This is a genomic window from Marinifilum sp. RC60d5 (assembly GCF_052400665.1).
In the GTDB taxonomy this organism is placed as follows: domain Bacteria; phylum Bacteroidota; class Bacteroidia; order Bacteroidales; family Marinifilaceae; genus JBQTGK01.
In genome coordinates this window covers 1-115,343 of sequence record NZ_JBQTGK010000008.1, presented here as the reverse complement: position 1 = coordinate 115,343, position 115,343 = coordinate 1, and the positions used below count along the sequence as shown (strand labels likewise).

Below are 115,343 nucleotides of genomic sequence, written 5' to 3'. Positions count from 1 at the left end.
AACATGAAAAACACAAAGATAAAATCAAAAGGCGAAGAAATAATTTCAGCAGCAAATTCGGCCCGATGGGATTTAGGTACTGATTTTCACGATTCCATTATTGAATCCATCTATAAAGACGCCTCTCGAATATCTAACAAAACAGTAAAGCAAAAAGGGGAAAAAGAAGCCTATAGTTTTGATTTAAAAATCGATAAGGTTGTGACTAGTAAGTTGCTTGGTTTTCCGCTTATGTTTTTGCTTTTAGCAGTTGTTTTCTGGCTTACGGTTGCTGGGGCAAACTATCCGTCGGGCTTACTGGCTTCTTTGCTAATTGATACAGTACATCCCTTGTTAAAGGATTTCGCAGCATATATAAATATGCCCTGGTGGTTAGATGGTGTTCTAATTGATGGTGCTTACCTTGCATTGGCCTGGGTTATTGCAGTGATGTTACCTCCTATGGCCATCTTTTTTCCTATCTTCACCTTGCTTGAAGATTTGGGCTACCTGCCTCGCGTGGCTTTTAATATGGATAATTTATTTCGTAAAGCCGGGGCGCATGGTAAACAAGCCTTAACTATGAGTATGGGATTTGGTTGTAATGCCGCTGGAGTTGTGGCAGCAAGGGTAATTGATAGTCCAAGAGAACGTTTAATTGCCATTATTACCAATAACTTTTCCTTGTGTAATGGTCGATGGCCTACTCAGATTCTTATTGCTTCAATTTTTATTGGAGGAATGGTTCCTGCCGGTGTTGCTGGTATTGTATCTGCCGGAGCAGTAGTTGCTGTTGCCTTATTAGGTATCTTTTTTAGCCTGGTGGTTTCGTGGGGCTTGAGTAAATCGGTACTAAAAGGAGAGGCTTCGTCTTTTAGCCTTGAATTACCTCCTTATCGTCCACCTCGTATTTGGCAAACCTTATACACCTCTTTGATTGACCGTACTTTAATTGTTTTATGGCGTGCGATTGTTTTTGCAGCTCCTGCCGGAATACTTATTTGGCTCGTTTCTAATATTCATATTGGAGACTTGAGCATTGCCGAACATTTTATAGAATGGTCGAACCCGTTTTCGCTCATCTTTGGACTTAATGGGGTAATTCTGTTAGCTTATATCATTGCAATACCTGCAAATGAAATTGTTATTCCTACCATTTTAATGCTTACGGTTTTAACAACAAAACTAACGGGTTTGGGTGCCGGTTCGGGTGTAATGTTTGAATTGGATTCTATTTCTGATACCGCCAACATTCTTCATGCAGGAGGATGGACTCTGTTAACTGCTGTTAATCTAATGTTATTTAGTTTGTTGCATAATCCTTGTTCTACTACTATTTATACTATATATAAAGAAACAAACAGTACTAAATGGACATTGGTTTCCACATTTTTACCTGTCGTTTTAGGATTCATCGTTACGTTCTTTACCACACAAATCTGGCTTTTGTTTCATTAAAAAGGCAAATAAAACTAAGTCAATCAGAAAATATGGGCAACTATAGGAAAGGGATGAGGTGGGCTTATTTTTTGCTCACCTTTTTTTGCTTATGAAAATTAATAGAGCATTATTATGCAGATCAGGTATTTTTCTCTACTTTTCATTCTCATAAACGGTAACAATATCATATCCTTTTCCTTGCATAATTTTTTTTGTGTTTGAATAGTTTTTGGTAAAACCTAATAGGTAACCTCCACCTCCCGAGCCACATAGTTTTATCCAGAATTGTTGTGAGTGCAAGCCTTCGTGCCAGATATCCATAAAATTATCGGGAATCATCGATTTAAAATGGGTGAATTGAAATTCTGAAAATTGATTCAATTCTGAAAAAAAAGAGTCTGCATTTCCATTGACCAATTCCTGAATGCATTTATTATTTTTAGGAATTAGTTCTTGCTCCATTAAATTGGCGAACTTTTTATCTTCATATTTATTTAAAAAAGAACGAACCAGAGGTTCTGTATTTCCCGACTTTTGTGAGTTAATTAAAAAGATTGCACTGTCTTTACCAAATTTTTTTCCTGGTAAGCTAACCTGCTCAATGTTATTTTGATTATGAATTAGTAGAGGAACTTTTAAGTAAGAATTTAAAGGATCTAAACCTGAACTTTTACCATGAAAACCAGATTCGAGTTTAGCCAAAATACTTTTTAGTTGTATTATTTCTCTATTATTCAGTTTTTTACTGTTTCCAATTGGCTTAATGCCATACTTTTTATAAACAGATGCACATAAAGCTCCCGAACTACCTAAACCATAACTTTCCGGAATACTCGATTCAAAATACAATTTATTGTTGATATCATTTTCAAAGGTTGATAAATCAAGTAAAGAATCATATTCTTTAGCATTACTCTTAAGATACTTTAAGAATTTGAGTAATTCTGAATTAGATCGTTTGGCAAAATTGCGATCGGTATATTTATCCTCACCAATGAAACTTAATTCTCCTTTAAAATGAGTGTACGGAATGCTTAAGCCCATTGAGTTTAGTAAAACACTATACTCGCCAAAAAGAAGAATTTTTGCATAAAATATGTTCGGATGTTTTCTCACTATTTTCTAGATTTTAAGTTTTTGTGGTCCTTTTCCTCTTTTATCGAGAATGTATTTCCCTTTTTCAAGAAAGGAAGTTAATTCCGAATTAATAAAAGGTATGATTTTTTCATTTTCCGATTTAGGATATAGTAAATGGATATTAGGTCCTGCATCTAAAGTAAATCCAATAGGAATTTTAGTGCTCGAACGAAAAGATTTAATTCTTTCGATTAATTCAAGCGTATTTGGCTTTAGTAATGTGTAGGAAGGTGTCGAATTCATCATTAAAGCATGCAGACTTAATGCTTCATTTTCCATAATCTCGATAAATTCGTCCAGATTACCCGATTGCAATACAGCTATCATTCTATCAAAATTTGTATTTGCCTGAGCAAAACGAGACGATGCATAAGGATGATTATTCATTAATTGATGTCCTACCGAACTCGAGACTTCCTTCTTTTTAGAACTAACCAGCAAAATTGTATCCTGAAAATCCTGAAAAACAGGATGAGTAGTTTGTGAAATGGGAATTGCATATTCATCGGACGAATTGGAAAGAGACTTGCTTTTTCCCCAGGCAACAAAGTCTCCATAAATCGATCGGGAAGCACTTCCTGAACCTAATCGGGCAATAATACTTGCTTTTTTATGGAACTCAGCTTTGCTCATTTTAATTCCTTTTACTTCTTCTTCCATGCTGCACAAACAAAGTGCTAAAGAACTCATTGCCGAAGCCGAGCTGGCTATTCCTGCCGAATGTGGAAAAGTATTTTCGGAAGAAATAGTGATTTGAAATTCCTTAAGAAAATTAAAATGATCAGACAGGTTCTCAAATAAATTTGCAATTCGTAGTTCAAACTGCTTTTGCTTTTTACCTTCGAATAAAAAGCTTAATAAGTTTTCTTTCCCTTTGGCCTGATATGTGAGCTTAGTACGGGAAAATGAATTCTGTAAGCTCATGCTTATTGATGGATTACAAGGGAGCTGATTCTCTTTTTTGCCCCAATATTTTATTAAAGCAATATTCGAAGGACTTTCCCAACCTACAGATCCTGAATTTGAACTATTTGTCATCGTTTAGCAAGTAATTTATTTAGTTTGTACCTAGTACCATTTCATTCCAGGATAATATTTTTGTTAGTCCTGCTTTGTAAAAATAAGAGTGAATTTCAGCTCTACTCAAATTACTTCTCAGCATAATAAAATCACCACCCCAGGCTCCCAGTGATTTTACAGATCCTTTAAAATCGGGAAATAATTTTTCTTTAATACATTTTTGTCCCAATATGTTAGATATTAGTTGTTCATGTATCTCAACTAAATTATCAAAAACATCAGCACTATCAGCCGAAAGAATATCTTTACTTATTTGGCTTATCTGATCGATAAATTCGATTTTTAAAGTGTTGTTTTTTAGGAAGCTACGAACCGAGTCTGTGCTTTTTTGTTTTTTTCCTAAATAAGCAAAGTATAACTGATTGGCAAAAGGGGGAGATAAATTAACAGTATATATTAAAGGGTAATTTCCATTCCTGCGAAATAAAATGGGTTTACGATTGTTTGCCGATGCAATATCATAGCCAGATCCATTTGAAACCAGTGAATGCAACTGGTACGGATTAACTTCAGCCCATTTGGCTACATTATTGATTAAAGTAGAACTACTACCTAAACCCCAATTCCGGTCAAAATCGATTTCAGTTCTTACTTTTAGCTTCGAAATTCTTAAAAAATCAGGATTTAAAACTTTGGCTTTATTCAAAAGAAAACAAACAAAATCTTTTGCTGTTTCTCCTTCATCAGTCTGATTTGTAATCTCTTGATTTGAAATTGAAAAATTTAACCATAATTTACCTTTTTCGTAGGCTTGCCACTCCAAATGCGATTTCTCTGATTCGAAAACCTCCAATACTTGTCCATACTTTAAGGGAATAGCAAGTGCTAAGGCTCCATGCAAAACAAGATATTCACCTGTTAGCAGAAATTTAGCATTCGAATAATATTTGTGTAAAGATTTCAAATTCTATTGTAGCTTAGTTCTGAGTGAATTTATAAAGGTTTCTACCTCGTTGTAAGAGACAGTTTTGTGTGCAAAATATTCCAAGGCCTGTTTTTTTTCTTCGTAATCTGCCTTTAAAGCATTCAATAAATTTGTTAAATGCATTTTCATGTGTCCTTTTTGAATTCCAGTGGTGATTAAAGAACGCAAAGCACCAAAATTATTTGCCAGTCCGGCGGCAGCCGTAATCATCATTAACTCTTTTGCCGAAGGTTTACCTAGCAATTCGAGTCCAAATTTTGCCAAAGGATGCAAGCTTGTTAAGCCACCAACGGTTCCTAAAGAGAGTGGCATTTTTACCTGGTAATGAAATCGCTTATCTGATATGCTGGCCTTACTTAAGCTTTTATATTTTCCGGTCTTAGAAGCGTAAGCATGCCCGTTTGCCTCAATGGCGCGAAAATCGTTTCCTGTGGCCAAAGCTACTGCATCAATGCCATTAAAAATTCCTTTATTATGAGTTGTGGCCCTGTAAATATCGAGTTCTGCAATTTTAGAAGCCTTTTGAAATCTACTGGCAAATTCTTTTCCGCTAATTCCTGGATGAATATTATCTAATTCATCTAGGCTGCACTCTACCGAGCATTCTACCAGGCAGTCGGGGGTGTAATTAGAGAGTATAGACATAATTACTTCGCATTCCCGTTCAACATCAGAGAGTCCCTCATAATGTTTAAAGAAATGTTTCGTTTGTTGAGCTATTTTCTCTAGGCATGAGTTAATAAAATTAGCACCCATAGAATCTGCAGTATCGAAAGTAACATGCAGCTGATAATAATTTTCCATTTTATCAGAAAGGTCAATTAATTCTATATTCTGAATGCCGCCACCTCTTTTGCGCATATTTATTGTTAATTCCTGACTTGCCCTAAACAGGTCAAATTTTAATTCAGGTAGCAAATTATGTAATTTATTTGTTTCACCTTTCCAGATAAAATGAACTTGTCCCGATTTTACAACAGAAACAACCTGCGCGTTAAATCCTCCATGCCTGGCCCAAAACTTTGCCGATCGTGATGCTGCAGCAATCACAGAACTCTCTTCAATAACCATTGGAATGTGATACAAGTGGTCATTAATCAGAAAGTTAGGAGCAACACCAAAGGGAAGGTAAAAATTAGCAAGAGTATTTTCACTAATTTCATCCAACAGATTTTGCTGCTCTGTATTTTGTAGACGAAAACTGTCGAGCTTGGCTTTAATTTGCTCAGCACTCCCAGTTAATTCACCCATTTTTTCCATTTTCTCTTCGCGAGATAATTTTGAAAAACCTGAAATGATTGTTTTTCGCTTCATATCTTTTCATGTTAATTTTTTACTGATTTAAAACCAGCTAGAAAAATAATAAAACATCCGAAAGTCCTAAATTAGATTTTTTATGCAGATGTCCCAAAAAACGGATGCCTTTTTAGGTGAAAATCTTATCTTTTTAGATGTAAGAAACTTTTAGAAAGCTGTAAGCCTTTTTTTTGCAATTCTAAATATGTTCTTAGTTCTTCGTAAGATTCTTTAGCATACTTTAATAGAGAGGAGGCTTGTCCGTATATGGCCGGGAGCCCTGATTTTTCCATGAAATAGTATCCGTCCAGAAAATTTTGAATTCCTCCCGAAATGATTATTTCTTTACATTTTATCTGAGGATTAGTAGCCACAATTTCATTTACCCAATCTACCATTTGATTGGCCGAATGTCCAATTAAGGACAAAGGTTCGAATAGTTTATTCTGAGAATCGGAATTTCGCATCAATTCTATTTTGGCAAAATTAGTTCCTCCATAAGCTGCAAATTCAATTGCCTGAAGAGGAAGCTGCAGCAATGCCTTTAAACTTTCAGGCCCCATTCCTTGTCCAACTTCTTTCACAATAATTGGAAAATCTACGTTGTTAAGTAGGTATTTGATACTTTCTATGGGTGATTGATTTATTAGATCGCCTTCAGGCTGAAGCCATTCCTGTAATGGGTTAACATGAATAATTAATCCATCGGCACGTAAACGATTAATCAGATTAACGATTTTACCTGTCTCTTTTGTTTGAATTAATTCTTCGATCTGACAAATGCCCAGATTTGCATACAAAGGTAAACTATCGCCAATAATGGAGCGAACATCAAAATCTGAGAAATGTTTATTGTTATCTAAAAGAGAGCGACAGGATCCTAAGCCCATTCCCATGCCAAATTCGGCGCAGGCACGAGCTAAATTACTATTTATTTTACCTGCTAACTCGGTGCCTCCCGTCATACTGGAAACCCAAATTGGCGTTTGTAAATTTTTACCTAAGAAAGTAAAGTTAGTATCTTCTTTCTTAGGATGAGAATTAATCATAGGTTCATAATTAAATCTATCATCTCTTAAGGCGTTCTTTATTTGAGAACGAAAAGCCAATTCAATGTGATCCTTTTTTCTGTCTGTCATACTTTTAAATTAACAACCAATATGTCTTGATATCACCAACCTAAGAATTTCTGAGGTTCCTTCCCCAATTTGCAGTATTCTTTGGTCGCGATAAAATCGTTCCACTTCCGATTCCTTAATTAAACCATGAGCGCCATGGATTTGAACTGCTTCGTTGGCTACTTCCTGAGCGGTTTCCGAACAAAATAGCTTTGCCATAGCTGCTTCTTTTCCAAAGCTGTGCCCATTGTCTTTTAGCCAACATGCATGATACAATAAATTACGGGCAGCTTCAATTTTTGTGGCCATATCCGATAATTTAAATGCAATAGCCTGAAATTTTGAAATGGGTTTACCAAATTGCTCTCTTTTTTTAGAATAAGTTAAAGCCATTTCATAAGCTCCTTGCGCTAAACCTAGTCCCATAGCTGCAATAGTTAATCTGCCAGAATCTAAAGTTTCGAGCATAATTTTTGATCCTTCACCTATGTTTCCTAATAGATTGTCTTTCGGAACTTTACAGTTTTCGAAATTTAACTGAGCAGTATCCGAAGCTCGCCACATCATTTTTCCTTTTAAAGGTTCTGCCTTAAAACCCTTGGTATTTCGTTCCACTAATATAGCAGATAGTTCTTTCTTTCCATTATTATTTGCTGTTACTACCTGTAAAGTTACACCTAATGACAGTTCGGAAGAAGCATTTGAAATAAATTTTTTACTGCCATTAATACACCAGTATTTTTCCTCTAAAATACCATTTGTTTTTGTTCCTCGAGAATCTGAACCTGCACTATTTTCTGTTAGTCCAAAAGCCCAAATATTTTTACCACTTGTTAACAGAGGTAAGTATTTCTGTTTTTGTTGCTCGGTACCAAAATTATAAATTGGTCCAATTCCGAGGGAATTATGAGCCGCCAGTGTAGAGGCTTGTGATGCATCATATTTTGCAAGCTCTTCTATTGCTATTATTAATGATAAATAATCTTTTTCCTGCCCACCATATTTTTTAGGTAAAAACATACCGAATAAACCCAATTCACCCATTCTTTTTGTAAGTTTCGGGCTAAATTGTTCTTTTGCATCCAATTCATGAGCTAATGGTTTAACTTCATTTTCAGCAAATTCTTTTACTCTGTTCCGAATTATCTCATGGTGCTTTTTAATATATGGATTTATCATGGTGTATCAATTAATAGATTAAGATGTGTAAGTCTTTAATTAGAGCGCAAACCTAATTAAAAAGTTTATGATTCTGAAATTATTTAGATTGATTTTTAATAGTATTAGAGTAGTATCATAGTTAATTATCAGAATTTATTTGCTTATATGTTTGCAAAGTAAATCTTCTGCTAATAGTATCTTGTCAATTATAAGAGAATATATTTCTTTGAAACTTATTGGTCAACCAAATAAAAAATACCATTTACTTACTAATATATTGCTTTAATAAATTTATGAATTCTTATTGTTGAGTAGTACTGTTCCTGTATGGATTAGGGGAGTGGTGATTCAAAGAACGATTGCTAGATACTTGATGAACCTTTTAATGGTGTAGATATTCAAAGTACTATCCTAATTACCGACATAATCCATAAACTAAAAGATTTAGGCAAAACTATACTAATTTCTTCTCATATATTTTCAACACTGCGCGACACTTGTGATGAAATACACTTGTTAAAAGATGGAGAGTTTATAAAGAAAGCAGGTAAGCAAGATTTTAGTAAGCTGGAAAGTGAAATGAGGCAAACGACTGCAGCCAATAAGCTCGATAAATTTAAACTGAAGTAGTAAAACGGTAACTATTTACCGTCTTTTTATTCTCCAAAAGATTACAATTTCCAAATTAATTAGATTTTATAGAAAGTATTACCGTGTATTTTTAATGTACTGATAGATAGTATTCTGGAAGAAATTAAACCTTCTTTGGAATATTTTAAACATCGGACCAAACAGGAATAGCTAAAATTGCGGTACATGAAAGTCTTGATTTATGCAAAGGTTTGTAATGGTAGAAATCCATGTTGAAAACCAAATAAAATTAAGATTCGCTAAGTGTAAAATGTTGAAATAAATTCAATATTCCTATTCTAATCTAATTACTAAACAATGAAAAGAAGACTTAATTTATTACTACTAATGCTAGTTTTAAGCTTTACAGCTTATTCGCAGCAACATGTAGTATCGGGTAAAGTAAGTGTAAAAGGTACTCGGGATGCCTTACCGGGTGTTACTGTAGTCGAAAAGGGAACTACGAATGGAACCACTACCGATATGGACGGTAACTATAGTATTTCTGTAGCAGCAAACGGAACTTTAGTATTTTCCTTTATTGGTTTCGAGACTATGGAATTTGCAACAGATAAAGCTGTGATAAATGTTGAGCTGGCTGAATCGAGCATTGGCTTAAACGAAGTAGTTGCTGTTGGTTATGGTGTAATGAAAAAGAGTGACTTAACCGGATCTGTAGTTTCTGTTAAAGGAGAAACAATGGAAGATCAGACATTTGCAGGTGTTGATCAGGCTTTGCAAGGTCGTGTTGCCGGTGTAACAGTTACCCAAAACTCTGGTGCTCCGGGTGGAGGTGTTTCTTTACGTGTTCGTGGTATTACTTCTTTAACTGGTAATAATGAACCATTATACGTTATCGATGGTGTGCCTTTACAAGGTAATTCCAATAACGATTCATATACTTTTTCTGCTTTAGGTGGTGGTAACGGACAAACTAAAGTAAGTGCACTGTCAAGTATTAACCCATCTGATATTGAATCAATTGAGGTTTTAAAAGATGCATCGGCATCCGCAATTTACGGATCTCGTGGTGCGAATGGTGTAGTGATCATTACAACTAAAGGGGGTAAAAAAGGAAAATCGAAAGTTTCTTACGAAGGTTATTATGGTGTTCAGCAAATTTCAGATTATGTTGATGTAATGAACCTTCAGGAATATGCAGAGTATTATGCTGATGTATTAACTACACAAGGTAAAAGTGTGCCTTTCGAATTTCAAAATCCTGCTATATTAGGTGAGGGAACCGATTGGCAAAAAGAAATTTTTCGTGTAGCTCCTATTCAAAATCATCAGATTTCAGTTTCGGGAGGTAACGATAAAACGACTTTTTATACTTCTTTAGGGTATTTTGATCAGGATGGTATTGTATTAAATTCTGATTTTCGCAGATTTTCAATGCGTTTAAATCTGGATCATAAGGTTAACGATTGGATTAAAGTTGGAAACAATGTTTCAATGAGTAATTCGAAAGAGCATATCACTTTAAACGATGATGAATCGGGTGTAATTAGTTCTGCACTTAGACAGTCTCCCAATGTACCTGTTCACTATTCCGACGGAAGTTGGGGAGGGCCATCCGATGGAATCGGATCTGGAAACGGTAGAAACCCGGTTGCCTGGTCAGAAATTAGAAACAGTGAGCTTGAGCGTTATAAAATCAATGGGAATTTCTTTGTTGATTTAACTCTTGCCGATGGATTAACTTTTAGAAGTGAGATTGGCTACGATTTTAATCTTAACAAAACAAGTGTTTTTAATCCGACCTATGAAATTGGTAACGAGAAAAACGAAATAAGTACTTCTTCAAAAACCAGTAATGATAGCTTCTTTTGGGTATTAAAAAATTATCTGAATTATCTTAAATCTTTCGATAAACATTCCATTAACCTTATGGCTGGTCATGAAGCACAAGAGTCGAAATGGGAAGGTTTAACTGGAGCAAGAACAGGGTTTTTAACCAACGATATTACTGCCTTAAATGCTGGTGATGCATTAACAGCAACCAATGGAAGCTGGCAGGGAACTCATAATATAGAATCTTATTTTGGTCGTTTTAATTACAGTTTTGATGGAAAATATTTACTAACTGCAACATTACGTGCCGATGCTTCTTCAAATTTTGGTGCCAATAACCGTTGGGGATATTTCCCATCATTCTCGGGTGCCTGGGTACTTACAAAAGAACCTTTTATGAAGAAAGCTGCAGATGTATTAAACTATGCAAAACTGCGTGCTGGTTATGGTGAGGTAGGAAACCAGGATATAGGTGGATATGCTTATGGTGCAAGCCTTAGAAGTATTACAACTGTTTACGGAACTGGTTTTTCCCAAGCAAACATTGCAAATCCTGATGTAAAATGGGAATCGACAAGATCGACTAATGTTGGTTTAGAACTTGGATTTCTTGACAATAAAATCAAATTAGATGTTGATGTTTATAAGAAAACATCGAAAGACTTCTTGTTTTCACAACCTCTTCCAAGTTATTTGGGAGCAATGAATTCTGCCTCATACATGGGATTAAATCCTCCAATGGTGAATCTGGGTGAAATGGAAAATAAAGGTATTGATATCTCTTTAACAACAAGAAATATTACCAAACCTAATTTTACATGGTCTACTACTTTTGTGTTCTCAAAATACAAAAACAAATTAATTAGTATGAATAGCGACGAAGGTGCTATTTTCCAGACTTTTGAATTTAATAATACCTTAACAAAAACTGCTGAAGGAGAATCTGTTGGTCAGTTTTATGGTTTTGTAACCGATGGAATTTTTAAAGACGAGGCTGATTTATATTCAAGTGCTTCACAGGGAGATATAGGTGAAGTAAATGGCGTTTGGGTTGGTGATATTAAGTTTAAAGATATTAACGAAGATGGTGTTATTGATGATAACGATCGTACATACATTGGTAATCCTCACCCTGATTTTACATACAGTATTTCCAACGAAATTTCGTATAAAAATTTCGATTTCTCTTTGACATTGCAAGGATCTCAGGGGAATGACATTTACAACTGGACTCGCAAGTTAACCGAAGGAATGAAAGAGATTACAGGTAATCAGGCCAAAGTAGTAGCAAATCGTTTTATAGCTGGTGTTAATGAAGATACTAATATTCCACGTTTTGCTTTTGGTGATCCAAACAATAATAGTCGCGTTTCCGATCGTTTTGTTGAGGATGGTTCTTTCTTGAAAATACAAAATGTAACATTGGCTTATACTTTTAATAAAAATCAGTTAAATAAATTGCCTTTTGTTAATAAACTAAGAGTTTATACTACCATTCAGAACTTGTACACATTTACCGATTATTCTGGTTACGATCCTGAAATTGGTGCTTACAACCAAAATTCTCTTCTAATGGGAGTTGATAATGGTCGTTACCCAGTTCCACGTACCATTATGATGGGTGTTAATGTTGAATTCTAAATCTACTTGTTTACGTCAAAAAATTACGATCATGAAAAATAAAATATTCATATTATTACTCCTTTTTCTTTCTGCATCATGTTCAGAAAGCTTTCTGGAGAATTCACCTGAAGATTCATTGGTAGTTGATAATTACTACAATACCAATGAGCAGGTTAAAAGCGCAGGAGCTCCCCTTTACGGATATCCTTGGTTCTATTTCAATGAAAAATTCCTGATTTGTGTTGGTGATAATTACAGTGGTAATTCAACAGGAACTTATTCAGATATTGCTCAGTTTACTTTGTTCTCTGTAAATCAGGGAAACCAATTTGCAACAGAAGGTTGGGATGCTTTATACAATGTAGTCGCGACTGCAAATACATTAATTTACAACCTCGAAAATAAAATTTCGGGTGATGTTGATGAAGTTGTTGCCGAAGAAGTAAAAGGAGAAGCCTATTTTATGAGAGCAAGTGCTTATTATTACCTAGTAAGAACTTGGGGGGCTGTTCCAATAATTTACTCTATGGATCAGTATAATGCCAATTCAGAAGTATATAGAAATACGGTTGAGGATGTTTATACATTTATTTTAAACGATTACAACAGAGCTTTAAGCAGACTTCCATTACAAAGAGCAGATAGCGAAGCCGGTAGAGTAACACAAACCGCTTGTAATGCTATGATGGCTTCGGTTTATCTTACTTTAAAAGATTATACCAATGCAAAAGCGCAAGCCGAATTGGTAATTAATTCAGGTTACTATGGTTTGTTGGATAGTTATGGAGATGTATTTCATCCTCGTAACAACAATAGTCGAGAATCTGTTTTTGCATTGCAATGGGTTGCCAATCAAGGTTGGGGATACCAAAATCCAAATCAAGCTTATTTAGCTGCATCACCAAAATTAACCAATGCTGGCGATGGTTGGGGAACTTTTCAGCCAAGTATCGATCTTCAAAATGCATTTGAAGATGGTGATTTAAGAAAGCATGAGACAATTATGGAGCCAGGCGATTTTTATCCTGAATTGGTAACTGCTGATGGTGGTTATACGGTTCCGGAAAATGGAATGACAAGTACCATTGCTAGTTGGAGAAAATATATTGTTGGTTCTAAAGATGAGTGGGAAGGTGTTGGTTTTATGTCAACAGATATGAATACTTACATTATGCGTTATGCAGAAGTATTGCTAATTCATGCCGAAGCAATTTTAGGATCAAGTGAATCTACAACTGATTCTAAAGCGTTAGAGTCATTTAATGCTGTAAGAACTAGAGCCGGTTTAGATGCAAAAACATCTATTACTTTCGACGATATTATTCAGGAGAGAAGAGTAGAGTTTGCTGTTGAAGGAAAATATTGGTACGATTTAGCTCGTATGGATAGAACAAAAGCAATAGCGATTATATCTAATCAGGAAAGAGGCGATTATAACGATGGTAATTATGATGATATCATTAGCAGAAAAGTAACTCCTTCTGCAGGTGATTTCTTACTGCCAATTCCAGGTTCTGAAGCAGATTTGAATCCACTATTGTTAGAAGAACCAGTTCCTTTTGATTTTAACAACTAAAAGTCTCCTACTATGAAATTTAAATATAAAATAAATAAAATCCTTAGCGCGGTTGTTGTGCTGATGGTGAGTGTTTTAAGTTATTCTTGCGACGATGACTCAAACTTAAATCCTGCCATTGATGTAATGGTATCTGAAAATTCCGATTTAAATACAAACTCTGGTATGCCCGAAGAGTTGGTAGTTGCAGAGGGATCGGATTTACAAAATGTTAAAACAGTTACTTTTAGAGGTGTAAACGAAGCTGAAGAGAAGACTGTTGAGGTAGTATTCAATCCAGTATTGAACTCTAATTTAGCAATCATGTTTAATGTGCCTTTCGATGAAACAAAAGGATCGGTATTTGGTGCCAATGTAGTAACAATAACCAACGAAGATGATGATGTAATTACATATGATTTTACAATTGTTCAGCCTGAACCAACAATCGGAGTATTTTCTCCCGAGCGTCCAAAGGCAAACGAAACAGTTAACATTTCTGGCGAATGGTTTCAAAATTTGGTTTCTGTTTCATTTGCTGGAGCTCCTGTCGAATATACACAAATTTCTTCCACCGAAATTTCTATGGTAGTACCCGATGGAACAAAGCTTGGTGCCGATGTTACCATTGAAACTGCAGCTGGCGAAGTATCAGCATTTTTGGATATCGATATAGGATACAACCTGTATTTAGTTGCCGATTTTGATGGCGGTGGATTGCGTCCGAATAACAATTGGGTTGCTTATGGTGATGCAGGACCTCTTGATTATTTAACTGGCGGACCTACAGGAACATTTGCTCAGTTTCAATGGTTGGGTGATACTTCAAATGGCTACAACGGTTGTCAATCCGATGCTACCGAAACAATGGTTGTGGAATCAGATCCTGAAAAGGTGATGTTTTTAATCGATGTTAATTGTAATGGAGTCATTGGTACAGTAGCAGAATTCCTTATTGTTGATCGTGATGGTGGCAACTGGGCTTTCCGTCATGAATTTACCGAAGACGGATGGCACACAATCGAAGCTCCGGTTTCTGCATTCGGAGCAAATTATGATCCAGGTAATCAAGATAGCGGCGATGTTGATCCTACACAAATTAATCAGGTTAAAGTAACCATTGCAGAGTGGGGTGCAAATCCGTCTCTAATTCAATTCGATAATATTCGTTTTCACGGATACTATTAAAAAATACATGTCTAACTTACTTTATGGGTAAGTTTAAAATACTCAGGTAAAGGAATTTTTTTCTTTACCTGATTTTTACCAACTCAAATATCATGAAAATGAAAAGATTATCGGGATTTAGCATTTGGCTGCTTTTTGCATGTTCATTAATAATGGCAAGCTGTTCTGGCAGTGGCGGAAGCGAAGAAGAATTTGAATTGGGTGCCCCAATTGCCAAACAGGCAACAGATATTACTTCCAGTGGTTTTACTGCCAATTGGTCGAGAGTTTATAAAGCAGAGAGCTATTTGCTTGATGTTGCTACAGATATTGATTTTACTACTTTTTTATCAGGATACAAATCTAAAGCTGTTAGCAATCTAAACGAAGAAATTACAAATTTAGATGGTAATGTTTCTTATTATTACCGGGTAAGAGCGGTTAGTGGTAGCATCGTATCCGATAATTCTAATCTTATCGAGCTTACAACTTCTTTTGAGCCCGATCCTGATCAAACACTAAAAAATTCTTCAGATAATTTTCTAATTGGAGTTGCTCTTCAATCTTCAAAACTGAATGGCAATTACGATGAAATCTATAAAAGAGAATTTAGCAGTCTTACTTCAGAGTATGAAATGAAAATGAATGTAATGCATCCATCTCAGGATAGCTATGATTTTGGTCCTGCCGATGCGATTGTTGATTATGCTCAGGAAAATGGAATTAATGTACATGGTCATTCTTTAATCTGGCACAATTCTACGCCCGATTGGGTTACAAACTTCCAGGGAAGCGATCAGGAATTTGAAGATATGATTGAAGGGTATATCACCACAGTAGTAACTCGCTATAAAGGAAAAGTTACCTCCTGGGATGTGGTAAACGAGGCTTTTGAAGATGGTTCGGGAAACCTGAGAAATTCAATTTACCGTCAGCGTATGGGCGACGATTATATTGCCAAATGTTATCAGTTTGTGAGAGCTGCTGATCCTGATGTATTACTATTTTATAACGACTACAGTATGGTAAGCGATCAGACCAAGCAGAATGCTGTTTTTTCCATGGTAGATGATTTTATTGCCAGGGATATCCCAATTGATGGTCTTGGTTTTCAGTTACACATTCAATACGATTATCCAGCTAAAGCTGATATAGAAGCTGCAGTTCAAAAAGTGGTCGACAGAGATTTGTTAATGCATTTTTCTGAACTGGATATCAGAGTAAATCCGAATAACGATTTAACAAGTTTAAGCCAAGATAGATCTTTAGCACAAAAAGCAAAATATAAAGAAATGGTTGAGATATTAAAATCGATACCTGAAGAAAATGCTTATGCATTAACCGTATGGGGATTAGTAGATAACGAATCGTGGTTGATCAATTTTCACGGACAACAAGATTGGCCATTACTATTCGATAGTAATTTTGAGAAAAAGGATGCCTACTACGGATTTTTGGAAGGCTTGCAATAAACTGAACTTAGATTTTTGACTATGAACATAAGAAAAATTTTAACCCTTTGTATTTTTATATCTTTAATGTCTTGCCAAAAAAATATTGAAATGCATAAGGATACAAAATACACATTTGAAGAGAGAGCCGAATATCTGGTTGCCAAAATGACTCTGGAAGAGAAAATTTCTCAGATGAGTTACACTTCTCCTGCCATTGAACGATTGGAAATTCCCGAACACAATTGGTGGAACGAATGTTTGCATGGAGTAGCCAGGGCAGGTTTGGCAACGGTATTTCCCCAGGCAATAGGAATGGCAGCCATGTGGGATCGTGACCAAATGTTTGAAGTAGCCAATGCCATTTCGGATGAGGCGCGCGCCAAGCATCACGAGTTTGCATCCAGAAACAAACGTGGAATTTATCAGGGCTTGTCTTTTTGGACTCCTAATATCAATATTTTTAGAGATCCGCGCTGGGGAAGAGGAATGGAAACCTATGGTGAGGATCCTTATTTAACAGGTGAACTTGGGGTTCAGTTTATTAGAGGTTTGCAGGGCGATGATAAAGATTATTATAAACTTATTGCTACAGCTAAGCATTTTATTGTTCATAGTGGTCCCGAGGCTGAAAGACATAGTTTTAATGCCGAACCTTCGCAATATGATATGCTGAATACTTACAGTCCGCATTTTAAAAAAGTAGTGCAGGATGCCGGTGTTTATTCAGTAATGTGTGCCTACAATAGTTTTAATGGTTTGCCTTGTTGTGGAAATAAATCGTTAAGTAATTTGTTGCGCAAAAAGTGGGGCTTTAAAGGTTATATTGTTTCCGATTGTTGGGCAATTAACGATTTTTATATGCCTGATGCACATGCTGTAACTTCATCGAAACAGGAAGCGGCGGCTATGGCAGTAAAAGCAGGAACCGATTTAAATTGTGGCGATTCTTATCCGGCTTTAGTCGAGGCGGTTAAAAACGGCTTAATTACCGAAGCCGAGTTAGATGTTTCTGTTGAAAGGTTAATGATTGCACGCATGAAATTGGGTTTGTTTGCACCCAAAGGGGCTGTTAAGTACGAAAAAATCCCTTATGATGTAGTTGATTCAGAATCACACAGATTGTTAGCCTTAAGTACGGCACGTAAATCGATGGTGCTGTTAAAGAACGAAAACAAACTTTTACCTCTTGATAAGTCGATTAAGAAGCTTGCCGTTATTGGTTCTAATGCCGATGATTTAGAGGTGCTATTGGGAAATTACAATGGATATCCTTCAAAGCCTATAAGTCCCTTGGAAGGAATTAAACAGAAATTACCCAATGCCGAAGTTAAATATGCACCAGGATGTAAATTGGCCGAAGGATTACCAATATTTGAGGCTGTTCCAAATTCTGTTTTATTTACAGATAACTCATTTTCTCATTCGGGTTTAAAAGCTGAATATTTTAACAATACAGAATGCGAAGGAACACCAGTTCATACCAGAATAGATTCTAATGTTGATTATATCTGGGGAACACAAGCTCCTTTTGATGATATGAATTACAATAAATTTTCTGTTTGCTGGACTGGAGTTTTAAAAGTAAAAGAAAGTGGTAGATATGCTTTAGGAGGTGAAGGCTTTTTAGGTATGAAACTTTTCTTTGAAGATTCACTTTTGCTAAGTCGCAGTGAAGTGCATCATCCTCGTAAGGAGTATGAGTATGTTAATTTACAGGCAGGAAAATCATATAGTATAAAATTGGAGTATGTTCAGGATAATACCGAGCATGCAATGATGCGTCTGCTTTGGGAAAAACCTAATAATCATTTGGAAGAAGAAGCCATTGCCATTGCAAAAGAATCGGATGTGGTGATTTTCTGTATGGGAATTAGTCCATTGCTCGAAGGAGAAGAAATGAAGGTGAAAGTGGATGGTTTTGCACATGGCGACCGATTAAATATAAAGTTACCGGCTCCACAAACTGCTCTCATGAAGCAAATCAAAAAATTGAACAAGCCAATGGTCTTGGTATTGCTAAATGGAAGTGCCCTTGCAATTAACTGGGAAAACGAAAATATACCAGCTATTCTAGAGGCCTGGTATCCTGGACAAGCAGGAGGAACTGCAATTGCTGATATCTTATTTGGAGATTATAACCCAGCAGGTCGTTTGCCGTTAACTTTTTACAAAAGTGTAAACGACATTCCAGCATACAGCGATTATGATATGCGCGGCAAAACTTATCGTTACTTTAAAGGTGAGGCATTGTACGATTTTGGGTATGGCTTAAGTTATACTGATTTCAAATATTCAGAATTGAAGGCCCCTGATAAAATTATTCCGGGTGATCCTGTAAAAATATCGGTTAAAGTTACCAATACGGGTTCCTTAGATGGTGAAGAAGTGGTGCAGTGTTATGCTTCAAATCCACAATCGGGAGGTGTTAACCCAATACGATCTTTGGTTGGATTCGAAAGAATCATGTTAAAAGCCGGAGAAAGTAAAACCATTGAAATGTCAATTGAACCCGAACAATTAACCATCGTTGATGAGCAATTTAGAGAAGTTGTTTTATCGGGACAATTGGTTATTTCGGTAGGAGGTTTTCAAGCATCAGAGCAAAGAGAGAAAGAAGCGAAAGTTATAACTAAAGTTATTGAAGTAGCAGGAACTTCTTATGTAGCAGAACAATAAAAATCACAAATAGATTGCTTGTAAAATTTAATAAATCAATAAGTGAGTTGCCTATAATTAAACTCACTTGTTGCTTTAAATGAGGATTGTACAGCCTGATTTTTTGTGTTTATACAGGCTATAAGCCTATCAAAAAAAGTAAAAATGAGCAACCAAAATAAAATATCAATAAGTGAAAAGATTGGTTATAGTTTAGGAGATCTGGCTGCAAACCTGATTTTTCAGACTTTAATGACTTTCTTGGCATTTTTTTATACCGATGTATATAAAATTCCTCCAGCTACCGCCTCTGCAATTATATTTGCAGGTGGAATGATAGGTGCCTTCTTTAATCCAGTAATGGGTGTAATAGCCGATCGTACTAATACCAAATGGGGAAAGTTTCGCCCCTGGATTTTATGGACAGCGGTTCCTTTTGGTGCCATGGCTTTACTGGCTTTTAGTACGCCTGATTTTGGTCCGAATGGTAAGATAATATATGCTTTTACAACTTATATTTTGCTGGTTTTGGTTTACTCGGCAAGCAATTTGCCCTATTCGGCATTAAGTGGTGTAATTACCGGCGATATGGCCGAAAGAAACAGTCTTTCATCTTATCGTTTTGTTGCGGTAATGCTTGCTCAGTTTATTGTACAGGCATTGCTTTTACCATTGGTATTGATTCTTGGCGATGGCGATAAAACGCTTGGTTTTGAAAATACAATTGGTGTTTTTGCTGTGGTAGGCGTTGTATTTCTTCTTATCACTTTTTTAACTACCAAAGAAAGAATAACACCTAGTTCGGAGCAAAATACAAGTGTGAAACAAGACTTTTCAGATTTGTTTAAAAACAGACCGTGGATTGCCATGTTGCTTATCACCATCTTTATTTTTATTACTCTATCCCTAAAAGGTGGAATGTATGTTTACTATTTCGAAAATTACCTCGATGCGAAAGCTTTATCCGGCTTTCTTAATGACATTGGCTTTAACAATTTTATTCAAGGTTTAAATAATTTGCTAACCAATATGGGTTTAGTAGGTTTTCACTGGCCCGAAGATGTTTCTACTTCTGGTTTTAGCTTGTTTAATGCTGGTGGAATTATATTTATGATTATTGGTATTGGATTCTCGAAACACTTTGCGGATAAATTTGGGAAACGTGATGTATTTGGAATAAGTCTGTTTTTATCTGCTTTGTGCTTGTTGGCATTTTATTTTTATTCGCCAAAATCTATTGCTCTTGTTTTTATTAGTCAGATGATCCATGGTTTTTTTTATGGAATATCAACGCCACTTCTTTGGGCGATGATAGCCGATGTAGCAGACTATTCGGAATGGAAAAATAACAGAAGAGCAACCGCAATTATTTTCTCAGCAATGATTTTCGGACTGAAAGCTGGATTGAGTATTGGTGGCGCTTTGGTAGCTGGTATTTTGGCTATGTACGGATATAATGAACAATTATTGACTCAAACACCAGAAACAATTGGGGGAATAAAATTAGCAATGAGTGTATTGCCAACCCTTACTTTTTGTGTGAGTGTTACATGTTTGTTTTTCTATGGTATCGATAAGAAAAAAGAAGTTGAAATTGAAAGAGAATTAAGCGAGAGAAGAAAAATTGCCTAAACCTAAAAAAATCAATAAAAATGAATTTTTTAAAATATACGAAAGGAATATTATTAGCTGGAATTATAAGTGTTTTAATAAGTTCTTGTGCAGAAAAAGCTAGTGAAACAATTGGACTTAAAGATGCCTTAAAAGATTCCTATTTAATTGGTACAGCATTAAATACACCGCAAATTCTTCAGGAAGATAGTTTGGCCATTAAAATTGTTCAGAAACATTTTAATTCTATAGTTGCCGAAAATTGTATGAAGAGCGAAGTAATACAACCTAAAGAAGGAAAGTTTGATTTTACTTTATCGGATAAGTTTGTTGAGTTAGGGGAGAAGAACAACATGTTCATCATTGGTCACACATTAATTTGGCATTCGCAAGCTCCTACATGGTTTTTTGTTGATAAAGATGGAAAAGATGTTAGTCGTGATGTGATGATCGAGCGCATGAGAACACATATATCAACAGTAGTTGGCCGTTACAAAGGACGTGTAAAAGGTTGGGATGTGGTAAACGAAACCATTATGGAAGATGGAACTTTTCGCGATAGCAAGTTGGTTCAGATTATAGGAAAAGATTTTGTGAAACTGGCTTTTCAATTTGCACACGAAGCCGATCCTGAAGCCGAATTGTATTACAACGATTATTCAATGGCTATTCCTGCAAAGCGAAATGGCGTTATTAAAATGGTAAAAGAACTAATAGAGGCCGGTGTTAGAATTGATGGCATCGGAATGCAGGCTCACAGTTCAATTACTAAGCCTGAGATGAGTGAATTTGAAAAAAGCATCGAAGAATTTGCCAGTTTAGGTGTGAAGGTAATGATTACAGAATTGGATATTTCGGTTTTGCCTTTTCCAGATTTAAACGTTGGAGCCGACGTTGCAAAGAGTTATGAGTTTAAATCAGAATTGAATCCATATCCAACGTCTTTACCCGATTCAATTAATAATAAGTTGATTGACAGGTATGTTGAGTTTTTTAGTTTATTCAACAAACATCAAGATAAAATAAGTCGTGTTACCTTATGGGGAGTTCACGATGGACAAACATGGCGTAACTATTGGCCTGTAGCTGGGAGAACTGATTACCCATTGCTTTTCGATAGAAATAACAAGGCAAAAGGTGCTGTTCAGGCAATTATTAATTTAAGAAAAGAATTATAGCATAATTCACTTAATTGGGATTATAAGTCAGAGTTTGGATACCGATCGTGTGCTTAATAAGGTTTGGCTGGCTTACGCCGCGATTGGTTTTTCTGATCATCCTCTTAAGTGAATGTAATTATATCAATATGAAAACACCAAAGTACTTAGTAGAAGATTTGTATACTGCCGATCCAGCGGCACATGTTTTTAATGGAAAGTTGTACATCTATCCATCGCACGATATCGAAACCGGAATGCCAGAAAACGACAATGGCGATCATTTTGCCATGCGCGATTATCATGTTTACTCTATGGAGGAGATCGATGGAAAAGTAACAGACCATGGTGTAATTTTAGATGTAGACGATGTGCCTTGGTCGGGAAGACAGATGTGGGCTCCTGCTGCAGCCTGTAAAAATGGAAAATATTATTTCTATTTTCCCTTAAAAGATAAAAACGACATTTTTAGAATAGGTGCTGCCGTAAGCGATACTCCGGAAGGTCCATTCATTGCTGAAAAGCACCCAATAATGGGAAGTTACAGTATCGATCCTGCCATGTTTGAGGACGAAGATGGCGAGCATTACATGTATTTTGGTGGTATTTGGGGCGGACAGCTACAGCGTTATCGCGATAATAAAGCCATTGAAGTTGGTGCAGAGCCTACTGATGAAGAACCTGCTTTGTGTGCAAAAGTAGCTCTTATGTCTGATGATATGTTGGAGTTTGCCGAAGAGCCAAAAGACGTTGTAATTGTAGATGAGGATGGAAATCCTCTGAAAGCAGGAGATCATGATCGTCGATTTTTTGAAGCCGCAAAAATGCATAAATACAAGGGCAAGTATTATTTCTCATATTCCACTGGTAATACACACTTGTTGTGCTATGCCATAGGAGACAATCCTTACGGACCATTTACCTATCAAGGGGAGATTTTATCACCAGTGGTAGGCTGGACAACTCATCATTCCATTTGTGAGTTTAAGGGCAAGTGGTATCTTTTTTATCATGACTGTAAACCCTCAGGAGGTAAAACCTGGTTGCGCAGCGTGAAAGTTGTAGAGTTAGAATACAACGAAGATGGTACCATTAAACCATTAGATGGAATGGCGTAATGAGTTTTATTTTTTCATAAAAAAGTTAGTGAAGGTGTGTTGGGGAATTTTTTCAATGCACCTTTTTTTTACTTTTTATGCAAAAAAAAATGAAAACGTTTCGATTTGGGAGAAATATAAAGAAGTTATGTTTATAAGTTTTATGCGAATAATATATACTGCAGACTTTAGTGAGAAGATATTTAGAGTAGTACAATTCGAATAAATAATAATTAATTATAAAAAATGAAAAATAAATTTTTACTAATTACTTTAGTTCTTTTTCTTCTTGTTTCGTGTAAAAAACAGGAATATAAAACGACAATTAGCATTGTAGAAAGTGAGTTTTACATTAATGGAAAACCAACTTTTGAAGGTAAAACCTGGCGAGATTATTCCATTCAAGGATTATTGCCTAACGTGAGAATGGTACAAGGAATTTATGATGATTTAAATCTCGAAACAGTAAATCGTTGGGCTTATCCGGATACCAAAGTTTGGGATGCCAATAGAAATACAAAAGAGTTTATTGAAGCAATGCCTTTATGGAAAGAAAATGGCTTACTCGCTTTTACAATAAATTTGCAGGGTGGTAGTCCCGAAGGATATTCGAAAACACAGCCTTGGCATAACTCTGCAATTACCGAAAAAGGAGAATTGCGTCCAGAATATATGAATCGTTTGAAGTTGATTTTAAATGAAGCAGATCGCTTAGGAATGGTAGCCATTATTGGTGTGTACTATTTTGGACAAGAGCGAAGAATGGAAAGTGAAGAAGCCATTAAAACGGGTTTACTTAATGCGGTTGATTGGATTTTAGAAAATGATTTTCGAAATGTCCTGCTCGAAGTTTGTAATGAGAGTTCATTTCTTTATTTCCATTCCATTCTTAAAGAAGAGCGGGTTCATGAATTAATTCATTTGGCAAAATCGTGTCAGGTAAACGATAGACGATTATTGGTAGGAACTAGTTTTCTCGGCAATCATATTCCTACGGATACAGTTGTTGCAGTTTCCGATTTTATCTTAATCCATGGCAATGGAGTTGAGAAGTGGGAAGGAATTGTTGAGCAAGTAAATAAAACCAAAGCTTTAAAAGGTTATAAAGGGCAACCAATTGTTTACAACGAAGATGATCATGAAGATTTTGATCAGCCAATGAATAATTTTGTGGCTGCAACAAGTCAGAAAGTATCCTGGGGTTATTTCGATTATCGCCGAAAAGGAGAAGCTTTTGAATGTGGATACCAAAACCCACCTGTGGATTGGGGAATTAACTCAGAACGTAAAAAAGCATTCTTTAAGATTTTAAGTGAGTGGAAATAAAGATTAAGCCCGTCAGCGGTTTTTAATTCTTACGGGCTTTTAAAATTTGATCTATCTCAATAAATCTAGAATTATAGTTAGCTTAAAGTAAGAGTTGAATGCCAAATAAATAACTGTATTATTGTTAGTTGTCAAAATACTTACTTGGTGTTTTTCCAAATTGCTTTTTAAAACAGGTGCTAAAATATTTTGGATCATCGAATCCCGATAAGGTAGCTACTTCTGTAATATTATATCTGCCTTCCTGTAATAATTTTATGGCGTGTTTTAATCGGATTACTTTCACAAAATCGTTTGGTGTTTGTCCTATTAAAGCTTTTAGTTTTTCGTAAAGTAAACTTTTACTAACTCCCATTTCCTGAGCAAAATCATTTACTGCAAATTTTGGATTATCCATTTGCTGATTTACCAATTCTATTGCTTTTTTAATAAATATCTCGTCTTGTTCGTTGGCATAGGATCGATCTTGCTGAATTGGTTCTGCACTTGTTAGAAAATTCTCTTTAGCACGATTTCTATTGTCTATTAAATTGTCAATTTTAGCTTTTAAAATGGAAACATCAAATGGCTTGGTAATGTAGTCGTCAACACCTGTTTGTAGTCCTTTCATAATGTCCTCTTTCTCGTTTAAAGCAGAGAGTAGAATAATTGGAATGTGCGACGTTTCGAAATTATTTCTCACATTACTACTTAAAGAGATGCCATCCATTTCGGGCATTTTAACATCAGAAATAAGGATATCTGGTTTTACCTTACCAATTTGTTCTAATGCTATTTTTCCATTCTCAGCAACATAAACATTGAACTGATCTTCGAGTGTGGTTTTTAAATAGTTTCTAAGCTCATCATTATCTTCGGCAAGTAAAATATTTGATATTGTTTTTCCTTTTTTATTATTTTCCTGAGTAGGATCTGAATTAATATCTAAATGATCAACTTTAACCTCGGTAAGAGTTTTGGGTTCAATAAAACTTACATCTTTTCCAAAATGAGATTTGCCATGCTTAAAGCTTATTTTAAATTCCGATCCTTTATTTTCTTCACTTTCGAATTGTATTTTTCCTTTGTGAAGAAGAACATAGTTTTTTACCAAAAGTAGGCCAATTCCGGTACCCGGAACCTTAGAGTTAATGGCATTTTCGCCTCTGTAGAATTCTTTAAACAGATTTCTTTGTGCTTTCTTAGAGATTCCAATTCCTGTATCTTTAACCAATATAGTCCACGATTTTTTATCCAGTTCTAAAGATACTTTAACTTCTCCTTCCGAGGGTGTATATTTAATGGCATTCGATAGTAAATTTTCTATCAGCTTGTCCATTTTTGCCTGATCAATCCATTCTTCCAATTTTTCTACCGAAGAAGAGAAACTTAAATTAATTTTCTTTCTATTGGCTAGAGTTTGAAAATTCAGAACCTTCCGATTTAATAAATCAACTATTTCAACTTTACTTAATACTAGTTGACTCTTATCTAAATCAGATTTCTGAAAATCGAGTAGCTGACAAACCAGTGCATTTAATTTATCCAGATTGTTCACCGATAGGTTGAGGTAATATTTTCCTTTTTCAGATAATCCATTCTCCATTTTCAGCTCGTTGAGAGGAGCACTTACAAGGGTTAAAGGGGTACGAATATCGTGTGCCGTATTGGTAAAGAAATTAATTTTTTCTTCGGAGCTTTTCTTGCTCATTTTTATCTGTAAGTAAATTATTACCCAGCGAATAATAATACCTGTAAAAATCAAGTATAAAAGCTTGGCCCATATTGTATTGTAGAATGGTGGTGCTACTTCTATCTCAATCATTCTTTCGTCCAGAACCTTATCGGAAGAATAATCTATGGCTTTTAAATGGAGTCTGTATTTTCCTGGCGAAAGGTTTGTATAATTGGTCGATTTTGCAAAAGAAGGAGTATTCCATCTATTGTCCAAACCTTCCAGTTTCCACGAATATTTTATTTTATCTGAATTAAAAAAACTGATTGAAGTAAAGGCTATAAAAAACGAGTGCTGGTAATGTTTAAGGATAAGCTGCTTTGTGTTGTTAATTGATTTTTTTAAGGGCGAACCTTTTTCATTTGGGTAAACGACTTTATTAAACAGACCAAATTCCTCCAGGTATATTTTGGCCTTCTTCTCTTTTATTTTGATGTCTTTAGGATTAAATTGGGTGACACCATGATAGGATCCAAAAAAGATATCTCCCGATTTATTTTTTAATGCAGCACATTGTTTAAATGTTTTATCCGAAATCCCATCTTCGGTAGAAAAGTTCTGGAAACTATTGTCTTTAGTATTGAAACGCGAAATTCCATTTTCGGTGCTTAACCATAAGAATTCCTGATCGGCAATTATTGCATAAATATGATTTGAAGGTAAGCCATCTTGAACGGTATACGATTTTGTTTCTTTATTTTTTGTGTTGTAATAAAATAATCCAGAGCCCCTTGTTCCATAGTAAAGGTTTTGTTGATTATCTTGATATACACAATATACATAGTATCGTTTCGAAATTAAATCGAGTAAACCTTCTTTTTTGTTTAGCAGATAAACCCCCTGTATACCTCCAATGTAAAGTTCATTTTTATTTTTTTCGGTAAAGGAATTTATACTTAGATTATAATATCTGTAGAATTTTTTATCCTCATGCTTATACTGGCAAAATTTTCCATCTCGACCACCAATCCAAATGTCTTTTTTTGAATCCATGAAAATGTCAAAAATATAGTTGGTACCAATAGAGTTTTTATCAGAAGCATCGTTAAGGAAATGTGCTTTAATTTTAAAATCAGGACTAATTAGATAAGCACCTTTTGAGTATGATCCGGCCCATATATTGCCATCGGCATCTTCGCATAAATCGAGAAAAACATTGGTTTCGTTCCCTTTTCCAGTAAAGAAATGGCGCCATTTGTTATTTTTCTTCTGCAGTACGCTAACTCCATTGTTGGTGCCAAACCATAAATTACCACTTTTATCTTCAAATACACTATTTACAATGCTGTTGCCTAATGATTGATTGTTGTTTGTTTGGTGAGTGATAATTTTGAATTTTATGGCTGCCGGATCTAGAATATTTACTCCACCCGTATAAGTACCTATCCAAATTCTGTTGGCTCTGTCTTTATAGATATCGTATACACCATTTCCATTTAAGGAGAATTTCTCGTCTTCATTTTCATGGAATATTTTTTTTACCTGAAAAGAAAATAAATCAACCATCCATACACCCATACCGTCAGATCCTATTAGCATAGATCCGGAATCGAACATTTCAAATTTACGAATGGGTACAGTCGGAAAATTTGAATTAATTTTCTTTAAATCACTTAGTTTTTTAGTGTTTAAATCGTAACAGTAAACTCCTTGCGAGAAAGTTCCAATCCATACTCTATTGGTGTCTTTATTGTAATACAAACTGTTTACTCTCTGGTTTTCACCTAAATTTATACTTAATTCTTGTAATGATTTATTAAAAATATTATATAGATATACCTTGTTAAAAGTAGCAAATAGCATTTGTTTCTTATCCAATTTGCAAATGGCAGTTGTATAATCTTGTTTTAAAGGGTATTTTTCAAACTGTTTTAATTTGCCCTTTGTTAAATTATATAAACCATTATCGGTTCCCAGCCAAAGGGTGTTACTTGAATCGAAGCCTGTAGAGTTTACCCATAATCCCGAGTAATATTCGTTTCGGTGTAAATTAAAATAGATTTCGAACTTATCGTTCTGGTAGTTGTATTTATAAAATTGTCCGATGTCACTATAAGCCCAAAGTAAAGAGTCATTATCTATTTGCAGATAAAAATTTTCTGGAGCATTTTCCCGCGGAGTAGCAGGCAAAGTGTAGTTTTTTAATGTTTTACCATCAAACCTGTCAATTCCTGTTTTTGTCGAAATCCAAATAAATTCCTTTTTGTCTTGTTTGATATTTACAGTTTGCCTGCTGCTTAAACCCTGTTCAACATTAAGATGTCGAAACTGCTGAGCATTTACAGTCAGTGTTCCTGCCAGAAGAAAGAATAGTAGTAATAAAATATTCAGAAATCTATAGTTCATTTTACTTTTGTATATCAACAATTCGAAATTCAAATGAGGAATTTCAATTTGCTCAAGATAAGTTAAAATGTTGGAGGGTGATAGCAAAAGTATCTAATAATAGCTGTATTTACAAGGTGTAATGTCGATTTATACAAAAGATTAATAAAGGTGAAGAAATTGTATTAAAATTAATGTTTGGTGATCATTTTTTGTTGAGACCTAAATTCTCTAGGTGTGCATCCTTTTAATTTTTTAAATGATCGGTTGAAGTTAGAGATGTTGTTGAATCCACTTTCAAAACAAATTTCAGAAATATTCTTTTCTGTGTCTATCAATAGTTTTGCCGCATTTCCGATTCTAATTTCCAAAAGATAATCTGAGAAAGATCTTTGTGTTCTCTTTTTAAAGAAGTGGCTGAATGCCGATGGTGACATGTTTACCATTTCTGCAACTTCATTAATTCTTATTGATGTGTGAAGATTTTCAATTAAGAATTGATTCACCATTTTAATACGTCTGCTTTTTGATGTGTCAAACTGTTCTACATAGGAAGGTGACGATAAGGTCATTTGATTTCTGGAAATGGACAGATCGTATAGAATGGATAGAAAATCAAGAAAAGAATCAAATCCAGTAACGTCTGATAGTTTTAAGATGCGATCAGTTATATTATGAGTTGTGTCTTCAGAAAATAAGATTCCCATTTTCGATTTCTCCAATAAATCTTTTATTGGAAGACTAGCTTTTCGATTTAAGGTTTGCTCGCTTAAAATATTGGTTTGAAATTGAATGGTAATTACCCTGGCGTCATCAGTACTGCCACTCCATGCGTGAGGTGTGTTTGGACCAATTAATACCAAATCTGCCGAATCGTAGTTTTTAATAGAATCACCAATGATACGTTTTCCTTTGGATTTAAGGACAAGGTTTAATTCGTACTCAGGATGGTAATGAATAGGGAAATCAAACTTGGCATTTTGATGATCAAGAACAATAAAAAAATCGTGTTCTGATAAAGGCGTAATTTCACGTACAATTCTTGTCATAAATTAAAAAGTTTGCGTTATAAGTTATTAAATGATTAATATTATTGTGCAAATGTAATAAAATATTCATAAAAGTATTGCTTTATAATCTTGTGTAATGCTAGTAAATTCAGTTGTTTACGCTTGTGTTCTACTTGTTTGTTGAATTCTAGTATAATTAATAATTCATTAAAGTATAGGTAAAGAGCATGAAAAGTAAAATTTTACTGAAAGTTGAGTGCTACTTTTGAAACATCGATAATTTTATTAGAAACGAGAAATCTATATCTATGAAAAAAAGAAACCGGATATTGAGTTTATTAATGATGTTTTGTTGCCTTTTGATGGTGACATTGCAGGCAAAAGCTCAATCTCAAAATGTAAATGGAGTAGTCTCCGATGCAAGTGGAGTAAGTATTCCAGGTGTGAGTGTGGTTGAAAAAGGCACTCAAAATGGTACCGTTACAAATATCGACGGTGAATTTAATATTCAAGTTTCGTCGGAAAGCGCAATCGTTGTATTTTCATTTGTAGGTTACAAAACGCTTGAAATTCCTGTGACAAATCAAAGTAGTCTTACTGTTACTCTCGAAGAGGAAACCTTAGGTTTAGAAGAAGTTGTTGTTGTAGGATATGGCTCGGTTAAAAAGAGTGACCTTACCGGATCTGTATCTTCTGTGAAAATGGATGTGGTTCCAATGAAGCCTGCTAATTCTATTGATGGTCTTTTACAAGGACAAAGTGCAGGTGTACAAGTTGTTTCTTCATCGGATGATCCAGGTTCAGGATCTACTATCCGTATTCGTGGAGGTAGTTCTTATCGAAGTGGTAATGAGCCTTTGGTTGTTGTTGATGGTTTTCCAATTGGAAATGCTGGGGATATAAAACAAATTTCGCCTAATGATATTGCATCGATGGAAATTCTGAAAGATGCTTCTTCGACAGCAATTTATGGTTCGCGTGGTGCAAATGGTGTGATCATGATCACCACTAAAAAAGGAGCCAAAAATACGACTGAAGTTACCGTTTCTCAGCAAAATACAATTTCAGAATTTACATCAGATCTAAATTTGTGGAGAGACCCTGTGTTAATGGCTGAATTAAGCAATGAATCCAGAACTAACGGTGGTTTTGTTCCATTGTATGTAGGTGCAAATGATCCGAATGGAGTTTATTATCCTTCGGTAAGTGAATTGAAAAGTGGGTCGTGGGCGTATAACACTCGTTGGGATGATGTTGTTTTTCGTACGCCAATTTCGAACAATACGAATATTGCAATTCGTAGTCAGAATGAGAAGACTCAGTTTAGTTTGAGTACAACTTATTTTACCGATGAAGGAGTTTATATTGATGATAATTATAAAAAACTGAATACAAATCTTAATGTAGTTCATAAGGCGTACGATAATCTTACAATCGGAACCAATATTCTTTTCACTAAAGGAGAAAGAAATAACAATGGTGGTTTGGCTTATTGGCGAAATCCTGTTTTTCCAGTTTATAACAATGATGATGCATCGAAAGGTTATTATATGTTGGGAAATCAAGATTATGATCATCCAATTGCTTTAACCGAGAATAAATCAAATACCAATGAGTTTTTGGATTTTTTAGGTTCTGCATTTGCTGAAGCTCAATTGTTACCTTCATTGCAATTAAAGTCTCAGGTGAATTACAAGTTTAGTCGTTCAATAACCGATTTTTACAATCCGAAAGTGTATACCGAAGATGGAACCTTTAACAATGGTGCTGGTGGTGTTGACAATTGGGAGAGTAGTGAGATCGTTTCTGAAACATTTATGACGTTTAGTAAGACGCTTAATGAAGTACACGCTATAAATGCAATGGGTGGTTTTTCATATCGTTATAAAAAAGATCGTTCGTCAAGTCTTAGAGCCTATGATTTTTTGAATGAATCTTTACGAAGTGGAAACCTTTCTAGTGGTAACCCTGAGAAACAAAGCGTAGACAATAGCTTGAGTGAAGAGGTGATGTACTCATACATGGGGCGTTTGAACTATACATACGATAGTAAATATTTAGCAACCCTTACTATGCGTGCCGATGCTTCTTCAAAATTTGGAAAGAACAATCAATGGGGGTATTTCCCATCAGGAGCATTGGGATGGAAAATGCACCACGAAGATTTCATTAAAGATTTAAATGTATTTGATGAGTTAAAACTTCGTACTAGTTATGGTATTTCTGGTAACCAAGAGCCAATTGGAGCTTATCTAATTAATAGCCAATATGGTCAAGATCAATACTATGTGAATGGTAGTTGGCAAACAGCAATTGGACCAGGTTATATCGCTGGTTGGGACAGTCAAACAGGGAAGAAGCAATGGGGTGGAATTCCTAATCCTGATTTAAAATGGGAAACAACAAGACAATTTAATGTGGGCTTTGATATGGCATTTTTCAACAGAAGATTGCGTGTGATTGCTGATTATTACAATAAATATACAAACGATTTATTACGTCAACGTTGGTTGTCACCATCATCAGCTTACGATTTGATGTGGGTGAATGGCGGAGAGATCAAGAATGAAGGAGTTGAATTAACGATTGATGCTGATATCATTAATAAAAATGACTGGAAAGTTTCAGGATCGTTGATTCTTTCTAGAAATAAAAACGAAGTAGTTAGTCTGGGTAATGAATTGGCTTTTGGTTTGAATTCTGATGCCAATACAGGAATGCAATATGAATTTAATGCTTCAACAATAGAGGCTTTTCGTGCAAAACCAAACATTTTGGGAATTGGAGAAGCAGTTAATGTTTTCTATGGTTATAGAGTAGATGGTATTATTCAAAGCTCTCAGGAAGGACTGGCCGCTGGGTTATCAGGAAAAGATGCTCAAGCTGGAGAGTTTAAATATGTTGACATTAATGAAGATGGAGTTGTTGATAGTAATGACCGTACTATTATTGGGGATCCAAATCCTGATTTTACAGCAAGTATGAATTTGCAAGTGAGTTATAAAAACTTCGATTTGGCACTATTCTTTAACGGAAGTTTTGGTCAGGATATTTTTAATACCAAAGCATTTAGTGAGCCAAGTAATCAACCTCTGCGTTGGACTCAAGACAATCCAACCAATAATTATCCTAGCCTGCGCGAAGGACGAAATTTATTGATGTCCGATTGGTTTGTTCAAGAAGGAAGTTATGTGCGATTGCAAAATGTTTCTTTAGGATATAATATTCCAGAATTAGGAATATCATGGTTCAAACGAGGACGTATTTATATGAATGCGACCAACTTGTTTACCCTTACCGATTTTGATGGTTATGACCCTGAAGTTGGAAGTGATGGTATCTACTGGGGAGGTTATCCTAAATTGAGAAAATGGACATTGGGTGTTGAATTGACATTCTAATTCAAGATCACAAGAATCATTTACACCATTTAAAAAGATCAGAAAATGAAAATATTAAATAAAATAGCATTGGGTTTGGTTTTTGCAGTAGGCTTCGCTTCCTGCGAGAGCCTAGATGTGGAACCTACAGGCTTTTATTCCGACGATAATTTTTACAAAACAGTTGAAGATGCAGAAGCTTCATTACTATATGCTTACGATGCATTAACGCTGGTAAGTTATGCTCCGATCAACTTTTACTTGAACGAATTGGCATCAGATAATTGCAATGTAAAATCAGATGAAGGGTCAGATGCACAGGAATTTGTGAATTGGGAGGTGACTTCTCAAAACGAACTGTTAACACAATATTATCGATGTGCATATATTGCCGTGAATAGAGCAAATGCGGTTATCGAGAATGTTGAAGGAAGAGGATTTGAAGAAAGTGAAGAACGACGTTTGTTAGGAGAAGCTTATTTTCTTCGTGCTTACAATCATTTTAATGTCGTTAGAGCTTTTGGTATCGCTCCTTTGCAAACATCCTTAATCGATAAAATGGATGAAACAACATCTAGTTTACCTGAAAATATGCAGGAAGTGTATGCATTTTTAATCGATGATTTAACTAAGGCCGTTAACTATTTAGAAGTAAATCGTGTAACGGGTCGTGCCGATAAAGTAGCTGCCCAGGCACTTTTAGCAGATGTTTATCTTTTTGCAGCATCAGCAAAAGAGAGTGGTGTACCTAAATACGATGCACTTACCGAGAGTGTTGATAATTTGTATGCGAAAGCTGCTGAGTATGCTGGATATGTTCTTAATGATCAATCTGAATATGCACACGATAGTAACTTGCAGAATATCTACGATGTGGATAAAGCAGATGGTCCAGAGCATATATTTATTCTATCGATGGATCGTTCTGGAACAGCAGAAGGGGATTACTCTAAACTTTCTAAATATTTTATTCCTTGGATTGCAGGAGGTACTATTTACTTAAAGAATACAGATGATTCTTTCTCTCCAACTCATGATGGATGGAGTGTATTTCAAACTACCAATAAATTAATATCATCTTACGAGGCTAATGATAAGCGTCGTACAGATCTATTTGTATCCGAAATTTATGATGAAGAAAATAATTTATCGGGTTCGGTTTCCGATGGAACAATTCCTTACGAATTCACCAGAAAATATATTGATACGGAGTTTTCAGGTGATAAAACCAGTACGCGTCCTTATTTGATTCGTTACAGTGAAGTACAATTGATTTATGCTGAGGCTACTGCTAATGCAAGTGGTTTAGAACAATACAATCAAATTCGTAATCGTGCAGGCGTGAGTGAGTTAGATGATCTTTCTGGTTTATCTGCAGAGGAATTCCGCTCATTGGTTGTTGAGGAACGTCAGCGTGAATTTGCCTATGAAGGAGATCGTCTTTGGGATTTACGACGTAAGAATATTGTACAGGAAAAAGTAACAGAAGCAGCAGGTCTTTCGCCTGAGCAAGTTGCTTTTTATCCAATTCCTCAGCGTGAAATTGATTTGAATCCTAACATTAATTAAGAAGAACGATGAAAAATTTATTAAATATATTTCTAATCGTATTGGTGGCAACGATGGCTTCTTGTACGTCAGATCCTTTTGAGGATTTGGAAGGTAATGATTGGCAAAAGGAGCGTAATATTGTTTCGATTTTACTTGAAGGGCAAATTGGAACGGCAATTATTCAACGTGACTCTGAGAATGCCAATATTAAGGTATATGCTAAATTAGAAAATATAGCAGATATCTCTAAAGTAGAAATTAAGAACATTGATTTTGCTTATGGAGCATCTTCAACAAATGTAACGGGTACAAGTTTAGATTTTTCAGATGGTACAGCTAGTATTTCTGTTGTGTCAGGAGCTGGAGAAACCTTGAATTGGGAAGTTACTTTGAGTCCTTTTAAATCAGATCTTGAAGGAGACTGGTACATTGGCGAAATCCGCATGTATTGCGATATGTTTACCTGGGAAAGCTGGGGATGGGAAAAGAATGAGAAAATTACTGATTACCTGCCAGAGTTGAATCCAGAGTTGGATAATGTAATCACGTTTACCGTAGAAGGTGCCGACGAAAAAGGGAATCCATTTGGTAATTACGAACACAATGCCGGATCTGATGGTGTTTTTGGAAGTTTTGGAGACACAGAAAAAGGATGGGACTTCAATGAAAGATTCCGAACTATTCCTGAAGGCAAAGGAACTTGGTCGCGAGATTTTGAACGTAATAAAGTAATTATTACAGATGGAAATAATGTAGAGCATGAATTAGATCTTGAGTTATTTGCAGAAACTAAAGAAGTATCTCTAAAGGCTAGCTTACCCTATTTAAGTAATCTTTTTAATTGGACCGATACGGATTGGTCATACGAAGAATTGGCTCATATGTCAAATCCAATGTGGTACACTCTTACAAGGGAGAGATTATTGCAAACAGGAAATGATATTACTGGTTTAACAGTGAAAGATCAAGTTGGTGATGCTGTAATTGATGCCGCGAACAAAACTGTTACAGTTAAAATAGAAGATAATGGTGCTGATAAGTCAGCTATCGAGATTATGAGCATTGGTACTTCTTATGGTGCTTCAGCAAATAAAGCTGTTGCTCAAATGCTTGATTTTTCTACTGATAATTCCACTCAGATCACAGTTACTTCTGAGGCAGGAGAATCAGCAGTGTGGACTATTAAATTGGAGATTGATCTTGATATTAGTGATGTTTCAATTGCTGGAACATGGAATATAGGTGAAATTGGAATTTATGCAGATTTATTTACCTGGGAAAGCTGGGGATGGGATAAGTCTGAAAAATTAACCAACTATCTGTCAAATGCTAATCCAGAGCTTGATAACACAATCACATTTAATGTAGATGGAAAAGATGGAGCTGGACAGCCATACGGAACTTACGAAAATAATGTGGGTATCGATGGTTTGAATGCGGACTTTACTTATGATGGTGCCGATTGGCCAGAGACAGATTTTAATGATAGATATAGAAAAGTGCCAACAGGTACAGGAACATGGATTCTTGAAGGAGAAACTGTGAAAATTACTGATGCTGATGGAGTTGAGTACATACTAATTCTTGAGATAAAAACTGAAACAGAAGTTGCTTTAACAACAGAAGTAGAATTTTTAGCAGACTTGTTTGACTGGGATGTATCAAATTATAGTTATGAAGAGGTTGCTCACATGTCGAAGAAGATGTGGTATAATCTAAATAAGCAATAAAAAATTAATAACCAGTTGCAGATTTGTCTGCAACTGGTATTTAAAAATATTATCATGAAAACAGGACTATTATTTACCGGGTTACTTTGTCTATTTTTTGCTACTACTGCTTGTGATAGTGATGATAATAACACGGATTATATATTAAAAAACAGAGAGATTACTATTACTTCTAATGTAATTTCTTCTGATTTTGTTGGAAATGGAGCGCAATGGGGTGGTTACGATATGGTTCCTACTTGGTTGGGAACAGAAAGCTTAAGTGAAGCAGATTGGAATACACTTTTTCAGCGAATAGACTTTATGCGTCCACCTTTTTTACGAATCATGACTGGTGCAGGCTGGTCTTACGATAACAATGGTACTTATGATGAGACGGCTAAAACTGCTTCACTTTTTAAAATGTTAGACTATGCACAGAGCCGTAATATTGAAATTACTTACGGTGAATGGGGACATGAATCTAAGGGTTCTATCAGCGATATTGATATGGATTGGGTTGCTAATTCAGTTAAGTTTTTGGATTATTTAGTGAATACAAAAGGCTTTACCTGTATTAAAACTTTGAATATTATTAACGAGCCTAATGGTGATTGGTCTTCGGTAAAGGGAGATTACAACATTTGGAAAAATGTTCAAGATGCTTATGTGCTTGAAATGGCAAATTACAATTTATCGGGAGTTCAATTAATGGGACCTGATGTTGCTGTATTTGAGAGTACTAATCAAACGGATTGGATTGCGAAATCCAGTGCCGATTTAGGTGAGCATATTGGATTGTATAACCTTCATGTTTATCCAAAACAATTGATCGTGCGTAATGGTGATTATACCGAAATGCTTCAGGCTTATCGTGATGCAACTCCTGCCGATAAACGTATTGTTTTAGGAGAGGTTGGATTTAAATATACTGAAGTTGATGCTGAACTTAAAGCACAAAATGAAGCTGCTATTGAAGCTGACCCTTATGCAGGTGAAGATTCCAATATGATGATTTATAAGGCTTTTTACGGTATTGATATGGCTGATGCTATTATTCAATCAATGAGAGCTGGATTCTCGGGTGCTTTGGTATGGAGTATGGATGATGCAATGTACAATAGTCCTGATGGTGGAAATTATCAATCGGAAGCATTAAAGCGTTGGGGATTCTGGAATATCTTAGGTGAAGAACATTGTGGTGATGCTGAAGATGAGGCAATTCGACCTTGTTTCTACCCAGTTTCTTTATTGTGTCGTTATTTTCCTGCTGGAAGTGACATTTACAGTATTGAACTGCCTAACAAAAAAGGAGTTCGTGCTATAATGGGAGCCAAAGATGGTAAATACACAATTGCTTTGGTTAATTCTCACTATAGTACCTATCCAATCAATCTAAAGTCAGATTTTATTTCGGGTATAACAATGAATAAATACAGCTATAAATCAAATGCTGATGGTTCATTTGTTGGAACAGTAGATGAAAATGGTTTTGCCGTACCTGTAGAAAAGAGTATAAATCTTGATTTCAGCAGTGGTGTTGAAATGACATTAGAAGGAGAATCATTCATTTTGTTCACAAACATGGACTAATATAATTTTAGTAGCTAATTTACTTATTGAATATAGGTCTTGCAGATATTGACTTTTGCGGAGGTGGGGCATTGAAAGGACAGGCTGCTCATACGCAGAATAACTTTTAGTAAGACGGAGAAGCTGAGAACTTGTTCGAAGATCACTTCGCCGCACTTAAAGTTTTCAAGTAGGAGTAGTTTGGGCTTACCCGTCCTAGATTCTTTGCTTACTTTCTGATCAATGCAGAAAGTAAGAGCCATGTGGCTTGAGCAGTTAAAACAAATAGTAAATAATAGCTATAGATGGAATAACAAATATCAAAAATAATTTAAACAAGATACAGCTAAGAGAGGTTGATAAGTAGGAAATGACTGACAGCTGTAAGTTTGTTACTAATAATAAAAACATGAAATTAATAAAACACCCAAATAATCCCATCTTAAAACCACATGCTACAAATTACTGGGAAAACCTAGTGGTTTGCAATCCTGGGGTTTGGTACGAAAATGGTAAGTTTACCATGTTGTATCGTGCTGCTGGTGATGATGAACAACATTACATTCGAATGGGTACGGCGGTAAGTGAAGATGGAGTGAATTTCGAAAGAGTTTCTGATGAGCCTACTTTTGGGCCAAGTGTTGATGGGCCAGATCAAGGAGGTGTTGAAGATCCTCGTATTGTAAAATTCGGAGATGAGTTTTATGTAACTTATGCATATCGTCCTCATTATCCAGGTCAGTATTGGAAATTTGCACATGATGTAATTCTTCTTCCTGAAGTAGGTACAGATTCTCCTGCAGTAATGAAAGATAATATTGCAAATTCAGGACTTGCTGTAACCAAAGATTTTAAAAATTGGCGTCGTTTGGGTCGAGTGACTGATACCAATTTAGATGATCGTGATGTAATTTTATTTCCAGAGAAAATTAATGGGAAATATGCGATGCTTCACCGTCCTAAACAATGGGTTGGAGAAGAGTATGGATGCGATACGCCTGCAGTCTGGATTCGTTTTTCGGATGATTTGATGGTTTGGAATGATCCGAGTACATTGCTTATTTCAGGTATAAAAGGCACTTGGGAAGAGAAAGTTGGTGGAAGTACGCCACCTCTAAAAACGGATGAAGGATGGTTGGTAATTTATCATGGGGTTGAAAATGGCGGAGAAGGTCATTATCGAGTTGGTGTTGCTTTGTTAGATCTCGAAGATCCTACAAAAGTGATTGCTCGTGCTAGCGATTGGATAATGCAACCAGAAGAAGACTACGAGATGGAAGGTTTCTATAAAGGATGTGTTTTCCCAACAGGAAATGTAATTGTTGACGACACATTATACGTATATTACGGGGGGGCCGATAAGTATATTGGTTTAGCAACTTGTAGTGTAAAAGAAATTCTCAAATTCGTTAAGAAAGGATAGTTTGGTTAGTAGATTAGGATTGAATTTTTCTTGCTTGATATTAATTCAAGATCAAGGAAAATTCATTTCTTATAAATGGTAGCTTAATCTTTGTTGAAAAGATGAGGCTGTGTTTCAAGTGTTTTTAGAAAGTAAAAATAGATACAAATGCAAAACAGATTTTTTCTGATTCTGATTTCGATACTATTTTTTTCTTGTCAGCAACAAGGGAAAAATGTTATTCGTATTCACCCCGATCAAATTATTTCGACTGATTTTATTGGAAATGGCGTTCAGTGGTCGGCATATCCTCATGCCGATACTGAGAATGCTGAATGGGGTAAATTAATGACCGATGAAAAATGGGATATGAACTTCCAGAGACTGGACTACATGCAACCTAAATTATTTAGGGTGTTTGATCAGGCAAATTGGAGATACCTTGTTGGATTTGAAAAAAACGGAGAACCTATTCTTGATTTTTCAACGCCTGAAGTCAAAGCTGTTGAGAAAATTTTGAAGTATGCACAAGAAAATAATATAACAGTACTATTGGGCGAAGTGGGTACGCCTTATAAAGTACATGATTTAAATGAAGGTCATTCAGATAAATTTTCAGGAGCAGATGATCCTAAATGGATCAATGGTATTGTTGAATATTTGGATTATTTGATCAATACCCGCGGATATACATGCATTAAACATTTCAATTTTATCAATGAGCCAAATGGTGATTGGTCGAGTGTAAATGGGGATTTTAAAAAATGGCGTGCTGGGGTTGAATTATTGGCTGAAGGTTTAAAGGCTAAGGGACTAGATAGTTTGGTTTCTATTGCCGGACCCGATGCTGTTACGCGTTACGATAATCCAAATTCTACATATACAGGTTCGGGTTGGGTTGAAGAAACTGCAAAACAGCTCGATGATATTGTAGGTATTTATGAAGTACACGATTATACTGAATATGATTTGGTTAGAAGTGGTGGTTTTGAGGAGTATCATGGTACAATAGCCAAATTTGCAAAGCAAATGAACAAACAAATCATTTTTGGAGAACTTGGTTTTAGCCGTAATGGTAAGGAAAATCAGGAAGCTACCTTGAAAGATCCTTATGCTTGTGAAGATAGTCAAATGGATGTTTATAAATTCAGTTACGGGATTGATATGGCTGATGCCGTAATTCAATCCATGAATGCTGGTTATTCTGGAGCAGCAGCATGGGCTTTGGACGATGCAATGCATACTTGTGGTGATTTGGGTAACAAAAATGAGTTGAAGAGATGGGGAATGTGGAACAGTTTGGGTACCGAAATTTGCAATGATCCAGCTGATGAAAATATGAGACCTTGGTTTTATTCGTGGTCATTAATTTGTCGTTACTTTCCAACTGGTAGTTCTATTATTAAAACAGATAGTACAGGAATTGAAGGCCTACGTTTAGTTACTGGTATTTATGGTGATGAAATTACTGTTGCAATCGTAAATAATTCAATGGTTGATAATAAAATTTCGATTGCTTTACCAAACTCAAAAAACTTTAAAAAATTCCTTTACGTTGACGGAGAAAGAGCTATTGATTCTAATGGATTTCCAGTAGCAAAAGAAACCGACATCAAAGTAAAAGAAGTAATGGAATTAAATGTTCCAGCTAATAGTTTTATACTATTAACAACATTAGAATATTAATATTATCACGATAGAGTGCATATAGGTAAGGTGTTTAAATAACTTGTTGTCGAGATTTTACAAGTCTCTTATCTAAGATCTCATATCTAAAAATTTATAAAATGAACATTAGTACAATTGATATTGCAATTCTTGTTGCTTTTATCATCGGAATTATCTGGTGGGCGCTTAAGAATGGAAAAAGTCAGGATTCTACCTCCTACTTTTTGGCAGGAAGGAACATGACTTGGCCTGTTGTTGGGCTTTCCTTATTTGCTGCAAGTGTATCCAGTTCAACATTAATGGGTCACTCTGGAGAAGGTTTTATTACAGGAATTGCAGTTTTTAACTACAACTGGATTTCTGTTTTGGTGATGGTATTCTTTGCCTTGTTCTTTCTGCCATTCTATATTAAATCGGGTATTTTTACCATGCCCGAATTTTTAGAGAAACGTTTTGATAAACGTTCAAGATATTATTTTTCATTCATTACCATTTTTGGAAATGTATTTCTGGATGCGGCGGCTACATTGTATACCGGAGCTTTGATTATCAAACTGATTTTTCCGGAGGTTGATATGTTTTGGATTATTGTGATTATGGCTGCCGTTGCTGGATCGTATACTATTATTGGTGGACTTTCTTCAGCAATTAATGCCGATATGATTCAGGCATCAATTCTAATTATTGGTTCAGGTATTCTTTATTTTTATGCTTTGGACGAAATTGGCGGCTGGGAAGAATTGTTCAGTCGTTTTGGTGATGGTGTATGGTTGAAATTAACTCGTCCTATAGATGATCCTACTGTACCTTGGTTAGGAATGTGGATTGGAATTCCAATTTTAGGATTCTATTTTTGGGCAAACAATCAGGTGATGGTGCAACGTGTTCTTTCTGCTAAATCAATTGATCATGGTCGAAAAGGTGTATTGTTCGTTGGATTTCTATACTTGTTTACTTTATTCATTTTCATCCTTCCTGGCTTAATCGGACGTGGAATTAATTTGTTTGGAGTAGAAAACCTACCTACTGAAATTATCGACGGAAGTACATTGAAATCAACTTTTGGAATCAATACCGATCAGGTTTACCCTCGATTAATCGTAAAATTATTACCTGTTGGTTTAATCGGATTGATTTTGGCTGCTATGATTTCTGCTTTAACATCCACATTAAGTGCAACCCTAAGTTCGGTTTCAACTTTGTTTACCATGGATTTTTATGCTCGATATGATAAAAAGGCAGATAGTAAAAAATTGGTGAGGGTTGGTCGAATTACCTCATTGGTTGTGTTGGTATTTGCTGTTGCTTGGGCACCATTTATTGCCAATTTCGACTCCTTGGTTTCATACTATCAGGAAGTTGTTTCGTATTTGGCGCCTCCAATTGTAGGGACGTTTTTTTTAGGTTTATTCTGGAAGCGTTCTAATGAGTTTGGTGCACTTTGGGGCTTAATTTCAGGAATATTGGTTGCGGCAATTCTTATGATTTCAAAATATGGATTGGATATTGCTATTCCATACCATTTCTTATTGATCGCTCCTGTAGTCATGATTTTTAGTATGAGTATCAATGTAATTGTAAGTTTACTGACTCGATTACCAGATCCTGAAAAAGTAGCCAAAAATACATGGACCATTAAAATTTGGCATGAGGAAACAGAAGAATTAAAAGGGATTGTTTGGTATAAGAATTTTCGAGTATTGTCACTTCTTTTGGTAATTGCATGTTTTACCATGTATTTCATTTTTATTTAAAAATTAGCATATAGTTAGATTAATGTGGTTAAACAAAACGGTTTGCTTCAATTGGAACAAACCGTATTTGTATTTTTAAATTAAGCTCTAAAAATTTATTCTAATGAGAAAATCAATTATTTACGTTATAAGTTGTTTAGTAATAGTTTCAAGTTTTGGATGTAAGACTACGCCATCAAAATCAGCAGAAGAATTGAAAAAAGATAATTTTCACATTTATTTGTGTTTCGGACAATCAAATATGGAAGGTTCGGCTACTATTGAAGCGCAAGACACCACTGTTAATCCTCGATTCAAAATGATGTCACCTATGGATTGTGCTGATTTTGAAAGAAAAAAAGATCAATGGTACGATGCAGTTCCGCCTTTGAGTCAATGTTGGTCTGGTCTTTCGCCGGCAGATTACTTTGGTCGAACAATGGCCGAAAAACTTCCTGAGAATATCACAATTGGTGTAATTAACGTTGCTATTGGTGGTTGCGATATTAGATTATTTAATAAGGATATTTACCAAGATTATACAAATACTTATCCTGAGGCGTGGTTTGGTGATAAAATTAAGGCTTACGGAGGAAATCCTTATGCACGTCTTATTGAGATGGCAAAATTAGCGCAGAAAGATGGAGTAATTAAAGGAATTCTATTGCATCAGGGAGAAACAAACCAGGATGATGAGGAGTGGCCAAACTATGTGAAAACCATCTATGAAAATATGCTTGCCGATCTTTCTTTAGATGCAAAATCGGTTCCATTATTGGCAGGAGAAGTAGTTGGAGAAGATCAGGAAGGTGTTTGCGCTAGTATGAATCCGATCATTAACAAATTACCCGATTTTATTCCTACTGCTCATGTAATTTCTTCAAAAGGCTGTACGGTGAGAGAAGATCATGTGCATTTTAATTCAGCAGGAGTTAGAGAAATGGGGAAACGGTATGCTGATAAAATGCTGACTCTACAAGGACTGAAATGAAGAAATTAATTATCATGTTATTGTGTAGTGTTAGCAGCCATGCTATGACGCAAGACTTTGGGGTAGTACCTAAAGATTCTATTATTTCATGCGAAGTAGTAGGCAATAAACAAGTTGAATTTAAGGTGTGCGCATCCAAAGCCGAAAGCAGACTTAGGAGGCTATCAGTGCCGCATTCTAGCTAACAGTTTTAAGGATAAAGATTCAAATAAAATATCAGGAAGAGAAGCTATAGCTGTATTTATGATGCCATTAAAAGCTGCCTTTTTTGCCCTGAATGAAGAGCTACCACGCGGAGGAATTACAAAACGTTACTATTAAACCACTAAAACGAATGCGTCGTTTGCATGTATCGACACCAGCAGGTTTCGAGAAATCGAAGGCGAAATTACCCATCTTGTATTTGTTGTATGCAATGAAAAAATAAATAATAATATGAATAGACTAATCTTGATAATGATTTTATGTGCTAATCTTTCTACCTACGCTCAGAAAGCAAGCACTATTGATGATAAACAGTTTGTAGAATATCTTACGAATTCATTAGAAAATGCTGAAATAAATAAGGAAAATAGAAATGCTGTTTTTAAAACATCAAGAAATTACTGGAAGGGTAAAAAAATAGATTACAACCTACATCCTGAGAAGTACGAAAAAGCAATGTCTTTATATCACGAAAATCAAGAAAAGTTTAAAGAATTGAAGAATGTTCCAAATAAAAAAAGGAATAAGAGGATTGAAGATGCTGTAAAAAACTTTCAGAATCTTGATGATAGAAACACATTTTCAAAAAACTCAATCTTATTTGTAGGAAGTTCTAGTATTTCTGGTTGGAAAACTTCAATTTCATTTCCTGAATTCTACATTATCAATAGAGGAATTGGAGGAATGAATATGCACGAAATAATATATTACTATGATATTTTAATTAAAAAACACGCCCCTTCAGTAATTGCCATTTATTGTGATATTGATATTGAACAAGGGAAAACTCCTGAAGAATCCGTTAACACATTTAAAGAATTAACAAGAAAAATAAAAGCTGATTTCCCTAAAACAGTTATATTATTGCTTTCTATGAAACCCGTAATAGTTGATGATTTTATAGGCAAAGACATCCGTAAAAATAAAATGATTACAAATGCCCAACTTTTAAAATTCAGTAATGACGAAAATAATATTGAATTTGTAGACCTTGCATCTCCAATGTTAAATGCTGAAGGGAAATTAAAGACTGAAATTTTTATTGAAGATGGAATGCATTTAAATAAGTTAGGTTATGCTATTTGGAATCCAATAATTAGAAATGTTTTACTAGAAATAACTCAGTAAAAGCAAAGCACACAACTAATCTAATAAAACACAAGAATGAAATTAATACGATACTTCATATTCGCTTTAACATTCCTATTTATCCAATCGGTAGATGGGCAAAAGTTTGTTCAGGTTAAGAATGGGCAGTTTATAAAAAATGGTCAAATATATAAATATATCGGAACCAATTTCTGGTATGGAATGAACCTTGGGGCATTCGATAAGGAAAGATTGGTTCGAGAACTGGATCGTTTGAACGAATTGGGTGTAAAAAACCTACGTTTAATGGCTTCATCAGAAGGAAATGCTGATGGAGAATGGAGATTACAACCCTGTCTGCAAACTGAACCTGGAGTATTTAATGAGGAACTTTTAGAAGGCTTAGATTTTCTCTTGGATGAAATGCAAAAAAGGGAAATGCTAGGTGTATTATGTTTAAATAACTTCTGGCCTTGGTCAGGCGGCATGTCACAGTACGTTTCTTGGGCAAACAATAACGAGGCAATTCCTTTTCCGCCCCCTGCAAAAGGTGGAGATTGGAGAAAATATCAGGAATATTCAGCTCAATTTTACACCAACAAAAAGGCTTTAGCTTATTTTAATGATCTAATTGAACTGCTTGTCAATCGAAAGAATACGGTCAATAATATCGCTTATAAAAATGATCCTACGATTATGGCTTGGCAGTTGGCCAATGAGCCTGAAGGAATCAATCAAGAAGAAGCTTATCGAAAATGGCTTCATGGAACTGCGAAGTACATTAAAAGCTTGGATTCAAATCATTTGGTTTCAATAGGGAGTGAGGGAAATACACCTTTTCCACAGACAAGTAACAATTTTGAAAAGGATCATCAATCTGAGTACATTGATTACTGTACTTTTCATCTGTGGATACAAAATTGGGGATTGTACGATCCACTAAATCCTGAAGAAACATACAAAACGGCTATCGTAAAAGCAGATCAATACATTAAAGATCATGTTGATATTGCAAGCAAGGTTTTAAATAAACCAATTGTATTGGAAGAATTCGGAATTTCAAGAGATTTTAATAATTATGAAACCAATGCCCCAACTCAGTATAGAGATGTTTACTACAAATACATATTTGATAAAGTACTAACACTCTCGAAAGAAGGTAATATGGCCGGAGCCAATTTTTGGGCTTGGGGAGGCGAAGGAAGACCAAGGAATCCTAAAGCTGTTTGGAAAACTGGAGATGATTTAATTGGTGATCCTCCACATGAGTTTCAAGGTTGGTATTCTGTCTATGATACCGATGAGAGTACTAAGTCAATTATTAAGAAATATTGCAAGTTAATTTCAGAATAATAGAAATTAAAATAATAAATTCTATCCATACGATTAGCTTAAAATCTATTAAAGTCCTTCAGTTTGAATGGTTTTTCTTGTTTTTTTATTAAAAAAGGAATGAATTGATGCAAACGATATAAGAGTAAAGCCCTTTAAATATGAAGGTTTACAACAGTATCGATTGGATCAAAATACCTACCTTTGTGGCATAATTAATATTCCCACCTATAAAAAAAGATGAGTCGCCTATGATCAATGAAGTTGTAAAAGTACATGATAAGTTTTCTGTAGAGATAAAAATGGGCTATGAGCCCCGAAAAGATCGCAAAGTGAATGAATTGTCAGTTAAAACCTGGTTGTTTGTTCCAAGTAGTTTGGATATTAATTCATCTACTTATCAGAAAGAAGACTTTTACAATGATTTTAATTCTAATATTCGTTTAATTACACCACCATATCTGTTAAGAGATATTGCCTTGGGAAATCATTCGGTATTTAGATATTTAGAAGATGCATTTCAGGAGGTAGCCAATCATCCAACACAAAAAAACGAAAACAATTACGAGTATCATATTCGTATGTTTCATACCATTTTGCGCTCTGCTTTGCGCAAAGAAATACAGCATATTATTCGTAATGAACAAAGCGACGATCGCAAATATTTAATAGGAGAATGCATTGCCAATATGAAAAAGATTGGACAGCGTTATCGCGATTTACGCAGAATTGTAAATGTGCCTACCATTCGCAAGGAAATGTTCGATTACTACTTGTTTGGCGATGAGTTTATGAGTAATCAATTCGAAGAATATTCTCTTTATTTGTATCGGGGATTGCGAAAATTACATCACTCCGATTTTGAGCAAAATAAAACTGCAATTTTAGAGCTGATAAGAGTTGAAAATGCCTACAAACGCAGCAAAGGTTATTTGGTGGTAGAGGAAAAGCCAAACGATAAAAACAGATGGTTTGTGCATCGCAACGGAGCATTCAGAAAATACTTTGAAGGACAGTTACTGCTTACATCGCGTAAGAAAAAGGAAGGTGTCTTTATAATGCAGCTTTTGTATAGCTTGGCAGCAGGTTTGGCAATGATATTTGGTGCAACCCTAACTTTTATTTTTCAGAAAAGTTTGGGCACATTTACTATTCCTTTGTTTGTAGCTTTGGTAATTATTTACATGTTAAAGGATCGTATTAAAGATTTGAGTCGCTTGTATTTGGTGGGAAAAATTAATAAGCGCTTTTTCGATCATAAAACTGTTATTCAGGTAAAAGGAGATGAGAAAATTGGTTGGTGCAAGGAAAGTTTTGATTTTGTTCGCGAAGATAGCGTCCCTTTACGAGTGATGAAACATCGCGATCGTTCCAGAATTATCGATGTGGAAAGTCGAGGAGTCGGAGAAAAGATTATTTTTTATCGCAAGTTACTTCATCTCGATCAAAAAGCGCTTGATAATTCTTATGGGAACTATAATATTACAGGCGTGGTAGATATTCTTCGTTTTAATGTCTCGCGTTTTATTCAGAAAATGGATAATCCTGAAATTCCTTTGTACTATTTAAAGGATGATGACGAATTTGAGAAAATATCCGGAGAAAAAGTGTATTTCGTGAATATGGTTCTTCGTTTTAAGCTCGACGATCAGACTTCTTATCGCCGTTATCGAATAATTTTTAACCGACGAGGGATTAAGAAAGTGGAGAAGGTATAAGCTAGTGTTAAAAAATCCGTATAATTAATAGTTCAATCGATATGAAAAAGAAAACAATAGTAGCTCTTGTGTTACTGTTTTTGGGTATTGTCTTGTCGGGCTCTGTTTTTGTTTATCAATTTAAAGAAGAGGTGTTTAACTGGAAATTTTACACTTCTTTTCTGGGCATATTAATTTTTGGAATATTGTTTCTATCTTTTCTTCGTTTGGCTATTGTTAGGGGTAAATGTGATGATAAATTGATTTAAGCTTATTTTTGTAAGCTTATGAAAATGAACATGTGTCTGATATTAACAAATTAGTTGCTTCGATTAAATTATATTTAATCAATAAATTTATTAATAATTTCTAGAAGCAATTTTTTATTAATTGGTTTAGTGATATAATCGTTACATCCTGCTTCAATTGCCTTTTCTTTGTCACCGCGCAATGCATAAGCAGTTTGAGCAATTATAACTAGATCTTTATTAAATTTTCTTATTTCTGTTGTTGCATCGTGGTCATTCATTTTTGGCATTTTAATATCCATTAAAATGAGATTGATTTATTAAATTCAAACTTTTATTAAGATACTATGAATTTATAACTTTTCTAGTATTATTATTTAATCGAAGTAGATATTGAATAAGGTAAATTGGAACAAGTGATGTTTTAATCTATTCTTTGCTTATTTTACATTTGATTTAATTGTATTTGTAAAGCTGTTTTTAGCTGTTATTTTTATATAATTAGCAGGGGCAAAAAGGTGTGGTGATACAATTGTAATTTAATGCCCGTTTATGCTTGTAAATAATTTGCATGTCCAGAAATAATTTTATAAAATTTTGTAATTTCGATACATAAAAATTGGTTTCTATGTTCAAATATATTTTTTCTCTATTGCTCCTTTTTGTTGGATTTATTGCTCAATCTCAAAAGGTAGAACTTTTATATTTTACCGATGCACATCAGATTTTTCCTGTTAATGATGTGGAAGGAGGACGTGGAGGAGTAGCTCGACTGAAAACAATAGCAGACAAGATCAAAGCTGATAACCCCAATAGTTTGTTACTACATGGGGGGGATTTATGTGGAGGTGTTCTTTTTGGTGGGATGTATAAAGGAGAGCCTATGATCGAGGCTTTTAATGATATTCCGGTTGATATCTGCAATTTTGGTCAGCATGAATTTGATTTTGGAGTAAATCACACTTTAAAGTTGTTGAGCAAATCGAAATCGGCGTGGTTTAGTTCCAATCTTAAAAATAGAGAAGGAGAAGTATTTGCGGGTTTGCCAAAATACTTAATTAGAAAAATTGGCGGCATGCGAATTGGTTTTATTGGCATTACCGATGCCATGAACACAACAAGAAAAAGTAATAGGGTTATTCAGGAAGATTTATTTGTGGCCATATCCGATGTTATCGAAGAATTAAAATCTGTCGATTTTTTGGTTCTGCTAAGTCAGACCAGTTTAAAAACAAACCAGGAAATACTTCAACAGTTTCCTGATATCGATTTGGTTTTAACCGAAGAACAATACGAGAGGGAGAGTAATATTTTTTACAGGGGAAGCGTTCCAATAATTTCTACAGCCGGAAATATGAGTTCGCTTGCTAAAGTAAGTATCGGAAAAGATAAAAGATCCCTAATCGAAATAATTCCTTTAGATTCTTCTATACCTTCTGAGAAGTACCTTCGTGATATGGAGGTATATTACAAAAAGGATATGGACTTAAAATTATCGGAGCAGATTTCTTATTTGGAAGTTCCTTTAAATTTTAGAAATGGAATAGAAGGTGAAAGTGTGGCAGGAAATTTAATAAGCGATGCGTTTCGTGAATATTACGATTCTAATATTGGATTAATAAATGGCGGAGGAATAAGGGCTGATGTTCCCAAAGGAGTTTTTACCCTTAAATCTTTACGTTCCCTGTTGCCGTTTGGAAATAAAGTCTGTAAAATTTTACTTAAAGGGGCTGATTTAAAAAAAATATTAAAAAAATATGCTCGCGATACAAATGGTCAATTATTGCATGTTTCGGGAATTGCTTACGAGTATTATCAAAGGCAGGATTCTATAAAAGTACAATGGAAAGGTAAAAGTTTAAATGATGAAGAGCTGCTAAGTGTTTCGCTGAACAATTATCTTATGAATAAATTAAAGGTGGATTTTGAAGTTTTAGTAAATGAAACCGATAAAAATTCCATAGCCGATTACGAGATTCTGCAACAGTATTGTGCCGAAAAAAAATCCCTGCATCCGGAGTTGCAAGGACGATTTAAAATTATTCGCGAGTAATTATAAACTTAAAGCTAGTGTAATATAGAAACTTCGGCCAGGGGCATAAATGGATTGATTATTGCTTCCTTTTACCGACCGGCTTAAATGTTCATAGTATGCCTTATCGAAAATATTTCGCAAACCTCCACTTAGATTAATATGGTTGGAAACAAAATACGAAGCCCTAAAATTTGCGATAAAAAAGTCGGGTGTTTCTGTTTCTCCATAAGTTTTGGCTATTCTACTTTGTTTTAATGCATACCTAAAAGTGAATTCAGGTTGAAATTTGTTTTTAAAAAAGTGACCGCCAAATGCATACCGAATATCCATAGGTGGAATCTCGGGTAAAGCATGATTTTGTTCCTTATTTTTTCCGTAGGTATAGGCAAGATTTATTTTGTGATACAGATGATTTGTAATGCTTTGATTAAAATTAATCTCGAAGCCACGCATAACAGCTTTGTTAATATTTATATATTGTTTAACTCCTGCAGCACTTGCTATTCTTGGGCTTAGCTCATTTTTAATTTCTGAGCTTATGTAATTTCTAAGAAAAGAGGTAAATACATTAATGTCTAAGTCGAAATTTTTCTCTTTCCAGCTAAAATTATAATCTAGCTGATAGTTGATTTCAGGATCGAGACTTGTATTTCCTATTCTTTCGTAAGGATCAATATCAACAGGAAGGTAATTGATAAATCGTTCGGTTAAACTACCACTTCGAGCTGCACGCCCAAACCAAAGTCCCATTCTAACTTTATCCGAAACATCGTGAGTGGCACCAATACTAAGCGAGATATTCACATTTGTAGATGGATTTTTCGGGTTTAAAATGGCAAAATTATCGTCTTTTTGTCTGCTTTCTGCCCAATTGTTATCGAATCTTGCCGAAGCAACAAAATAGGTGTTGTTAAGCGAAAAATGGAATTCTCCAAATAAGCCTAAATTATTTATTTTACTATCCTGCCAGATGTTGTCATAAACTGTGTTGCCGGCCATTGATCCCATTAGCATTTCTCGTGAACGAGTACCTTCGGCTTGTTCCGATTTATAATCGAGCCCTGTAAAAAGAGAACTTTCTTTGAATTGAAAGGCTGCTTCGGTTCTAAAACTGTAATTTTTTGTTTTGGCTTCGGTAATAGCATTCACTTTTCGTGGATTTAAATTTTTGTCCAAATTATCCATAACATGATCTACAAAAGATGCATTGGCCGATGTAGAAAGAGATGCAAGAGCCGATTTGTGAAACGTAATTTTATGTCCAAGGCTAATTAATTTGGTATCATCTTCTCGCAAATCCATATTTAAAGCAGGAAAATCAACATTTTCGGCATAATTACTATTGGCCGATAGTTTCATGCTTTGGGAGTTTGATAACTTTAAAACACCAGAAAGACCTATGTTTCTGCGGTTAAATTCAGATGCAACTTTATTTCCATTTCCATCTTCATAATCCGACCCTTGGCTATAGGCACCAAAAATTCCAAAATTGTAGAATTTTCCCTTTAGGCCAGCTAAAGCCTCAGTTCTAAAAATATCGCCATTACTTTCGTAGCTGCCAGAAGCGCGACCAAAACTTTTTACTTGCTCCGAAAATCCATTCCCCGACGATTTAAAATGAATGCTGCCACCAAAAGAACTGCCATAACGCAGCGAATGCGGGCCTTTCATAATTTCCACTTTATCAATCATGTTTAAAGGAATTTGGCTGATTGGTGGATCCATTCGGTTGGGGCAGGCAGCTGTGGCACTTAAGCCATTATCCATTATAATGTTAATTTGATTGTATTTAAAACCGCGCATAACCGGATCAAAACCATAACTTCCGCTTTTACGGATTCCACCTATTAGAGCTGTTTGACTAAGAAATTCGCCTGCATCGTGCGATAATTTATCTTGCGGGCTTACTTTCATTATTTTCGATTCCGATTTTCCACTTTGGCGCGCAATAACAGTTGCTGGCATAAGCGAAATGTAAGCTTTATCTAAAAATAGCTTGCCCGATTCAATTGCGTTTTTTACGGCATGACTGTCAATGATTTTTTTCCCATAATTTACATGCGAGATGTGAAGTTTAACACCTTCGATAAAGTTGATTTTAATTTCGCCTTTGTTAGATGAGCTTCCTTTTTGTGTACTATATAAATAATGAGCATGAGCAATTGGAGCATTAGATGCCCGATCGATAATTTGTATAGTTTTTTGCGAATAGGCCTGAAAGCCCAATAATATGAGACAGAAGCTTAGGGTTTTTCTCATTTGATTATGTTTTGATAAGCAATATAAGACACTTTTATGAGTGAATAGAATGTGTGAAATTTTATTCGTTGTTAGTGTATTAAATATACAAAGTTTTACCTAATCTTTTAACAATTGCCTGGTAAAGTTGTGCGTTATAGTTTGATTATGAGATAGGGATATGTGTTGAGAAGAAGTTGCTTTGATTATCCTTAAATTGGCATTGCTATTTCAGAAGTTTTGTCTTACCGGATTTTTATAAATAGAAAAAGTGCTTACCTAAATAATAGATAAGCACTTTTTTATGTATTGTAAGTTCTGTTTTACAGATTAATTACTTTATCGGCATTAGCTTGTAGAGTAATAATATCGGGCATACTGCCAACTGTACCTATTTTAATTTTATTGGATAAACCATAAAAATCAAGACAGGTTTTACAGGCAACTATTTTAACTCCTTTTTCTATTAAATTCTGTAAGGCTTCGAGAGCAGGTGAGTTTTCGCAAAGTAGTTTTACTCCTGCATTATAGAATACCATAATTTTTGGTAATCTGTTATCAGCATTGAGTAGTTTAAAATAGTTTGTAGCTAACTTAAGACCTAATTCTTCGCTTCCCGAACCCATTCCATTTTGGGTAACTTGTATTAATGTATTTTTATGCATGATTATTTTACGCTGATATATGCTTCGTTATCGTTCTTTCTTTCTACTAATTTACCTATTGGACTTAAGTCGAAACCTTCTTTTTTTGCTAATGTCACGAACTCTTCAGTCTTATTGTTGTCTACTGCAACAAGCAATCCACCACTGGTTTGAGGATCGCATAATAATGCTTTTTGATTTTCGGTAATTTTACCAATTAAATGGCCATAAGAAGCCCAGTTTCGTTTTGTTCCTCCTGGAGTACTTCCTTGCTGAATTAATTTTTCAACGCCATTGATTTTTGGAACAGCATCGTATTCAATTACAGCATTAACATTGCTGCCTTCGCAAATTTCGCTTAGGTGGCCTAAAAGTCCGAATCCAGTAACATCGGTCATCGATTTAATGTATTCCTGCTCGCCAAATACAACTCCTACTTTGTTTAGACTGCACATTAAGTCAACAGCTATTTTGTTGTTTTCGTGTGCGATTAATTTCTTTTTTTCGGCAGTTGTAAGTACGCCAATACCCAATGGTTTGGTGATATAAAGAGTGCAATTAGGAGTAGCAGTATTGTTCTTTTTAACACGCTCGGTTGCAACAACTCCATTTACCGATAAACCAAAAACGGGATCGGCAATATCAATGGAATGTCCTCCCGCCAGTTGAATTCCAGCATCGGCACAAACATCTCTTGCTCCCTCAACAACTTTTTGAGCGATATCTGTTGATAATTTTTCCAGAGGCCAGGCTAAAATTGCTAATGCCATAATTGGCTTTCCTCCCATGGCATAAATATCGCTAATGGCATTGGTTGCAGCAATTCTACCAAAATCATAAGGATCATCAACAATTGGAGTAAAAAAATCGGTTGTGCTAATTAAAGCCTGACCGTTTCCTAAATCGAAAACTGCAGCATCGTCCTTTGTATCGTTACCTACCAAAAGATTAGGGTTTGGAACTCTGGGAGTGCTGCTTTTTAATATGCATTCCAAATCTTTAGGTGAAATTTTACAGCCACATCCGGCTCCCGGACTAAACTGAGTTAGTTTTTTAATTTCCATGTATTATGATCTTTTTATGACTCAGCAAAGATATTGATTTTTGTGTTTCGTTGTAACAGTATCTCTCTTCTATTTTTTATGAAAATTATAAGAATCAGCAGTATTGTGAATTTAAATTTTCAATAGATCACCTAAATAAGAGTCAGTACTCTTTAGAATTTTATAAATTTGCTGCTCTCAAATAAATATTAAATGAATTTGAAAAAGTTTATTTCCATATCGATAAGTATTGCAGTTCTTTTAGCAATTGTTTGTTTATTTGGCTGCTCTCGTTTTTTGCATTTCAGAGAAAAATCAAAATTTGAATTGTCTGTAAATGAGTGTTCTGGGATAACTTGTATTAACGAGATTGATTCTAATATCCAACGAGACTTAAGGAAAGAGGGGAAGCGAATGTTGCAGATTTACTTGATTCGTCATGCTAAACCAAATTTAAAAAAGAAACTTTTTTACTCTGCACAGGAAGCTCAGCAGTATGTTCGCGATTACAATTCTGTTCCAGTTGTTCCAATCGACAAAAGTTTAGTGAAAGTAAATTTAAATGCGAATCATATTATTTATTGTTCTAACCTTCCTCGTTCGCAGGAAACTGCTTTACGTATTTTTGCTGATCAATTTCCTATAGTTTCCGATTCGATTTTTAGGGAATATGAAATACGAATGATAAATGCCAATAGTATTATTAAATTACCATTGGTGATATGGCAGGCCTTTAGCCGGGGAAGCTGGATGCTGGGATACAATCACAATGGAATAGAGAGCCGGAAAGAGGCTAAGTTGCGCGCTAGTATGGCTGCCGAAAATTTAATTAAAGTGGCAAAACTAGAGGAAACAGCCGTTTTGGTTGCTCATGGAATGCTTAATGGCGGAATTGAAAAAGAACTAAAAAAGCGAGGCTGGAAACTGATTCAAAAGAAAGGTCATCTTAACCTTGGTGCTACTGTTCTTGTAAAAATTATTGATTTGTAATTTTTAAATAAGTAGCATTCTTTACATTTTGGCATCTCCCATAATAAGGGAGAAATTCAAATTGAAAGTATTTGTGAGTTATTTTTTATTCTTGGGATTTTATTTTGGGAATTTGAAGTATTATTTTTTCCTAATCATCATTAATCCATGGCGAATTGGGAGCATTAAATTTTCAACTCTGTCGTCTTTCTGAATGTATTCATTAAATGCTAAAATTCCCTGAGTCTGCCTGTCGTTCGGATCAACATGGTCAATCACTTTACCATCCCATAAAACATCATCGGCAAGAATAAAACCACCTTGCTTTAGTTTTGGAAAAATAGCTTCGAAATACTCTATGTATTGACGTTTATCGGCATCAATAAAAACCATATCGAATTTTTCATCGAGGGTGGGAATAATCTCTAAAGCATCACCAATGTGGAATTTAATTTTATTTTCACAATTGGCTTGTTTAATAAATTTGCGAGTGAAATATTCCAGTTCATCATTATGGTCGATGGTATGAATTTCACAATCATCAGAAGTTCCCTTGGCCATGCTAATTGCCGAATAGCCTGTATAAGTACCAATTTCCAAAACACGTTTTGGATTCATCATCTGGCAAATCATTTTAAGAAACTTGCCTTGCAAATGACCCGATAACATTCTCGGGCGAAGCATTTTAACATGAGTTTCTCTTGATAAATTTTTCAGTATTTGATCTTCTTCTTCAGTATGGTTAAGGATATAATCTTCTAATTCTTTATTTATCTCCAACATGGAATATTATGATTTTGCGTGTTCGTAAAAATTATAATTTTGGTTTCTTATAGCTGTGTGTGCATCTTAATTCACAAAATTACTAACTCACGAAATCTTATTTATACATCAAAGTGGTTAATTTTTCTTTGTTTAAAATTTCTTTGGCAACTTCTTGTAACTGTTCTGCAGTAATGGATTCCACTTTTTGGTAAATTTCCTCAAGAGAATCAACACGATTGTAAAGAAGAAAGCTTTTTCCTATGTTCAGCATTAAATTTTCATTGTTTTCAGAGGAAATAGCAATTTGGCCAATCATTTGATTTTTAGCTTTTGTTAATTGTCCGGGCCCTAATTTCTTCGAGCAAAGTAAATCCATTTCTTTGTGGATCAATTGCAAGCATTTGTCAAGATAACCTTTGTCGGTTCCGAAATAAATACTAAAAACACCAGTATCTGCATAAGGTGAGTAGTTTGCTTCGATATTATAAGCTAATCCGTATTTCTCACGAAGCGATAAATTTAAGCGGGAATTCATACCAGGACCGCCTAATATATTTGTTAAAAGCGAAAGAGGTATTCTTTTTTCATCATTGGCATCATAAGCTATATTTCCTAAAACGCAATGTCTTTGAAAAGTGTTTTTTTCTATGGTTTGTGTTCTTGGAATGTATGAATTGGGTTTAATTCTTTCTTTGGTACGAATATTTTCAGGAATTTGGCCGAAGAATTTTTCTACCATTTTTATTAATTTCTTAAACTCGATATTTCCAACCGAACTAATTACCATTTGATCGGTATGGTAATTATTCTCGATAAAATTTAAAATATCATCACGTTTAAAAGCTTTAATATGCTTTGGTGTTCCAAGTATATTTCGTCCAATTGGATCTTTAGTGAAGACTAATTCTTCAAAATCATCAAATATTAATTCCGATGGAGAATCTTTGTACGAGTTAATTTCATCAAGGATTACTTCTTTTTCTTTTTCGAGTTCTTTTTCTGGGAAAACAGAATTAAAGGTAATATCGCTTATAAGCTCAAGAGCTCTTTTATAATCTTTATTAAGAAAGGTAGTATAAACACAGGTTTCTTCTTTGGTTGTGTAGGCATTTAGTTCACCACCAACATCTTCCATTCTACTTAGAATATGATATGCCTTACGTTTTGTTGTTCCTTTAAACACCACATGCTCTATAAAGTGAGCAATTCCCCATTCTTCTTCTTTCTCATCTCGTGAACCCGTATTCAAAATAATTCCGCAATGTGCCACCTTAGCACTTACCGGACGATGAATTAAACGGATACCGTTTGATAATGTGTGAGTTTCGAATATCATATACTTTTTTATTAGGCTGCAAAGGTAACAAGAAGTTTACAATACGATTAAATTTCCTTTCTAATTTTCTTGATTTTATTTGGAGGTGTAAAATTTTTACGTACTTTTGCATCGCTCAAGTAAAGAGGGTACCATAGCTCAGTTGGTAGAGCAATGGACTGAAAATCCATGTGTCCCTGGTTCGATTCCAGGTGGTACCACATCCTTTTTCTTCGAGCAAAATACCAAGGGGTACCATAGCTCAGTTGGTAGAGCAATGGACTGAAAATCCATGTGTCCCTGGTTCGATTCCAGGTGGTACCACAAAAAGAGAGAAGAGCTTACTGTTTTTCTCTCTTTTTTATTTTTGTATATTTGATATTGTAATCGAATAGTATCAAATGAAAAAATATCAATCTAAAATTGGAACAGGAATTCTTATTTTTTTAATTGTAGTTTTAGGTGGCTTAAGCGTAATTTCGCTATATCAAGGAGCCTGGATCGGTGTAGTAATTATAGGTTTAGTAGGGGTATTTATTGGCTATATTTTCTCATCAACCCAGTATGTTATTCATGATCAAGTATTGAATATCAAAAGTGGGTTTGTAGTTGATATTTCTATTCAGATTGAAACAATTAAAAGTATTTCAAAGAGTCGAAATTTGATTAGTTCACCTGCCAATTCTCTAGATAGAATAGAAATTAGATATAATCAATATGATACAGTATTAATCTCTCCTCAAAATAAAAAAGCATTTATTCGGAATTTGAAAGAAGTTAATCCAAATATTGATAGTACAGATGTTGATTTTTAAAGAGCCTGTATAAGAAAGAGCCAGTAGTCATGATTGATTACTGGCTCTTTTTTGTATTGTGTTATGGTTTAATTCGCATCGATCAACTCTTCTAAGCCTTTTTTCTTGAATTCTCTTTCTGTAGTCGATAAAGATTTTGCAGCTGTTACAACGGGAAAATTTCCCTGGCTGATATAGTCTAGAGCAGCTTTAAAATTCGATTCATTAATATCTCCAAAATCATGACTCAGATCATCTGATATTTCATAATCTACAGCAATGCCTTCAAAATAATTTCCTTCATCATTGGCATTGGTTATGGAAAAGCTAATGGGTACAATTGCCAAATCGTATTCTTCAACCTCAAAAACATACATACCTACTGGTTTTCCGTGAGTTTTACTTCCAATTAAAATTACATTTTCGTTTCCAAGATAAGGTTTTAAGCCATTAATCACCATTTCGCTAGCCGAGGCAGTTGACGCTGTCGTGATCACAAATATTCGGTTGAATCCGAATGCTAAAGTCTGATCTGAAAATGCTTCGCTAAAGTTTTCTCCGCTTTTAGAATTGTTGTGAAAGGTTTTGGAGTAAATTTCACCTTGATATATGTTGCCAGTAATTAAGCTGGCAAGCTGATTTGAAATATAAGTGCTCCCTCCTCCATTGTAACGTAAATCTAAAACCAATTCTTCGGCATTTTCAGTTTTAAAATAATCGAATACTTCGTTTAAGTCGTCTTCCGAACTGCCAATAAAACTATCGAAAGCAAGATATGCTACTTTTGTTCCCTGGTAGTTTACAACCTCTCTTTTTAGTACCGAATTTTGATCAAGTTCGATTTGATTAGCTGAGAACTCTTTTATTTCGCCCAGATCATTTTCAAAAACGAAGTCTGCCGATGATTTATCCAATTCATCTAGGATTTGGTCATCTGTTAAATCAGCAATAATGTTACCATTGATTTGCTTTAGTTTCCATCCACGTGTTATTCCTTCTGCAACTAAAGGTGATGACTCGAATATTAATTTAACTCTTAGGTCATTATTATTATCATATTTAAAAGCAAGTCCGTAACCTGTATAGGTCCCATTTTCGAAATAGGCTAACAGATCCTGAAGATTGGCGATATAACTCCAACGATCTTGCGATACCAGCAAATCTTCAAAATAATCATTAACCGAAGAGTAATCGGAAGAATTTATATTTGGAATATCCTTATTCCATAAATACCATTCATTCATTGTTGCATCAATACTTTCAAATATAGTACTGGAATTTTCTCTTTCAGAATTGTTATCATCATCGTTGCAGGAGAGAAAAGAAAATGAAAGGAGTATGGCTAAAATAAAATGTACTGCCGATTTATTTAATGAAATATAAGTCATCAAGATGTATTTTAATAATTAGTATTCAGCTTATTTGCTATCAAAAATCATACCTTGTTTAATTTTAACTGGATATTTTATCATTTATTGCTTAAAAAAGGATTTGATATTTGAAATAAATCTAAATAACTAGCGAAAAAATTGATTCTTAATAGCTTTCGATATTCTCTTAATAAGTAATTTTTACAGATGGTGATAAATAGTTTTGCCAAATAGGATTTTTACTTACATTTGTAGCACCAAAGGGTACCATAGCTCAGTTGGTAGAGCAATGGACTGAAAATCCATGTGTCCCTGGTTCGATTCCAGGTGGTACCACGAAAAGAGAGAAAAACGAAGTGTTTTTCTCTCTTTTTTGTTATATTAATTTTCAAGAGAGTTTGGTGCTTTTTTAATGGGGTAGCCTTGGCAAAAAAAAAAGCAAAATTCAATCATTTTTTGATCATGAAAATTGAAGTTTACATATTGGTTAGTTCTAAGTTAGGAATTTATTATGTAGGTTATACTAAAGATTTAACCAATAGGATAGAAATGCATCAAAATGGAACTTTTCAAGATTCCTTTACCTCAAAGGCAAAAGATTGGGAATTGTTTTATTGTATAGAATGCGAATCTATTGTACAGGCGCGACGAATAGAAAAGCATATAAAAAGAATGAAAAGTAAGAAGTATATTGAGAATTTACCAAAGTATTCTGAAATTTCATTCAAGTTATTACAAAAGTATAAATAGTGTTTCTGGTTCGCCCCGAAAGCTTTCGGGGCCAGGTGGTACCACGAAAAGAGAGAAAAACGAAGTGTTTTTCTCTCTTTTTTGTTAGCTCAAACCTGAAGGGAGTCTGTCGGAATTTTTGGATCGCTAGAGAATTTAGATTTATGTCGATAGCATATATAAATCATTATTTAGGCAGTATTTAACTAATCAGCGATATAGATTATAAAAGTAAACTAACATGTTTGCTATTATTGCATTTTCTTAATTTGCTTTCTGAATCTACATTTTGAGTAATTTTTTCTCAATTTACAGGACTTATTCTGTACGAGTTTGAACAATTTTCAAATTACAAACGTTTTCGGTCTAAAATAAAGAAATTCAAGTCTCTAACTAATTTTTTTATTGGAATTAATACAATATTTTTGTAGGACTTAGACCAAGTAAAAAGAATTTAAGATATAAAATACTTTAAAATGACAAATAATAAAAAAGCTTTGTTGATGATCCTCGACGGATGGGGGATTGGTGATAAATCAAAATCAGATGTAATTTCTTCAGTGGCTACTCCTTATTTGGATGGTTTATTGGCTAAATATCCTAACTCTCAGCTGAAAGCTTCGGGTGAGTTCGTTGGATTGCCTGATGGACAAATGGGTAATTCAGAAGTAGGACACTTAAATATTGGTGCAGGTCGTGTTGTTTATCAGGATTTGGTAAAAATCAATATGGCAGTAGAAGAAGACACGCTTAAGGATAATGAACAAGTTGTAAAAGCTTTTACTCATGCCAAAGAAAATGGTAAAAAAGTTCATTTGATTGGTTTAATTAGTGATGGAGGTGTTCATTCATTAAGTTCTCATGCAATTGCTTTGTGTGATGCTGCTCAGGCTTTTGGTTTGAAAGATGTGTTTGTTCACGGTTTAACTGATGGACGTGATACAGATCCAAAATCAGGATTGGGATTCGTAAAAGAATTTTCTGAAGCAATTGAAAAAACAGGTTCTGCAAAATTTGCATCTCTTATTGGTCGTTACTACGGAATGGATAGAGATAGCAATTGGGATCGTGTGAAACTTGCTTACGATTTATATACAAAAGGAGAGGGTAAAACTGCGACTAACGCTGTTACCGCGATGGAAGAATCATATGCAGACGGTGTAACTGATGAATTTTTGAAGCCTGTTGTGATGGTTGATGCCAATGGAGCTCCTTTGGCTAAGATTGAAGAAGGAGATGTAGTGATCTGTTTCAATTTCCGTACTGACCGTTTGCGTCAAATGACAACTGTGTTTACGCAGGAAGATAAAAAGGAATTCGGAATGCACACTATGGATGTGGAATGGTACACCATGACATGTTACAATGCCAACTTTAAGGGCGTTAACGTAATCTATGATAAGGATAACGTGAAGAACACAATGGGTGAAGTGGTTGCAAATGCAGGCAGAAAACAAATTCGAATTGCCGAAACTGAAAAATATGCTCACGTAACTTTTTTCTTTTCAGGAGGTAGAGAGGCTGAATTCGAAGGCGAAAGAAGATTGATGGTTCCTTCTCCAAAAGTGGCTACTTACGATTTACAACCAGAAATGTCGGCTCCAGCTGTTGCAGATAAAATTACTGCCGAATTAAATGCTAAATCGGCTGATTTTGTTTGTTTGAATTTCGCTAATGGCGATATGGTAGGACATACAGGAGTGTACGAAGCAATTTCAAAAGCAGTTCAAGCTGTTGATAAATGTGCCGAACAAGTTGTTGAAGCGGCTAAAGCAAATGGTTACGATGTAATTATTATTGCCGATCATGGAAATGCCGATTTTGCAGTTAATGCTGACGGTTCACCTAACACAGCTCACTCTTTAAATCCAGTTCCTTGTATTTGGGTTACAGAAAATCCAAAGAAAATTGAAAATGGTATTTTAGCTGATGTTGCTCCAACATTACTAGATATCATGGGGATTGAACAACCTGAAGATATGACAGGAAAATCTTTGATAAAATAAAAGATTGTAACCGTATATATAACATTCCGTACTATCTTTGCGCGATAGTGCGGAATTTTTATATCAGCTTGGCTGATACAACTTATTAAAGTATAAAATAGTGTTACAAATAGGAAAAGCCATAGTAAGTCTCGATGTAATTGAGAAAAAGTTTATTTGCGACATAGCAAAATGTTGCGGAGCTTGTTGTGTAGAGGGAGATTCCGGAGCCCCACTGGAAGAGGAAGAAAAACAAATTATCGAAGATATTTATCCTGATATTAAGGAGTATCTTACCGAAAAAGGAATTCAGGAAATCGAAAAACAGGGAACTTCGGTGATTGATGCTGATGGAGATTTGGTTACCCCAATTATAAACGGGAAAGAATGTGTGTATACAATTTTTGTTAAGGGGATTGCAATGTGTGGTATTGAAAAAGCATTTTTAGATGGCAAAATTTCGTATCGTAAACCTATTTCGTGTCAATTGTATCCAATTAGAATTGACAAGTATGCCGAATTTGATGCCGTAAATTATAATAAATGGGATATTTGTAAGCCAGCACGCGAACTAGGCTTTAAAAATGGAACGCCGGTATATAAATTCCTGAAAGAGCCATTAATTAGAAAATATGGCCAAGATTGGTATAACGAATTAGAATATGCAGCTGAGCATATCGAGGAAATTATGAAAGTTAGATAACTCGAAAGAGTATTATTATTATATGATATTGTAAGAGAACAGTAGCCAATAGGTTGCTGTTTTTTCTTTTGTACTAGTTTGTTGCTTTGTATTTTGTAAATAATTCACAGATCTGATATCTAAAATCTCATGATCTGTTGTATATTTACCTTTCTAAATATTTAAATCCAATAAACACACATTAATATGGAAAATATTAAAGCATATATTGAAGAAAATCAGGAGAGATTCCTGAAAGAATTATTTGGTTTAATTCGTATTCCATCGATTAGTTCGATTGAAGCAAATAAACCAGAAATGTACAAAGCTGCAGAATACTGGAAGCAATTAATGTTAGATGCCGGAGCTGATAAAGCTGAGGTTTTCGAAACAGAAGGAAATCCGGTTACTTATGGTGAGAAAATTATCGATCCTAAATTGCCTACGGTTATGGTATATGGTCATATGGACGTTATGCCTGTTGATCCTATTGAGCTTTGGGATACCGACCCTTTTGAACCAGTAATTAAAGATGGAAAAATTTGGGCTCGTGGTGCCGATGATGACAAAGGTCAGGCATTTATGCATGCCAAGGCTTTCGAATACATGGTGAAGAACAATTGCCTTCCTTGTAATGTAAAGTTCATGATTGAAGGAGAAGAAGAAGTTGGTTCTCCTAATCTTCCTAAGTTTTGCGAAGAGCACAAAGAAATGTTGCAAGCTGATGTAATCCTAGTTTCTGATACAGGAATGATTGCTCCGGATATACCATCAATAACTACAGGTTTACGTGGTTTGATGTATTGGGAAGTTGAAGTAACTGGTCCTAATCGCGATCTTCACTCAGGATTGTTTGGTGGTGCAGTAGCGAATCCAATTAATGTTTTGGCTAAGATGATTACTCAAATGGTTGATGAAAATGGTCACATTACCATTCCTGGATTTTACGACGATGTAATTGAAGTGTCGAAAGAAGAAAGAGCTATGATGGCTGAAGCTCCTTTTGATGTTGATGAGTATAAAAAAGCAATTGATGTGAAAGAATTGGCTGGCGAAAAAGGATATACTCCTTCTGAGCATACAGGAATTCGTCCATCTTTTGATGTTTGTGGTATTTGGGGCGGTTACATTGGAGAAGGAGCAAAAACAGTTCTTCCTTCAAAAGCTAATGCTAAAATTTCTACTCGTTTGGTTCCTAATCAAAACTGGGAGAAAATTTCGGTTCTTTTTAAAGAGCATTTCGAAGCTATTGCTCCCGATTGTGTAAAAGTTGAGGTTACTCCATTGCATGGAGGTCAGGGATATGTATGTCCTATTGACCTGCCAGCTTATCAGGCAGCAGAAAAAGCATATACCGATGTTTATGGAAAACGTCCTGTACCTGTTCGTTCGGGAGGATCTATTCCAATAATTTCTTCTTTCGAAGAGATTTTGGGGATTAAATCGGTATTAATGGGATTTGGTTTGGAAAGTGATGCAATTCACTCACCAAACGAAAATTACCCATTAGAGCAGTTTTTCAATGGTATCAACACTATTCCATTGTTTTATAAATATTATGCTGAATTATTGAAAAAATAATTCACTAATTATAAGTTAAAAGGGTATTTCGTTTGGAAATACCCTTTTTTGTTGCAAATACAGTTTTGGTATGATAACTTTGTGTTCTGCCATATAAGAAGAATGAATTCTTTATGTTGTTGAGAAAATTATTGTTATATTTCCTTTGGAATTTAGCTAAAAGTATTTGTATTCTTATATTTAGCTACTAATTTTGTTAAATTAGTATTTGTGGTGTATTTGTACGATTTCATTGTAAGGATAACCAGGAAATAAGGCTTAGGGATTCATAGAAAATAGAAATCATACAGGTTGAAGTAAATTTGTATTACATGGATGAAATTTTTGGAAAAATTGGTACTGCTCAAACGTTAAGTCAGAAGATTGAACGCCGAATTGAAGAAGCAATACGTCAGAAAAAGCTATTGGTGGGAACCAAGTTGCCTTCAGAACGTGAATTGTGCGAAATGTTTGCAGTTAGTCGAACGGCTTTGCGCGAAGCACTTCGTCGTTTAAGTGCCAGAGGTTTAATACAAATAAAAAAGGGAAGTGGAATGTTCGTTAGCGAACTTAAAATGGAAGATGCGGTCGAATCATTAAATCTATACTACGATTTAAGTTTCGATAGCAATTTAATTTCCCAGATTATTGAAGTTCGTAGAGTATTTGAACCAGAAATAGCGAGAATGGCTGCACGTAATAGATCTGAGCAGGATGTTGAGCTTTTGCATCGCAATATTAATGCTCTTGCCGATTGTAATCCAGACAATACTCAAATGGAGGCAGATATTATCAATAAATTTCATCTAAATGTTGCAAAATCAACAGGAAATCCAATTGTAATTATTTCTATGGAGCCCATTTATTCTCTTCTTCCGCGAATGCGTAATTTAATTTATGCCAATGTTGATGGCGAAAAGGATTTTACGATAAAAGCTCATCGTGCAATATTTGAAGCCATAAGAGATAAGGATGGCGATCGGGCTTATAAAGAAATGGTAGAGCAAATTAATCGGACATTAGAGGTTTATACTCAATATCTTAAAAAGTAAAATGTATTTTTAAAATAAAAAAAGCGGAGACTGAAAATAATTTCAGGCTCCGCTTTTTGCACTATGTGTGAGTGGTACTATGCATTTTTATAGGCTTCAATAGCCTTTTTTACCGAACCATGTTCTAAAAGAAGGTTTTTCGATAATTCTTTATCTAGTTTAAGTTCTTCCATTATCATTATGGTTCCACGTTCAACTAATTTTTTATTAGTTAACTGCATGTTAACCATTTTATTTCCTTTTACTCTTCCCAGTTTTATCATTAAACTGGTGGTAATCATATTTAATATCATTTTTTGTGCAGTGCCGGCTTTTAGTCGGGTGCTTCCGGTAATAAACTCAGGACCTACAATGGCTTCTATTACATATTCAGCTTCCTTAGAAATAGGAGAATCTGGGTTGCAGGTAATACATGCGGTAAGTAAACCGTTTTCGCGTGCAGTTTTCACGCCTCCAATAACATAAGGAGTTGTGCCCGAAGCGGCAATTCCTAAAACAGAATCGTGTTCATTAATTTTAAATTGCTGAAGTTCGTCCCAGGCTTTGGTGGCATCGTCTTCGGCAGATTCAACAGCATTTCTTAGCGCTTTATCTCCTCCGGCAATTAATCCAATTACAATATTTGAAGGGACTCCAAATGTTGGGGGAAGTTCCGATGCATCTAAAACACCAAGTCTTCCACTTGTGCCTGCTCCCAAATAAAATAAGCGTCCGCCAGCTTTTATTCTGTTAATTAATTGACTTACAAATTTTTCAATTTCAGGAATTGCTTTTTGAACAGCTAAATGTATCTGACCATCTTCTTTGTTAATGCCATCAAGTATTTCGATAACCGACATTTTATCTAAATTAGAAAAGTTAGAAGATGCTTCAGTTATATTTTTAGGTGTTTCTTTATCTGGTGTTTTATTCATTTTTAATTTGTTTGATATGGTACTGAATTAAACCTTCCAATGGACTTTGAACTATCTCTCCAGGTGTTAAGTACATTTCTTTTGCTACAAATTGTAATTGTTGTTTAAAATGAAATGCGATGCTTCCAATAAAATGAATTGGGAGGTTTAAGTGATTATCGTATTGTTTAATGTTACGCTCGAAAAACTCTGTAAAACTTGAGGTAACTAAGGTTAAAACATAAGTGTTGTTAATGTTTTCGGCAAGAAAAATTGCGAATTGTGCAAGAAAACGACTAGGTGATTCTTCCCTGTATATTTTATTGATGATATCTGCATATTCAAAATTGTATTTTTTGTAGAATGCATTGGTGATATCTTTAGGGGCAACTCCTTTTAAAATGTCTGCTATTAGCTTTTTTCCAAGAACAGCACCGCTTCCTTCATCTCCTAGAATATAGCCTAGTGGACGAACATTTTGAATAATTGTTTCTCCATTGTATAAACAAGAATTCGAACCTGTTCCAATTATGCATGCAATTCCTTTTTCGTTTCCACATACCGATTTGGCTGCTGCTAATATATCGCTGTTAATTTCACAGCTTGCGTTTGGGTAAATGTGTAATAAAGCATTTTTTACAATTTGCTTTTTTTCTTCTGTGGCACATCCAGCTCCATAAAAATAGATGCAACTCACAGAATTGAAATTGTCTAAGGAGCTAATAATCCTTATTATTGAATCAATATCCTGATGAAAAGGATTGATTCCTTCTGTTTGTTGGCGTTTTACTACTTCATCTTTATTAAGAAGTACCCAATCTGTTTTTGTAGATCCGCTTTCAGCTACTAATATCATTGTATTATTTTGTAATATGTATGATGAGTATTGATTGATAACATGTTTTAAAAAAAATATAAGCTTTTAAAGCTTGTGTAAGCAAGTTTGTTTTCACTTATTCAATCTGTAACACTCTTGTAATCTATAGGAGACTATTCCTACTTTACAAATATAGAAAAATTAATTTCCACAAAAAAGTATTATATAACATGTAATACCAATTTTGGAAAATTTAAATTTCTGTTCTATTTTTGAACTGAAAGTAATTTAAATCAGGAGATAACATTATGGAGAATCAAATTTTACAATTTAGAGGAGAGCTTGATGAAGCTAAGTTGTATTACCAACCTTCCGATGAGTTCGATAAAACGGTAAAAACCCGATATGAAAAAATGTCAGCCGATATTTTTGCAACTGCAGCCAAGGGGGCAAAGTGGGTAGCAAGCCAAATTGCAGATGTAATTAAACTAAAAGCCGACGCAAACGAAATTTGTGTTTTGGGTTTGGCTACTGGAGCCACTCCTTTGGGTGTATATGCCGAACTGGTGCGCTTACATAAGGAAGAAGGACTTTCTTTTAAAAATGTTGTCACTTTTAATTTAGATGAATATTATCCTATGTTCAAGAGTAGTATACAGAGCTATAACTATTATATGGATGATGTTTTATTTAATCATATCGATATTCCACGAGAACAAATTAATGTCCCTGATGGAGAAATAGATAAGAAAGGAATATTTAATTATTGCAGTGAGTATGAGAATAAAATAGATTCTTTTGGAGGTTTAGATTTACAAATATTAGGAATCGGTAGAACCGGACATATTGGTTTTAATGAACCAGGATCCCAACTCGACTCAAAAACCCGATTGATAATGCTCGATTCATTAACCCGACGTGATGCAGCTAAGGATTTTAATGGAATAAATAAGGTCCCGAAAGCTGCCGTTACAATGGGTGTTGGTACGATATTTAAAGCCAAAAGGGTAATACTAATGGCTTGGGGAGAAGGTAAAGCTTCCATTGTTAAGAAGGCATTGGAAGAGAGTCAGTGCGATTCTGTTCCGGCAAGTTATCTTCAGCGTCATAAGGATGTGAAATTTGTTTTAGATGTACCCGCAGCTGGAGATTTAACACGTGTAAAAAATCCATGGCTGGTAGGCAGTGTAGAGTGGAACAGATATTGGATTAGAAAAGCTGCTGTGTGGTTGTGCAATAAGTTAGGTAAACCAATTCTTAAATTAACTAATCGTGATTATAATGATAACGGACTAAGTGAGTTGCTTGCCTGGTATGGTTCGGCTTACGAGGTTAATATTAAGGTGTTTAACGATTTACAGCATACCATTAGCGGATGGCCGGGAGGAAAGCTAAATGCTGATGATACCTACCGTCCGGAAAGGGCAGAGCCAGCACAGAAAAAAATATTGGTTTTCAGTCCGCATCCCGACGACGATGTAATTTCCATGGGTGGAACCTTAAAAAGGTTGGTCGATCAGAATCATGAAGTACATGTAGCCTACCAAACTTCTGGAAATATAGCTGTTGCCGATGATGAAGCTGTTCGTTATTTATCTTTTGTGAAAGGTTTTGCAAATACTCATGATACGAATGAGGGTAATTTGCAATGTGTAATTGAAGATATTCGTAAATTTTTATTGGAGAATAAAGAACCCGGAGGAGTTGATACCCCAGAAGTTTGCAGAATGAAGGCCTTAATTAGAAGAGGAGAAGCCAAAGCAGCTTGTCGTTTTGTTGGTGTTCGTTCAAAGAATCTGCATTTTTTAGATCTTCCGTTTTATGAGACCGGAAAAGTGAAGAAAAATCCATTAGGAGAGGAAGATGTTCAAATTTTGGTGAACTTATTAAGAAAGGTAAAACCACATCAAATATTTGCTGCCGGAGACTGGTCCGACCCACATGGAACTCACCGCGTTTGTTGGGAAGGAATTTATCAGGCATTACAAATTGTGAAAGAAGAAGAGTGGATGGATAATTGTTATGTATGGCTATATCGTGGAGCATGGCAGGAGTGGAGTCTGGATGAAATTCAAATGGCAGTGCCCATTAGTCCGGAAGAGTTGCAACACAAACGGAATGCAATTTTGCGCCATCAGTCTCAAATGGAATCGGCACCATATTTAGGAGGAGATTCTCGTTTGTTTTGGCAGCGGTCGGAAGAGCGAAACAGAGCAACTGCAAATTTATTTAATAAGTTAGGCTTGTCAGAATACGAAGCAATAGAAGCTTTTGTCAGGTTTATTGTTTAGATTTATAAATGAATTAACTGGGCAGATAATACACTGTCCGGGTTTTCATTTTTGGATATAATTATATTGATTTTTCAGAGATATGAACTCAGTTTTAAATTTGATTGTAAACAAGGCTTTTGTAAAGATTTTGGTTCTAACTGCAGCTTTAATGATAGGGAGCTTTAATTCTCAGGCTGCCAAAAAATCGCAGCGAAAAAAACGAAAAGTTGAAAAAGCTGCCACAGAGTTTGCAAATCAGGCTTCGAAGGGGGTTGCTTATCGATTTAAAGCAGATAGCTTGTATTTTAATTCTCAGGAAAAAGAAATTGTTGTGTATATGAATTCAAGCTTTTCATATATTCCATTTCGACCGAAAACTGTTGAGCAATACAAATTTAAACTGAAAGAAATTTTAGGAAGAAGATTTCGAGATTATTCTGTTAAAATAGAGTCGATGGGAGTTAAAATTGATGACCTTATTCCTAATTTCTATCGGGAAAATAACATAGCAAATGATAGGTTAAGTCCTATGCGTGATAGTGTAAAGCCATTAATTCGAAGACAAAATAAAAATGTAATTAAAGGATTAAAAGGAAAGCATATTGCCTTATGGCATTCTCACGGATGGTATTACGAAAATACTTTGGATAGGTGGGAATGGCAAAGAGCCAGAGTTTTCACAAGTGTAGAAGACATGTGGACCATGGAATTTATGGTTCCTTATATCGCTCCAATGCTCGAAAACGCAGGGGCAATTACTCTTTTTCCCCGCGAGCGAGATGTTCAAAAAAATGAGGTGATAGTAGATAAAGATTGGTCGTCTTCAGGATCGGAATATATCGAAATTGGCGATTGGGAGCAGAATCGACAAAAAGGATTTGCTAATAAATATCCGTTTTATCTGGAGGGAGAAAATCCATTTAACCTGGGTGAAAGTAGTCAGATTGAAGCGAAGAAAATACCCAAATCTAAAGTTCAATACATCCCTTTAATTCCCGAAAAAGGAGAATATGCAGTTTACATATCTTACTCTGTTGATGATGATAATGTAACAGATGCTCATTATACGCTTCATTATGCAGGTGGTACTACCGATTTTATAGTCAACCAAAGCATGGGTGGGAAAACCTGGATTTATTTGGGAACATTCCTGTTCGAGAAAGGAAAAAATCCAGACAAAGGAATGCTAGAATTAAGCAATCAGAGTAGCGAACAGGGGAATTGGGTTTCGGCAGATGCTGTTCGTTTTGGAGGAGGAATGGGAAATATCGCTCGTGGTAAAGAAGATGAATTGGATGAATTAAAAGAGGAAAGAGATCGTTTAACTTTTAATATGGACTCTGCAAAATGGCAGAAATATACCAGTAATCGCCCAAGGTATCATGAAGCAGCACGTTACTATTTGCAATATGCCGGAATGCCCGATTCAATTGTTTATAGTATTAATAAAGACTATAAAGCCGATTATAGTAATAGAGGTAAAGAGGCTGCAAAATTTCAAAAACGTGAAAATGGCAAAACCGACTACAAAGATGATTATATGAGTCGTGGAGAATGGGTTGACTATTTAATGGGAGCTCCTGCGGGGCCAACCAAAAATGTTGATGCAAAAGGTTTAAGTATTCCTATTGATATGGCTTTGGCTTTTCATACCGATGCAGGTATTACGAAAAACGATGATATTATAGGTAGTTTGGCAATTTATAATACTACCAGGGGTGATACTTGTTTTCCTAACGGACAATCGAAGTGGGCCAGTCGTGATTTGGTAGATATTGTACAAACTCAGGTTGTAGAAGATTTAAGGAAACTGTATGAGCCTAAATGGAGACGCAGAGGAATGTGGAACAAACAATATTCCGAAGCATACCGACCTAAAGTACCAACCATGCTTTCCGAAATGTTATCTCATCAGAATTTTGCAGATATGTATCAGGCAATGGATCCAAAATTTAAATTTGATGTAGGCAGAGCTTACTACAAAGGAATTTTGAAATTTTTATCGAATCAGGATGGTAAAGATTATGTGGTTCAGCCTTTGCCTGTTACTAATTTTAGAATTGATGAAACGGATGAGGGAATTCTATTGAGATGGAAATCGGTTGAGGATCCTTTGGAACCAAGTGCAGTTGCTAAGAATTATAAAATTTATACCCGAAAGAATAATGGAGCTTTTAATAATGGGCAAATAAGCAATCAAAACGAAATAAAAATTTCAAATTTGGAAACAAATGTGATTTATAGTTTTAAGATTACAGCTTTGAATGATGGAGGTGAAAGTTTTCCTTCCGAGATATTGGCTTACTGTAAATCAGAGAATGGAGAAAAACCTGTTCTTATAGTGAATGGTTTCGATCGTGTGGCTGCTCCGCAGGGATTCGATAATGGTAAATTTGCTGGTTTTATGAGTGCTGAAGATGAAGGGGTATCCTATAAAAGAAATATTGCTTACGTTGGAGATCAGTACGATTTCAATAGAGAATCACTATGGCTCGACGATGATGCACCGGGACACGGTTCTTCTTATGCTAATATGGAAGATAAAATTATTCCTGGAAATACTTTTGATTATCCTTATGTGCATGGTGAAGCAATAAAAGCTGCGGGATATGGTTTTGTTTCCATGAGCGATGAAGCATTTGAATCAGGAAACTGGAATGAGAAAAATTATTCAGCTTTGGATTTGATATTTGGTGAGGAAAAAACTACAAAGAGAATTTATGGTTTAGAGAATAAAGATTTTACCATTTATACGCCTAAAATGTGTAAGGCAATAAGAAAGTACATTGCCGGCGATAATGCCAAACTAATAATGAGTGGAGCTTATGTTGGCACTGACATACAATTGTGTGGAGATACTTTAGCAAGAGAATTTGCAGGTAAAGAATTACACTTTTTATTCAGAACCAATCATGCAAGTAAATCTGGCTTACTCTCACATCCAAACGGAGTAAGAAATAATTTTAAAGGAGAATACCAGTTTACAACAGAATATAATCCAAAAATATACAAGGTGGAAGCACCCGATGCAATTGAGCCCGTTGGAAAAAATGCAAAAGTGTTTCTTCGATATAGTAAAAATTCCAAAAGTGCCGGAGTCGTTTACGATGGCGAATATCAGTCAATAATTTTGGGTTTTCCTTTTGAAACCATAGGTTCTAAAGAAGACAAAAATGAGTTGATGAAACAGATATTCAATTTTTTTAAAAAATAGAATAATAAAAAATATACATACAATGAGTGCTAAAATTACATGTTTTATCCCATTTGGGACAAAAGAAGAAACCCTTATTACGGTAAACGAATTAAGGAAGTCAGCTTTGGTTGCAAATATTTTTATTGTGGGAAATAATGCAGAAGAAGTAGAAGGAGCTACAATTCTGAATTGCGACGATCTAACCAAAGGAAAAACAATTCATTTGATTGCCGAGAAAGCAAATTCTGCTTATGTGTTTATCTACACCAAAACAAGTGCCTTAACTATGGGGCAACTGGCATTGGAACGTTTTTATCAGGTGGCAAGCGATACAAACACAGGTTTGGTGTATTCAAATTACAGAGCAATTAAAGAAGGAGTAGTAGAAAATTTGCCGGTGATTGATTATCAGGAAGGTAGTTTGAGAGATGATTTTAATTTTGGATCGGTACTTTTTTATGATGCAGGTGTATTGAAAGAAGCTGTAAATGATGTAAATAAAAAATATGAACATGCTGGTTTATATGCTCTTCGTTTGGCGGTTGCAAATCGTGCTGAGTTTATGAGAATACCAGAAGTTTTGTACACCGAAGAAGAATTGGATACCAGAAAATCGGGAGAGAAAATTTTCGATTATGTAGATCCTAAGAATCGCGCTGTGCAAATTGAAATGGAAGAGGCTTGTACCGAGCATCTAAAAAGAATTGGTGCTTATCTCGAACCTAAATTTGCCGATGTAGCTTTTAACGAAGTAGATTTTGAAGTAGAGGCTTCGGTGGTAATACCAGTTCGTGATCGCGTTAAAACAATCGAAGATGCCATAAAATCGGTTCTTACACAGAAAGCAAATGTTAATTTTAATTTAATTATTGTTGATAATTATTCTACCGACGGAACAACAGAAATTATTCAAAAATATGCAGCTCAGGATAAGCGAATAATTCATATTATACCAGAAAGAAAAGATTTGGGAATTGGCGGTTGCTGGAACGAGGCTGTAAACAACAAAGCTTGTGGTAAGTTCGCAATTCAATTGGATAGCGACGATTTGTATGCTAACGATACAACAATTCAGCAGGTGGTTGATGCATTTTACAGAGAAAATTGTGCCATGGTAGTTGGAACATATCAGATGGTGAATTTTAAACTGGAAGAAATTCCTCCCGGAATTATCGATCACAAAGAATGGACTCCCGAAAATGGACGAAACAATGCTCTTCGTATAAATGGTTTGGGTGCACCTCGTGCTTTTTATACTCCGGTATTGCGTAAAAATCCAATTCCAAATGTAAATTATGGTGAAGATTATGCCCTGGGTTTGGCAATTTCCCGTAGATATCAGATTGGTAGAATTTATAATCCTGTTTATTTGTGTCGCCGTTGGGATGATAATTCTGATGCTTCTTTGGATATTGAAAAAATGAATGTTCATAATACATACAAGGATAGGGTTCGTACAATTGAACTAAAAGCCAGAAAATTATTAGTAAAATAGATAGTTAGTGTTTCAGAAGTCTTTTGGGTTAAAATAGCCCTATGGCTTTTGTTTTGTTTCAGAATTGACAAATTAAAAATCGATGTAATTTTAAGAAAATGAGGAAAATTGGTTTATATCTACTTCTAATTTCGCTTGCTTTTTGTTCGTGTAAAGGAAATGCCGAAAAACAGCAGGATACTGCGAGAATTCAGTTGGAAGATTCTATCGATCAGGCAATTTTTAATTCCATAAAAGATATTGTAAAAAGTAAAAGCTTGTACAATCAGGAAATAAATGAAAGAAGCATAGCAATAGCTAAAATGTTCCTGCAAACTCCCTATGTGGGTGGAACCCTCGAAACCGAAGGCGAGGAAAATCTGCGTGTAAATTTAAGAGGACTGGATTGTACTACTTTGCTCGAAAATGTAGTTGTTTTATCAGAAATATCGGGGAAACAGGATTTTAATGCCAAAGATTTTTTGAATAAACTGGAATTTATTCGTTATAAAAAAGGCAAGATTGCTGGTTATACTTCGCGTCTTCATTACTTTACAGATTGGATTTTTTACAATCAGAAAAAAGGAATTCTTAAAGATATCACACAAGAAATAGGTGGTGTTAACTATCAAAAGCACATCAATTTTATGAGTACTCATATTAATAGTTATGAGGCTTTAAAAGCTGATACTTCTTTAGTAAATATAATTCGCAAGAGTGAAGATGCTATTAATAAAAGAGAATTGTTTTTTATTCCCGAAGAGAATATTGCAGTGGTAGAGAATAAAATTGAAAATGGAGATTTAATCGCAATTACCACAAAAATAAAAGGACTGGAAATTTCTCATGTTGGTATTGCGATTCATGTGAATAACAGGTTGCATTTAATTCATGCTTCGAGTAAAGCTAAAAAAGTAGTGATATCGGATATTCCTTTAGCAGAAATGCTCATGCACAGTAAATATCAATCGGGAATTATGGTGGCCCGCCTAAAGTGATAGATTCTAAAATAAATTACAATCAACAAAATGAATGTAAACAGCATCGATAAATTAGAAAATTTACTGAAAGAGAAATCTTCTGTTAAAATATTAAGTGATTTTTTGAATCAGCAGGTGAGCGATTGGCCGCTTGCAACAGGAAATTATAAAGGACTGGAAAAAGTTGAAGAAAAAGAATTTCAATTCGATGGGTACAAGATTAAAGTTCAGTTCAATCCTGAAAGAATAAGATCATCTGCAGCAAAAGTAGATCAAAAGAGTATCGAAAATCGGGCTTGTTTTTTGTGTCTCGATAAACTCCCTAAAGAACAGGGGGGGATTGCTCAAGGCGATGATTTTGTGATTTTGGTAAATCCGTTTCCAATCATTCCACAACACTTTACTATTCCAAAAGTCAATCATGTTGATCAGAATTTTGAAGAGAATGTTTCAGGAATGTTGTCTTTAGCTAAAAACATGCAAGGGTATACTTTGTTTTACAACGGACCAAAATGTGGTGCTTCGGCTCCTGATCATATGCATTTTCAGGCAGGGAACAAAGACTTTATGCCTGTAGAAACAGAGTATGCAGTTTTAAAAAAAATACAATCGGAACTATTGACTAATTCGGAAAAGCTTGAGATGAGGGCTTTCCCAAATTATCTGAGAAAGATGATTTCCATAGAATCAGAAAATGAAAAGGAAATGATGAAGGCGGTTTCTGTCTTTTACAGAACTTTTTCTGCTATGCAGCCAGAAGAAAAAGAACCTATGCTAAATGCGATTTGTTCTTTTGTTGATGGTAAATACATTATGCATTTGTTTCCACGAAAATTGCATCGTCCAACGCAATATTTTGCCGAAGGCGAACAGCAATTGCTAATAAGTCCTGCATCTGTTGATTTTGGTGGTGTGTTCATCACTCCTCGTCGGGAGGATTTTGAGAAAATAACATCGAATGATATTGTGGATATTTTCAAACAAGTTAGTGTTGATGATGATTTCTTTAAGAAACTATGTGCTTTACTAAAAGAGGATATAATCTAAAAGGGAAGTATTTTCTAAGGAGGAATTGAAATGTAAGTCGAAAGAATGCAATTGCAACCGGTAAAATGCAATTGCAACCGGAAAAATGCAATTGCAACCGGAAAAATTGGAATTGTAACCGGGAAAATTGGAATTGTAACTGGAAAAATTGGAATTGTAACTGGGAAAATTGGAATTGTAGCCGGAAAAATTGGAATTGTAGCCGGAAAAATTGGAATTGTAACCGGGAAAATTGGAATTGTAACCGGAAAAATGCAATTGTAACTGGAAAAATGCAATTGTAAAAAGCCTTTACTTCAAATCAAACTTGAAGTAATACAAAATATTTGTTAAAAGAGTATTCTGGAGATATGAGAAAAACGATCATAAACAGAATGTCAAATAAACGATAATATGAAAGAGCCACAATTACGGGTAGGCATCATGTACGAGCCTAAAATCTCATTTGCTTTAAATGGAATTTACATACTCAAGCAAAATGGAAAAGAGTATACGGGAAAGCAAAGTGCTAGCTATATAAATAATATGATTGCTTTTGATGGTCTTGTAGATGAAGAATTGATTTTCTATCCTAAATTTTACGAAGAAGGATCTTTCGATCTTTTTGATGTTACGATTGGAATTAAATTTCATTGGGAGCGAAAAGAAGATCAGCGTTTTAAAGGAGCGTTGCATTTTATTTGTGAAGATGAAAAATTGACTGCCATTAATGTTCTTTCTCTCGAAGATTATTTGATTAGCGTTATTTCATCTGAAATGAGTGCAACCAGTAGCATGGAATTGTTGAAAGCTCATGCCATTATTTCTCGTTCCTGGTTAATAGCACAGGTAATAAAGGGTGCTGAATTGAAAAAGTCAGAAACCAATTATCAAAGTATTATTGAAACCGATGAGGAGTATATTCGTTGGTACGATCGCGAAGATCATGTGAATTTTGATGTTTGTGCAGATGATCATTGTCAGCGTTATCAAGGCATTACCAAGCAATCAACAAAATTGGTAGTTGATGCTATTGACGCTACTCGTGGAGTGGTGTTAACAAGTGAAGGTGAAGTTTGCGATGCTCGCTTCTCGAAATGTTGTGGTGGAGTTGCTGAGACTTTTGAAAATGTTTGGGAACCTGAAAACCATACCTATTTGCAAGCGGTAATCGATAATCCGAAAATTCCGGCAGGATATGATATGAACCTAAAAAATGAGGCTGCTGCCGATCGTTTCATCAGAACATCGCCCGAAGCATTTTGTAATACTACCGATAAAGAAATTTTGTCACAGGTTTTGAACGATTACGATCAAGAGACCATGGACTTTTATCGTTGGGAAGTAGCTTACACACAAGGGGAAATATCAGAATTAATAGAACGTAAAACAGGTAAAGAATTTGGACAAATTCTGGATTTGATACCTGTTGAAAGAGGAGAATCGGGGCGATTAATCAAATTAAAAATTGTGGGTAAAAAACGCAGTTTGATAATAGGAAAAGAATTGGAAATCCGCAAAGTTCTCTCAGAATCACACTTGTATAGTTCTGAATTTGTGGTGGATAAGCTTGGCGAAGAGAATGGTATTCCTGCTAAATTTATTTTGATTGGTGCTGGTTGGGGACACGGTGTTGGACTTTGTCAGATTGGTGCAGCAGTAATGGGCGCAAAAGGATACAAGTACGATGAGATTTTGCTGCATTATTTCCGTGGAGCAGAATTGGAAAAAAGATATTAATTGAATTGACTTTATTATAAAGAAAAACAGTAAAAAATGTCAAAAACAAAAACTCGCTCGCCTTGGGCATGGATTCCATCGCTTTATTTCGCAGAAGGTATTCCTTATGTTGTGGTGATGACCGTTGCCGTTATTATGTACAAAAAGCTTGGTATTTCTAATACAGATATTGCTTTGTATACTTCATGGTTGTATTTACCCTGGATGATAAAACCACTTTGGAGTCCGATTGTTGATGTTTTGAAAAGTAAACGTTGGTGGATTGTAAGCATGCAATTACTAATAGGTGCAGGTTTGGCCGGTGTTGCTTTCACTGTTCCAACTACTTTCTTTTTTCAATCAACATTGGCATTTTTCTGGTTGTTGGCTTTTAGTTCGGCCACTCACGATATTGCAGCCGATGGTTTTTACATGTATGGTTTAGATACGAATAAGCAAGCTTACTTTGTTGGCATCAGAAGTACTTTTTATCGTTTGGCAATGATTACAGGGCAGGGCTTGTTAATTATTTTGGCAGGATATCTTGAAACGACAAATTTGTTTGGAAATACAGAGAATAATATTCCCTTAGCATGGTCGTTGACCTTTTTCATTTTGGCGGCATTATTTGTTCTTCTTTGTTTCTATCACAAGTTTGCTTTGCCACATCCTAAAGAAGATGAGGAAAGAGAAGTGAAAAGTTTTTCTGAGGTTTTTGACGGCTTTGGTGAAACGGTATCGACATTTTTCATGAAGAAGGATATTTTGAAAATTGTTGGATTGATTTTGGTGTATCGTTTGGGAGAATCTCAATTGGTAAAAATGGCTTCCCCTTTTCTATTAGATCCGAAAGAAGTTGGAGGCTTGGGTTTGTCAACAAGTGAAGTAGGATTGATATATGGAACCATTGGAATTGTTTTTCTTACTGTGGGTGGAATTCTTGGAGGATATTTAGCCTCTCGCAACGGATTAAAATATTGGTTGTGGCCAATGGTGTTTGCAATTAACTTACCCAATTTAGTGTATGTGTATTTATCGTATGCTTTGCCCGATTCTTTTTATTTTATCTGTGCTTCGGTAGCGGTAGAACAGTTTGGATATGGTTTTGGTTTCACGGCTTATATGCTTTATCAGATATATGTATCCGAAGGAAAACACAAAACTGCACATTTCGCGTTTTGTACCGGTTTAATGGCCGCAGGAATGATGTTTCCGGGAATGATTTCTGGCTGGATTCAGGAAATGATAGGTTACCAACATTTCTTTGTTTGGGTAATGCTTTGTACCATTCCTAGTTTTATTATGGTAAAATTGGTAAAGGTAGATCCAAAGTTCGGAATCAAACAGAAATAGAGAATTAATGAAAACAAGAATTGCATTTTTAGGAGATAGCCTTACTGAAGGTGGAAAATGGGATGTGTTTTTTCCAAATCATGAACTTTGTAATTATGGTGTTTCCGGAGAAAAATCAGTAGAAATACTTTCTCGTTTAGATCAAGTCTTGGCTGAAAAACCAAATCAGATTTTCCTGATGATGGGAATTAATGATTTAGGCGATGGAGTTGGGAAAAATGATATTTTGAATAATTTTAGTGAGCTAATAAGCAGACTTAAAAAAGAACCAGAAGTTTTAGTAGTAGTTCAAAGTCTGCTTCCGGTAAATTTTCAACTTTTTGCAAGTGAAACTTTTTGTGCGAAAGATATCAGAGATATTAACAAGCTGTTGAAAACTTTTTGCGAAAAGGAAATGATCACTTTTGTAGATTTATATTCATTATTTTCAACTTATTCGGATGAGTTAATTAAAGAGTATACTTATGATGGCTTACATCTAAATAGTGCAGGATACAGGCTGTGGGTAAATTGTTTACAATCGGAAAATTTAATCTGATATCATGGAAAAATCAAAAAGATTAATGGCTTTGGATGCTTTTAGAGGTTTAACCATTGCTGCAATGATTACCGTAAATACGCCAGGTAGCTGGAGTCATGTTTATGCTCCTTTGTTGCATTCGAAATGGCATGGTTGCACACCCACCGATTTGGTTTTTCCTTTTTTCTTATTTGCCGTTGGGGTAGCAATGTTTTTCTCATTCGGAAAATTTAATCACCAATTAAATGCCGAAGCAGGTAAAAAGATTCTAAAGCGTACGCTTATTATTTTTGGAATAGGTTTGCTGTTAAATGCCTTTCCTTTTGTGCATATCAAAATGGAGAACTTAAGAATTATGGGCGTTTTGCAGCGAATAGCTTTGGCTTATGGTATTGGTAGTTTGCTCTGTTTGGTTTTAAATAAAGCAAGATTATTGTATGTGTCTGCAGCTATTTTGTTTTCTTACTGGGGCTTGCTGTATTTTCTTGGCGGAGATCATCCATATAGTTTAGAAGGAAATCCAACAATAGCTTTCGATACGATGATATTGGGTGCAAGTCATATGTATAAAGGATTTGGAATTACTTTTGATCCGGAGGGATTATTCAGCACTCTTCCTGCTATTGTCACGGTTATTTTAGGATATTTAACAGGAGCATTGATTTCTAAAACGGAGCAAAAACGAATTGTTCCTACATTGTTGGTGTTTGGAGTTTTAGGATTTGTGTTGGGCTTGGTATGGAATATTTGGTTTCCAATTAATAAACCTTTGTGGACAAGTTCTTACGTATTGTACGCTGCAGGTTTAGCTCAGTTGGTAATGGCTGTAATGATTTATTTGATTGATATTTTAAATTATAAAAAATGGGCACATCCATTTTTGGTGTTTGGAATGAATCCACTGTTTATTTTTGTTTTATCGGTGGTGTGGGTAAAAGTGATTATTTATTTAGTTCATTTTACCGATAAATCGGGTGGTATTTTAAATGGCTATGCCTGGCTGTATAAGAATGCATTTGCTTCGTGGGCCGGACCGTTAAATGGGTCCTTACTTTTTGCACTTTCTCATATCATAGTATATTGGCTGATTGTGCTCTATCTGTACAAAAGAAAAATATTTATTAAGATATAATAGCAAAGCTTCGGGATTCCGAAACTTTTCTTGTTAAGTTCTGCAAGAATCAGGTCTCTTACAGGTTCGATTAAATCTATTTTATAGTATTCTTTTTTATTCGTTTAATTTCTCTTTTAGTGTTATTTCGGTTTATTAACATTGGCCCCGAAACCCCGAGCGATAGTGCTGATAATACAAAAAATCCTTTTAACCCATTATCGATGGTCTCTTGCAATAAACGCAGAAAAACTTCATGATCATTTGCACCCGTTAAACGGATAACTCCCAGCATCATTCGATACATAAATGCTCCTGGAACCATTGGAATAACTGCAGGAATCGCAAAAATAAACGAGGGCGAATGTTTTAAGTGAGAAGCTTTAATACTTAAAATACCAACGAGTAAAGCCCCCAGAAACGAACTTAGAATTATATTTACATCTTGCTGAAGCAAAATAAGTTTGAGACTACCACCTAAAGCTCCCAGAATAAAAATTAAGTATAAGGTGCGAGCGGGTACATTAAATAAAATTGCAAAACCCGTAGCTGCAAAGCCAAGCCATATCCAGGTTTCCCATAATACACTCCATTCCATATATTAGATATTATAAATAAGTATTGCTCCCAGTAAGCCCAAGGCAATTGAAAAAGCGATGATTAATCCATTAATTCCTCTTACAAGTCCATTCATGATATTTCCATCCAGAAAATCTAATAATGAATTGATTAGAGGTATTCCTGGGATGAGGTACAGAACCGAGGTTGCAAAAGCCGATTCAGGATTGCTACCAATATGAAAATATACTGTAGCTCCAGAAATCATAGAAGAAATAAATGCAGCCGAAAAGATACACAAGTATGGATTGAAAGCTCTTTTTGTTGATTCCTGTCTTACATATAAACCAATAAAAGTAGCTGTAAAAGCAGTAATCATTTCAATTGCGCCACCTCCAAAAATACGACAAAACGAAGCTCCAGCCAATGCAACCATTACTAGAGTTACTATTCGTGGATAGTGTGATACTGATTTTAAACGGTCAATTTCTTCACGAACCATTTCCAAGCTCCACTTTTCTTCCAGAATATGCCAGCTCATCCTACTAATACCGCTAACAATTCTAAAATTAATATGCTGCGGTGATGTTTGCATTAAACGGCTAAAAAAATAATTGGATTCTTCGTTATATACCGTAAGCATTAATGCGCGGTGAGTAATTAACAATTCAGCGTGGTATCCAAATGCTGCAGCTATTCGCATAACAGTTGTTCTAATTCTAAAGGTATTTGCACCTACCTCCATTAATAGAGCACCAACTTCAAGTAGGATTTTACACAACTCATTAACTTTATCTTTTTCGGATAAAACCATAGTTTTTGTAATAAAATGATATTATTTTACTAAAGGATAAGTTGAAATCTTTATGTTAGACTATTTGTTCGTAATATGTCAGCTTGTGCTTGATTGTAAGAATTTATACTCTTACCAGGTAGTAGTTAAAGCAGATATATTTGACTCAGAGGTTCTAGGTAATTTATAAAAAGATTATCAGACTTATAATTTGCAAAAGTAATCATTTTATAAAATCCATTTTAGTTTGGACTGGAGAAATTGTAATTTATTTTTTCTTTAATTGTATAGCCAATATTTTTTCGATTTTTCTTTAAAATCGCTAGCTGGCTTTGTCCAAAGTTCCTCAATATCTTTCACAAGAAAATTCTTTGTAAACCTGATTCTGATTTCCTTACTGCCACAAACTTTATCGAACATTTTTAAGCGCGACTGACCGCACATTTCGAATGCATTTTTATCTGGGTAAAGTTTATGACACTCCTGTAATACATAGAATTGAAGCAGGGATAGAGGTGCATTCTTTAAATCGGTGAAATGTACCTGAATACCATGCAGCATTTTGCCTTTGCCAACAGAATAATATGGTTTGTAATGAATTGGACGAAATAGAACGCCAGGTAAGTTTATATTATTCAGATTGTTTGCGAGATCATCGGCATTTATCCATTCGGCAGCAAATAGTTCAAATGGTTGAGTATAGCCTACTCCTATCGATATTGTATATAATTCGCCTAATATTCCGGAGATAGGGTAATATGCTGCACTTAGCGAATTTGGAATATGAGGAGAGGTTGGAACCCATGGTAAATTAGTTTCTGAGAATAACATATTTCGTTTCCAGCCTTTCATTTTAATAACGCTTAATTTGCATTTATTTCCATTTTTTAATAATCCTTCATTGTTTATATAGTTTGCCAATTCTCCACAGGTAAGTCCGTATACATATGGGATTGGAAACTGACTTACAAATGAAATGTATGCAGGATCAACCAGATTTCCTTCTACTTTTAAGCCTCCAATAGGATTGGGACGATCCAGAACAATTAATTCTATATTATTTTCGGCACAGGCTTCCATGGCCAATCCCATCGTGCTTATATAGGTGTACGATCTAACACCAATATCTTGTATATCATATACCAATGCATCTATATTCTTTAGCATTTCAGCATTAGGCTTTTTATTTTTACCATATAAGGAGTAAACCTTTAAGCCTGTTTTTTTGTCTGTATAAGTTCCAACTTTATCTCCAGCTGCATGATCACCACGAATCCCATGTTCGGGACTATAAAGTACTTTTACATGTACTGTTTTTTCATTGTGTAACAGATCTATAGTCGATTCCAGATTTTGATTAACTCCCGTGGGATTGGTGATAATTCCGATTGATTTACCTTTTAAATCAATAAAATTGGTTTCTTGTAGTATATCTATTCCTGATTGTACTTTTTGAGCAAATGTAGTGCTCTGGGAAAATAAGAATTGAATGCTACTAAAGAGAAGAATAAATTTTAATCCTTTAAAAAAAGAAAAAGTATTGTAATGAATCATAGTGACTAAGATTTGCATTTTTGCTGTCGAATAAAAGCAATACAAATTTAGTTTTTTTTAATTGAGATCGATGAAGACATTATCGCTAATCAAATTATTAGATATAATCACGAATGGAAAGTATGTACACTTTTTTTGTTTAATTATTATATTTAGGAATAGATATTGTAAAGTCGCTTCCCGCTCCAACTGTACTATTTACTTTTATTTCTCCTCCATTTTTTTCTACAAACTCTTTGCAAAGAAGTAAGCCTAAGCCAGTTCCTTTTTCATTATTTGTGCCTTGAGTAGAGGTATTTTCTCCGATTGTAAATAGTTTTGTCAGTACTTCAGGCGGTATACCAACACCAGTATCAATAATATGTATTTGAACGAATTTTTCTTTTTCAGATGCGTTAATAGATATCGATCCACCTTCTGGTGTAAATTTTATTGCATTGTTAATCAAATTACCAATAAAAATCATCGAAGTATTTCTATCAATTGTAAGGTGTATATTAGCTGGTATGTTTACAACAATATCTATATTTTTCGCTTTAGCACTTTGCCCATACAATTGGGAGCAGGTTTCTACTAGGTCTTTTAATAAAAGAGGCTCTTTTTTAATTTTAATTCCTCCCGTTTGTGTTCGAGCCCAAGTAAGAAGATTGATTAGCAAATCATAGGCAAGTTGTGAAGATTTGTCAATTTCACCAATCATTTCAATTCGTTGATTATCATCAAGTGAAGAATATTCTGATTTTAATATGTTTGAAAAGCCTAAGATTGAATTAAAAGGAGATTTAAGATCGTGGGAAATAATTTTAAAGAATTTATCTTTTGTTTTATTTGCTATATCTAACTGTTTATTCGTTTTAAAAAGTTCTACGTTTGTTTTAATTCTTCCTCGGCGTTCTTTATAGATGAATATTAGAAATATGATGACAACAAAGAGTACAAGTGCTAATATTATTGCAAGCCATTTTTGTAATTGTATTATTTGACTATTTTTTTCTTGTTCAAGAAGTAGTCTTTGGTTTTCAGCTTCTTTTTTTTCGTTCTGGTATTTTTCTTCAACTTCCTTTGCCATACGAATATTCTTGGCCTGATCTAAACTGTCTTTGTATTCAATACTTTTTGATAAGTGGTTATAGGCAAGTTTGCTATTGTTTTGAAGATGGTTAATTTCGGATAGTATTTTATAGCTCTCGTAAAGGATTTGTTTATTTTTGGTTTTTTCTGAAAGTTCAATACATAAATTTAAATAGTAGCTTGCTTTTTCTAGATTTTCATCTGCTTTGTGGAATTTTGCCAGATTAAGGTAATCTTTGATAATGTAATACATAGAACCCACCTTCTTGTCATAGCTTAATGCTTTTTCCATTTGGATTATGGCTTCTTTATAGTTCTTATTTTTAAAATGCAACTTTCCTATATTATTGGCAATGCCTGCCACGCCCGAAGGATAATTTATTTTGCTGTATTCTTTTTCGGTTAGTTTGTAGTAATATATAGCTGAATCTATATTTTCAAGACGCTGGTGGGTTGAACCTAAATGGAAATATATCATTCCCATTCCTTTATAGTCATTTTTATTTGTGTATTTTAATGAGATAAAATAGTTGTGGATGGCTTTTTTATATTCTTTTTGATCGGTAAAATTATTTCCTAAAGAAGAATGTAAATAGGATATTAGTGTAGAATCTTTTTCTACTTCAGATATTTTAATTGCTTCATAAAGAGTTTTAATAGCTTCTCCTTTTCTGTTCATATCAGATAAAAGGTTTCCTTTTAAGGATAAAGTCCAAGCTTTAATATATTCGAAATCTTGTAATTGTTTATTTGCTAGTATTGAATCTATTAAAGTCAAGCCTTCGTCATGTTGCATTTTATAACGATAAATATCAGCTTTGCGCAATTGAGCATTCAAAAGAAAACGAATGTTCCCACTTTGGTGGCATTTATAGATCACTGTATCGATAAGTTCTTCCGCGAAGGCAATATCCAAGCCAATATAATCATTGGCTAATTGATATCCCATAAATATTTCGATTGTATCGCTTAACTCGCTAGTGCTAATTGCTGTAAGAATAGAATCTTTATTGATTTGAGCTACTAATGTATTGCTTACTAGTAGCAAGACAAAAAAGAAATTTATAAATCTTTTCATTTGTTCCTCTACTTCAAGTGAGTAAATAAGTTGAGTGGGTAGGTCTTCATAACAAAAGAAGAATACTTACAAGATATAAAGTTTCTTGAAAAAATAGGCCTGTTCACAAAAAAAAGTCATTGTAATTAGGGAGTAGAAGGTTTTTGTATTTGTCTTAATAATAGTATGTGGCAGGCGGGGGTTGATTCTATATTTTGATTTTTTTCCATAAGATTGGTGGTGATTCTAATTTTTTTAATCAAGAATTGAATAAATGGTTTTTTGTAGTATACCTTTATTTATTTCGATATTTTGCTGAAGATTGGTTTTGATGAAAATAGTGACTTTAGATCGATATAAGTGGTATAAGTATTGCTGTTTTTCATTTGTCTAATCCACTGTTATCTATCATGATGTCTTGTATGATATGTTTTTGAAATTTAGAGATTTGTTTTCTTGATTATTTCATTGCAAAACTAATAAATTTTATATTTTTGTAAGATGTATTACCACTTTGATGGTTGTTAGGAATGTGAATAGTTCTTTAAATCCTTATTTCTTTGTAGCTATTTAATTGGTATCGATATTGGAAAGTTTTTGTTTTGTATGTAAAATATAGGATGAACTTGGTTTTGGGCGAATGATGCAATACCAAGATAATTACGACAATATTGGAATTAGATCGTAAAAAGATCTCGAAGTTAATTATTCGCAAATAAAATAAGATAATGAGTAAAAAAGGATTTATTGGCATATTATTGGTCTTGTTTGCTTTTGGTGCATTGGCAAAGAAAAAATCCCCAAAAAGAGAAATGCGGGCAGTGTGGGTTGCTACGGTTGATAATATTGATTGGCCATCGAAGTCAGGTTTAAAAGTTGATGAACAGAAAAAGGAATTAATTGCTCTGTTGGATCAACACAAGAAAAATGGGATGAATACCATTATTTTTCAGATTAGACCAGCAACTGACGCTTTTTATAATTCTCCTTATGAACCTTGGTCGCAATGGTTAAGCGGAGAACAGGGAATTGCTCCCGATCCTTTTTATGATCCCTTGCAATTTGCAGTTGAGGAGTGTCATAAAAGAGCTATGGAATTGCATGCCTGGATGAATCCTTATCGTGCAGTTTTTCTGTATAAGAATGCCAGGACAGATCCAAATCATATTACCAATACCAAACCCGAACTGTTTTTAAAATATGGGAAGCACAAATATTTTAATCCTGGATTACCAGAGACCAGAGATTATGTATCGAAGGTTGTGGGTGATGTTGTGCGAAGATATGATATAGATGCAATTCATTTTGATGATTATTTTTATCCATATAAAATTAAGGGAAAAGCTTTTCCCGATTCGTTGAGCTTTGTTAATAATGGTAAAGAATTTTATCCCGATAGGCTAGATGATTGGAGAAGAGATAACGTAAGTAAAGTTATTAAGCAGATTAATGATACCATAAAATCGATAAAGCCATGGATGCCTTTTGGAATATCTCCCTTTGGAGTATGGAGAAATAAAAGTGTCGATAAAAAAGGTTCAAGAACTAAGGCTGGGCAAACAAATTACGACGATTTGTATGCTGATGTTTTGCTATGGCTAAAAAATGACTGGATTGATTATGTGGCTCCCCAGATTTACTGGCACATTGGTAAAAAAGTCGCCAATTATCGGACAATAGCTAAATGGTGGAATCGAAATTCGTATGGAAAGCCTTGCTATATTGGTCATGGAGTTTATCGATTAAATTCAAAATCTAGAGCGGAAGCCTGGCAAAATTCCGATGAGATTATTACTCAATTGAGACTCAATAGAAAGTTGAAACGAATTGATGGGAGTATGTTTTTTTCTTCGAAATCGTTTATGAATAATCTATTACAGATTAATGAAAAACTGCAATTTCAAATTTATCAGAAATTATCATTAATACCTGAATACAAAACCATTACTCCAATTCGATTATCAGCTCCTCAAAAAATTGTTTTAAGTGATGGGTACTTGAAGTGGGATCAAGTGAAAAATGCAAAATGTTACGTTGTTTATGTTTTCAACAAAAAAGATAAAATACAACTTAGCAGAGTAGGTTCAATTCTTACTATCACAACTCAACCTAAATTAAAATTGGATAGCGGATTTAAGAATTATAAGTATGTAATTACAGCTATAAGCAGAACAAATACAGAAAGTAATGCCAGTAAACCTCTCGACTTTTTAGGAGAGTTGTAAAAAATATCATTAAAATAGAAGATTAGAATTGCTTTACAAAAGAGTTTGGCTACTAAATCTGATACTAATGGAGTATTCTTTTTTTAAGCTAAAGGAGTTTTTTATTGGTTAATTCTTGTACTAAATACCTATAACCTAATATTACACTAATGAATACTTGGATTGTTTTTGGAGTAGTTTTTGGCTATTTCGCACTACTGATGATTGTTTCCTGGCTAACTTCTCGAAACAGTAATAACGAAACTTTTTTCACAGGAAATAGACAGTCGCCTTGGTATCTGGTTGCTTTTGGGATGATTGGAGCATCATTGTCAGGAGTTACTTTTATATCAGTTCCAGGTGAAGTAGGAAATACTGGCTGGAGTTATTTTCAATTTGTTTTGGGGAATTTAGTTGGATATTGGGTAGTAGCTCAAGTATTAATACCTCTCTATTATAGATTAAAATTAGTTTCAATTTATACTTATTTAAATCAACGCTTTGGTTTTAGAACCTATAAAACAGGGTCATTTTTCTTTTTAGTGTCTCAAACTATTGGGGCTTCATTTAGATTATTTCTTGTGGCGGGAGTTTTGCAACTTGCTTTTTTTAATGCATTTCATATTCCATTTTGGGTTACAGTTTTAATTACAATTTTATTGATTTGGTGTTATACTTTTCGAGGTGGAATTAAAACTATTGTATGGACTGATACTTTGCAAACTCTATTTATGTTGGCATCAGTAGTTATAACGATTATCGTTATTGCCAAAAAATTAGATTTGAATAATATTGAGCTGGTGAATAGTGTGAAAAATCATGAATATTCTCAAGTTTTTAATTGGGATTGGCAGTCGCCACGAAATTTTTTCAAGCAGTTTTTAGCAGGTATTGCTGTTGTGATTGTAATGAATGGTTTAGATCAGAATATGATGCAAAAAAATCTAACGTGTAAAAATACCAAAGAAGCCCAGAAGAATGTGTACTATTTTAGCTTTTCTTTTGTTTTGGCAAATGTGTTATTTCTTTCTTTGGGGGTACTCTTGTATGTTTTTGCTCAGCAACAAGGAATTTCACTTAGCGGAAAAAGTGATGAAGTGTATGCTTTTCTGGCATTAAATCATTTTGGTTTGTTAGCTGGCGTTGTTTTTTTATTGGGAATTACAGCCGCAGCATATTCTAGTGCCGATTCGGCATTAACAGCACTTACAACTTCCTTTTGTGTTGATTTTTTGGGTGGAGATGTAACTCGCAAAAAGAGATTATTAATTCACCTGATATTTTCAATAATCATGTTTTTTGTAATTGTAGTTTTTGATATTATTAACAACGATAGTGTAGTGACTGCAGTTTTTAAAGTTGCAGGGTATACTTATGGGCCATTGTTGGGTTTATTTGTATTTGGAATGGGGAATAAGCGCGCTGTGCGTGATCGTTGGGTACCTGTAGTTTGTTTATTGTCACCAATTCTTACGTATGTTTTGAATATGTACTCCGAGAGCTTATTTTGGGGATACCGTTTTGGTTTTGAATTGCTAATTGCTAATGGGTTAATTACTTTTATTGGTTTGTGGATAATTTCTTATCGTTCAAAGTAGGTAGGATAAGAATTTAGTTATTGTAAATAGGGTCGACTTAAAATAATACAAGTCGACCTTTTGTATAGATTTTTAAGTTTTGTTCAATCTTTATAATTCACTCTAAATTTATCAATTGCATCGTAAATTCCCTGGTGGATAGCAGTTCGAATATTTTTTGTGTAGAGTCCACGACTTGCTCTGCTTGGATGTACCCTATTTGATAAGAAGATGTAAACTAATTGGTTTTCAGGATCCATCCATACGAATGTTCCTGTGAAACCAGAATGACCAAAACTACTTTTGCTTGAACTGTAGGCTGGATAGCACTCTTGTAAACATAGAGTGTCATTCCCTATTAATGGTTTGTCGAATCCTAGTCCTCTACGATTGTTATTGTTGGGATACTGGATTTTTGTGAACTCTTTCATTGTTTTTTCCGAGAGGTATCTTTTACCACCATATTTACCCATTTGCATGTACATTTGCATCATTTTCGCAAGGTCATTTGCTGTAGAGAATAAGCCGGCATTGCCAGATATTCCTCCCATCATAGCACAGCCTTCATCATCAACATAGGCATGAAGAAGATTGTTTCGAAAATAATTGTCGTATTCAGTTGGTATAACTCGATTTAACGGGAAGTTTTTGTACGCATTAAAGTCTAATGTGTATGCACCTAATGGTCTAAAGAATTCTTCTTTTATAAAATTATCGAAAGTTTTTCCTGATATATTTTCTATAATTTTAGGAAACAGGTAGAATGCCAGACCTGAATATTTATATTCTTTTGTTGTAAGTAACTCAGATTGGTTAATGGCTTTGTAGATTTTCTTTTTGTAATTCTTATGAAGAAACATTTGTGGTGCTACTTCAATAGGATATTTTTTAGATTGTCTGTAGTTGTAGGTTCGTTTCTTGAATCTTTTTAGGCTGTCCACGGTATTTGTCCAAAAAGGGATCCATGGGCGTAACCTTCCTTGGTGGGCCAGGATATCTCTTAAAATGATATTTTCTTTATTGGTTCTTTTAAAGCCTTTCCAGTATTCGGAGAATTTTTTATCTAAATTGATTTTTCCTGTGTCTACAAATTTCATAATAGCAGGAAGAGGTCCTGTAATTTTTGTAACGGAAGCTAAGTCGTAAATATCATCAGGCATTACTTTTTGTAGTTTATTGTATGTGTGATACCCAAAGCATTTGTGATAAATTACTTTTTTATCTTTTGCAACAAGAATCTGACAGCCAGGATAAGCATTAAACTTTAATCCTAGATTTGCAACAGAGTCAATAGTTCTGTTGAGAGTTTCTGAGTCAACTTCTGCTAGTTCCGGTATAGTGTATTGAAACCTTATTTCACCATTGGTTTTTATGCCTGAGCCTTTTTTAAATCGACCAATTGTATTATTTGTAATACCAGTTGAGGAAATTCCTCCGAAGATTATTTGTGCTGCATACTCTTGTGCTTTTGGACTGTTGTTTTTAGTATACAGTAGCGATGTTGATTGATTTAATTCTTGATTAAGTACAGATAGTTCTTTAGAATTGAATAGGGTGATGATAAGCTTATTTTTATTGCTTATCCTGGAAATAAATTGATTAACAGCTTTAGTTTTATCTGAGGATATTTCGTGAATACTTAAGATTGTGATATTTGTTGAACAAAGTTTAAGTTTTGCTAGTATATTTTCTTTAAATAAAGAGTCGGGGTGAATGCTTTGGCAAGATATTTTAGTGTATTTTTTAAGTGTTGATTGAAAAGGAGTTGCGTTATTTAAAGTATCTATAGAAATGGATGTAATTTGAACTTTCTCCAAGTTTTGAATTGGTATTAAATTCTTTTTATTTTCCAGTACATATATAGACTTAATTATTTTGTGAATATTACTTGTAATTGAATCAATATTATTGTTCGTAGTTAATGCCGTATCTTGACGAATAGAATCTTTAAGATTTAGAATTTTAATTTGTGCAACAGGCTTAAATTGAAAGATACATAAGATAATTGTGATTAAGTACAAGCGTGTCATAATGTGTTTAATTAAAAGTAAAGATATTGTGTAAATATAGATATAATTGCCATATTTGTAATACATCATATATGAAAAATGTTATATAATACTGTTTTTGTGTAAAACTTGAATGAGAAAAGGTGTATTTTCGGTTTAAAGTCATTAAAATGCATGTTTTATGAAACGATGCCCATCTGTAAAAAGAAGAATTTGAGCATTGTATTTTTAATGATTTATAGATAATAGCCCATTAATTCATTGATACATCATGTATGATAGCTTGAGCTTATTTTTTAATTTGTAGAATAAAAAGCAATTAAATTACGGTAAAATATGGGAATGTATATTGGTGTAATGTCAGGAACTAGCATAGATGGTGTAGATGCTGTTTTGGTTTCAATTAGCGAAAAAGGAATTAAACTTATTGCAAGTGTGTCTCATGATTTTCCCGATAATTTAGCTGAGGAGTTAAAAGAACTTTTGAGATCTGATAAAATAGTATTGCAAAAAGTTGGAGAATTAGATCATCGCTTAGGAATAGTGTATGCTGAAAGTATTAATAAGTTGATATTAGAAGCTGGTGTAGATAGAAAGGATGTTATCGCAATTGGTTGTCATGGGCAAACAGTGTTTCATAATCCTAGAGGTAAATATCCTTTTACAATGCAGTTGGGTGATGGTAATTTAATTGCTGCAAATACTGGAATCACGACAGTAACAGATTTTCGAAGAATGGATATGGCTTTTGGTGGTGAGGGAGCTCCATTAACTCCTGCATTTCATAAAGAATTTTTTAGTTCTGATTCTGAAAATAGGGTGATCTTAAATTTAGGGGGAATTGCTAATATATCGATCCTTAATAAGGATAAGTTTGTTGGTATGGATACCGGGCCTGCAAACTGTTTAATGGATTTATGGATTCAAAAGTGTTTAGACAAAAAATATGATTGTAATGGCAGTTGGGCAAAATCCGGGCGTGTATGTAATGGTTTGCTGGAGAGTTTTTTAAAGGAGGATTACTTTGGTTTAGTGGCTCCTAAAAGTACTGGAAAGGAATTGTTTAATATGAATTGGATTGAAGATCATCTAACAAATTTTTCGAAAATTTCAGAACAGGATGTTCAGGCGACTCTTTGTGAGTTAACAGCTAGAACTATTGTTGATGCAATAAATTTATATTCTCCTGATTATACTTCCATTTATGTTTGTGGTGGAGGTGCATTTAATACTTTCTTATTAGAAAGGCTTGGAGCATTTGCTCCGGGTGTTGAAATTAATACGACAGCTAAATTGAATGTGCATGAACAGCTGGTAGAGGCAATGGCATTCGCATGGTTAGCAAAACAAAGAGTTTTGGAATGTGAAGGTAATCTGCCAGAGGTAACTGGAGCAAGATCTAAAGTTGTTTTGGGAAGTTTATATAAGAATAATGGGATTAAAGATATTTCTTTGTAATACAAATTAATTATATTGAATTATTTTTTTAGTGATAAGTAAATAATTTTCCTTCGAATGAAATTTGAGATCAATTATATAAATTAGTATATTTTGGGGTAAATAGTTGAATATCTTTAGGTAATTAGGGTGTTCTAAATTTCACTACATGTTTTATAGCATGCCAAATTAGTGTTGATTTTAAACTGATGTGTTATATTTTTGGAAATACATAACATGTAATACCAATTTAATATGAGATATATTTGTTGTATATTATTACTTATTATTGAGTTTTCGTGTACTAATAAAGATGATGTGTTAATTAAAGCGATTGAAATTTCGCAGGAGATTGGCAGTCAGCTTGCTCCAGATAGCAGAGAGGCGATTTATACTACAAGTTTCTCATTTTCTGATGATGGTCTTGTAGTTCATGGAGAAACATCCTTGCCAAAAGTTAAATTGGCTTTATTTTCTAACTTAAAAAGTTTAAAAGTTCATTTGATAGATGATTTTGTTTTACTTCCAGAAGAGAAGTTAGGTGAAAAAAATTGGGGTTTGGTCAATTTAAGTGTTGTGAACCTAAGAAGTGAGCCAAAACATTCATCAGAGCTTGTTTCGCAAGCTATATTAGGAACACCTGTAAGGGTTTTAAAAGAAAATGGATCTTGGTATTTGGTGCAAACTCCGGATAATTATATCGCATGGCTTGATGCCGCAGCTTTAAGTTTGAAAAGTAAAGAAGAGATGGCAGCCTGGAGGAATTCAAAGAGAATTGTTTTTACTCCTTCTTTTGAAATTGTAAAAGGGATTAATGGAGATGTTGTTACAGATGTTGTTGCAGGTTCAATCCTGGAGATAGAAAAAAATGAATCTTACATTTATCGTTTAAAATTACCGGATGGCCGTCTTGTTAAGCTGGATAAAAACAAGTGTATTGAGTTTGATAATTGGAAACAGAATGAAATAAAAGAATCATCTATTCTAACAAAAACAGCAAAAGAATTTATTGGTCGTCCTTATTTGTGGGGAGGAACTTCTTCGAAAGGTGTCGATTGTAGTGGATTTGTAAAGTCTGTATACTTTATGAATGGTATAATATTGGCACGCGATGCATCATTACAGTTCCTTCATGGAGATAGCATATCACCTAAGCAGACTTATAAGGAATTAAAAGAAGGGGATTTGGTGTTTTTTGGAAAAAAAGCAAGCAATAAAACAGATGTAAAAGTTACTCATGTAGGAATGTATATGAAAAATGGAGAATACATTCATTCCTCGGGAAGAGTGAAAATTAATAGTTTTGATCCTGAAGCTGATAATTTTAATAACTACAGAAGTATATCATGGCTCGGTGGCCGAAGAGTTTTAAATAGAATAGGAGACGCAGGAATAATTAGAGTTGCTGAACATCCGTGGTATTAAGAAACTTATATAAGATGACAACAAACAGAAGAAAATTTTTAGGGAATACTGGAATGTTATTGGGAGCAGCTTGTGTTCTTCCTTTGCTTGATGGGTGTGATAATATAAACAAACGCAGAAAATCAGGCGGAATAGGTGGTGGCTTAAAATTAAGCTTTGAGCCTTATGAATTGCAGTTAAAACATGTTTTTACAATAGCTTCCTATTCTAGACTTACTACTCCTGTAATGCTTACAAAAATTGAATGGGATGGTTATGTAGGTTATGGGGAGGCTTCGATGCCACCCTATTTAGGCGAATCGCATGAAACAGCCAATCGTTTTTTAAAGAGTTTAAATCTTAAGCAGTTTTCCGACCCTTTTCGTTTAAATGAAATTCTTGCTTATGTAGATTCTATTGCGCCGGGTAATTGTGCTGCAAAGGCATCTGTTGATATCGCTCTTCATGATTTAATTGGAAAATTATTAGAAAAACCCTGGTTTAAAATTTTGGGATACAATCAGGAAAATACTCCGCTTACAACTTTTACAATAGGTATCGATACGCCTGAAGTAGTTACAGAAAAGGTGAAAGAGGCATCTCCATATAAAATTCTTAAGGTGAAAATTGGTCGGGGTAACGACGAGCAAATGATTAATACAATTCGAAAAGTTACCGATGTTCCTTTATGTGTTGATGTAAATCAGGGGTGGAAAGATAAGTACGAGGCTTTAGATAAAATTCATTGGTTAAAAGAACAGGGAATTGTATTTGTCGAACAACCTATGGACAAATATAACTTAGATGATATGGCATGGTTAACTCAGCATAGTCCGCTGCCAACTATTGCCGATGAAGGTGTTCAGCGCTTAGTTGATGTCCCAAAACTAAGTGGCGCTTATTCAGGAATCAACATTAAATTAATGAAATGCACTGGAATGAGAGAAGCACATAAAATGATTAACTTAGCCCGATCGCTTGATATGAAAGTGATGATTGGTTGTATGACAGAAACTTCTTGCGGAGTTAGTGCTGCTTCGCAATTGTCTCCAGTGGTAGACTGGGCTGATCTAGATGGAAATCTTTTGATATCGAATGATCCGTTTTTAGGAGTAACTGTGGAAAATGGAAAAATTATTTTGCCTGATAGTCCAGGTATTGGAATTAAAGAATTATAAATTTATATGATAATTTCTTGCTAATCTAAATTTTACACTATGAAAAAAATCGCATTTTTGACCTTAATCATGCTTTTTGGCTGGCATATATCCTGGGCTCAGGATTTGCTCGTAACAGGTACAGTTACAAATAGCGATAAGGTAACTTTGCCAGGGGTATCAATTGTAAAAAAAGGAACTACAGTTGGAACCATAACCGATATTGATGGTAAATATGAATTGAATGCAGAGGTTGGTACTACCTTGGTATTTAGTTTTGTTGGAATGCAAGCTCAAGAGGTTGAGTTTACAGGACAAAAGATCGTTAATGTAGTGCTGGAAGCTCAGTCGATTGGAGTTGACGAGGTTATTGTTACAGCTTTGGGTATTAAAAAGAGTAAAAAATCTTTGGGATATGCAGTTCAGAATATCAAATCTGAAGAATTGCTAGCTGGTAACCAAAGTAATATGGTGAACACTTTGCAAGGTAAAATTGCAGGTGTAAGCATTAGTAGTGCTGGTGGTTCGCCAGGAGCTTCATCTATTATAATGATTAGAGGTGGATCTTCTTTGAGTGGAAATAACCAACCGCTTTTTATTGTTGATGGATTACCTATCGATAACTCTACCAATTCGAGTTCTGAAGTGGCTAGTGCTAACCGTGCTTCCGATATTAATCCAGAGGATATCGAATCGATATCGGTATTGAAAGGTGCTACAGCCGCTGCTCTTTATGGTATTCAAGCCGCTGAAGGTGCTATAATTATTACAACTAAGAAAGGTAAAACCGGTGAAGGTAAAATTTCATTCTCTTCTACTTTATCTGTTGACGAGGTTATAGGAACTCCTGACATACAGAATACCTACGGACAGGGAAGTTATGAATACAATAGCGATGGAGATATTCTTGGTTACGACCCATCACCAGGAATATACTTACAATCCTGGGGTGATGTAATTCCTGAAGGAACTCCTACCTATGATAATATCAGTAATTTATTCGATAAGGCAGTCACACAAAAATACAATGTGAATTACTCAGGAGGTAATGATCAAACAAATATTTTTGCTTCTGCATCTTATTTAGATCAAAATGGTGTTATCGAAAATACCGGTTACGAAAAACTGAATCTTACTTTTAATGCACAGTCGAAATTTAGAAAAAACCTGACGATTGGTGTTAATGCCAAGTATATTAACACTCAAACTAAAAGTAATAAGCAAGGTACCTCTTCGGGTGGTTCTTTTATAAGTATGCTTAAATATCCTGTCACCTATGATGCTCGTGATTATGCAAACGAAGATGGTAGTCAAAAGATATTTATGGATTCAAAAGAAGATCAAGAGTTTGATAACCCTTACTGGAGTCTTGATAATTCACCTAATAGCGATGAGGTTGATAGATTAATTGGACAGGTGAATTTGAATTATAAACCTGTCGATTTTCTTACCATTTCTTATCGTTTAGGAACCGATTATTATTCTCAATTTAATAAGAAGATTACTGATTTTGGATCTCTTATAAAAGGTAGATCTGATGGTTACCTTAGACAGTATGAGAAGACTAGTCGCTTAGTGACTTCTACGCTTCTTGTTATGATGAATAAAACTTTTGACGAAGATTATTCTCTTGATGTAACTTTAGGGCATACAGTTGACGAAAAGAAGACAAGAACAACTTATACTGGAGGTAATAAATTTCAGGCTCCTGATATATATAGTGTGTCAAATATTGCTGCTGATGATCAAACTCTTTCAGAGTCTAAGTATAGACGAAGAAGCATGGGTGTTTTTGGTGAAGCTAAATTTGGTTGGAAAAATATAGCGTTTTTAAATGTAACCGGAAGAAATGACTGGTCTTCTACTTTGCCAATTGGAGATCATTCATTCTTTTATCCATCTGTAGGTACTTCTGTTGTTGTTTCCGATCTTCTTGAAGAATTAGGTGCCGATATTACTTCAGATAAGTTCCTATCATACCTTAAGTTAAGAGCTACTTGGGCGCAAGTTGGTAAAGATGCTAGTGCTCACATGTCAGAGTCTTATTTAACACTTCGTTCATGGCACTATGTTCCTGTTTCTGATGGTTATACATGGAATTCGGATCAGGCAGGTAATCCAAATTTGAAACCTGAATTTACCACTTCATTTGAAATTGGAATGGATGCTCGTTTCTTGAAGAATAGAGTTAAGTTAGATTTTAGTTACTACCATAGTTTGTCGGAAGACCAACTCTTAAATGTGAGACTACCGCCGGCTGCAGGGGCTTATATAGCTCAACTTAATGGTGGTTCTGTTAAAAACGAAGGATACGAAGCTTTAGTTAATGTTTCTTTACTTCCTAGATCCAGCGATTTTCAATGGGATATGTCTTTCAATTTTGCAAAAATGGAAAGTACTGTTTACGATCTTCCTGGTGAATTAGTTGAGGTAAATAACGATCAGTCATGGACATGGAATAGTACTGCTTTAGGTGCTGCCGTTTTGGAGGGTAATCTTTTCGGATTAAAGGGTAAAAGACCAAAGAGAAACGAAAATGGTGATAGGATAGTTAATAGCGATGGAAATTATTCTCTTAGTGAGGATATTTTTCCGGATGTTGATCGTATGCCAGATTGGACTATGGGGATTATCAACTCAATGTCCTACAAAAATTTCAGATTGTCATTCCTTTTCGATATGAGTATTGGTGGCGATGTTTATAATGCTACCGAAGCAGCTCTAACCTATTATGGTTTAAGTACGACCTCAGAGGATAGATCCATGACCGAAACATTTATTTTGGATGGTGTTATGGAAAATGGTGTAGATGCGGGTGGTAATACGATTTATGAAAAAAATACGACTCCTATCTTAAAGGATCAGAACTATTATCAAGACCAGTATTCTCAAAATGCTGAGAATTTTATTGAAGATGCTACATACGTTAAACTTAGATATGTAACTCTCTCTTATAATCTTCCTAAAACTTTTCTTGATAAGATCGGTTTTGAAAGGATGGAGGTATTTGCTACTGGTAGAAATCTATTGATGATTTCCGATTACTCAGGTGTAGATCCTGAAATAGCTTCTTTTGGTGCTTCTGTTAGTGGCTCCGGAGCTATAGGGCTTGATAATCTAAGTACTCCTAATACTAAAGGGTTTGATTTAGGTGTTAAAATTAATTTCTAAAATTGCAATAGATGAAAAAATTAAATATAATTAGCGGGTTTCTACTTGTACTTTTGTTAGGGGGGGTAGTTTCCTGTTCCGATGATTTTTTTGATGTTAATGAATCAGAAACAAAGCCATCAAATATGGCTTTACCACCTCAACAACGATTGTTGGCTACCATAGATAATACTACCGGTTTTGGACAAAGTAGATTATCGAGAGAGGGTACTGTGCTCTCTTATCATATTACTGAAAGAACAACATATTATTCCAGATGGAGATGGGGAACGGTTTCTTACGCTGCTGAGCAATACCTTTATACTAATGCTCTTCCAAATACTGCCGATTTAATTGTCTTAGGTGAAGAATATAATTCGCCTCATTATTCAGCTGTTGGAAAAATATTGAGAGCCTATCTTTTCTCTATGGTTAGCGATCAGCTTGGTGATATAATTATGGAGGACTCTTATAATGCTAAAGATCAGCTTATTCTTACGCCAAAATTAACTTCTCAAAAGGATGCTTATGCTGGAATACATAAACTTATTGATGAAGCTCTCTTAGATTTTGATAAGCCAAATGAAATTGATCTTAATGTAATTGGTACGGATGTGATGTTTCAGGGAGATATTTCGAAGTGGAAGAAGTTTGCCTGGGCTCTTAAGGCTCGTCTTTTGAATCATATGACTGCCAAGACTTCAGGTGATTTTAAATATGATCCAGCAGCAGTTATTGCTGCCTGCGGAAAAGCTATGAGTTCAAATGACGATAATGCAAAAAGGCAATTTACAGGTGAAGAGACTCAAAATAATATCTACCCATGGTCCGATACTGAAGGTGGTGAAGTAGAAGGTGCTTTCGATTCTCGCGCAGACAATTGGTCGAAGTTTTTTGTTGATAACCTTAAAGATCCTTTACTGTTGAATAATGAGTCTGTTCCAGATCCACGTTTGCCTCTTATTGTGCAACCTGCTTTAGATGCAGAGCTTTATGGTTTAACTGGCTTAGATATGTATCAAGGTGTTCCTATGGGAACATATCGCGAAAATGGGTTTAATGGTGTAAAAGAGACTGTAGATTTTGTTGCTGGTGATATCAATCCATTTACAGGATTGGCTTTTGCAAAGGATAGTACAATTGTCATGGATTCAACAGAGTATTTCTCTAGAGGTCATCAATATGGTAAGCCTAATGGTCTGTTTTATACTAGTCCAGATTCTGATTGGTATTTGATTACTTATGCAGAGTGTAAGTTTATTGAAGCGGAGGCAAATTTCAGAAATGGTGATAAAGCGGCTGCTTTTGCTGCATACAAAGAAGGTATTAAAGCAGACATGACAAATATGGGTGTTGATGCGGCCGAGATTGCAGATTATTTGACTCATGTTGATAATATTGGAGCTGCAAATATTACCCTGGAGCGTATTATGACTCAAAAACATATCGCAACAGTAATGAATCCTGAAACTTGGGTTGATTTGCGTAGAGTTGAATACGATAATACTTTTACTAGACTTAAAAGACCTCAAAATCTTAATGCTAGTATTTTCCCAGCTTCAGGTGATGAGGTTGATGGTGCAGAGGTGTGGATTCGCGCTCTTAAATACGACAATAGAAATATTGAAAGAAATTCAGCAAATTTACCAGATAATGATGATGCATCACGTTTCCCAACCAGAGTTTGGTGGAATACTCCTGATGCTGATGATGTTGTTGATTTAACGAAATAATTTTTAATACTATATATTTTTACAGCCGCCCGTTTTTAGAGGGCGGTTGTATTAATGTTCTCGTTGAAAATAGCCAGTGTTTTTCTCAATGAAACTCATCCACAATTTATGATTGGAGGTTTACCAAGGTTAATCCAAAATGAAAGAAGAATTACACATTTCAAAATAGAGAAGGATTAACTCGTAAAGGTTTTTAAAGAGATAGATATTCGCGAAACTGCGATAGGTATCGATAACAAAAACAATAATTTTTATATACTTGTTGTAGATGGTTGTCAACCAAATTTTAGTATGGGGATGAAATTAAGAGAACTAGGGAAATATCTTTAAAAATTAGGGTGTGATGAAGTATTGAATTTTCATGGAGGAGGTTCATCTGCTATGATTTAATCAAGTATTGATGAATAAACCTTCTTATATAAATGGAGAACGTGATGTTTCGAATGTCTTTTTAATTAAAGAGCGCTAAGTTTTTTTTAAAAGCAAAATCCTGGATATTAATTCAGGTACATTGTAGTAGTGTAGCAGGAGTTCGAAAGGGCTCCTGTTTTTTTGTGCATATTGGTTAGTATTTTTGTATATTAAAAGAGACTGTGTTGCTCGTAAGCGTGTATTCGGATAGTAATAGCGTGCATTTAAATAGATTGTTTTAGCGCTTAGTTTTTTTGATTTTAAGAGATCTGCTTAATTTGGTGTTTTCTTTGATTCCTAGGAGATAAAGGAGTGAGGCAAGTATATGTTTCTTATTGTATATTCGTATGATTCTAATTAAATGGTACATTTAGGTCGGTCCTGTCATAAAAAAGTAAACTCATGAATATATATGTAAGATTTTATATTTTTCTTTTTTCGATAATTGGAGCAACTGCCACATTGTATGCTCAAAATGAAAAATTGAATTCTGGTGCTTTTTCTAAGTACGATAAAGTATTTAGAGGAAATATTAATGATATAAACTTGCCTGATTACACCGATGGACCACATTTTTTATGGATCGACTCAAGATTTGTTAAGCTTCAATATATAGATCATAAGCAAAAAGGAAATACCATAGCAATTCGTGAAAAGAAGATAAAAATAAAAAGCGATTCCATTCTGGTAAAAGGATTAAAAGGAGATTCGAATCGATATTGGCTTCGAAAAAACAATTATCCGGTTCAGAAAGCCGAATTTAAAGAGGTTAAAAAAATAATTGCAATAGGTGATGTTCATGGAGAGTATGATACTATGGTTAAGCTTTTAAAGAATAATGCTGTTATTGATGAAGATTTAAATTGGTCGTGGGGCGATGGTCATCTTGTTTTCATTGGTGATATCTTCGATAGAGGAGATAAAGTTACCGAGTGTCTCTACCTAATAAAGAAATTGCAAAGACAAGCTAAAGAAAATAAAGGAAGACTGCATTTGCTGTTGGGAAATCATGAAGTTATGGTGTTAATGGACGATTCCAGATATGTGGCACCAAAATACAAGCAAATGTGTAAAAAATTGATGATTAATTACCCTCGATTTTTTAATTCTGATACAGAACTTGGCAAATGGTTGCGTTCATTAAATTCGGTAGTTAAAATAAACGATCTGTTATTTGTTCATGGAGGTTTGTCGCCCGATTTGGTGAAGAGGAATTTATCGCTCGAGAAAATTAATAAGGACATAAGAGAGAGTTTAAATTCAACCAATGAAAAAACAAGAGAGGAACTACTAAAAACAATTTATTTCCCGGAAAATCCTCTTTGGTATCGCGGGTATTTAATGAAAACAAGAAATTACTCAATCATAAGTAATCAGGAATTGAATACAGTATTAAGTTATTTTAAAATAAATAAAATTTTTATTGGGCACACCGAAGTGGAATCAATACGGTTTTTGCATGATAATAGAATCGGAGCCATAAATGTACCAATGGGATATAAGGATATAAAGCCTCAGGTATTATTAGTTGAAAATAGTCGTTTTTACCGCTGTTTTACTGATGGTAGTAAAGAGTTAATCCAATAACTTCAATATCAAATAGATATGTTTGTAAATACACTTAGTTTAGCCACAAAATTTAAGAAAGGTTTTTCTACTATACTTTTTTTACTTTTAGTATGTACAGTTTTTGCAACAAAAATAAAAAATCGTGATAGTCTCTTAAGTTTACCCATGTTTAGTAGCGATCAGCTTATTAAAATTGAAATAAAAGGTGATTTATTGGGTTTGATTAATGATATTGACCAGGAAAGATCATACCATGACTGTACTTTAAAAGTACAGAACTTAGAAAAGGAAAAGTGGGTTCATTTAAATGTAAAGATTAAAACAAGAGGTAATTTCAGACTCCGAAAACAAAATTGCAATTTTCCACCTTTACGATTTAAAATTCCAGTTTCTATAGCTAAAGGAACCGTATTTGAAGGACAAAATAGATTAAAATATGTAAGTCACTGTCAATCGCAAATAAAAAATTACGATCAGCATACAATTGAAGAGTACCTTATTTATAAAATGTATAATGTTATAACGGATCATAGTTATCGGGTTCGATTAACTCAAACAACATTTATTGAGACCAATACAAATGACACTTTGGTTAAATATGGTTTCTTTTTAGAAGATAAAGATGATGTTGCTACCCGAAATGGAAAAACTATTTTAAATTTTAAGAATATAAAACAATATGATGTTGATAGGAAGTCTATGGTTATGCTTTCGCTGTTTCAGCTAATGATAGGAAATGCCGATTGGGATGTAACTAGACTGCATAATATAGATGTGATATCTGTTGATAAACATAGCATACCTGTAGCTGTGCCATATGATTTTGATTGGTCTGGAATTATTAATCATTCCTACTTTACTCTTTCTCCTAAAATTGATCCTGATGCAAAGTACAAACGACAATATAAGGGGATGCAATGGAGTCGTGAGGAATTAGAGAATGCTTTTATGGAATTTAAAGAGCTGAGAAATATATTTCTCGAGAAAATTACAACTTGTCAATATTTAAATCCGGAAAATAGAAATAAGCTAGTAAGTTATATCGATGAATTTTATCATCTAATTAACTCAAAAAAGGATATTAGAAATGAAATATTGAGAAAATCAAGTAAAATTCCTTCAGGTACTTAAAAAAAAGTAGGTATTTTATTAAAAAACACAAAAAAGTTATCGCAATCGATAAAAATCAAGGGTTTTCCTTTGTTTTTATCGATTTTTTTTAATGATATCCCAAAAAAAATATGGGTTCGTTTTGTGAAAGTTAATTTTTTTATTCATTTTTGTAGGGCAATAATTAAGGGGGTGTTGAGTGAAAAATACATAACTTTTTTACTGAGTACCCCTTAAAAAATCAAATTGCATCAACTATTAACTAAATTTTTATTTTATGGCCACCATTAGATTTAACGCGTTAAGCGAATTGCTATCAAGAAAGCCTGTCTCAGTATCATTTCCTTCAAATAAGGTTACCGATTACTATGGAGATTTGGTGTTTAATGTAGAATCCATGAGAAAGTACCTTTCAAAGGATGCTTTTAAAGCTGTTATGGCTGCAAACCAAAAAGGTGGAACTATCGATAGAAAAATGTCAGATGGTATTGCATTGGGAATGAAATCCTGGGCCATAGAAAAAGGAGCAACTCATTATACTCACTGGTTTCAGCCTTTAACCGATGGAACTGCAGAGAAACATGATGGCTTTATTGATTATGGTGATGGTGGTAATATGATTGAAAATTTTTCAGGGAAACTACTTGCTCAGCAAGAACCTGATGCATCATCTTTCCCATCGGGAGGTATTCGCCAGACTTTCGAGGCTCGTGGTTATACTGCATGGGATGTTTCGTCTCCTGCTTTTATCGTTGGAACTACTCTTTGTATTCCTACGGTATTTATTTCCTATACAGGAGAGGCTCTTGATTATAAAACTCCATTACTAAAAGCATTGGCTGCTGTCGATGAGGCTGCTGTTGATGTTTGTCAGTATTTCGATAAAAATGTAACTAAAGTAAATGCTAACTTAGGTTGGGAACAAGAATATTTTCTTGTCGATGAAGCATTGTTTAAAGCTCGTCCTGATCTTGCATTAACAGGTCGTACACTTATGGGACACTCTTCATCTAAAGATCAACAATTAGATGATCACTATTTTGGATCTATTCCAGAGCGTGTAACAAGATTTATGATGGAGCTGGAATTGGAAAGTCATAAACTTGGTATTCCTGTTAAAACACGTCACAATGAGGTTGCTCCTTCTCAGTTCGAGTTAGCTCCTATTTACGAAGAGGCTAACCTTGCAAATGATCACAATCAGTTGATTATGGATGTGATGAAGAAAGTAGCTCGTCACCATAAGTTCCGTGTTCTTTTCCATGAAAAACCTTATGCAGGTGTTAATGGATCAGGAAAACACAACAACTGGTCGTTAAGCACCGATACAGGTGTTGTATTAATGGCTCCGGGGAAAAATCCAAAAGGAAATATGCAGTTCCTTACTTTTGTTGTTAATACATTAATGGCTGTATACAAAAATCAGGATCTTTTGCGTGCCTCTATTCTTACCGCTTCTAATAGTCACCGTTTAGGTGCAAACGAAGCGCCTCCATCAATTGTTTCTGTATTCTTGGGCGATGAAGTTTCAAAAATGTTAAAGAAAATTGTTGATGAAGTTGGAGAAAAGAAAATGACTCCAGACGAGAAAACTGCTTTGAAATTAGGTATTGGACGTATCCCTGAAATTATCTTAGATAATACCGATCGTAACCGTACTTCGCCTTTTGCATTTACAGGTAATCGTTTTGAGTTCCGTGCCGTAGGATCTTCGGTAAATAATGCTGCCGCAATGACTGCATTAAATGCAGCTATGGCTGTTCAGTTAAAAGATTTTAAAAAATCTGTTGATCGTTTGATAAATGAAGGAATAAAAAAAGATGAGGCGATTTTTCAGGTCCTTAAGAAATTGATTCTTGAGTGTGAGTCTATCCGTTTTAATGGAGATGGTTATTCAGGTGCATGGGTTATCGAAGCTAAGAAAAGAGGTTTAACAAATATTACAAGTGTACCAGAATCATTAACTAAATATTTAGATGCTCCAGCTAAAAGATCAATGATCGAAAGTGGAGTAATGACCGAGAAAGAACTTGAAGCTCGTGTTGAAGTGGAAATGGAAAAATTTACCATGAAAGTTCAGATCGAAGCGCGTGTTCTTGGTGATTTAGCAATTAACCACATTGTTCCAACTGCAGTAGCTTACCAAACTAAATTAATTCAAAATGTACAAGGATTAAGAGATATTTTTAGTCCTGAAGAGTTTGAGCAACTTGCAGCTGCACGTAAAGGTCTAATTAGAGAAATTTCTGGACACATTTCTGCTATTAAAGCTAAAGTTAAAGGAATGGTTGATGCTCGTAAAAAATGTAATGTAATTAAGGATGGTCACGAAATGGCTTTTGCTTACGATGAAAAAGTTCGTCCTTACCTTGATGATATTCGTTACCACATTGACAAACTAGAATTGGTCGTTGATAATGAAATGTGGCCATTACCAAAATACCGTGAGTTATTATTTAATAATTAATTCAGACAATAATATTTATAGCAAAAGGATGTTCATGAAAATGAGCATCCTTTTATTTTTGTATTAATATTGATATTCCTATCGAATAAAATATTTATTTTTATACTTTGTAATACGATATAAATTTTAAAATCTACAGATGAAATGAGTCTTTATATTCTTACAACTGTTAAAAGAATAAAATGACAACTTCTGTGATCTTAATATGAAAATGTAAACACATGAAACTTCTTCCTTTTGCCGGTATTCTATGTAGTATCGGAATTTTAATATCTTGTTCTTCTAAATCGTATGTGAACCGAGGCGATAAAATGGTTCTGTCTGGTAGGTATTATCATGCTCAGGCAATGTATAAAAAGGGATATAAAAAGCAAAAAGATAAATATCAAAAGGGTGGAATTGCCTTTAAAAGTGCATCTTGTTTTGATAAAATTAATGAGCCACGTAAGGCTGCTTCATGGTATCGTAAAGCGATTATGAACAGAGATACTTTTGCCGATGCCGTAAGAAATTTAGCTTATGCCGAAGTGAAAAATGGTAAATTGGAAGAGGCTGAAGAAAATTTTTGGGAATATTTGGATCTTAAACCCGAAATGAAAGAGACAGATGATGCCGGGAAAATACTCAAGAGAATTTCTTATTGGCAGGAGTTTCCTGGAAGATATAAAGTACAGCTTTTAAAAGATTATAATTCCTCAAGTAGCGATTTTGCACCCGTTTATATGGGTAAAGATACAAATGTTGTATTTTTTACCTCAAATAGAAAATACAAAGACAGACCCAAAAAAGATGGAGTAACAGGAGAGTATTATACAAATATTTACCAGTCGCACTATTCGAACGAAGTAGTTAGAAAAAGCAGAAAAAAGAAAGGCCGAAAAGCAAAAACCAGAAAAATAATTACCGATACATATCAATGGAGTAAGCCCGAAGGAATTGGAGATACAATTAATACCGAAATGAACGAAGGTGCTTCTTGTTTTACCAGCGATGGTGATATTATGTATTTCACATCCTCAAAAAAAATTAATAAAGATTATCAGGGAACTAAAATTTATGCGGTACAAAGAAATAATGGTGAATGGGGGCGGACAGCTCTTCAAACATTAGTGCCCGATTCAATATCGGCAGGACATCCATCAATTTCGGGAGATGGTACAATTATGTATTTTATTTCTGATATGCCTGGTGGATATGGTGGTAATGATATTTGGATGAGCAAAAAAAGTGGTAGTGGTTGGAGCCAAGCTCAAAATTTGGGTAAGCCGATAAATACTCCTTCTGATGAGCTTTTCCCTTATATTCGTAATAATGGAATGCTTTACTTTGCTTCCGACAGAGAAGGAGGAATGGGTGGTTTGGATATTTATCAGGCTCAGCGAAATGAAAATGGAGTTTGGCTGGTTGATAATATGAAATATCCAATTAATTCTACAGCCGACGATTTTGCGATTCATTTTCAGGAAAAACTCGAAAAAGGAATGTTTACTTCCTCACGCCGAAAAGGAGACGATAACATTTATCGATTTGATTATGTGCCTTTGCAGTTTACTTTTTCGGGGCAAGTGATCGATTCAGAGACTAAAAAACCAGTCGAAAAGGCAAAAATTAATCTGGTTTCTTCAGATGGCGAACAAAGCATTGTTAGAACAGATAAAGAAGGGAAATTCTTTTTCGAACTTAAGCCCGATTTAGAGTATATCGCAATGGTATCGAATAAAGGCTATTTAAATGGTAAAGAGTTGGTGAATACATTAAATATAGACTTAAGTCGGAATTTTAAATCTATTATCGGCTTAAAGCCAATTGAAAAGCCAATTGAACTGCCCAATATTTTTTATGATTTTGGAAGCTGGAGTTTAAGGGAAGAATCTAAAGAGGCACTCGATGGATTAGTGGAAACACTTAATGATAATCCAAAAATTACAATTGAATTAGGTTCGCATTCCGATTTTGTGGGTAGTAAATCAACAAATAAGGAGATATCTCAAAAAAGAGCACAGTCGGTAGTGGATTATTTAATTGACAAAGGAATTTATTGGGATCGATTAGTGGCACAAGGATATGGCGAATCGCAGCCTAGAAAAATTACTGCAGCAATTGCTAAGGAACACAATTTCTTAAAGATTGATGATATTTTAACCGAAAGCAGAATCGAAAAATTAAATTCCAAACAAAAAGAAATAGCCAACCAGTTAAATCGTAGAACAGAATTTAAAGTTTTATCTACCGATTATATGCCAGGACCAAATTCTAAAGTAAAACCCGGATCTGAATCTGGAAGAATTGGAAATACTTTAATTCAGGATTTAAATAAGGTCGAAGGTGTATTTTATACAGTGCAGATAGGTGCTTTTGATAAAAAATCGGTTCCTGTAGAGGTTCAACAATTTGAAGTTGTTTTCCGTGCAAAAATTAATGATACAACAACTCGCTATACAACTGGAATTTTTGATGATCTTGAAAAGGCAAATGCCAAAGCTAAAATCATTAACAAGAAAGGAATTAAAGCATTTGTAATCGCATACAATAATGGGAAAAAGATTACCTTTGCCGAAGCTAAAAAATTGAAGAAGTAGAAATCGTATTTTAATACAGATTAAGGAGCAGAAATATCTTCTACTTTTACCTTTTTATTCTAAACAACCATGAGAAAAGACGAAAGATACAATCTAAGAGGCGTTTCGGCTTCCAAGGAAGATGTTCACAATGCCATTAAGAATCTCGATAAAGGATTGTTCCCCAATGCCTTTTGTAAAGTAGTTCCCGATTACCTTACAGGCGATTCGGAATATTGTAATATTATGCATGCCGACGGTGCTGGAACAAAATCATCGCTCGCATACATGTACTGGAAAGAAACTGGCGATTTGTCGGTTTGGAAAGGTATTGCACAGGATGCTCTAATTATGAATCTTGACGATCTGTTGTGTGTGGGTGCGGTTGATAATATTCTTTTGTCATCGACAATTGGCAGGAATAAAAATCTGATTCCGGGAGAGGTTATTTCGCAAATTATTAATGGAACTGAAGAACTTCTTGCCGAGTATGCAAAACTTGGCGTTACTATTCATGCAACAGGTGGCGAAACTGCAGATGTTGGCGATTTGGTAAGAACCATTATTGTAGATTCTACCGTTACTTGTCGCATGAAACGCGAAGATGTAATTACCAACGAGAAAATTCAGGCCGGCGATGTAATTGTAGGTTTATCTTCATCAGGAAAAGCAAGCTACGAAACAGAATATAATGGAGGAATGGGTTCTAACGGATTAACCTCAGCTCGTCACGATGTATTCTCAAAATATTTGTCGCAAAAATATCCGGAAAGTTACGATAATTCAGTGCCCGAAGATTTAGTTTACTCTGGTAATTGTAAGCTAACTGATAAAGTAGATGGTGTTGATATTGATGCTGGTAAATTAGTACTCTCGGCTACCAGAACTTACGCGCCTATCGTTAAGAAGATTTTAGATAAATATAGACCCCAAATTCATGGTATGATACACTGTTCAGGGGGAGCGCAAACAAAAGTGTTGAATTTTGTTGATAATTTGCACATAGTAAAAGACAATATGTTCGAAGTTCCTCCTTTGTTTCAGTTAATTAAAGAGCAAAGTGGAACATCTTGGGATGAAATGTATAAGGTATTTAATATGGGGCATAGATTTGAACTGTATGTTCCACAGGAAATTGCCAATGATATTATCGCAATCTCAAAAGAATTTGATGTAGATGCTAAAATTGTTGGGCGCTGCGAAGCTAATCAGGGGAAAAAACTGACTGTGCAAAGCGAATTTGGTGAGTTTGTTTACTAAACAAGCAAACCCGATAAATAAAAAAATGCCATTTGAAATCAAATGGCATTTTTTACATAGTATTATTCACTAATTTCAAATCCCCATTCTTTAATTACCATAGGCTCATCGGGGTAAATGCATAGCAATAAATTTCTGATGCTTCTGATTTCTTTTGAAATAAACTTTAAATCATTCTTTTTTAAATTATTAGCTGTTTTAAACTCATTGTTTTTCGCTGATTCCAGATCTTTAAGATTTCTGATTTTATTAGATTTTTCGACTAGTCGATCCATGTCTACAGCTCCATTTAAAAGACTCCTTTTTTTATTGGATTCGTGTCTTTCATTAATCTTTCCCAATAAACCCAATAATTGATCTTCTTTTCTAGGGATTATGACTTTTACCATAAGCTTAGTTTTAAGCAATTAAACTTAGTTTGATAACAAGACAATATTTCAGCCCAAAATAATTGGAATGAAAAATAAATAAATGCAAAATTATTTACTGTAATGTTGTAGTTTTTAATCAAACAATTTCTGATTTAGATGATTCGTTTTATGAAATTGTTTGATTAAACTATTAGCATTTATTTCCTATTAAAATTAACCAGTCTAATTGAAAAAGTAAAGTCTTACTGTAATTATTTTCTCTATTTAAAATCAAAATAAATTCGTTGATTATTTTGCTATCTTAAGGAGTTTAAATGGGCTTTTAATTGTTAAATAAAAAGCATATATAAAGTCTGTTCTTTTTAGATATATTTTCGCATTTGATTTGCTATTTTGATTAAATCAAAAGCTTTGTCTTATAATGTGGTTTTATTTTTCTAATTTTGTGCAAAATTTAGAATATTGTAACATGAGCAATAATTTGATCCTAGATAAATTAGAAGGTGTCTTCATCAGGTTTAAGGAAGTCGGACAGTTAATTACCGATCCCGAAATGATGGGAGATATGAAACGCTTTGTAAAGTTAAGCAAAGAATATAAAGAGCTGGAACTAGTAACCGAAGCAGCAAAAGCGTATAAAAATGCTGTCGACACAATAGCAGAATCAAAAGATATCATAGCAAATGAGTCGGATGAGGAGCTGCGTGAAATGGCAAAAATGGAATTAGATGAGCTAGAAGTTAAGCTTCCCGAAATGGAACAGGAAATTAAGCTTCTTTTGGTTCCTGCCGATCCTGAAGATTCTAAAAATGCAATTCTTGAGATTCGTGGTGGTACTGGTGGCGATGAGGCTAGTATTTTTGCCGGTGATTTGGCAAGAATGTATACCAAATTCTGTGAAGCCAGAGGTTGGAAAATTTCTGTATCAAGCTTTAGTGAGGGAACTTCGGGTGGTTACAAGGAAATTGTAATGAATGTTACTGGTGACGGGGTTTATGGTATCTTAAAATATGAGTCGGGAGTTCATCGTGTTCAGCGTGTGCCACAAACCGAAACTCAGGGGCGTGTGCATACAAGTGCTGCTTCTGTTGCGGTATTGCCAGAAGCTGAAGAGTTTGATATTGACGTAAAGGAGAGTGATATTCGTAAGGATACTTACTGTTCGTCAGGTCCTGGAGGACAGTCGGTAAATACTACATATTCGGCTATTCGATTAACTCACATTCCAACAAATATTGTTGTTACTTGTCAGGATCAGAAATCGCAGCTTAAAAATCTTGCTAAAGCAATGATTGAACTTCGTTCGCGTATTTATGCAATGGAGCATCAAAAATATTTGGATGAGATTTCATCGAAACGTAAGACTATGGTTTCTACAGGTGACAGGTCTGCAAAGATTCGAACGTATAACTATCCGCAAGGGCGAGTTACCGATCACCGTATTAATCTTACCTTATACAATTTGTCGGCTGTTATGGATGGAGATATTCAGGAGATTATCGACAAACTTCAAATTGAAGAAAATGCAGAACGACTTAAAGAAAGTGGTTTATAAAGATATTGGCAGTGGTATTCCCACTGCCTTTTTTGTATTAACTAGTAAACAACCAAAAAATGAACTATCAGGCATTATTCGAGCAAATTAAAAAGAAAAAAAGTTTTCTTTGTGTAGGTTTAGATAGTGATGTGAAAAAAATACCTTCGCATCTTATGAATTCTGAAGATCCAGTTTTCGAATTCAATAAAGCAATTGTTGATGCCACCGCAGAATATACGGTTGCTTACAAACCAAATATTGCATTTTATGAGTGCAGAGGTGCAGCTGGCTGGTTAAGCCTTGAGAATACTGTGAATTACATTAAAGAAAAGTATCCCGATATTTTTCTAATTGCCGATGCTAAGCGTGGCGATATTGGAAATACATCTAAAATGTATGCTAGTGCTTTTTTAGAAAATATGCCCTTCGATTCAATTACTGTTGCACCTTATATGGGACAGGATTCAGTAACTCCATTTCTTGAGTATGATAACAAATGGGTAATATTACTTGCGCTAACCTCCAATAAAGGGGCATTCGATTTCCAGTTTTTTCAGGAAGGTGAGCAGAAAATGTTCGAGAAGGTATTGGAAAAATCACAAGAATGGGGAACTCAGAATAATATGATGTATGTGGTAGGAGCTACCAAGGCCGAAATGCTGGGTGATATACGAAAAATTGCTCCAAAACATTTTTTATTGGTTCCCGGAGTTGGTGCTCAGGGAGGAAGTCTTCAGGAGGTTGCTAAATATGGAATGAACGAGTCGTGTGGTTTGCTTGTAAATTCTTCTCGCGGAATTATTTTTGCCGATACTTCTGAAAATTTTGCTAAAGTAGCAGGGGAGAAATCTAAAGAACTTCAATTAGAAATGGAAAGCCTTTTAAAAGAAAAGTCTGTAATTTAAGTATTTGTACAATATAAAAATAAGAGCGGTTATCTTTTATTAACCGCTTTTTTATTGTCTATTGACTAGTAAATTGTTAAATTCGGGATGACGATAAAATGTCTGTTATATGACCGAGGACTTTTTACAATTTATATGGAAATCTCGTTTGTTTAAAGATGAGAATATTTTTTCTACTCAAGGTGATGTGATAGAAATATTGGAAGTTGGTAGACAGAATTTTGATGCTGGCCCCGATTTTTTCGATGCCAGAATTAAAATTAATGATATCCTTTGGGCTGGAAATGTTGAAATTCATATAAAGTCATCTTATTGGTATGCTCATAAGCATCACAATGATGAAGCCTATGACAATGTAATTCTTCATGTGATTTATGAAGATAATGGCGATGTAATACTTAATAATGCTCGTGTACTACCAAGTTTAAAGTTAGATTTTGATTATGCTTTACTTGCAACCTATAACTCTTTAATGAATTCTCAAAAATGGATTCCTTGCTTTGATGATATCAATTCGGTCGATCGCTTTTTTGTTCGAAATTGGTTGCAAAGAATGATGATTGAGCGTTTAGAAAGAAAATCAAAAGAAATTAAAGAGATTTTAAAACAAAATTCATTTTCTTGGGAAGAAACTTTTTATCAGCTTTTGGCGCGTTATTTTGGAATGAAAGTTAATTCAGATCCGTTTCAGCAATTGGCTCAGTCGATACCAATTAATATTTTATCTCGGCAGAAAAATTCTCTTCTACAAATAGAGGCTTTGCTGTTTGGTCAGGCAGGAATGCTTAATTTGAATTGTGAAGATTCGTATTTTAAAAATTTATGTAGAGAGTATAAATTTTTGGCTGTGAAGTATAATTTATCTCCAATACCCGAAAGTCGATGGAAGTGGTTGCGTTTGCGCCCAGCTAATTTTCCAACTATTCGAATTGCACAATTGGCATCTTTAATGTTTAAAACTAACTCATTGTGCGCTAAAATAATTAAGGCTGCTGATTATCCTAAGATTAAAGAAATTTTCAATGTCGAAACTTCTGCATATTGGCATAATCATTATCAGTTTGGTAAAGAATCCATATTCCGTCATAAAAAATTAGGTTCTTCAGCAGTCGATGGAATAATTATAAATTCTGTTGTTCCCCTTATGTTTGTATATGGCGAAATTAATGGGGGTTCTGAAGTTAAGGATAAAGCTCTTGATCTCCTCGATCAAATGCCAGCTGAAAATAATTCGGTTGTAAATAAATGGAAAGATTGTGGTGTGGAAATAAAATCAGCATTTGATTCCCAGTCTTTATTGCAACTAAAATCAAATTATTGCGATAAATTTAAGTGTTTGCAATGTGAATTTGGAAATAGAATAATACGCGCAGGGCTTACAGGTACTAATATAACGTAAAATTTATTGTTGCTGTTAGGTCGTTTATGGATATTGATTATCTTAGATTATTATTGACTCTTTTTTATGAATAAACAGAAACTTTGGGAAGAAAATATACGCACTGTTAGTATTGCTCTGTCTTTTATGGCTCTTGCTGTATTTACAGGTACTATGGGTTACATGTTTTTGGATGAAGCTTACAATTGGATCGATGCACTTTATATGACTGTGATAACGATCTCTACTGTAGGTTTTAAAGAGGTACATGCTCTGTCTGATGCAGGAAAATTATTTACCATATTCCTAATTTTTATAAGCTTTGGAATTTTTGGGTATATGGCATCTGCCATAACACGTTTTATTTTAGATGGTGTTTTTCGTCGAAATTTAAAAGATTACAGAATTGTGAAAAAAATAGATAAATTAACTGGTCATGTAATTGTATGTGGCTTTGGTCGTAATGGTAAGCAAGCAAGTCTCGAACTAATGGACCATGGCGAGAAAGTAGTTGTTGTTGATTCAAAAGAAACTGCTATTGATCGAGTTCGAATGTTTCCCGATTTGTATTTTATTCAGGGGGATGCTACCCAGGAGGAGGTTTTGGATATGGCGAATATTTCTAAAGCTTCCGCACTAATTACTGCAATTCCCAATGATGCAGAAAATGTTTACGTAGTGTTAACGGCAAGGGAAATGAATCCAGAATTACGAATTATTTCCAGATCTTCAAATAGTCAATCCGATCACAAGCTTAAAAGAGCTGGAGCAGATAATGTGATAATGCCCGATCGTTTGGGGGGACAACAAATGGCAAAGCTTGTGGCTCAGCCTGATGTCATAGAATTTTTAGATAATATACTATTGCAATCTTCAGAGGGTGTAAAGTTAGAAGAGGTTAGTTGTCATGGATTGGCAGGGTGCTTTATAGGTAAATCGATAAAAGAGTTAAGTGTAAGAAATAGATCTGGTGCTAATATCATTGGATTAAAAAATGATGAAGGAGCTTATGTGTATAATCCTGCTCCAGAATTGGTACTTAAAGATAATTACCATCTTTTTGTTCTGGGAAGTAAAGAACAAATAGTGAGGCTTAAAAAACTTCTTCAAAGGGGAAATTGATGTTTTCCTGAAGATGAAAATATAGTATAAATTTAAATCACAATTATATTGTGATTTTTTATTGCTATATATCAGGTGTTTATATTTTTTGTTTCAATTTTATCGATAAAATATTTGGAGAATTGCTATTTGAACTATTATATTTGCAGCCACTTTCAACGGAGAGTGGATTTATAAAATGGTTGTTTAGTAGTATTTTATAGGCAGTGGTAGGGTGGACGTAGGAATCTTTTTTTATTTGATTGTTTACACCTACTAAACATCCAGTTTTTAAATTTTTTTTTGATATTTTTTAATTTTAGGTTTGGAGATGTAGAAATAAATTCTTTATCTTTGCAGCCGCTTTTAGGGCAAAGAAATCTTGTGGAGTACTAGTATTTATGAGGCTTTAATAAGATTTTCAGTTCAAAAAAAAAGATTAAAAAACATTTGCAGGATAGAACAAAAAGTATTTATCTTTGCAGCCGCTAATCCGGAGGGATTAGTAGGAAATAGAGAGAGATTCTGGGGTGTTAAAAGGGGAGTTTAGTCTTCGAAAAATCTTTTTAAAATTTTTTTAGATTTTATTAGGATTTAAA

General features: G+C 34.6%; 80 protein-coding genes and 3 tRNA genes. 60 read left to right on the top strand and 23 right to left on the bottom strand.

What is annotated here, in order from left to right:
* The first annotated feature begins 3 nt into the window (after window positions 1-3).
* Window positions 4-1,437 carry a nucleoside recognition domain-containing protein gene (locus ACT3CE_RS15245; protein ID WP_444710631.1) on the top strand — a complete coding sequence of 478 codons (1,434 nt, stop codon included), beginning with the start codon at window positions 4-6 and terminating at the stop codon, window positions 1,435-1,437.
* A 135-nt stretch (window positions 1,438-1,572) separates the two neighbouring features.
* Here the strand turns inward: ACT3CE_RS15245 and ACT3CE_RS15240 are convergent, their stop codons facing one another.
* The 6 genes from ACT3CE_RS15240 to ACT3CE_RS15215 form a co-directional block, all read right to left on the bottom strand.
* On the bottom strand, window positions 1,573-2,535 hold the full coding sequence (locus ACT3CE_RS15240) for a mevalonate kinase family protein (RefSeq protein WP_444710630.1): 963 nt from the start codon (window positions 2,533-2,535) through the stop codon (window positions 1,573-1,575).
* Between the two features lie 6 nt (window positions 2,536-2,541).
* A complete protein-coding gene (gene mvaD, locus ACT3CE_RS15235; RefSeq protein ID WP_444710629.1) occupies window positions 2,542-3,594 on the bottom strand; it encodes a diphosphomevalonate decarboxylase in 1,053 nt (350 codons plus the stop codon).
* 19 nt (window positions 3,595-3,613) lie between these two features.
* A complete protein-coding gene (locus ACT3CE_RS15230; RefSeq protein ID WP_444710628.1) occupies window positions 3,614-4,540 on the bottom strand; it encodes a GYDIA family GHMP kinase in 927 nt (308 codons plus the stop codon).
* Between the two features lie 3 nt (window positions 4,541-4,543).
* Window positions 4,544-5,875, bottom strand: a complete 1,332-nt coding sequence (locus ACT3CE_RS15225; RefSeq protein WP_444710627.1) for a hydroxymethylglutaryl-CoA reductase, degradative — start codon at window positions 5,873-5,875, stop codon at window positions 4,544-4,546.
* 125 nt (window positions 5,876-6,000) lie between these two features.
* Window positions 6,001-6,996, bottom strand: coding sequence for an isopentenyl-diphosphate delta-isomerase (locus ACT3CE_RS15220; protein ID WP_444710626.1), 996 nt, complete (start codon window positions 6,994-6,996; stop codon window positions 6,001-6,003).
* A 9-nt stretch (window positions 6,997-7,005) separates the two neighbouring features.
* Window positions 7,006-8,154: an acyl-CoA dehydrogenase family protein gene (locus tag ACT3CE_RS15215; RefSeq protein ID WP_444710625.1), complete on the bottom strand. Its 1,149-nt coding sequence runs from the start codon at window positions 8,152-8,154 to the stop codon at window positions 7,006-7,008.
* Window positions 8,155-9,084: 930 nt separating this feature from the next.
* Between ACT3CE_RS15215 and ACT3CE_RS15210 the strand changes: the two genes are divergently transcribed.
* The 9 genes from ACT3CE_RS15210 (at window position 9,085) to ACT3CE_RS15170 (ending at window position 24,205) form a co-directional block, all read left to right on the top strand.
* The gene (locus ACT3CE_RS15210; RefSeq protein WP_444710624.1) at window positions 9,085-12,201 is read left to right on the top strand and encodes a SusC/RagA family TonB-linked outer membrane protein; all 3,117 of its coding nucleotides are present in this window, start codon (window positions 9,085-9,087) and stop codon (window positions 12,199-12,201) included.
* A gap of 31 nt (window positions 12,202-12,232) precedes the next feature.
* A complete protein-coding gene (locus ACT3CE_RS15205; protein WP_444710623.1) occupies window positions 12,233-13,759 on the top strand; it encodes a RagB/SusD family nutrient uptake outer membrane protein in 1,527 nt (508 codons plus the stop codon).
* A gap of 12 nt (window positions 13,760-13,771) precedes the next feature.
* Window positions 13,772-14,926 (top strand): IPT/TIG domain-containing protein, encoded by a 1,155-nt coding sequence (locus ACT3CE_RS15200; RefSeq protein WP_444710622.1) that lies wholly within the window; start codon window positions 13,772-13,774, stop codon window positions 14,924-14,926.
* 98 nt (window positions 14,927-15,024) lie between these two features.
* On the top strand, window positions 15,025-16,377 hold the full coding sequence (locus ACT3CE_RS15195; RefSeq protein WP_444710621.1) for an endo-1,4-beta-xylanase: 1,353 nt from the start codon (window positions 15,025-15,027) through the stop codon (window positions 16,375-16,377).
* Window positions 16,378-16,467: 90 nt separating this feature from the next.
* Complete coding sequence (locus ACT3CE_RS15190; RefSeq protein WP_444710620.1) at window positions 16,468-19,035, top strand: glycoside hydrolase family 3 C-terminal domain-containing protein; 2,568 nt, start codon at window positions 16,468-16,470, stop codon at window positions 19,033-19,035.
* Between the two features lie 144 nt (window positions 19,036-19,179).
* Window positions 19,180-20,646, top strand: a complete 1,467-nt coding sequence (locus tag ACT3CE_RS15185; RefSeq protein WP_444710619.1) for an MFS transporter — start codon at window positions 19,180-19,182, stop codon at window positions 20,644-20,646.
* 20 nt (window positions 20,647-20,666) lie between these two features.
* Window positions 20,667-21,803, top strand: coding sequence for an endo-1,4-beta-xylanase (locus tag ACT3CE_RS15180; protein WP_444710618.1), 1,137 nt, complete (start codon window positions 20,667-20,669; stop codon window positions 21,801-21,803).
* A 128-nt stretch (window positions 21,804-21,931) separates the two neighbouring features.
* Window positions 21,932-22,900, top strand: a complete 969-nt coding sequence (locus tag ACT3CE_RS15175; protein ID WP_444710617.1) for a glycoside hydrolase family 43 protein — start codon at window positions 21,932-21,934, stop codon at window positions 22,898-22,900.
* A gap of 225 nt (window positions 22,901-23,125) precedes the next feature.
* Window positions 23,126-24,205: a hypothetical protein gene (locus ACT3CE_RS15170; RefSeq protein WP_444710616.1), complete on the top strand. Its 1,080-nt coding sequence runs from the start codon at window positions 23,126-23,128 to the stop codon at window positions 24,203-24,205.
* A gap of 124 nt (window positions 24,206-24,329) precedes the next feature.
* On the opposite strand, the gene ACT3CE_RS15165 is transcribed toward ACT3CE_RS15170, so the two are convergent.
* On the bottom strand, window positions 24,330-28,265 hold the full coding sequence (locus ACT3CE_RS15165) for a hybrid sensor histidine kinase/response regulator transcription factor (RefSeq protein ID WP_444710615.1): 3,936 nt from the start codon (window positions 28,263-28,265) through the stop codon (window positions 24,330-24,332).
* 170 nt (window positions 28,266-28,435) lie between these two features.
* Window positions 28,436-29,293, bottom strand: a complete 858-nt coding sequence (locus ACT3CE_RS15160) for an AraC family transcriptional regulator (protein ID WP_444710614.1) — start codon at window positions 29,291-29,293, stop codon at window positions 28,436-28,438.
* A 269-nt stretch (window positions 29,294-29,562) separates the two neighbouring features.
* On the opposite strand from ACT3CE_RS15160, the gene ACT3CE_RS15155 reads away from it, so the two are divergent.
* From ACT3CE_RS15155 to ACT3CE_RS15095, 13 genes are all read left to right on the top strand, one after another.
* Complete coding sequence (locus ACT3CE_RS15155; RefSeq protein ID WP_444710613.1) at window positions 29,563-32,655, top strand: SusC/RagA family TonB-linked outer membrane protein; 3,093 nt, start codon at window positions 29,563-29,565, stop codon at window positions 32,653-32,655.
* 45 nt (window positions 32,656-32,700) lie between these two features.
* Window positions 32,701-34,203 (top strand): RagB/SusD family nutrient uptake outer membrane protein, encoded by a 1,503-nt coding sequence (locus ACT3CE_RS15150; protein WP_444710612.1) that lies wholly within the window; start codon window positions 32,701-32,703, stop codon window positions 34,201-34,203.
* 8 nt (window positions 34,204-34,211) lie between these two features.
* Complete coding sequence (locus ACT3CE_RS15145; protein WP_444710611.1) at window positions 34,212-35,915, top strand: hypothetical protein; 1,704 nt, start codon at window positions 34,212-34,214, stop codon at window positions 35,913-35,915.
* Between the two features lie 54 nt (window positions 35,916-35,969).
* The gene (locus ACT3CE_RS15140) at window positions 35,970-37,487 is read left to right on the top strand and encodes a hypothetical protein (protein WP_444710610.1); all 1,518 of its coding nucleotides are present in this window, start codon (window positions 35,970-35,972) and stop codon (window positions 37,485-37,487) included.
* Between the two features lie 388 nt (window positions 37,488-37,875).
* Window positions 37,876-38,889, top strand: a complete 1,014-nt coding sequence (locus tag ACT3CE_RS15135; protein ID WP_444710609.1) for a glycoside hydrolase family 130 protein — start codon at window positions 37,876-37,878, stop codon at window positions 38,887-38,889.
* Between the two features lie 147 nt (window positions 38,890-39,036).
* Complete coding sequence (locus ACT3CE_RS15130) at window positions 39,037-40,554, top strand: hypothetical protein (protein WP_444710608.1); 1,518 nt, start codon at window positions 39,037-39,039, stop codon at window positions 40,552-40,554.
* A gap of 101 nt (window positions 40,555-40,655) precedes the next feature.
* Window positions 40,656-42,290, top strand: a complete 1,635-nt coding sequence (locus ACT3CE_RS15125; RefSeq protein WP_444710607.1) for a sodium:solute symporter — start codon at window positions 40,656-40,658, stop codon at window positions 42,288-42,290.
* A gap of 103 nt (window positions 42,291-42,393) precedes the next feature.
* Window positions 42,394-43,260: a sialate O-acetylesterase gene (locus ACT3CE_RS15120; protein WP_444710606.1), complete on the top strand. Its 867-nt coding sequence runs from the start codon at window positions 42,394-42,396 to the stop codon at window positions 43,258-43,260.
* Window positions 43,261-43,374: 114 nt separating this feature from the next.
* Window positions 43,375-43,581, top strand: coding sequence for a hypothetical protein (locus ACT3CE_RS15115; protein WP_444710605.1), 207 nt, complete (start codon window positions 43,375-43,377; stop codon window positions 43,579-43,581).
* A 135-nt stretch (window positions 43,582-43,716) separates the two neighbouring features.
* Window positions 43,717-44,592 (top strand): GDSL-type esterase/lipase family protein, encoded by an 876-nt coding sequence (locus tag ACT3CE_RS15110; protein WP_444710643.1) that lies wholly within the window; start codon window positions 43,717-43,719, stop codon window positions 44,590-44,592.
* Window positions 44,593-44,628: 36 nt separating this feature from the next.
* The gene (locus ACT3CE_RS15105; protein WP_444710604.1) at window positions 44,629-45,906 is read left to right on the top strand and encodes a glycoside hydrolase 5 family protein; all 1,278 of its coding nucleotides are present in this window, start codon (window positions 44,629-44,631) and stop codon (window positions 45,904-45,906) included.
* A 230-nt stretch (window positions 45,907-46,136) separates the two neighbouring features.
* Window positions 46,137-47,603, top strand: a complete 1,467-nt coding sequence (locus tag ACT3CE_RS15100) for a hypothetical protein (RefSeq protein ID WP_444710603.1) — start codon at window positions 46,137-46,139, stop codon at window positions 47,601-47,603.
* A gap of 41 nt (window positions 47,604-47,644) precedes the next feature.
* Window positions 47,645-47,851, top strand: a complete 207-nt coding sequence (locus tag ACT3CE_RS15095; protein WP_444710602.1) for a hypothetical protein — start codon at window positions 47,645-47,647, stop codon at window positions 47,849-47,851.
* 74 nt (window positions 47,852-47,925) lie between these two features.
* On the opposite strand, the gene ACT3CE_RS15090 is transcribed toward ACT3CE_RS15095, so the two are convergent.
* On the bottom strand, window positions 47,926-48,132 hold the full coding sequence (locus ACT3CE_RS15090) for a response regulator (protein ID WP_444710601.1): 207 nt from the start codon (window positions 48,130-48,132) through the stop codon (window positions 47,926-47,928).
* 326 nt (window positions 48,133-48,458) lie between these two features.
* Here ACT3CE_RS15090 and ACT3CE_RS15085 point away from each other — a divergent pair, with 326 nt between their 5' ends.
* Window positions 48,459-49,883, top strand: coding sequence for a bifunctional metallophosphatase/5'-nucleotidase (locus ACT3CE_RS15085; protein WP_444710600.1), 1,425 nt, complete (start codon window positions 48,459-48,461; stop codon window positions 49,881-49,883).
* Here ACT3CE_RS15085 and ACT3CE_RS15080 read toward each other — a convergent pair whose 3' ends face one another.
* From ACT3CE_RS15080 to selD, 3 genes are all read right to left on the bottom strand, one after another.
* Entirely contained in the window at window positions 49,884-52,124 is a 2,241-nt protein-coding gene (locus tag ACT3CE_RS15080) for a TonB-dependent receptor domain-containing protein (protein WP_444710599.1), read from the bottom strand.
* A gap of 302 nt (window positions 52,125-52,426) precedes the next feature.
* Window positions 52,427-52,768, bottom strand: a complete 342-nt coding sequence (gene yedF, locus ACT3CE_RS15075; RefSeq protein ID WP_444710598.1) for a sulfurtransferase-like selenium metabolism protein YedF — start codon at window positions 52,766-52,768, stop codon at window positions 52,427-52,429.
* Between the two features lie 2 nt (window positions 52,769-52,770).
* Window positions 52,771-53,811 carry a selenide, water dikinase SelD gene (gene selD, locus ACT3CE_RS15070; protein ID WP_444710597.1) on the bottom strand — a complete coding sequence of 347 codons (1,041 nt, stop codon included), beginning with the start codon at window positions 53,809-53,811 and terminating at the stop codon, window positions 52,771-52,773.
* Between the two features lie 192 nt (window positions 53,812-54,003).
* On the opposite strand from selD, the gene ACT3CE_RS15065 reads away from it, so the two are divergent.
* Entirely contained in the window at window positions 54,004-54,780 is a 777-nt protein-coding gene (locus tag ACT3CE_RS15065; RefSeq protein ID WP_444710596.1) for a histidine phosphatase family protein, read from the top strand.
* 120 nt (window positions 54,781-54,900) lie between these two features.
* Here the strand turns inward: ACT3CE_RS15065 and ACT3CE_RS15060 are convergent, their stop codons facing one another.
* Window positions 54,901-55,542 (bottom strand): O-methyltransferase, encoded by a 642-nt coding sequence (locus tag ACT3CE_RS15060; protein WP_444710595.1) that lies wholly within the window; start codon window positions 55,540-55,542, stop codon window positions 54,901-54,903.
* Between the two features lie 97 nt (window positions 55,543-55,639).
* Complete coding sequence (locus tag ACT3CE_RS15055; protein ID WP_444710594.1) at window positions 55,640-56,860, bottom strand: M16 family metallopeptidase; 1,221 nt, start codon at window positions 56,858-56,860, stop codon at window positions 55,640-55,642.
* 127 nt (window positions 56,861-56,987) lie between these two features.
* On the opposite strand from ACT3CE_RS15055, the gene ACT3CE_RS15050 reads away from it, so the two are divergent.
* From ACT3CE_RS15050 to ACT3CE_RS15040, 3 genes are all read left to right on the top strand, one after another.
* A tRNA-Phe gene (locus ACT3CE_RS15050) sits at window positions 56,988-57,060 on the top strand.
* 30 nt (window positions 57,061-57,090) lie between these two features.
* Window positions 57,091-57,163 (top strand) — tRNA-Phe (locus ACT3CE_RS15045).
* Window positions 57,164-57,240: 77 nt separating this feature from the next.
* Window positions 57,241-57,654 carry a PH domain-containing protein gene (locus ACT3CE_RS15040; protein ID WP_444710593.1) on the top strand — a complete coding sequence of 138 codons (414 nt, stop codon included), beginning with the start codon at window positions 57,241-57,243 and terminating at the stop codon, window positions 57,652-57,654.
* A gap of 68 nt (window positions 57,655-57,722) precedes the next feature.
* Here the strand turns inward: ACT3CE_RS15040 and ACT3CE_RS15035 are convergent, their stop codons facing one another.
* Window positions 57,723-59,021, bottom strand: coding sequence for a S41 family peptidase (locus tag ACT3CE_RS15035; protein WP_444710592.1), 1,299 nt, complete (start codon window positions 59,019-59,021; stop codon window positions 57,723-57,725).
* A 245-nt stretch (window positions 59,022-59,266) separates the two neighbouring features.
* Between ACT3CE_RS15035 and ACT3CE_RS15030 the strand changes: the two genes are divergently transcribed.
* The 6 genes from ACT3CE_RS15030 to ACT3CE_RS15005 all read left to right on the top strand — a co-directional run bounded on the left by ACT3CE_RS15030 (window position 59,267) and on the right by ACT3CE_RS15005 (window position 65,011).
* A tRNA-Phe gene (locus ACT3CE_RS15030) sits at window positions 59,267-59,339 on the top strand.
* A 126-nt stretch (window positions 59,340-59,465) separates the two neighbouring features.
* Window positions 59,466-59,753, top strand: coding sequence for a GIY-YIG nuclease family protein (locus tag ACT3CE_RS15025; RefSeq protein ID WP_444710591.1), 288 nt, complete (start codon window positions 59,466-59,468; stop codon window positions 59,751-59,753).
* A 455-nt stretch (window positions 59,754-60,208) separates the two neighbouring features.
* Window positions 60,209-61,738 (top strand): 2,3-bisphosphoglycerate-independent phosphoglycerate mutase, encoded by a 1,530-nt coding sequence (gene gpmI, locus ACT3CE_RS15020; protein WP_444710590.1) that lies wholly within the window; start codon window positions 60,209-60,211, stop codon window positions 61,736-61,738.
* 100 nt (window positions 61,739-61,838) lie between these two features.
* The gene (locus tag ACT3CE_RS15015) at window positions 61,839-62,420 is read left to right on the top strand and encodes a DUF3109 family protein (RefSeq protein ID WP_444710589.1); all 582 of its coding nucleotides are present in this window, start codon (window positions 61,839-61,841) and stop codon (window positions 62,418-62,420) included.
* A gap of 186 nt (window positions 62,421-62,606) precedes the next feature.
* A complete protein-coding gene (locus tag ACT3CE_RS15010; protein WP_444710588.1) occupies window positions 62,607-63,980 on the top strand; it encodes a dipeptidase in 1,374 nt (457 codons plus the stop codon).
* A 311-nt stretch (window positions 63,981-64,291) separates the two neighbouring features.
* Entirely contained in the window at window positions 64,292-65,011 is a 720-nt protein-coding gene (locus ACT3CE_RS15005; RefSeq protein ID WP_444710587.1) for a FadR/GntR family transcriptional regulator, read from the top strand.
* Window positions 65,012-65,088: 77 nt separating this feature from the next.
* On the opposite strand, the gene murQ is transcribed toward ACT3CE_RS15005, so the two are convergent.
* Window positions 65,089-65,925 carry an N-acetylmuramic acid 6-phosphate etherase gene (gene murQ, locus ACT3CE_RS15000; RefSeq protein WP_444710586.1) on the bottom strand — a complete coding sequence of 279 codons (837 nt, stop codon included), beginning with the start codon at window positions 65,923-65,925 and terminating at the stop codon, window positions 65,089-65,091.
* Window positions 65,918-66,760 carry an ATPase gene (locus tag ACT3CE_RS14995; RefSeq protein WP_444710585.1) on the bottom strand — a complete coding sequence of 281 codons (843 nt, stop codon included), beginning with the start codon at window positions 66,758-66,760 and terminating at the stop codon, window positions 65,918-65,920. Before ACT3CE_RS14995 ends, murQ begins: the two co-directional genes overlap by 8 nt.
* A gap of 269 nt (window positions 66,761-67,029) precedes the next feature.
* On the opposite strand from ACT3CE_RS14995, the gene nagB reads away from it, so the two are divergent.
* The 10 genes from nagB (at window position 67,030) to ACT3CE_RS14945 (ending at window position 80,394) form a co-directional block, all read left to right on the top strand.
* Window positions 67,030-69,012: a glucosamine-6-phosphate deaminase gene (nagB, locus tag ACT3CE_RS14990; protein WP_444710584.1), complete on the top strand. Its 1,983-nt coding sequence runs from the start codon at window positions 67,030-67,032 to the stop codon at window positions 69,010-69,012.
* 82 nt (window positions 69,013-69,094) lie between these two features.
* Complete coding sequence (locus ACT3CE_RS14985; protein ID WP_444710583.1) at window positions 69,095-72,208, top strand: golvesin C-terminal-like domain-containing protein; 3,114 nt, start codon at window positions 69,095-69,097, stop codon at window positions 72,206-72,208.
* A 22-nt stretch (window positions 72,209-72,230) separates the two neighbouring features.
* Window positions 72,231-73,685, top strand: a complete 1,455-nt coding sequence (locus ACT3CE_RS14980) for a glycosyltransferase family 2 protein (RefSeq protein ID WP_444710582.1) — start codon at window positions 72,231-72,233, stop codon at window positions 73,683-73,685.
* A 98-nt stretch (window positions 73,686-73,783) separates the two neighbouring features.
* Entirely contained in the window at window positions 73,784-74,662 is an 879-nt protein-coding gene (locus ACT3CE_RS14975) for an N-acetylmuramoyl-L-alanine amidase-like domain-containing protein (protein WP_444710581.1), read from the top strand.
* 30 nt (window positions 74,663-74,692) lie between these two features.
* Window positions 74,693-75,691: a DUF4922 domain-containing protein gene (locus tag ACT3CE_RS14970; protein WP_444710580.1), complete on the top strand. Its 999-nt coding sequence runs from the start codon at window positions 74,693-74,695 to the stop codon at window positions 75,689-75,691.
* A 45-nt stretch (window positions 75,692-75,736) separates the two neighbouring features.
* On the top strand, window positions 75,737-75,955 hold the full coding sequence (locus ACT3CE_RS14965; protein ID WP_444710579.1) for a hypothetical protein: 219 nt from the start codon (window positions 75,737-75,739) through the stop codon (window positions 75,953-75,955).
* Between the two features lie 129 nt (window positions 75,956-76,084).
* Window positions 76,085-77,410, top strand: coding sequence for a SpoIID/LytB domain-containing protein (locus tag ACT3CE_RS14960; protein WP_444710578.1), 1,326 nt, complete (start codon window positions 76,085-76,087; stop codon window positions 77,408-77,410).
* A 36-nt stretch (window positions 77,411-77,446) separates the two neighbouring features.
* Window positions 77,447-78,742 (top strand): MFS transporter, encoded by a 1,296-nt coding sequence (locus ACT3CE_RS14955; RefSeq protein WP_444710577.1) that lies wholly within the window; start codon window positions 77,447-77,449, stop codon window positions 78,740-78,742.
* Between the two features lie 7 nt (window positions 78,743-78,749).
* Window positions 78,750-79,280: a GDSL-type esterase/lipase family protein gene (locus tag ACT3CE_RS14950; protein ID WP_444710576.1), complete on the top strand. Its 531-nt coding sequence runs from the start codon at window positions 78,750-78,752 to the stop codon at window positions 79,278-79,280.
* A gap of 4 nt (window positions 79,281-79,284) precedes the next feature.
* The gene (locus tag ACT3CE_RS14945; RefSeq protein ID WP_444710575.1) at window positions 79,285-80,394 is read left to right on the top strand and encodes an acyltransferase family protein; all 1,110 of its coding nucleotides are present in this window, start codon (window positions 79,285-79,287) and stop codon (window positions 80,392-80,394) included.
* Between the two features lie 76 nt (window positions 80,395-80,470).
* Here ACT3CE_RS14945 and ACT3CE_RS14940 read toward each other — a convergent pair whose 3' ends face one another.
* From ACT3CE_RS14940 to ACT3CE_RS14925, 4 genes are all read right to left on the bottom strand, one after another.
* Window positions 80,471-80,971 carry a threonine/serine exporter family protein gene (locus ACT3CE_RS14940; RefSeq protein WP_444710574.1) on the bottom strand — a complete coding sequence of 167 codons (501 nt, stop codon included), beginning with the start codon at window positions 80,969-80,971 and terminating at the stop codon, window positions 80,471-80,473.
* 3 nt (window positions 80,972-80,974) lie between these two features.
* On the bottom strand, window positions 80,975-81,745 hold the full coding sequence (locus ACT3CE_RS14935; protein WP_444710573.1) for a threonine/serine ThrE exporter family protein: 771 nt from the start codon (window positions 81,743-81,745) through the stop codon (window positions 80,975-80,977).
* A gap of 258 nt (window positions 81,746-82,003) precedes the next feature.
* Window positions 82,004-83,278, bottom strand: a complete 1,275-nt coding sequence (locus ACT3CE_RS14930; RefSeq protein WP_444710572.1) for an exo-beta-N-acetylmuramidase NamZ family protein — start codon at window positions 83,276-83,278, stop codon at window positions 82,004-82,006.
* Window positions 83,279-83,417: 139 nt separating this feature from the next.
* On the bottom strand, window positions 83,418-85,427 hold the full coding sequence (locus ACT3CE_RS14925) for a tetratricopeptide repeat-containing sensor histidine kinase (protein ID WP_444710571.1): 2,010 nt from the start codon (window positions 85,425-85,427) through the stop codon (window positions 83,418-83,420).
* Window positions 85,428-86,134: 707 nt separating this feature from the next.
* Here ACT3CE_RS14925 and ACT3CE_RS14920 point away from each other — a divergent pair.
* Window positions 86,135-87,631 (top strand): glycoside hydrolase family 10 protein, encoded by a 1,497-nt coding sequence (locus tag ACT3CE_RS14920; RefSeq protein WP_444710570.1) that lies wholly within the window; start codon window positions 86,135-86,137, stop codon window positions 87,629-87,631.
* Between the two features lie 149 nt (window positions 87,632-87,780).
* Window positions 87,781-89,208, top strand: coding sequence for a sodium:solute symporter (locus ACT3CE_RS14915; protein WP_444710569.1), 1,428 nt, complete (start codon window positions 87,781-87,783; stop codon window positions 89,206-89,208).
* An 83-nt stretch (window positions 89,209-89,291) separates the two neighbouring features.
* Here ACT3CE_RS14915 and ACT3CE_RS14910 read toward each other — a convergent pair whose 3' ends face one another.
* Window positions 89,292-91,217: a serine hydrolase domain-containing protein gene (locus ACT3CE_RS14910; RefSeq protein ID WP_444710568.1), complete on the bottom strand. Its 1,926-nt coding sequence runs from the start codon at window positions 91,215-91,217 to the stop codon at window positions 89,292-89,294.
* 315 nt (window positions 91,218-91,532) lie between these two features.
* Here ACT3CE_RS14910 and ACT3CE_RS14905 point away from each other — a divergent pair, with 315 nt between their 5' ends.
* From ACT3CE_RS14905 to ACT3CE_RS14860, 10 genes are all read left to right on the top strand, one after another.
* Window positions 91,533-92,654, top strand: coding sequence for an anhydro-N-acetylmuramic acid kinase (locus ACT3CE_RS14905; RefSeq protein WP_444710567.1), 1,122 nt, complete (start codon window positions 91,533-91,535; stop codon window positions 92,652-92,654).
* A gap of 234 nt (window positions 92,655-92,888) precedes the next feature.
* Window positions 92,889-94,058, top strand: a complete 1,170-nt coding sequence (locus ACT3CE_RS14900; protein ID WP_444710566.1) for a C40 family peptidase — start codon at window positions 92,889-92,891, stop codon at window positions 94,056-94,058.
* 14 nt (window positions 94,059-94,072) lie between these two features.
* Entirely contained in the window at window positions 94,073-95,215 is a 1,143-nt protein-coding gene (locus ACT3CE_RS14895) for a dipeptide epimerase (RefSeq protein ID WP_444710565.1), read from the top strand.
* A gap of 39 nt (window positions 95,216-95,254) precedes the next feature.
* Window positions 95,255-98,365, top strand: coding sequence for a SusC/RagA family TonB-linked outer membrane protein (locus tag ACT3CE_RS14890; RefSeq protein ID WP_444710564.1), 3,111 nt, complete (start codon window positions 95,255-95,257; stop codon window positions 98,363-98,365).
* 11 nt (window positions 98,366-98,376) lie between these two features.
* Window positions 98,377-100,077, top strand: a complete 1,701-nt coding sequence (locus ACT3CE_RS14885; protein WP_444710563.1) for a SusD/RagB family nutrient-binding outer membrane lipoprotein — start codon at window positions 98,377-98,379, stop codon at window positions 100,075-100,077.
* 813 nt (window positions 100,078-100,890) lie between these two features.
* A complete protein-coding gene (locus tag ACT3CE_RS14880; RefSeq protein ID WP_444710562.1) occupies window positions 100,891-102,075 on the top strand; it encodes a metallophosphoesterase in 1,185 nt (394 codons plus the stop codon).
* An 18-nt stretch (window positions 102,076-102,093) separates the two neighbouring features.
* Window positions 102,094-103,188 carry a hypothetical protein gene (locus ACT3CE_RS14875; RefSeq protein WP_444710561.1) on the top strand — a complete coding sequence of 365 codons (1,095 nt, stop codon included), beginning with the start codon at window positions 102,094-102,096 and terminating at the stop codon, window positions 103,186-103,188.
* Window positions 103,189-103,444: 256 nt separating this feature from the next.
* Window positions 103,445-105,634, top strand: a complete 2,190-nt coding sequence (locus tag ACT3CE_RS14870; RefSeq protein WP_444710560.1) for a glutamine synthetase III family protein — start codon at window positions 103,445-103,447, stop codon at window positions 105,632-105,634.
* 221 nt (window positions 105,635-105,855) lie between these two features.
* Window positions 105,856-108,213, top strand: a complete 2,358-nt coding sequence (gene porE / locus ACT3CE_RS14865; protein WP_444710559.1) for a PorE family type IX secretion system protein — start codon at window positions 105,856-105,858, stop codon at window positions 108,211-108,213.
* A gap of 69 nt (window positions 108,214-108,282) precedes the next feature.
* Window positions 108,283-109,452: an AIR synthase related protein gene (locus tag ACT3CE_RS14860; RefSeq protein WP_444710558.1), complete on the top strand. Its 1,170-nt coding sequence runs from the start codon at window positions 108,283-108,285 to the stop codon at window positions 109,450-109,452.
* Between the two features lie 62 nt (window positions 109,453-109,514).
* On the opposite strand, the gene ACT3CE_RS14855 is transcribed toward ACT3CE_RS14860, so the two are convergent.
* Window positions 109,515-109,841: a hypothetical protein gene (locus ACT3CE_RS14855; protein WP_444710557.1), complete on the bottom strand. Its 327-nt coding sequence runs from the start codon at window positions 109,839-109,841 to the stop codon at window positions 109,515-109,517.
* Window positions 109,842-110,292: 451 nt separating this feature from the next.
* On the opposite strand from ACT3CE_RS14855, the gene prfA reads away from it, so the two are divergent.
* The 4 genes from prfA (at window position 110,293) to ACT3CE_RS14835 (ending at window position 114,765) form a co-directional block, all read left to right on the top strand.
* Window positions 110,293-111,378: a peptide chain release factor 1 gene (gene prfA / locus ACT3CE_RS14850; RefSeq protein WP_444710556.1), complete on the top strand. Its 1,086-nt coding sequence runs from the start codon at window positions 110,293-110,295 to the stop codon at window positions 111,376-111,378.
* A 59-nt stretch (window positions 111,379-111,437) separates the two neighbouring features.
* Window positions 111,438-112,265: an orotidine-5'-phosphate decarboxylase gene (gene pyrF / locus ACT3CE_RS14845; RefSeq protein WP_444710555.1), complete on the top strand. Its 828-nt coding sequence runs from the start codon at window positions 111,438-111,440 to the stop codon at window positions 112,263-112,265.
* A 109-nt stretch (window positions 112,266-112,374) separates the two neighbouring features.
* Window positions 112,375-113,664, top strand: coding sequence for a DUF2851 family protein (locus ACT3CE_RS14840; RefSeq protein WP_444710554.1), 1,290 nt, complete (start codon window positions 112,375-112,377; stop codon window positions 113,662-113,664).
* Between the two features lie 66 nt (window positions 113,665-113,730).
* Complete coding sequence (locus ACT3CE_RS14835) at window positions 113,731-114,765, top strand: potassium channel family protein (protein WP_444710553.1); 1,035 nt, start codon at window positions 113,731-113,733, stop codon at window positions 114,763-114,765.
* Window positions 114,766-115,343: the final 578 nt, after the last annotated feature.

Coding starts and splice junctions, on each gene's coding strand:
- ACT3CE_RS15245 (WP_444710631.1), top strand. CDS start 4: ATGAAAAACACAAAGATAAAATCAAAAGGCGAAGAAATAATTTCAGCA.
- mvaD (WP_444710629.1), bottom strand. CDS start 3,594: ATGACAAATAGTTCAAATTCAGGATCTGTAGGTTGGGAAAGTCCTTCG.
- ACT3CE_RS15225 (WP_444710627.1), bottom strand. CDS start 5,875: ATGAAGCGAAAAACAATCATTTCAGGTTTTTCAAAATTATCTCGCGAA.
- ACT3CE_RS15220 (WP_444710626.1), bottom strand. CDS start 6,996: ATGACAGACAGAAAAAAGGATCACATTGAATTGGCTTTTCGTTCTCAA.
- ACT3CE_RS15215 (WP_444710625.1), bottom strand. CDS start 8,154: ATGATAAATCCATATATTAAAAAGCACCATGAGATAATTCGGAACAGA.
- ACT3CE_RS15210 (WP_444710624.1), top strand. CDS start 9,085: ATGAAAAGAAGACTTAATTTATTACTACTAATGCTAGTTTTAAGCTTT.
- ACT3CE_RS15205 (WP_444710623.1), top strand. CDS start 12,233: ATGAAAAATAAAATATTCATATTATTACTCCTTTTTCTTTCTGCATCA.
- ACT3CE_RS15200 (WP_444710622.1), top strand. CDS start 13,772: ATGAAATTTAAATATAAAATAAATAAAATCCTTAGCGCGGTTGTTGTG.
- ACT3CE_RS15195 (WP_444710621.1), top strand. CDS start 15,025: ATGAAAAGATTATCGGGATTTAGCATTTGGCTGCTTTTTGCATGTTCA.
- ACT3CE_RS15190 (WP_444710620.1), top strand. CDS start 16,468: ATGCATAAGGATACAAAATACACATTTGAAGAGAGAGCCGAATATCTG.
- ACT3CE_RS15185 (WP_444710619.1), top strand. CDS start 19,180: ATGAGCAACCAAAATAAAATATCAATAAGTGAAAAGATTGGTTATAGT.
- ACT3CE_RS15180 (WP_444710618.1), top strand. CDS start 20,667: ATGAATTTTTTAAAATATACGAAAGGAATATTATTAGCTGGAATTATA.
- ACT3CE_RS15175 (WP_444710617.1), top strand. CDS start 21,932: ATGAAAACACCAAAGTACTTAGTAGAAGATTTGTATACTGCCGATCCA.
- ACT3CE_RS15170 (WP_444710616.1), top strand. CDS start 23,126: ATGAAAAATAAATTTTTACTAATTACTTTAGTTCTTTTTCTTCTTGTT.
- ACT3CE_RS15165 (WP_444710615.1), bottom strand. CDS start 28,265: ATGAACTATAGATTTCTGAATATTTTATTACTACTATTCTTTCTTCTG.
- ACT3CE_RS15160 (WP_444710614.1), bottom strand. CDS start 29,293: ATGACAAGAATTGTACGTGAAATTACGCCTTTATCAGAACACGATTTT.
- ACT3CE_RS15155 (WP_444710613.1), top strand. CDS start 29,563: ATGAAAAAAAGAAACCGGATATTGAGTTTATTAATGATGTTTTGTTGC.
- ACT3CE_RS15150 (WP_444710612.1), top strand. CDS start 32,701: ATGAAAATATTAAATAAAATAGCATTGGGTTTGGTTTTTGCAGTAGGC.
- ACT3CE_RS15145 (WP_444710611.1), top strand. CDS start 34,212: ATGAAAAATTTATTAAATATATTTCTAATCGTATTGGTGGCAACGATG.
- ACT3CE_RS15140 (WP_444710610.1), top strand. CDS start 35,970: ATGAAAACAGGACTATTATTTACCGGGTTACTTTGTCTATTTTTTGCT.
- ACT3CE_RS15135 (WP_444710609.1), top strand. CDS start 37,876: ATGAAATTAATAAAACACCCAAATAATCCCATCTTAAAACCACATGCT.
- ACT3CE_RS15130 (WP_444710608.1), top strand. CDS start 39,037: ATGCAAAACAGATTTTTTCTGATTCTGATTTCGATACTATTTTTTTCT.
- ACT3CE_RS15125 (WP_444710607.1), top strand. CDS start 40,656: ATGAACATTAGTACAATTGATATTGCAATTCTTGTTGCTTTTATCATC.
- ACT3CE_RS15120 (WP_444710606.1), top strand. CDS start 42,394: ATGAGAAAATCAATTATTTACGTTATAAGTTGTTTAGTAATAGTTTCA.
- ACT3CE_RS15110 (WP_444710643.1), top strand. CDS start 43,717: ATGATTTTATGTGCTAATCTTTCTACCTACGCTCAGAAAGCAAGCACT.
- ACT3CE_RS15105 (WP_444710604.1), top strand. CDS start 44,629: ATGAAATTAATACGATACTTCATATTCGCTTTAACATTCCTATTTATC.
- ACT3CE_RS15100 (WP_444710603.1), top strand. CDS start 46,137: ATGATCAATGAAGTTGTAAAAGTACATGATAAGTTTTCTGTAGAGATA.
- ACT3CE_RS15095 (WP_444710602.1), top strand. CDS start 47,645: ATGAAAAAGAAAACAATAGTAGCTCTTGTGTTACTGTTTTTGGGTATT.
- ACT3CE_RS15090 (WP_444710601.1), bottom strand. CDS start 48,132: ATGGATATTAAAATGCCAAAAATGAATGACCACGATGCAACAACAGAA.
- ACT3CE_RS15085 (WP_444710600.1), top strand. CDS start 48,459: ATGTTCAAATATATTTTTTCTCTATTGCTCCTTTTTGTTGGATTTATT.
- ACT3CE_RS15080 (WP_444710599.1), bottom strand. CDS start 52,124: ATGAGAAAAACCCTAAGCTTCTGTCTCATATTATTGGGCTTTCAGGCC.
- yedF (WP_444710598.1), bottom strand. CDS start 52,768: ATGCATAAAAATACATTAATACAAGTTACCCAAAATGGAATGGGTTCG.
- selD (WP_444710597.1), bottom strand. CDS start 53,811: ATGGAAATTAAAAAACTAACTCAGTTTAGTCCGGGAGCCGGATGTGGC.
- ACT3CE_RS15065 (WP_444710596.1), top strand. CDS start 54,004: ATGAATTTGAAAAAGTTTATTTCCATATCGATAAGTATTGCAGTTCTT.
- ACT3CE_RS15060 (WP_444710595.1), bottom strand. CDS start 55,542: ATGTTGGAGATAAATAAAGAATTAGAAGATTATATCCTTAACCATACT.
- ACT3CE_RS15055 (WP_444710594.1), bottom strand. CDS start 56,860: ATGATATTCGAAACTCACACATTATCAAACGGTATCCGTTTAATTCAT.
- ACT3CE_RS15040 (WP_444710593.1), top strand. CDS start 57,241: ATGAAAAAATATCAATCTAAAATTGGAACAGGAATTCTTATTTTTTTA.
- ACT3CE_RS15035 (WP_444710592.1), bottom strand. CDS start 59,021: ATGACTTATATTTCATTAAATAAATCGGCAGTACATTTTATTTTAGCC.
- ACT3CE_RS15025 (WP_444710591.1), top strand. CDS start 59,466: ATGAAAATTGAAGTTTACATATTGGTTAGTTCTAAGTTAGGAATTTAT.
- gpmI (WP_444710590.1), top strand. CDS start 60,209: ATGACAAATAATAAAAAAGCTTTGTTGATGATCCTCGACGGATGGGGG.
- ACT3CE_RS15010 (WP_444710588.1), top strand. CDS start 62,607: ATGGAAAATATTAAAGCATATATTGAAGAAAATCAGGAGAGATTCCTG.
- ACT3CE_RS15005 (WP_444710587.1), top strand. CDS start 64,292: ATGGATGAAATTTTTGGAAAAATTGGTACTGCTCAAACGTTAAGTCAG.
- murQ (WP_444710586.1), bottom strand. CDS start 65,925: ATGAATAAAACACCAGATAAAGAAACACCTAAAAATATAACTGAAGCA.
- ACT3CE_RS14995 (WP_444710585.1), bottom strand. CDS start 66,760: ATGATATTAGTAGCTGAAAGCGGATCTACAAAAACAGATTGGGTACTT.
- nagB (WP_444710584.1), top strand. CDS start 67,030: ATGGAGAATCAAATTTTACAATTTAGAGGAGAGCTTGATGAAGCTAAG.
- ACT3CE_RS14985 (WP_444710583.1), top strand. CDS start 69,095: ATGAACTCAGTTTTAAATTTGATTGTAAACAAGGCTTTTGTAAAGATT.
- ACT3CE_RS14980 (WP_444710582.1), top strand. CDS start 72,231: ATGAGTGCTAAAATTACATGTTTTATCCCATTTGGGACAAAAGAAGAA.
- ACT3CE_RS14975 (WP_444710581.1), top strand. CDS start 73,784: ATGAGGAAAATTGGTTTATATCTACTTCTAATTTCGCTTGCTTTTTGT.
- ACT3CE_RS14970 (WP_444710580.1), top strand. CDS start 74,693: ATGAATGTAAACAGCATCGATAAATTAGAAAATTTACTGAAAGAGAAA.
- ACT3CE_RS14965 (WP_444710579.1), top strand. CDS start 75,737: ATGCAATTGCAACCGGTAAAATGCAATTGCAACCGGAAAAATGCAATT.
- ACT3CE_RS14960 (WP_444710578.1), top strand. CDS start 76,085: ATGAAAGAGCCACAATTACGGGTAGGCATCATGTACGAGCCTAAAATC.
- ACT3CE_RS14955 (WP_444710577.1), top strand. CDS start 77,447: ATGTCAAAAACAAAAACTCGCTCGCCTTGGGCATGGATTCCATCGCTT.
- ACT3CE_RS14950 (WP_444710576.1), top strand. CDS start 78,750: ATGAAAACAAGAATTGCATTTTTAGGAGATAGCCTTACTGAAGGTGGA.
- ACT3CE_RS14945 (WP_444710575.1), top strand. CDS start 79,285: ATGGAAAAATCAAAAAGATTAATGGCTTTGGATGCTTTTAGAGGTTTA.
- ACT3CE_RS14940 (WP_444710574.1), bottom strand. CDS start 80,971: ATGGAATGGAGTGTATTATGGGAAACCTGGATATGGCTTGGCTTTGCA.
- ACT3CE_RS14935 (WP_444710573.1), bottom strand. CDS start 81,745: ATGGTTTTATCCGAAAAAGATAAAGTTAATGAGTTGTGTAAAATCCTA.
- ACT3CE_RS14930 (WP_444710572.1), bottom strand. CDS start 83,278: ATGATTCATTACAATACTTTTTCTTTTTTTAAAGGATTAAAATTTATT.
- ACT3CE_RS14925 (WP_444710571.1), bottom strand. CDS start 85,427: ATGAAAAGATTTATAAATTTCTTTTTTGTCTTGCTACTAGTAAGCAAT.
- ACT3CE_RS14920 (WP_444710570.1), top strand. CDS start 86,135: ATGAGTAAAAAAGGATTTATTGGCATATTATTGGTCTTGTTTGCTTTT.
- ACT3CE_RS14915 (WP_444710569.1), top strand. CDS start 87,781: ATGAATACTTGGATTGTTTTTGGAGTAGTTTTTGGCTATTTCGCACTA.
- ACT3CE_RS14910 (WP_444710568.1), bottom strand. CDS start 91,217: ATGACACGCTTGTACTTAATCACAATTATCTTATGTATCTTTCAATTT.
- ACT3CE_RS14905 (WP_444710567.1), top strand. CDS start 91,533: ATGGGAATGTATATTGGTGTAATGTCAGGAACTAGCATAGATGGTGTA.
- ACT3CE_RS14900 (WP_444710566.1), top strand. CDS start 92,889: ATGAGATATATTTGTTGTATATTATTACTTATTATTGAGTTTTCGTGT.
- ACT3CE_RS14895 (WP_444710565.1), top strand. CDS start 94,073: ATGACAACAAACAGAAGAAAATTTTTAGGGAATACTGGAATGTTATTG.
- ACT3CE_RS14890 (WP_444710564.1), top strand. CDS start 95,255: ATGAAAAAAATCGCATTTTTGACCTTAATCATGCTTTTTGGCTGGCAT.
- ACT3CE_RS14885 (WP_444710563.1), top strand. CDS start 98,377: ATGAAAAAATTAAATATAATTAGCGGGTTTCTACTTGTACTTTTGTTA.
- ACT3CE_RS14880 (WP_444710562.1), top strand. CDS start 100,891: ATGAATATATATGTAAGATTTTATATTTTTCTTTTTTCGATAATTGGA.
- ACT3CE_RS14875 (WP_444710561.1), top strand. CDS start 102,094: ATGTTTGTAAATACACTTAGTTTAGCCACAAAATTTAAGAAAGGTTTT.
- ACT3CE_RS14870 (WP_444710560.1), top strand. CDS start 103,445: ATGGCCACCATTAGATTTAACGCGTTAAGCGAATTGCTATCAAGAAAG.
- porE (WP_444710559.1), top strand. CDS start 105,856: ATGAAACTTCTTCCTTTTGCCGGTATTCTATGTAGTATCGGAATTTTA.
- ACT3CE_RS14860 (WP_444710558.1), top strand. CDS start 108,283: ATGAGAAAAGACGAAAGATACAATCTAAGAGGCGTTTCGGCTTCCAAG.
- ACT3CE_RS14855 (WP_444710557.1), bottom strand. CDS start 109,841: ATGGTAAAAGTCATAATCCCTAGAAAAGAAGATCAATTATTGGGTTTA.
- prfA (WP_444710556.1), top strand. CDS start 110,293: ATGAGCAATAATTTGATCCTAGATAAATTAGAAGGTGTCTTCATCAGG.
- pyrF (WP_444710555.1), top strand. CDS start 111,438: ATGAACTATCAGGCATTATTCGAGCAAATTAAAAAGAAAAAAAGTTTT.
- ACT3CE_RS14840 (WP_444710554.1), top strand. CDS start 112,375: ATGACCGAGGACTTTTTACAATTTATATGGAAATCTCGTTTGTTTAAA.
- ACT3CE_RS14835 (WP_444710553.1), top strand. CDS start 113,731: ATGAATAAACAGAAACTTTGGGAAGAAAATATACGCACTGTTAGTATT.